This is a genomic window from Paenibacillus darwinianus (assembly GCF_000598065.1).
In the GTDB taxonomy this organism is placed as follows: Bacteria; Bacillota; Bacilli; order Paenibacillales; family Paenibacillaceae; genus Paenibacillus_I; species Paenibacillus_I darwinianus.
In genome coordinates this window covers 1-83,807 of sequence record NZ_KK082171.1, presented here as the reverse complement: position 1 = coordinate 83,807, position 83,807 = coordinate 1, and the positions used below count along the sequence as shown (strand labels likewise).

General features: G+C 53.6%; 64 protein-coding genes and 2 pseudogenes. 12 read left to right on the top strand and 54 right to left on the bottom strand.

What is annotated here, in order from left to right; genetic code table 11:
• Positions 1-21 precede the first annotated feature (21 nt).
• The 4 genes from BG52_RS10040 to BG52_RS10025 form a co-directional block, all read right to left on the bottom strand.
• Positions 22-1,242, bottom strand: coding sequence for an IS110 family RNA-guided transposase (locus BG52_RS10040; RefSeq protein WP_036667191.1), 1,221 nt, complete (start codon positions 1,240-1,242; stop codon positions 22-24).
• Between the two features lie 536 nt (positions 1,243-1,778).
• Positions 1,779-2,930 (bottom strand): RNA polymerase factor sigma-54, encoded by a 1,152-nt coding sequence (rpoN, locus tag BG52_RS10035; RefSeq protein WP_036667190.1) that lies wholly within the window; start codon positions 2,928-2,930, stop codon positions 1,779-1,781.
• A gap of 81 nt (positions 2,931-3,011) precedes the next feature.
• Entirely contained in the window at positions 3,012-3,788 is a 777-nt protein-coding gene (locus BG52_RS10030) for an IclR family transcriptional regulator (protein ID WP_036584411.1), read from the bottom strand.
• Between the two features lie 128 nt (positions 3,789-3,916).
• Positions 3,917-5,860, bottom strand: coding sequence for a primary-amine oxidase (locus tag BG52_RS10025; protein WP_036584415.1), 1,944 nt, complete (start codon positions 5,858-5,860; stop codon positions 3,917-3,919).
• 251 nt (positions 5,861-6,111) lie between these two features.
• Between BG52_RS10025 and BG52_RS10020 the strand changes: the two genes are divergently transcribed.
• Positions 6,112-7,530, top strand: coding sequence for an ammonium transporter (locus BG52_RS10020; RefSeq protein ID WP_036584417.1), 1,419 nt, complete (start codon positions 6,112-6,114; stop codon positions 7,528-7,530).
• Between the two features lie 234 nt (positions 7,531-7,764).
• Here BG52_RS10020 and BG52_RS10015 read toward each other — a convergent pair whose 3' ends face one another.
• The 4 genes from BG52_RS10015 to BG52_RS10000 form a co-directional block, all read right to left on the bottom strand.
• Positions 7,765-8,127, bottom strand: a complete 363-nt coding sequence (locus BG52_RS10015) for a hypothetical protein (RefSeq protein WP_223298978.1) — start codon at positions 8,125-8,127, stop codon at positions 7,765-7,767.
• Positions 8,128-8,393: 266 nt separating this feature from the next.
• The gene (locus BG52_RS10010) at positions 8,394-9,812 is read right to left on the bottom strand and encodes an NAD-dependent malic enzyme (RefSeq protein WP_036584420.1); all 1,419 of its coding nucleotides are present in this window, start codon (positions 9,810-9,812) and stop codon (positions 8,394-8,396) included.
• A 68-nt stretch (positions 9,813-9,880) separates the two neighbouring features.
• Positions 9,881-10,624: a response regulator gene (locus BG52_RS10005; protein WP_036584422.1), complete on the bottom strand. Its 744-nt coding sequence runs from the start codon at positions 10,622-10,624 to the stop codon at positions 9,881-9,883.
• Complete coding sequence (locus BG52_RS10000; protein ID WP_449578415.1) at positions 10,575-12,203, bottom strand: ATP-binding protein; 1,629 nt, start codon at positions 12,201-12,203, stop codon at positions 10,575-10,577. The genes BG52_RS10005 and BG52_RS10000 overlap by 50 nt, the downstream gene beginning before the upstream one ends.
• 101 nt (positions 12,204-12,304) lie before the next feature.
• Between BG52_RS10000 and BG52_RS09995 the strand changes: the two genes are divergently transcribed.
• From BG52_RS09995 to BG52_RS09985, 3 genes are all read left to right on the top strand, one after another.
• Positions 12,305-13,339: a DctP family TRAP transporter solute-binding subunit gene (locus tag BG52_RS09995; protein ID WP_036584424.1), complete on the top strand. Its 1,035-nt coding sequence runs from the start codon at positions 12,305-12,307 to the stop codon at positions 13,337-13,339.
• A gap of 108 nt (positions 13,340-13,447) precedes the next feature.
• Positions 13,448-14,737 carry a dicarboxylate/amino acid:cation symporter gene (locus BG52_RS09990; RefSeq protein ID WP_036584427.1) on the top strand — a complete coding sequence of 430 codons (1,290 nt, stop codon included), beginning with the start codon at positions 13,448-13,450 and terminating at the stop codon, positions 14,735-14,737.
• A gap of 544 nt (positions 14,738-15,281) precedes the next feature.
• Positions 15,282-16,064 (top strand): hypothetical protein, encoded by a 783-nt coding sequence (locus BG52_RS09985; RefSeq protein WP_036584430.1) that lies wholly within the window; start codon positions 15,282-15,284, stop codon positions 16,062-16,064.
• Positions 16,065-16,631: 567 nt separating this feature from the next.
• Here the strand turns inward: BG52_RS09985 and BG52_RS09975 are convergent.
• From BG52_RS09975 to BG52_RS09960, 4 genes are all read right to left on the bottom strand, one after another.
• The gene (locus BG52_RS09975; protein ID WP_036584434.1) at positions 16,632-17,438 is read right to left on the bottom strand and encodes a carbohydrate ABC transporter permease; all 807 of its coding nucleotides are present in this window, start codon (positions 17,436-17,438) and stop codon (positions 16,632-16,634) included.
• Positions 17,439-17,442: 4 nt separating this feature from the next.
• A complete protein-coding gene (locus BG52_RS09970) occupies positions 17,443-18,321 on the bottom strand; it encodes a carbohydrate ABC transporter permease (protein WP_036584552.1) in 879 nt (292 codons plus the stop codon).
• Between the two features lie 85 nt (positions 18,322-18,406).
• Positions 18,407-19,699: an extracellular solute-binding protein gene (locus BG52_RS09965; protein WP_036584436.1), complete on the bottom strand. Its 1,293-nt coding sequence runs from the start codon at positions 19,697-19,699 to the stop codon at positions 18,407-18,409.
• A gap of 107 nt (positions 19,700-19,806) precedes the next feature.
• Positions 19,807-22,524 carry a glycoside hydrolase family 2 protein gene (locus tag BG52_RS09960; RefSeq protein ID WP_223298977.1) on the bottom strand — a complete coding sequence of 906 codons (2,718 nt, stop codon included), beginning with the start codon at positions 22,522-22,524 and terminating at the stop codon, positions 19,807-19,809.
• A 179-nt stretch (positions 22,525-22,703) separates the two neighbouring features.
• Here BG52_RS09960 and BG52_RS09955 point away from each other — a divergent pair, with 179 nt between their 5' ends.
• Positions 22,704-23,639, top strand: a complete 936-nt coding sequence (locus tag BG52_RS09955; RefSeq protein ID WP_036584439.1) for an ArsR/SmtB family transcription factor — start codon at positions 22,704-22,706, stop codon at positions 23,637-23,639.
• Between the two features lie 94 nt (positions 23,640-23,733).
• On the opposite strand, the gene melA is transcribed toward BG52_RS09955, so the two are convergent.
• The 4 genes from melA to BG52_RS09935 form a co-directional block, all read right to left on the bottom strand.
• Positions 23,734-25,239, bottom strand: coding sequence for an alpha-glucosidase/alpha-galactosidase (gene melA, locus BG52_RS09950; protein ID WP_036584441.1), 1,506 nt, complete (start codon positions 25,237-25,239; stop codon positions 23,734-23,736).
• A 75-nt stretch (positions 25,240-25,314) separates the two neighbouring features.
• Positions 25,315-26,160 carry a carbohydrate ABC transporter permease gene (locus BG52_RS09945; protein WP_036584443.1) on the bottom strand — a complete coding sequence of 282 codons (846 nt, stop codon included), beginning with the start codon at positions 26,158-26,160 and terminating at the stop codon, positions 25,315-25,317.
• Positions 26,161-26,167: 7 nt separating this feature from the next.
• Positions 26,168-26,800, bottom strand: a complete 633-nt coding sequence (locus BG52_RS16105) for a sugar ABC transporter permease (RefSeq protein WP_051588143.1) — start codon at positions 26,798-26,800, stop codon at positions 26,168-26,170.
• 354 nt (positions 26,801-27,154) lie between these two features.
• Entirely contained in the window at positions 27,155-27,355 is a 201-nt protein-coding gene (locus BG52_RS09935; protein ID WP_016423690.1) for a cold-shock protein, read from the bottom strand.
• Positions 27,356-27,564: 209 nt separating this feature from the next.
• Here BG52_RS09935 and BG52_RS09930 point away from each other — a divergent pair, with 209 nt between their 5' ends.
• The 3 genes from BG52_RS09930 to BG52_RS09920 all read left to right on the top strand — a co-directional run bounded on the left by BG52_RS09930 (position 27,565) and on the right by BG52_RS09920 (position 30,385).
• Positions 27,565-28,272 carry a GDSL-type esterase/lipase family protein gene (locus BG52_RS09930; protein WP_190287517.1) on the top strand — a complete coding sequence of 236 codons (708 nt, stop codon included), beginning with the start codon at positions 27,565-27,567 and terminating at the stop codon, positions 28,270-28,272.
• Positions 28,273-28,456: 184 nt separating this feature from the next.
• The gene (gene katA / locus BG52_RS09925; RefSeq protein ID WP_036584444.1) at positions 28,457-29,920 is read left to right on the top strand and encodes a catalase KatA; all 1,464 of its coding nucleotides are present in this window, start codon (positions 28,457-28,459) and stop codon (positions 29,918-29,920) included.
• A gap of 189 nt (positions 29,921-30,109) precedes the next feature.
• Positions 30,110-30,385, top strand: a complete 276-nt coding sequence (locus tag BG52_RS09920; RefSeq protein WP_036584446.1) for a hypothetical protein — start codon at positions 30,110-30,112, stop codon at positions 30,383-30,385.
• Between the two features lie 6 nt (positions 30,386-30,391).
• Here BG52_RS09920 and BG52_RS16800 read toward each other — a convergent pair whose 3' ends face one another.
• Entirely contained in the window at positions 30,392-30,487 is a 96-nt protein-coding gene (locus tag BG52_RS16800) for a hypothetical protein (protein ID WP_397310191.1), read from the bottom strand.
• Positions 30,488-30,699: 212 nt separating this feature from the next.
• Here BG52_RS16800 and BG52_RS09915 point away from each other — a divergent pair, with 212 nt between their 5' ends.
• Positions 30,700-31,086 carry an SET domain-containing protein gene (locus BG52_RS09915; RefSeq protein WP_036584449.1) on the top strand — a complete coding sequence of 129 codons (387 nt, stop codon included), beginning with the start codon at positions 30,700-30,702 and terminating at the stop codon, positions 31,084-31,086.
• Positions 31,087-31,222: 136 nt separating this feature from the next.
• On the opposite strand, the gene BG52_RS09910 is transcribed toward BG52_RS09915, so the two are convergent.
• The 34 genes from BG52_RS09910 to BG52_RS09740 all read right to left on the bottom strand — a co-directional run bounded on the left by BG52_RS09910 (position 31,223) and on the right by BG52_RS09740 (position 75,339).
• Positions 31,223-32,947 carry a glycoside hydrolase family 13 protein gene (locus BG52_RS09910; protein WP_051588146.1) on the bottom strand — a complete coding sequence of 575 codons (1,725 nt, stop codon included), beginning with the start codon at positions 32,945-32,947 and terminating at the stop codon, positions 31,223-31,225.
• Between the two features lie 28 nt (positions 32,948-32,975).
• Positions 32,976-33,812 (bottom strand): carbohydrate ABC transporter permease, encoded by an 837-nt coding sequence (locus tag BG52_RS09905; RefSeq protein ID WP_036584451.1) that lies wholly within the window; start codon positions 33,810-33,812, stop codon positions 32,976-32,978.
• Positions 33,812-34,696: a carbohydrate ABC transporter permease gene (locus BG52_RS09900; RefSeq protein WP_036584453.1), complete on the bottom strand. Its 885-nt coding sequence runs from the start codon at positions 34,694-34,696 to the stop codon at positions 33,812-33,814. Before BG52_RS09900 ends, BG52_RS09905 begins: the two co-directional genes overlap by 1 nt.
• 86 nt (positions 34,697-34,782) lie before the next feature.
• Positions 34,783-36,117 (bottom strand): ABC transporter substrate-binding protein, encoded by a 1,335-nt coding sequence (locus BG52_RS09895; RefSeq protein WP_051588148.1) that lies wholly within the window; start codon positions 36,115-36,117, stop codon positions 34,783-34,785.
• A 227-nt stretch (positions 36,118-36,344) separates the two neighbouring features.
• Positions 36,345-37,343 carry a LacI family DNA-binding transcriptional regulator gene (locus BG52_RS09890; protein WP_036584459.1) on the bottom strand — a complete coding sequence of 333 codons (999 nt, stop codon included), beginning with the start codon at positions 37,341-37,343 and terminating at the stop codon, positions 36,345-36,347.
• 293 nt (positions 37,344-37,636) lie between these two features.
• Positions 37,637-39,700 carry a beta-galactosidase gene (locus BG52_RS09885; protein ID WP_036584461.1) on the bottom strand — a complete coding sequence of 688 codons (2,064 nt, stop codon included), beginning with the start codon at positions 39,698-39,700 and terminating at the stop codon, positions 37,637-37,639.
• A 64-nt stretch (positions 39,701-39,764) separates the two neighbouring features.
• Entirely contained in the window at positions 39,765-41,330 is a 1,566-nt protein-coding gene (locus tag BG52_RS09880) for an ABC transporter substrate-binding protein (RefSeq protein ID WP_036584463.1), read from the bottom strand.
• Positions 41,331-41,382: 52 nt separating this feature from the next.
• On the bottom strand, positions 41,383-42,315 hold the full coding sequence (locus BG52_RS09875; RefSeq protein WP_081793739.1) for a carbohydrate ABC transporter permease: 933 nt from the start codon (positions 42,313-42,315) through the stop codon (positions 41,383-41,385).
• A gap of 12 nt (positions 42,316-42,327) precedes the next feature.
• Complete coding sequence (locus BG52_RS09870; RefSeq protein WP_036584466.1) at positions 42,328-43,248, bottom strand: ABC transporter permease; 921 nt, start codon at positions 43,246-43,248, stop codon at positions 42,328-42,330.
• 175 nt (positions 43,249-43,423) lie between these two features.
• Positions 43,424-44,998 carry a response regulator transcription factor gene (locus tag BG52_RS09865; RefSeq protein ID WP_036584468.1) on the bottom strand — a complete coding sequence of 525 codons (1,575 nt, stop codon included), beginning with the start codon at positions 44,996-44,998 and terminating at the stop codon, positions 43,424-43,426.
• Positions 44,995-46,731, bottom strand: coding sequence for a sensor histidine kinase (locus BG52_RS09860; protein ID WP_036584470.1), 1,737 nt, complete (start codon positions 46,729-46,731; stop codon positions 44,995-44,997). The genes BG52_RS09865 and BG52_RS09860 overlap by 4 nt, the downstream gene beginning before the upstream one ends.
• A gap of 292 nt (positions 46,732-47,023) precedes the next feature.
• Positions 47,024-48,544, bottom strand: a complete 1,521-nt coding sequence (locus tag BG52_RS09855; RefSeq protein WP_051588150.1) for a glycosyl hydrolase — start codon at positions 48,542-48,544, stop codon at positions 47,024-47,026.
• 39 nt (positions 48,545-48,583) lie between these two features.
• A complete protein-coding gene (locus BG52_RS09850) occupies positions 48,584-49,531 on the bottom strand; it encodes a glycoside hydrolase family 113 (RefSeq protein ID WP_051588154.1) in 948 nt (315 codons plus the stop codon).
• Positions 49,532-49,984: 453 nt separating this feature from the next.
• A complete protein-coding gene (locus tag BG52_RS09840) occupies positions 49,985-50,848 on the bottom strand; it encodes a sugar phosphate isomerase/epimerase family protein (protein WP_036584474.1) in 864 nt (287 codons plus the stop codon).
• A 25-nt stretch (positions 50,849-50,873) separates the two neighbouring features.
• Positions 50,874-51,950 carry a Gfo/Idh/MocA family protein gene (locus tag BG52_RS09835; protein WP_036584476.1) on the bottom strand — a complete coding sequence of 359 codons (1,077 nt, stop codon included), beginning with the start codon at positions 51,948-51,950 and terminating at the stop codon, positions 50,874-50,876.
• A gap of 33 nt (positions 51,951-51,983) precedes the next feature.
• Entirely contained in the window at positions 51,984-53,084 is a 1,101-nt protein-coding gene (locus tag BG52_RS14890; protein WP_051588152.1) for an SGNH/GDSL hydrolase family protein, read from the bottom strand.
• Positions 53,085-53,114: 30 nt separating this feature from the next.
• Positions 53,115-54,146: a glycosyl hydrolase gene (locus BG52_RS09825; protein WP_036584479.1), complete on the bottom strand. Its 1,032-nt coding sequence runs from the start codon at positions 54,144-54,146 to the stop codon at positions 53,115-53,117.
• Positions 54,147-54,261: 115 nt separating this feature from the next.
• Positions 54,262-55,263, bottom strand: coding sequence for a carbohydrate ABC transporter permease (locus BG52_RS09820; RefSeq protein WP_036584481.1), 1,002 nt, complete (start codon positions 55,261-55,263; stop codon positions 54,262-54,264).
• Between the two features lie 20 nt (positions 55,264-55,283).
• Positions 55,284-56,186 carry a carbohydrate ABC transporter permease gene (locus tag BG52_RS09815; protein WP_036584484.1) on the bottom strand — a complete coding sequence of 301 codons (903 nt, stop codon included), beginning with the start codon at positions 56,184-56,186 and terminating at the stop codon, positions 55,284-55,286.
• Positions 56,179-58,761, bottom strand: coding sequence for a DUF5696 domain-containing protein (locus BG52_RS09810; protein ID WP_223298976.1), 2,583 nt, complete (start codon positions 58,759-58,761; stop codon positions 56,179-56,181). Before BG52_RS09810 ends, BG52_RS09815 begins: the two co-directional genes overlap by 8 nt.
• 14 nt (positions 58,762-58,775) lie before the next feature.
• Positions 58,776-59,396, bottom strand: coding sequence for a Yip1 family protein (locus tag BG52_RS09805; RefSeq protein ID WP_036584487.1), 621 nt, complete (start codon positions 59,394-59,396; stop codon positions 58,776-58,778).
• Positions 59,377-60,843 carry an NHL repeat-containing protein gene (locus tag BG52_RS09800; protein ID WP_036584490.1) on the bottom strand — a complete coding sequence of 489 codons (1,467 nt, stop codon included), beginning with the start codon at positions 60,841-60,843 and terminating at the stop codon, positions 59,377-59,379. Before BG52_RS09800 ends, BG52_RS09805 begins: the two co-directional genes overlap by 20 nt.
• A 13-nt stretch (positions 60,844-60,856) precedes the next feature.
• Positions 60,857-61,729, bottom strand: coding sequence for a carbohydrate ABC transporter permease (locus BG52_RS09795; protein ID WP_036584493.1), 873 nt, complete (start codon positions 61,727-61,729; stop codon positions 60,857-60,859).
• A 4-nt stretch (positions 61,730-61,733) separates the two neighbouring features.
• Complete coding sequence (locus BG52_RS09790; RefSeq protein ID WP_397310202.1) at positions 61,734-62,606, bottom strand: carbohydrate ABC transporter permease; 873 nt, start codon at positions 62,604-62,606, stop codon at positions 61,734-61,736.
• 108 nt (positions 62,607-62,714) lie between these two features.
• Positions 62,715-65,657: an extracellular solute-binding protein gene (locus BG52_RS09785; protein ID WP_036584497.1), complete on the bottom strand. Its 2,943-nt coding sequence runs from the start codon at positions 65,655-65,657 to the stop codon at positions 62,715-62,717.
• Positions 65,658-65,898: 241 nt separating this feature from the next.
• Positions 65,899-67,266, bottom strand: a complete 1,368-nt coding sequence (locus BG52_RS09780) for an ABC transporter substrate-binding protein (protein ID WP_036584500.1) — start codon at positions 67,264-67,266, stop codon at positions 65,899-65,901.
• A 366-nt stretch (positions 67,267-67,632) separates the two neighbouring features.
• Positions 67,633-68,664 carry a LacI family DNA-binding transcriptional regulator gene (locus BG52_RS09775; RefSeq protein ID WP_036584581.1) on the bottom strand — a complete coding sequence of 344 codons (1,032 nt, stop codon included), beginning with the start codon at positions 68,662-68,664 and terminating at the stop codon, positions 67,633-67,635.
• A gap of 405 nt (positions 68,665-69,069) precedes the next feature.
• Positions 69,070-69,477 (bottom strand): VOC family protein, encoded by a 408-nt coding sequence (locus tag BG52_RS09770; RefSeq protein WP_036584502.1) that lies wholly within the window; start codon positions 69,475-69,477, stop codon positions 69,070-69,072.
• 36 nt (positions 69,478-69,513) lie between these two features.
• Positions 69,514-70,212: an SDR family oxidoreductase gene (locus tag BG52_RS09765; protein WP_036584504.1), complete on the bottom strand. Its 699-nt coding sequence runs from the start codon at positions 70,210-70,212 to the stop codon at positions 69,514-69,516.
• Between the two features lie 82 nt (positions 70,213-70,294).
• Positions 70,295-70,744 carry a VOC family protein gene (locus tag BG52_RS09760; protein WP_036584507.1) on the bottom strand — a complete coding sequence of 150 codons (450 nt, stop codon included), beginning with the start codon at positions 70,742-70,744 and terminating at the stop codon, positions 70,295-70,297.
• A 36-nt stretch (positions 70,745-70,780) separates the two neighbouring features.
• Positions 70,781-71,650, bottom strand: coding sequence for a carbohydrate ABC transporter permease (locus BG52_RS09755; protein ID WP_036584509.1), 870 nt, complete (start codon positions 71,648-71,650; stop codon positions 70,781-70,783).
• Positions 71,651-71,661: 11 nt separating this feature from the next.
• The gene (locus BG52_RS09750) at positions 71,662-72,552 is read right to left on the bottom strand and encodes a carbohydrate ABC transporter permease (protein WP_223298975.1); all 891 of its coding nucleotides are present in this window, start codon (positions 72,550-72,552) and stop codon (positions 71,662-71,664) included.
• A gap of 119 nt (positions 72,553-72,671) precedes the next feature.
• A complete protein-coding gene (locus BG52_RS09745; protein ID WP_223298974.1) occupies positions 72,672-74,033 on the bottom strand; it encodes an ABC transporter substrate-binding protein in 1,362 nt (453 codons plus the stop codon).
• Between the two features lie 265 nt (positions 74,034-74,298).
• Entirely contained in the window at positions 74,299-75,339 is a 1,041-nt protein-coding gene (locus BG52_RS09740; RefSeq protein ID WP_081793737.1) for a LacI family DNA-binding transcriptional regulator, read from the bottom strand.
• Positions 75,340-75,562: 223 nt separating this feature from the next.
• Here BG52_RS09740 and BG52_RS09735 point away from each other — a divergent pair, with 223 nt between their 5' ends.
• From BG52_RS09735 to BG52_RS09725, 3 genes are all read left to right on the top strand, one after another.
• On the top strand, positions 75,563-76,396 hold the full coding sequence (locus BG52_RS09735) for a sugar phosphate isomerase/epimerase family protein (protein ID WP_036584511.1): 834 nt from the start codon (positions 75,563-75,565) through the stop codon (positions 76,394-76,396).
• A gap of 584 nt (positions 76,397-76,980) precedes the next feature.
• A complete protein-coding gene (locus BG52_RS09730; RefSeq protein WP_223298973.1) occupies positions 76,981-78,603 on the top strand; it encodes a glycoside hydrolase family 9 protein in 1,623 nt (540 codons plus the stop codon).
• Between the two features lie 69 nt (positions 78,604-78,672).
• Positions 78,673-81,216 (top strand): beta-mannosidase, encoded by a 2,544-nt coding sequence (locus BG52_RS09725; RefSeq protein WP_036584516.1) that lies wholly within the window; start codon positions 78,673-78,675, stop codon positions 81,214-81,216.
• 63 nt (positions 81,217-81,279) lie between these two features.
• On the opposite strand, the gene BG52_RS09720 is transcribed toward BG52_RS09725, so the two are convergent.
• The 3 genes and pseudogenes from BG52_RS09720 to BG52_RS09715 form a co-directional block, all read right to left on the bottom strand.
• A complete protein-coding gene (locus tag BG52_RS09720) occupies positions 81,280-82,584 on the bottom strand; it encodes an ABC transporter substrate-binding protein (RefSeq protein ID WP_036584517.1) in 1,305 nt (434 codons plus the stop codon).
• 229 nt (positions 82,585-82,813) lie between these two features.
• Positions 82,814-82,993: pseudogene (locus tag BG52_RS16795) on the bottom strand (glycosidase); the annotation flags it as partial.
• Between the two features lie 40 nt (positions 82,994-83,033).
• Positions 83,034-83,789: pseudogene (locus tag BG52_RS09715) on the bottom strand (AGE family epimerase/isomerase); the annotation flags it as partial.
• Positions 83,790-83,807 lie beyond the last annotated feature (18 nt).

Sequence of the window (83,807 nt, the reverse complement as noted above, 5' to 3'; positions counted from 1 at the left end):
CTAGTTACATCAGCATCCGAATTAGGCTGATTGTTCGATGCTGACTCTGACTCCCAAAGATTCTATCCGTTTAATGGACTGCTTGATGATGATGTCCTTTCGACGCTGGTCGTAAAAATCGGAACCCAGTTCAACGTAGTCCTGTTTACGAACCAAGAGATAATAGATGATGGTTAAAATGGTATGCCCCACGGCAACCGCAGCACGATTGGCTCCTCTGCGAGCGGCAATCCGATGATACTGAGCAGAAAGATACGTGTTCCTGGTTCTCGCGGCGGACCGCGCCGCTTCGACTAAAGCGTGTCGAAGTTTCTTGTTCCCTTTTCGTGTTCGGCCGGACTTTCGTTTTCCGGCGCTTTCATTATTACCTGGAGCCATCCCTGCCCATGAACACAAATGAGCGGCGGAAGGGAACTGATTCTTCACATCGGCACCGATTTCTGCCAAAATTTGTTCAGCGGCTCGTCGACCCACACCGGGGATCGTATCCAATCGCTCCAGGTCCTCCTCAAAAGGGAGCATGCGGTTCCTGACTTCTTCATCCAATTTGGCGATTTGCTCGTCCAGAAAGTCAATATGCTGCAGTTGGGTTTCGAGCATCATCTTTTGATGGGGACCGATCAGGCCTTTTAATGCACGTTCCAAGTCGGCTTTCTTGCTCCTTAACCGTTTTTGGGCCAAGTCGGATAGTGCCTCAGGATCCTCAACCCCTTGAATCATCGCTTCGATCATTGCCCGACCCGAAACGCCCAGGGTGTCTGTCGCCACGGAAGAAAGCTTGATGTTGGCTCCTTCCAGCACCTTTTGGATGCGGTTGACTTCACGGGAGCGTTCGTCGATTAAACTTCGGCGATAGCGTACCAGTTCGCGCAACTCCCTCTGCTCTCGATTCGGAATAAAACTTCCTTGAAGAAGGCCATGCCGTAATAAGTTAGCAATCCATTCGGCATCTTTGACATCGGTTTTACGTCCTGGCACGGCCTTAATGTGCTGGGCATTCACAATCATCACATGCAGTTCCTCTAACTCCAACAGGTTGTATAAGGGTTTCCAATAAACGCCGGTGCTTTCCATCGCGACATGGGTACAACGATGACGCTTGATCCAGTCGGCCAGCTGCATCAGGTCATCGGTCATCGTGCCGAACGTCCGAATCTCCTTCCCATTCGGCGTGATGACGCAGGCTGTGACATTCTTCTTATGCACGTCAAGCCCGCAGCAACGTTGATACACCACTTGCATGTACGTACATCCTTTCTACGGCTGCTGTATTTCGAGGCTGGTGCAACAACCATATCGAGGCTAATCTACCCTGCGTGCTTCCGTTATACGGAGCGACAATCTGTGATGCACCTGGTCGTTGTGATCAGTCTACTCATCGGGTTCGCGACACCAAGGTAACACGACCTACCTTCGCCAGCCGTAAGAACATTATATCCTGTCACCAACCCCATTTTCATCATCTGATGGTGCCGCGGCAGCGGCATGGAGGTCTACTATGATATAGAGATTGGTGGAGAACCCGTTTTTATCACTAATATGAGTTCTGAGTACTATGATTGGCTGAACTCTGATACGGTGCTTTACGCCGTGGATGGCGGTGGGGGTAACTATAACCCACTTTCCGCATGAATAAATTTCCAAATTTTTATTACCAGAGCATCTAAATGTAGGAATCTACCCCGCCCGCGTCGAATGTATGGAGCAAGCATTGGCGAACGGGGGGATTTTTGTGCAATTAGAGGCCATGGTTTCCATAGCCGCTGGGCCAAGCCAGCTCATCGCACGATCGCTTCCTTTATCGCATTCGCCGCAACGAAAGCGCCGTCCGAAGACCGGATGCCCGAAGCAAAAAAAGCTTTCAATTCGAGCAGGCCCTGCGGCGTTAGTGCGTATTTCCCCGTGACGGAACGACTGACGGTCGATTCATGCATGCCAAGCCGGTCGGCGATGTCTTTCAGGCTGAGCGGGACCAGACCTCCTTTCCCGCAGCGCAGAAAGTCCGCTTGCGCGAAGGCGATCGCCTCGGTTACCCGCAGCAGCGTTCTCTCCCGGTCGCATAACGATTTGATGAGCGATTGCGCGGAAGCAAGCCGTTCCTCCACGTAGCGTTTTTCACCCTTGTCCACCGCCTCGGTCTTTATTATGCGCTGGTAATAGCTGTTAATGGTTAAGGCTTGGGACAGCCTTCCGTTCATGCGAACGGAGAACCGTCCCCCTTCCTCAACGGCGATGACGAGATCGGGTATGACATAATGAGGCTTCTCCTTCTGAAAACCGGCGCCCGGACGCGGTGACAGCTGCTTCAGCATACGGGCTGCTTCCCGGATCTCAGGCAATCCGGCATTCAGCCGTTTCGCGATGGCTGCGATTCGGCCGGCGGCCAGATCCTCCAGATGTCCGTCGGCAAGCCGGTAAACCAGCTCCCCTTCGCATCCGGCTTGACTCAATTGAATCAGTAAACATTCTCTTAAATTACGGGCACCTACCCCTGCCGGCTCCATGGCCTGCACATGGCGAAGCCCCTCCTCGACCACGCGGCCCTTCAGCTGCAGGTCGGCTGCCGCCCGGCCGATATCGAGATCAAGATAGCCGTTATCATCGAGATTTCCGATCACATATTTGGCGGCCTCATACACATCCGGAGCAATGCCCTGAAGGCAGTTAAGTTGACCCAACAGGTGCCGCTCCAGCGTATCCGGCATTCGTCTCGCAGCCGCAATCGGATCAAAGCCACCAACGGACCGCATGGAATCCCGCTGGGGAAGCAGCCGCTCCAAATCGGCTTCCAAAACGGGATTGTCGCCTATCTCCCGTTGCAGCAGGTCGGCCAGCTCCACATTCGAGCACTGGAGCATATGCAACCGCTGTTGCATGTTTGCCGTAACGGTCAGCTTCTGGGCTTGTGTCTGAACAAGCTTGTTGTACATCGAATCGATCCTTCCTTCTTCCCCTGTTATACTGTATGTTCATGCTGTCTACCCTCCCGCTTCAAGCACCTGCCCGACAGGTTATATTTGTCTGCGGAATTGATCCCTGAAGCCAAGCTCTTTGGAGATCATATCCGCGTATTTCATCGTATAACGGCTGTATTTTTCGATATTCTGCTCAGTGAACCGCATCGAGGGACCGGCGCAATTGAGCGAGCCGATCACCGTATTGTCATAGGAGAAAATCGGCGCGCCAATCCCGGTCGTGCCGCTCGTCGCCTCGCCGGAGGTGATCGCATACCTTTGCTGCCGGATGAGGTCCAGCTCCTGGTCGATGTACGCTCTTGTCATCGGCTTCAGCGAGGGAACCGCTGTCCAATCGACGTCCTTAAGCAAAGCCTCTCTCGACTTGCGGGGCAGGTAAGCAAGTATGACCCGATTGGAGGCGCCGATGAACAGCGGCAAGCGCAGCCCGATCGGCTCCGAGATTTTGAGGATATGGGGCGAATCGATACAATCGATGTAGACACCCTCCGCATTTTCCCGGGTAGCCAAATAGATCGTTTCCTTCGTCTTTCGGGACAGCTCCTCCATGAAGGGCCTGGCGACCGAGCGCAGCATCAGACTGTCCCACATCAAAAAACCGTATTTCATGACGGACAACCCAAGCTTATACTTCTTGGATTTCGCATCCTGTGACACGAATCCGTGCCGGGACAGGGAGCCCAGTATCCGGTGAGCGCTTTGCACCGGCATCCCCAGCTCTCTGCTGATCTCGGTTACGCTCATCTCCTTCTCGCTTCCCTGGGGAACGAGAAGGTCCAATATATGAATGGCTTTGGAAATGACACCCGACATGGCCCTCGCCGCCCTCCATGTTATATAAACTAACATGATTATAGCAGTAAGCCGGGGAACTGCATACCGGGTTTTCGTGCTGCTCATAAAAAACATAACGAAACCCCGGCTGCATCGCAATCGCTCCTTCAGCTTTGGCAGCCGCTTGCTTTCACGGAGCTGCTGCAGTAATTTTTTTTCGGAGACGGCGGCAGATCGATCGCCGGGCTTTGATTGAAGAAGCCTACCGGCTTCAGAGTGAATCCGATATAGGCCGCCGGCATGACCGGCCAATCTTCGGGACGCGGCACATGTGTGTGTCCCATCGTATACCACACGACGATGTCCTTGTTGACTACGGGACGGTCCTGTTCCACCCAGGCCGACAATCCGTCGCCGCCGATATTCTGGTTCGGGTATTTGCCGGATGCGTACATTTCGTTCTCGTTATAAGGCGTAACCCAGAGATGATGTTTAATGAAGCCCGCGCGCTTGATCAGACTGGAGCTGTCCGAGGCGAACGGGAAGCAGTTTTCTCCGGTCATGATCTTGTAGCCGACGGACTGCCCCAGATCGTTCTTCACGTTGTCGTTGACGAATTTCCAGTAACGGGCCGTTTCGAGCTTGATGTCGCGCACCGCCTCCGATTCCGTCGTCAATAGCGTGGATTGGGCGTAAAACGCATTTTCCCGCGGATTGCCTTCGCCAAGCTCCTCCGGAACGACGTTCACCTCATACACCGAGTTTTCATTGCCGTCGATCATCATATCCATCCGCACGTTAAAGAAATGCTGATGGTTGGGGGCATACAGGTCGGGGCCGATCATCGTGCCGTATTTTGGCGTTTCGCCCGGATGCAGCCCGGCAGTCGACAGAATACCGGTGAGCTTCACCTCAAACTGAATATTGCCGTCCTGATACAAGTACCAGAAGAACCCGTATTCATAGTTGGCTACCGTGGAGATCGAAGAAACGACGAGCCGACGAGAGCGTCTTACCTCCACGTCGTTGGTCCGCCAGTCGGTATGCTTCCAGAGGATGCCGTAGTCCTCCTCGTGCATACAAATCGCATTCGGTATGACGAACAGCTCCCCCTTGCTGTCGGACATGACGCCGTCGAAATATTTGATATAGCCCACGCAATCGCAGCCCAGCTCCAGGCTGTTGGCCAGCTGACCGATGCCGTATTCGCCGCTGTCGAATGCATTTTTCCGGTTCTGGATCGCACCGGGGTCGCCGTACGGTACAACCATCTCCGACAGCGCCGCACGGTACAGCACCGGACGCTCCCGCCCTTGATCCCGATAGGAGACGGTATGGAGCGTCAGACCTTCTCTTGCATTGAAGCCGATCCGGAATTTCCAGTTCTGCCATTCGATCTCATGGCCGTCGATCGAGAAGCTGGGACCTTCCGGCTGTATAATCTCAATCGGCTTGATGCCCGTCCGGAGCGGTCCGACGCGGTCCGGGGTGTAATTCGCCGGCTGCGAAGGGATTTTCGCATACTCGTATTCCTCGACCCGCAGCACCTGCATGGCGTTCAGATCCACGATCGGAACAAGCGGAAGCGGGCGGGCATAACCGTTATCCTTGTCATCGCTTCTAAGGAAGCACAGCGGTCGGGCCAGACGCAACGACGCATCCTCCTCCGTCCCCCAGTTGCCCGCCGACCACAAATCGACCATCACGAGACCCGAATCAGGAATTCCAAGACGCTCTAAGGCGTCTGTGAACAAGGAGCTGGACTTGACCGCAGCTTCGCATCCGATTTGCTCGTCGAGCATGATCGATGGCTGAACGCCCGGAACATGCTTCCACGAGACGACTTGAGCACTGCCGATCGAGACCACCGCTTCATATGCAGCATTACGCTCGTTATTCAATACGATGATCGCCGCTTCTCGCTCGAACGACTTCGTCCCGTCGAAGCGCTGCACAACCTCTTTACCCGGTTCTTTGAGCATAACGGATACGAAGCGGTCGGCCGCTGTCAACGCTTGCCCCTCCTTCAGTATTCGAATGGCGGAAACAATCTCTTCCCTGTTGAGCGGTTCGAGCGGATGAGTGCCAAGCGTAACGGACTGTTGTATCATCGCTTCTTCATCTCCTTACGGTTATGTTAGATTATATGACAATCCTAATCACGGAAATGATAAACACCTAGCCCGATTTCCCGAATAGTGGGAAAAGATCCGCTTTTATTTTTATTTTCCCGCTATTCAGGATACTTGAATATTTTTTATCGACTTTCTCACATAGCGATATAATGTTCTACAAGAAATGGCTTCCCTATGACATTATTCATGTTAAGAATGATGACATAAATCACAATGGAGGGATTGTCATGCTGCGAATCAACCGGTCCAAACGTTTGTTATCGATTCTCTGTCTTACAGCGCTAAGCTTGTCGGCTTTGCCCGCAACGGTATTTGCGGAGGGCGATGCGGTGCTGCCGGATACAGGTGACACGACCTGGCTGCTGGTATCGACCGTTCTGGTTATGTTTATGTTCATGCCGGGTTTGGCGCTGTTCTACGGCGGGCTGGTGAGCCAGCGCAACATTTTATCCACCATCATGCACAGTCTGAGCGCCTTTCTGATTGTAACCGTCGTTTGGGTGCTGTGGGGATACAGCCTCGCTTTCGGTCCGAACGAGGCCGGCGGCTTGATCGGGGGGCTTGCGTATGCCGGCTTTCGAGGCGTAGGACTGGAGGTAAAAGACGGCCTGACGATTCCGCATCTATTATTTGCGCTCTATCAAGGCATGTTCGCCGCCATTACAACGGCTCTCATTTCGGGAGGGGTGGCGGAGCGGATCCGTTTCTCCGTGTGGATCGTCTTTTCGGCGCTTTGGGTTACGCTCGTCTATGCCCCTATGGCCCACTGGGTATGGAACGGCGGCTGGCTCTCGAAGCTCGGCGGCCTTGACTTCGCCGGCGGCACGGTCGTACATATCCTCTCGGGCGTCAGTGCGCTGACGGCCGCCGTTGTAATAGGCAAACGGCGCACCTACCCTCATCAGACACAGCCCCCTCATAACCTGATTTTTTTTCTGATCGGCGGCATGTCGCTCTGGTTCGGATGGTTCGGGTTCAATGCCGGAAGCGCGCTTGCTTCTGGGGGACTCGCATCGCTGGCCGTCGGAACTACGCAGGTCGCCGCCTGTGCGGGCGGACTGATGTGGCTGCTCGTGGAAACGATACGCGGTAAAAAACCGACGATGGTCGGCGGGGTCACCGGCGTTATCGCCGGCCTTATCGCCATAACGCCGGCTGCGGGTTTTGTCACGATCCCATCCGCGCTTGTCATCGGCGGGCTCGCGAGCGTGTTCTGCTACTGGGGCTTGCATGTCCTTAAAGCTCGGCTGCAGTATGACGACTCGCTCGACGTATTCGGACTACACGGAATCGGAGGCATGTGGGGCGCGATTGCGACCGGTATTTTTGCGACGACTGGCGTCAATTCCGCCGGGGCGAACGGATTGCTCTACGGCAACCCGATGCAGGTGGTCACCCAAACGATCGATGTAGCCGTTGCCGTGCTGTTCGCCGCTTGCGGAACGTATGTTATTTTGAAGGTCATCGGACTGTTCACGCCGCTGCGGGTAACCGACGAGCAGGAATTGACGGGCCTCGACGTCAGCCTGCATGGAGAAGTCGCTTATCATACGGTTGAAACGATGGGGAACCAAACGGTGGCGGCCCACCATGCCCCGTCATCCGCAGGCGGTATGTCTGCACAGCCGGGCATCAAGAGCGTATAGAACGCCGCGCTCAGCTTGTTCAACAGCAGCATGACGGGATCAACTTAACCAGCCATCCAGCGATTTGCTGTATTTCATCAATCGGTTGCCTGGCCAGCGGGTTTTCCTTGATTCGCAGGACGGGCAGCAGCGGCGAGCGGTTCATAGGCGAATAAACCCGGCGCATCTCTGCGCTGACGCAGGCTGAGCCGGGTTTATTCCGTTGATATTTCGGATCGCACTTTGTCCGCGACTTTATTGCTTTTCCACCTGCAGCAAAGCAATCCGCTTCGATGTATAGGTATCGCTCAACACCTGGGCGGTAATCACGTTTAATTTCAGCATGCTTGCGATCTTGCCCGAGTCCGCCTTCGAGATCTGGCGCCACATGCCGGGATCGGACAGCGCCTCATAAAGCTTCCGGTCGTCATATTCCTTCCGCTCCTGGTGCATCAGCTTCACCCGGTACAACCCCGTTACGAATTCGGTCACCTGCCGTTGTTCGCAGTAGCCGATTATTTGATCCCGGAGCCGGTTCATCTCGTCTTCCAGAACGGCCTTCCGTTTTTTCAGCGTCGCATAACGTTTGACGACTTCGTGTTTATCCATCTCGTCCATTTCGCCCCGCTCCCCCTCCGACTCTTCTATTTGTATGTGAGGGCAGCGAAAAAAAGACGTGTCCCGCTTTGCGCGTGATACCTCTCCTTCCTGACGTTGTCCGCCTCATTGGCAATCAACAGCTTGTTTTCCCCATGAAAAATCCCCTCCGGTCGGCATCGTCCAAGTCCATCTTCCAGATGTCTTTTGACATTGTCTACCGCGAGGGGATATTGCCGGCCCAGCCGTCTCTTGCATTAATCAGCGAATAAACATAGTACGCTTGGCTACATCCCCCGTTCGCGTCTTCTTGCCACCCCCGACGCATAAGCCGCCTGGATGACCGCTTCCTTGACCCTGTCGGCCACATTCGGATTGAAAACACTCGGGATAATGTAATACTCGTTCAGCTCCGCTTCGCTGACGACCGAGGCGATCGCCTTGGCCGCCGCCAGCTTCATTTCCTCCGTCACCCTTGAAGCCCGGCAGTCAAGCACGCCCCGGAACAGTCCCGGAAAGCAAAGCACGTTGTTAATCTGATTCGGATAATCGGACCTGCCGGTTGCCATGACCCGGACGAGCCCCTCCGCTTCCTCCGGCGCAATCTCGGGCGTCGGATTGGCCATTGCGAAGACGATCGGGTCCTTGGCCATTTTGCGGATATCCGACGGCTTCAAAACGCCCGGACCGGATACGCCGATGAAAATATCCGCGCCGGCAATGACGTCGGACAGCGCCCCGGTCTCCATCTGCGGATTGGTGTGCTCCGCATACCACTGCCACGCCTCGTGGGCATAAGCCTGTCCGCGAACAAGCGCCCCGTCGCGATCCACGCCTACGATCCGCGTCGCGCCGGCCGAAAGTAAAATCTTCGTGCAGGCAATGCCGGCTGCGCCGATGCCGCAGAGCACGATTTTACAGTCCTCAAGCCGTTTGCCGGCCAGCTTGACCGCATTGTACAAACCGGCCAGCAGCACGACTGCCGTTCCGTGCTGGTCGTCATGAAAGACCGGTATGTCCAGCTCATCGATCAAGCGCTGCTCGATCTCGAAGCAGCGGGGCGAGGAGATATCCTCCAGATTGATCCCCCCGAACGCCGGTGCAATCCGTTTGATCGTGGCGATAATTTCTTCCGTATCCTGCGTGTCGAGACAAATCGGAAACGCGTCTACCCCCGCAAGCTGCTTGAACAGCATGGCTTTGCCTTCCATGACCGGCATCGCCGCCATCGGTCCGATATCGCCCAGCCCCAGCACCGCCGTGCCGTCGGATACGACGGCGATCGTATTGCGCTTGATCGTCAGCGTATGGGCGCTGGCCGGATCCTCATGGATCGCCATGCATACATTTGCCACTCCGGGCGTGTATACGCGAGATAGATCGTCGCGTGTTTTAATCGTCATTTTGGGCGTGACTTCGATTTTGCCGCCCAGATGCATCAGAAACGTCTGATCCGATATTTGCAGAACTTGAACGCCCGGCAGCTTGTTCAATATCCGGGTGACAAGATCCTTGCTGTTCGTTTCGGTAATATTAACGGTAATGTCCCGGATATCCGCATTCTTTCCCGTACCGCTTACATCGACCGCGACGATATCGCCGCCCGCTTCATCGATCGCCGTTGCGATCGTTCCGAACGAAACCTTCTCCCTGTCCATTTCAACACGCACGACAATATTGCTGCTCGCCGACTTCGGCATCGCCATCTTCATCACGCTCCATGTCTGTATGTTATCGCTTACACCGTGATGATGGGAAGCTTTCGTTCATATTGTTACTTATGGTCTTTTTGTTCGCGGACCCATTCATAGCGATTGATCGGACGTCCGACGCCTCCATAATGCACCGCCAGGCGCACGATTCCGCTTTTCTCCAAATAGTCCAAATACCTTCTGGCCGTCACTCTAGCGATCCCGACTCCCTCCGCCGTTTCCTCCGCCGAGAGCCTGCCGCCTTGCTGCCGGATGACGGAAAGGACCTGCTTAAGCGTTGCGGCGTTAAGCCCTTTGGGAAGATTGTCCGCCGAGACCGGCCACTCCCCGGCCATCGCATCCTGCCCTCCTGCCTCCCCGCTCTGCAGAATTTGGTCCAGCTCATCCTGCGTCACCGACTCCCCCAGCCGCAGCGCGGCATGCTGTGCGCGGTAGCGTTCCAGCGTTTGCCGGATCCGTTCCAGCTTGAAAGGCTTGATGATGTAATCGAACGCGCCGCTGCGCATCATCGTGCGAATCGTTTCGGTATCCTTCGCGGCGGTCACGACCACAGCATCGACAGGCAGCCCCATCGAACGGATGCGCCGAAGCGCGGCGATGCCGTCCAGCGAGGGCATAAAAATATCGAGCACAACCAAATCCGGTTTCAATTCCCCGATAAGCTTGAGACCCTCGGAGCCGTTGGACGCGGTGCCGACAACCCGAAACCCTTCCACCTCCTCCACAAAAAGCCGGTTGACCTCCTGGACCATCGGGTCATCCTCGATCAGAACCACCCGCAGCTCCGCTTTTTCCGTTCTGCTCATCGCCGTCTCCACCCCCTTTCATCGGGAATACAATTTCAATGGATGTGCCTAAGCCGATCGAGGAATCGCATTTCAGCACGCCATTGCCTTTCGCCACGATCTCATTCAACAAATAAAGGCCCATTCCCCGGCTTTCTCCGCTCTTGGTCGAATAACCCCGCTCCAGCATGCGCGCCTTCGTCTCCTCGTCCATGCCGCAGCCATTGTCTTCGATCAATATGCCCAGCAGCTCCTCGTCCTGCCTGATGCTGATATAAATTTCTTTCAGCGCCATATCCGATTCCGCCAGCGCGTCGAATGCATTTTCAATCAAGTTGCCTAGCAGCAGCACAAAATCATGCCGGTCAAGCAGTCCGGGAAACCGTTCGAGGCGGCTGTCCTTGTCGATTGTCAGCTCGATGCCGAGCTCCTTGCCGCGGCTTATTTTACCGAGGAGCAGGCCGGCAACGCCGTCATCGTGGAAATGACCCTGCAAAAAGCGGGTGATTTCCTCCTGCCGTTCGGCAATCGCAAACAAATAATCGAGCGCCTCCGTCAGTTTGCCAAGCTGCAGCAGTCCGGCGATCGTATGCATTTTGTTCATATGCTCATGATTCTGCGCCCGAAGCGCATGCACGAACTCCCGTACGCCGGTCAGCTCCTCGGCCATCCTGGTAAGGTCGGTCCGGTCCTGAAAAATGGCGATGGCCCCGACCGGAACGCCGTTCTCACGGATCGGAATCCGGTTGCTCCATATGACGGTTCCGCCTATGTTCAGCTCCTTGCCGAGTATCGCTTGTCCCGAATGCAGCACCTCCGGCAGACGGGTATTTGGAATAACCTCGCGAATCGGCAGTCCGTTCACATTGCGCTTTACCCCGAAAATCCGTTTGGCACGCTCGTTCATAATCGTAACGTTCTCATTCCGGTCGATCGCGATGACCCCCTCATGCATCGCCTGAAACGCCGCGGTGCGTTCCCGGAACATTCTGGCGATTTCGTGCGGCTCCAGATCGAACATCTGGCGCTTGATGTGACGGGCGAGCAGCGCCGAGCCGAAAATGCCGAAAATAAGAGACAGCAGGGAGGTTACCGCGATCGACCGTTTCTCGGCGCGGACCAGCTCGCCTACACCCGGCAGCAAACCGCCCGCCACGACGACGCCGATCTGCTCGCGGGATTTATTCATGACCGGGACGTAGGAACGCAGCCCGATGCCCGCCTCGCCGCGCACCTTCGAGACGTACATATGCTCGGCGAATGCCGGGTCGCCATCCGTCGAGTTGAACGTCGTCCCGATGCGCTCGGATAGCGGATGGGACAAACGCTTCCGGTCCATATCCAGCACGACGATATAAGCGACATCGTTCAGTATCCGGATGTTATCCGCCAGCGGCGCTATATGCGCAGCCGGATTCGGACTGCTGCTTATACTTTCAACCACGCTCGGCAGATTGGCGACCGTTTGCGCGGTGATGGTCAAACGCTGGCTGAGCTCCTTTTCCTGCAGCCGGGTCACGCTTCCGATCAGGACAATGCCGCCGATTACCAGGGAGAACAGAACGAGTCCGAACGAGAGCAGGATGATTTTCCAATAAATCCGTAGCCGGTGTAACGTGTCTCTTCCTCCTTTCGTGCGATTTACCTTTGCCTATCATTGTGAAATAATAAGCCTAAAATAGCAACCGGGGGAGAACGCATTTGAAATCTATCGCAGGAATCGGCATTTTTCTGGTGCTTGGCCTGCTCGTCGCTTATGTCGTCGGCTTTCAGCCCATTTTCGGCGAAAAGCTTCCGTATGACGACGAGCAGACCGGATTGAAGGACCGGATTGTGATCAAATTCAGTCATGTCGTAGCGGAGAATACGCCCAAAGGGCTGGCTGCGGCCCGCTTTGCGGCGCTGGTCAAGCAAAAATCGCGTGACCGGGTTGAAATCCAGGTGTTTCCGAACGGGATGCTTTACTCGGAAAACCGCGAGGTCGCCGCGCTGCGGCGGGGTGACATCCAAATGATAGCCCCTTCCTTCTCAAATATGAACGCGATAGACCCGGCTTGGTATGTCATGGACCTCCCCTTCGCCTTTCGCGATCAGCAGGATGTCAATGAAGCGCTGCGGGGGATACTCGGCAAGCGGCTGTTCGAAACGCTCGAGCCATATGGAATGAAAGGCGGCGCCTACTGGTCTAACGGGTTCAGACAGATGACGAACGATGTCCGGCCGCTGCGGACACCGGATGATTTTCGCGGATTGAAATTCCGCGTTCAGCCAAGCGAGGTGCTCGAGCGGCAGTTCAATTTGCTTGGAGCGAGTACGATCAGCACGCCGTTCAACGAGGTATATCGCAACCTGGAGGCCGGCGCCGTCGACGGGCAGGAAAATACGATCTCGAATATTCTCAGCAAGCGTCTCTATCAGTTTCAACGCTATATGACCATCAGCAATCACGGCTACCTCGGATATGTCGTCATTTTTAACGAGGAGTTCTGGAACGGCCTGCCCCCCGATGTGCAGCTGATTATCGAGCAAGCATTGCGGGAAACGACGGCCTGGAACAATCAGGCGGCCTTAAAGCAAGAGAAGGGCCTTCGCTTGCTGCGGGAACGCGCCAGGTTGGACATCATCACGTTGACGGATGAAGATAAAGCGCAGTGGAAGGACAAATTGAGTCCGATCTATAAGGAGTTTGCCGATACGATCGGGCCCGGCTTGCTGGAGGAAATCGATCGACCATAACGACCAAAAAGAACAATATGACCTTATTCTTGTTTTGAAACGAACTCTCTTTTACACTTGGGACAAATATAAAGCGTTTTCAAAAAATGAAAAGAGAGGCTGTGTCCCATGAAGTTCCGGATCAATTTCAGAAATTTAACCGTGCAGGTTATTATCGCCATTGTGCTCGGCATCCTGCTCGGCCACTTTTTCCCGGCTACGGGAGAAAAATTGAAGGTGCTCGGCGATGTGTTCCTCAAGCTGATTAAAATGGTTATTGCGCCGATCGTGTTTTTTACCGTGGTGCACGGCATCGCCAACATGGGCGACATGAAAAAAGTTGGCCGCATCGGCGGCAAGGCGCTCCTGTACTTTGAAATCGTTACCACGATCGCGCTTGCGATCGGTCTGGTCGTCGTCAACCTGATTAAGCCAGGGGCCGGCATCGTTGCGAGCAGCGCAACGGGCGACATCACCCAATATACGGAGAAGGCGGCCGAATCAAGCCACGGCTTCATAGGCTTTGTCGTTGGAATCGTGCCGGAGAACGTCGTTGCCGCCATGGCGGGCGGCGAGCTGCTGCCCATCCTGTTCTTTGCGATCCTGTTCGGCTTATCCTTGACGGCAATGGGCCAGAAAGCCAAGCCGGTCATCGATTTGTTCGACAAGCTCGGCCAAGCCTTTTTCGGCATCGTCAACATGATTATGAAGGTGTCCCCGATTGCGGCATTCGGAGCGATGTCATACACGATCGGCAAATTCGGCATTGAGTCGCTTACGTCCCTCGGCAAGCTGATGGGTTCCGTCTATATTACGATGGCGTTGTTTATCATCGTTGTGTTGGGACTGATCGCCAAAGCTTACGGTTTCAGCATATTCAAATTTATCGCCTATATTAAAGAGGAAATCATGCTGGTGCTGGGCACGTCCTCTTCCGAGTCCGCCCTGCCCCGCATGATGGAGAAGCTTGAGAAGTACGGCTGCTCCAAGCCGGTGGTTGGGCTAGTCATTCCGACCGGCTACTCGTTCAATTTGGACGGCACCGCGATCTACCTCTCGATGGCGGCGATGTTCGTCGCGCAGGCATCCGGCGTAGACTTGTCGATCTGGCAGCAGATTACGCTGCTCGGCGTATTGATGCTGACCTCCAAGGGTGCCGCGGGCGTCACGGGCTCCGGCTTCATCACGCTAGCCGCAACGCTGGCCGCCTTCCCTGCGATTCCATTGGCCGGCATGGCGCTGCTGCTCGGCGTCGACCGCTTCATGTCGGAAGCGCGCGCCATTACGAACCTGATCGGCAACGGCGTGGCGACCGTCATCGTTGCAAAGGCCGAGAATGAGTTCCATCCGGGCGGGCAGCCGGAAGCAGCCGCGGATGACATGCGTCCGGCAGCGAAACGTATAGCGAAGTCGGTGTAAAGCGAGCAAACAGGCCAGCCGGAGGTTTCCGGTCGGCCTGTTTTTTATTGAAGGTTTTCTTTGTTCCCCAAGCGCCCGCGATAGAGAAGCAGGCTGAATAAACCCACATTTTCGCTTGCAGCGGAAGTCCCGCCAAGGCGAGCAGGAATAGCTCCCGTTAATTTTGCCCAAATGTTCTCGTGGGACCCGTATGTGGGAAAAACTCCCGCTAACGTTGTGCAAAATGCCTCCTTTATCAGCAACTTGCCGAATTAGAGGGAGAAATTCTGTTAGATCCGACGCATACCTCTAATAAAGAAGATATCGGGAGCTTTTCCTGCTACTTGCTGCGGAATCCAAACAGACCAATGCCACACAGGCTCCTGACTTTGCGGCTATTCCGCCTTACGGTCCCGGATCGGGCAACCGGCCGCACGGCGCAGACGGCAATGCCCGGTAATCCTAGTCCCCGCCTTATATGCGTCAAGGCTGCCGAACGAGCCGGCAGCCTTTTTGCTGTTCGTTGTGGTAGAATACTCGTGGGTACAAGAAAGGCGGAGAAGCTATGGGATATTCGTTCATCATCGAGCCGGCCGCGTATATCGCCTTCGACAGCGAGGCCGAACAGCTCGCACAATGCAAGGAGTGGGGATTGCTTTCCGAGAAAGCTTCCAGAACAAAGACCTTTGTCTATAAGGGCAACGGCATGAATCTGACCTGCAGCATGATCGGCTACGTCGATAAAATGACTGCGGTCATCGCATTCGACAACGAGCAGCGGCACTGCATCCACCCCTCGTACCTGAAGGAGATGCAGGCGGCGAATTACGGCCAGAAGCTGTCGGCTTCAGTTGAACCATCGATAGAGACGGATAGCGAGAAGGCTCTTGGCGTTGAGTCCCGCAGCGCGGAACCGCAGACTGCGAAGCATGAGACGCCGCAAGCAGTTGAAGCCGTTCAACCTGTAGAGGCAGCGCGAGCACAGGCGGAAGCGGCTAAGGCAAATCAGCCTGCCAAGGCGAAAGCCAAAAAAGAAAAGACGTCCAAACCCCAGATGCCGGAAGAAAAAGTTCGTATGACGGCAACCGTAAAGGAATTTACGACGGTGCCGAACCATTTCTCGGATACGGAGGATGAAGTCGTCATCTACGAGGCCGTAGCGATTGAAGAGCCGCCAACCGAGATCGGAGCAGCATGGTCGAGCCACAGCGCCACGCTCAAGAAACTGGAACTGGAAGTCGGGGATACGATCCGGTTCGACGGGAAAATCGTAGCCAAGAAGCTCACGAAGCATCCCGTCCCTTACAAAATCAACAACCCGGCCAAAATCGAGGTCGACAAAACCTGATTTTACACCGTCGAGCGTTCGATCAGCCGATAGGCCAGCTCACGGTATTCAGGCTCGGCCTTTGTTTTCGTAATCAGATCGCGAGCGATGCTGAAGGCACCAGAAATTCGGCCACGGTAATCGCTCCAACTCCCGGCACGTTCCAGTGAGCCAGGACGTCTCTGGCCCCCCTGCCCGACGATGTCCGCTGGCAGCGGGAACGCCCTCATCGTCATGAGCGATGCTTAGCCGTCCCAGTTCTTGAAGACGCCGGCATACTCCGGGAAGAACCGGTCGAACCAATTGCCGATGCGACCTTTGTTCCACTGGCAGTGCGCGCCGACTTTCTGGACAGCTAAGGCCCATGGATTTCTCCATGGGCCGGTTCATCCCGTAGACGACACACGCCATCGGCTCAATGAACGCGCCCTGCTCTAATGACATCGTGTCGGGCAGCTTGACGATATTTCCGGCGGGGACGGCCACAAACTCGGCCATGCTGCCGTTAACGGTGTTGCCGATGGCACTCCAGTTCTCACACTGGTTCCCGCGATGGGTTCATCTTTCCACCCTCGATTTTTCATTTCATCATCCTTTTATCCCCGACATACTGATTCCTTTGACAATCTGGCGTTCAAAAATCAAGAAAAGTATCATTATCGGAATCGATGAGATCGTATTGATAACCATCGGTTTCACGTAATCTTCCGTATATTGGTCCATTAGCGTGGGAATGCCCATCGGCAGCGTGTACAGGTTATCGTCCGTAACGGATAGGAACGGCCAAAGGAAGTTGTTCCATGAGCCGATGAAGGTCAGAATGGCCATAGAGGCCAAGGCCGGCCGAACGAGCGGCAGCATGATGCTTCCGAATATCCGCCATATACCGCCGCCGTCGATTTGGACGCTCTCAATCAGATCGTTCGGTACGCCGTCAAAAAAGCTTTTGAGTATGATGATCGCAAACGGCGATGCCAGCACCGGAAAAATGAGTCCCTGATACGAATTCAGAATGTCCAGATCCTTCGCCACCTGATAAAGCGGGATCAAAATCGCTTCACCCGGAATCAGCAGCCCTGCCAGAATAAAAAAGAACATGAAGCTTTTGTACCTGAAATTGATTTTGGACATCGCATATCCGGCCATCGCAGCCATTAAGACGGTCAGAACCATAACGCAGACGGCTACAAAAAAGCTGTTCCAAACCCACTGCATCAGCTTCGTTTGCGTCATCACTTCTTGATAAACGGCAAACGAATAAGGCGGGGTAAACCAGTCGAGCAGCGTTGTGATTTTCATCCCTTCCACCTTAACCGACACAATAAGCATCCAGATCAAAGGGAAGATAAACAGCAGAGCGAGCAGCATGGAAAACAATCGAATGATCCACTTCATACCGTTAAGCCCCCTTCCGGTTATTCAGCCAATACTGAAACGCGGATAACACGAGAAGGATGACAAACAGCATATAAGACATGGCCGAAGCATAGCCGAGGTTGTTCTCCCGGAAGCCCGTCTGCCAGATATATTGGATAATAGGCCTTGTTTGATCCAATGGGCCCCCGCCTGTCATGATGTAAATTTGCAAAAAGACTTTAAACGAAGCAATAATCTGCAGCATCGTGATCGTTTTGGTTATCCCGCTAAGCATCGGCAGCGTAATGCGCCAGAAAATTTGCGAGTCGTTCGCACCGTCGAGCCGCGCCGCTTCATATACATCTTCGGGAATATCCTGCATCGCGGAAAGGTACAGAATGAAGTTAAAGCCGACCGTCCACCACAATGTCAGCAAGGTAACCGCAATCCATGCCAGGTTCGTTTCGTTCAGCCAAAAAATCTCCTTGTTATCGGGCAGCAGCCCGATGAGATGAAGCAGCGTATTTAATAAGCCGGTGTAAGGCTGAAAAATGAACAAACCCAGGAAGGAAGCTACCGCAACCGATAATATACTGGGCAGAAAAAAGACGCTCCGATAAAACTTTTGCAGCCTCGACCGCCGGTTTGCGATCAGAGCCAGCACAATGGCCAGCACGATCATGGCCGGCGTACTCAGGATAACGAACAGCAGCGAATGCCAGACTGCCGACCAGAACGCCGTATCCTGCAGCATTTGATTGTAATTATCGAGGCCGACGTATTTCATTTTTTTGATCAGCGTCCATTTGTAAAAGCTCATTTCCAAGCCTTTGATCATCGGCCAGATTGTAAACACAACATAGACTACCAGAAAGGGGAGCAGAAACAGCAGCGCCTGCGCATCTGCTCTCCATCGGTTCATTTGCACGCTCTTCACCTCTCCCCCGCTGCTTGGCGTTTCAGCTTGCAGTCGGGCTGCAAGCTGAAAGCCGAATCCTATCGCTGCTTTATTGGTCAATAACCTTTTGAATTTCCGGCTGCATCTTGGCGATGGCATCGGCCGGCGTCATTTTATTCGCCCATACTTCATTCAGATATTTCACAATGGCCAGGTCGCGAATTTGCCAGCTCTTCGTGGATGGATTACCGAATGCAACCGTGTCGGCAACGGCTACATAATCGCTCCGATATGGCATATCTTTAAACTCCTGCTTCTCGATGACTGCCGGTTTGGAAGGAATATGGCCGGCTTTGGCCCAAATCTGCCCGTTGTCGGCAACCCAGTTGGCAAAGGTCAGAGCAGCTTGCCGTTTGGCAGGATCTTCGTCCTTCGTCACCGGCAGAACGATCGTATGAGAGTCGCCCCATGTTGCTTCCTGGTCGAAAATTTTCGGGATCGGCATGGCGCCGAACTCGAGGCCTTTCGTCGACTCCCAGGTTCCGGTTGCCCAGACGCCGGTCATCGTGATGGCGCCCGCGCCGCTCTGAAACGTTTTATAAAAATCAGGATCGTTCTTTTTGATGAAGCCCTTGACGTACAGGTCTTGAATGTACCCCGCCGCTTTCGCAGCCTTGTCCGCATCGATCTCCGCCGATTTCTGGTCTTCAGAAATCACGTCGTTCCCGCCCTGCTGCTTGTACAGAGACCACCAGAGACGGTATGGATCTTGATCTTTGCTCTCAAACGCGAAAGGCGTTACGCTGCTTGGGAGCTTCTCCTTAAGGGTAGACAAGAACGTAGTAAAGCCATCAGCAGACTGCTCCAGAACCGGCTTTCCGTCTTCGCCGAGCAGTCCGGCGTCTCTTAACAGTTTTTTGTTGTAATACATGATCAAGGGATGCGTGTCGATCGGTACCGCATAATGCTTACCGTCCACAACGGTCGCATTCAGAAGATTCTCGTTGTAGGTGCCCCAATCCACGCCTGCCGCATCGGCAACGTCATCCAGCCCGGTTACATGGGAAATACCGATATCCGGGCCGTTCCCGTTCCCCACCGCGGTAATCAACTTCGTGTAGTACTCCGCCCATTCCAGCTTTGTATTTTTGATCTCGATATTCGGATGGGTTTTATTGAATTCGGCGATGAGAGCATCCATATTCTCACCATCGCCGCCGGAAAAGAGCGTCCAGTAGGACAGCGTGATTTTCTCTCCTGCTGCGGGCGCGCCGTTGTTTTCAGATCCTCCGTTTGCAGCCTCATTTGCTCCGCCGTTATTGCTGTTGCCGCCGCTGCATGCGCTGAGCATCATGGACAATACAAGTACTGCAGCTACCAAGAAACCAAATCTTCTTTTCATTTCAGATCTCCCCTTATTCCATGATTGGAAGCAGTCAAGTTTCTTCGATTAGAAATGATTGCTTTAAACGAGGTTCAATAAGCATCACCTCCTTGTCGATTGTACGATCAGCGATAACGGATCAACAGGTCGATTGGATAACGGCCGGCATTGCGCCCGTACAGCGCAAGTCCGCCTTCGTCCGCTTCAAGTTCCAAACGGAAGTTTCGGCTTCGGTCGAGCACGGCGGCCACGCGGCCCGGCACGGTGATTTTGCACAAATAACCGTAAGAACCCGCTTCATCCAGCTTGTTCGCCACCGGCTGATAGTGCCATGACAGCACGCCTCTACTGTCGGCCGGATCGTCAGGCAGCGATACCGATGCGATCCGCTCCCCATCGATCAGGACATTTACCTTCGACTCATGCAGCTCGTCGTCAGTCATGTAATAGGTGTTCGGATTATGCTCTACGTTCGCCGCAGCGCCGTGCATATAATGAACGCCCATCGCTTGCTCCTTTACACCCTCCACGTTTCGGGTCAATACGCGCTTGGCGCTCGCTTCGAACAGGATTTCGATGTCCCCGATGAATTCCTGCACCGATTGGTCCGGGAGCTTAACGTCATACACGAATTTCCCGTGCCCGGCGCCGTTCACTTTCGCCCCTTGAATCGCTTCCCATTGGTGAGAGAAGGAATTTCCGGCAAAGCTGCCGACAGGGATGCCAACGAAAGCTCCTTCGGCATCGTACACGCCACTCTCTTCGCCCCCGCGCACATCGAACGTAATGAAATTTCTCGTAACGGTTTCCCCTGCTTCGTTCAACAAACGGATCGCCAGCACGGCGACGGCATCCTGCTTGGGCATGCCGACCGTGAGCGGCGCTATGGCTGCCACGCCGTAGCCGTCCCAAGCGGCGTCGGCGATTCCGCGATCGGCTACAGTGCGTGTGCCGAGATTGTCGTAATGCAGCTCCCATGAGACCTTGAGCGTATGACCGTGATACCGGTCCGAGAAGCTTGAACGCAGCAGCGGCACGGTTACGTTCTCTCCCGCTTCCACCGTTTGGGACGGCGGCGCGTCGATGACAAGGAAGTCCGGTGAATGCAGATCGGCCAATGTCATGCCCGGCACGAAAGCTTCATATCCGAAATGCTTGTCGGAGCCATCCAGCCGGTAATAGCCGTTGAACTCATTGGTAACGTCGCGGAATTCGGTGAACACGAAGCCGCACATTTTGTCGTGCCGCCGGAATTCGTTCATCATATAGCGGTAATGCCATGCGAGGTCGCTGTCGCCAGCGCCGTGATCGATACCCCATACGTTGCCGCATTCACTGTTCATAAGCGGAGCATCCGTTTGTACATTGCCTCCGATGTAATTGAAGTCGGAGCCGGGGAACGTTTTCTCCACCACTTCACTCACATGCGCACGAACCTGGTCATAGCCGTTGATATAGAAATGCCACGTATTAATGTCGGTCTCGACATGGTCCCCGTTGCACGGCGAGTTGTCTTCCACGATTCTTGACGGGTCGATCCGCTTCGCCCAGCGGTACATGTCCCGCACCCATTGCTGGGTTTCGGGCAGAAAGCCGTCGCGCTTGGTGATATCGCTCGCCAGCCCCGGCGTCATATCGCCCGACATCAGGCCCCAGGTCTCATTAAACATCACCCATGAGAAGATGGACGGATGATTGTAGTCCCGGTCGATGACTTCCCGCGCTTCATGCTCATATGCAGCGCGTGCAATTTCGTCCGGACGTCCCCAGAAACAGGGCATGTCCTCCATCACCAGAATGCCGAGCTTGTCGGCCCAGTACAGCTTGCGCGGCTCTTCCGGTTTGATGTGAATGCGGACGAAGTTAAGTCCAAGCCGCTTCATGAGGAAGATTTCATCTCTCATTTCATCATCGGACGGATAGGTGAAGTAGCCGGTCGGATGAAACGACTGGTCCAGCGTACCGTTCAGATACACAGGTTTACCGTTGAGCGTAATCCACCGGTAGCCTCTGCCGCCGAACCTCGACGTACCGATCTCGCGAATGCCGAAATAGGTGCTGACGGTATCCAAGCCGAAATCGCCCGACAACCTTATTTCTCCTTCGTATAAATACGGCGTTTCCGGACTCCATAGCTGTGGATCGTTGACCGTAAACGACGCGGTAATCTTGTTCTCGCCTGCGGAAACCGTCAGCTGCTGCGTATGCGTTACCGCGCCTTCCGCGAACCTGAGCGTCAATTCCGCAGGGCCGGCTTTGTGTGCTTGCACGGCAACCGTCAAATCGACTCGCCCGTCGAGGGATGTCACAAACTTGGCATCCCGCACATAAGCTTGCGGCCGCGCTTCCAACCAAACCGGCTGCCAGATTCCCCGGATTTCGCCGTAGCCCTGTTTGCCGCGCGTTTGGTAGTCGTTGTCGTGATCCTCCGCACGCACGACGATCGTATTGTCTCCGTCCGGCTTCCATGTGTCCGTTATATCAAACTCGAATGTTCCGTATCCGCCTTTATGGAAACCGGCATGTGCGCCATTGACCCAGACATCGCAGGAATAGTCGACGGCGCCGAAACGCAGGAAAATGCGCGAACCGGCTTCGGACGGCTTCCAGTTCAGCGTACGACGATACCAGCCGATCCCTTTCACGTCCTTACCGATGCCGGACAAGGGACTTGTCCAGGAGAACGGAACCGTAATCGCTTGATCGTAAGCGGTTTCATCTATCGTCTGCCAACAATGACCGATACCTTCGTTGTTTGGATCGAATCGAAACGACCATACACCGTTCAGATTGAGCCATTCGCTCCTCTGCCAATCCGGACGGGGATATTCCGGTCGCGGCATCGTTGCAGTCCCGGATGTCATAGCTTCTGTAACCATTACGAGCACTACCTTTCATTTATGATTTCGACATCATCTTAACATATGTATTATGTTTACGCAATGTATATTATAAATTTACAATATCAATAATTTATAGTAAACTAAATTCACTTGACCTCCTTTGAGAAAGGAATCCTGCAATGACTGATATCAATCGACAGGACACCATCCGTTATCCCGCCTCCCGTATTCTCGATGTGGCGAAAGCGCTCTCCGGCGACGTTCGTGTCCGCATACTTGAAGCGCTGGGCAACCAGCCGATGAGCATTAATCAGCTCGCCGAGGCGCTTGGCGTTGCCCAGCCGACCATCTCCATCAATGTGCAGACGCTGGAGCAGGCCGAGCTCGTCGTATCCACGCAGGGCGCGAATCGGGAGAAAATCTGCTCCGTCACCTGCCGCTCGATATTGCTTGAGCTGCCTGCAAAGCCTGGCGAAGGGTTACACCAGATTGAAGAAATACACATGCCGATCGGCATGTACTCACAATGTTCGATCCGGCCGCCTTGCGGCATGATCAATCGGGACGGCATGCTCATCGGATCCCAGGACGATCCTCGCGTATTCTATATGCCTGAGCGGACAGAGGCCGCCCTCTTATGGTTTGCCGAAGCCGGTTACGTGGAATATTATTTTGCCAACCCGCTTCCGCCGGGCGTTAAGCTGGAGGAGCTTCGCATACGGGCAGAGCTTTGCTCCGAGGCTGTCGCTTTCCGGGAAGACTGGCCTTCCGATATATCGCTCACCATTAACGATAAGCCCATCGGCACCTGGACCAGCCCTGCCGACTTTGGAGACCGCAAGGGAAAACTAACGCCCGAGCGATGGAAAGGCGGCACTGAATACGGAATGCTTACCGAATGGCATGTTACCCGAGAAGGCAGCCGTGTGAATGATCGATTGTCCGCGCCGACAACAATCGATGCCCTTGATCTGGCGTTCAACAAGCCGATCCGCGTCCGCTTCGAGGTTCGTGAGGATGCGGTGAATAAACGAGGCCTCAATCTGTTCGGCAGCAGCTTCGGCGACCATCCGCAGGATATCGTATTGTCTTTCATTCGCAGCACCACGGAATAGGAGCATCATAGCTCGATGATCGGCAAAAAGAGCCCGGGAACCCGCTTTACAGGTTCCCGGGCTTGTTGGTCATTAAACACTGATTCTCTAATTGTTATTTCACGATAGCCGCTCGATCCTTGCCTTTGTCGGATTCTCCCGCGTTGCGGTTGGCGGCCGCACGATCCTGCCGCATTTCCTCTATCGATTTCACCTTGATGCGCGCCGCGCCTTCATAATTGCGTGTCGGAATCAAGTGGCCCTCCGACAGCCGCGCTTTCGCGGCGGCGATGGCCGGACCGTATTGCGGCAGCCATTGTTCCTGCGCCACCAGCATCTCATCGACCATCTGACCTATCTCTTTCGGGTTGCATACCGCTCCGACAAGCGGATCCATCATGAACGCCTGACGGAGCAGCTTGTCATCTCCGGTTACCGCCGCCTCGACAGCCAGGCGCTGCACGGAAATACTGACATTGCACACCGCAGCCGGACCGAGCGGAAGCGCTCCGACATGCGGCATGGAGATGCCGTTCCCGTCCGCATAACCCGGCGCTTCAATAATCGCATCGTCCGGCAGATTGGAAATGATCCCGTTGTTCACGACATTGAAATGCCCGCGGTAGACGCGTCCCGTTTCCAGGCCTTCGACGATATAGGAGCCATGCTTCTGTCCCCGATTCTCCTGCGCGTAAACCAGTGCAGGGTCTTTCATCCAATTCGGAAAATCGGTTTCGAACCAGCTTCGCCCTTCCGTGCATACGCGCAGATAACCGCCCGTTTCCCCGTTAATCCATGACCCTAGATCGATCCATTCCATAATCTCATTCGGGCGTTTGCGGTACCACGGCACGTATTCGCTGAGATGACCGTTCGATTCCGTGCTGTAATAACCGAAACGGCGCAGCATATCGATCCTGACCTTCTCCGTGCGGCTGAATTCCGGATGCTGCTCGAATGCCTCCAGCAATCCTTCGGTCAGGTCTTTCCCATTGCTGCGGATTTGTATATACCAGGTCTGATGGTTGATGCCTGCGCATATAATATCGACCTCTTCCTGATTCAAACCGTAGACATCGGCAATTTGCCGATGTCCGTGCTGCACGCCGTGGCACAGCCCGATCGTCCGCACACCGCCGTACTTGCTGCATGCCCATGTCAGCATCGCCATCGGGTTCGCATAATTGAGCAGCAGCGCGTCCTCGGCCGCGACCTCGCGGATATCTTTGCATATTTCAAGCATGACGGCGATTCCGCGTTGACCGTACATGATGCCCCCGGCGCATAACGTATCGCCGACGCATTGATCGACGCCATACTTCAGCGGGATGTCGACATCGGTTGCGAATGCCTCAAGTCCGCCGACGCGAAACGTGCAAATGACGTATTTGGCCCCTTTCAACGCCTCGCGCCGGTCGGTCGTTGCGTGAATGCGAACGGGCAGCCCATTTTCCTCAATATCGCGTTGGCACAGCTGGGCAACCATATCGAGATTATGCCGATTGATGTCGGTAAACGAAATGTCGATATCGCGAAACGCGGGCACGGACAAAAGATCCCGCAGCAGCCCCCTCGTGAAACCAATACTGCCGGCGCCGATAAAAGCGGTTTTAAAAGACATCTGAAAACCCTCCGCTTCATGATAGTTTCATTGGTCATGCACTGGTCACGACAATCAAGGCATTTCGCATTCCCGCTAGCCCTTGACCGATCCCGCCGTGAGGCCCGCCACTAGGAAGCGCTGCAAGTAAGCGAACGAAAGGGCGATAGGCATGACCGAGAGAACAGACGCTGCCATCAGACTGCCCCAGTCTGTGGTAAACAGACCGCGCAGCAGCGACAGGCCAGGAGTAAGCGTTCGGAATTCGTCCTTGTTGATAAACGTAAACGCGAACAAAAATTCATTCCAGGCACCGACAAAAGCAAAAAGCGAGGTCGCGATAATGCTTGGAAGCGACAGCGGTATAATCATCCGGATCACGATGCCGAGACGGCTGCAGCCGTCAATCATCGCCGACTCCTCCATCTCGTAGGGAATGGAGTCGAAGAAGCCTTTCAGCATCATCACGCACATCGGCAGCATAAACGTGGTGTATGCGATAATGAGCGAGTAAAACGTGTCCAGCAGCTGCGTTTTCATCATAAATACATACAATGGCAGCACGAGCAAAACACTGGGAATCAACTGCGTCATCATCATGCCCGTGGAGACGTAACGCACTCCCCGCACCCGAGTCAGCCTGCTGAGCGCATATGCGGAGAAAATGGAGAGCAGGATTGCAAGCACAGTCGTAATGGCGGCCACCTTCAAACTGTTCACAAAGTACAAAGGAAACTTCGACAATGCCAAAATATTGTAATAGTGCTCGGCCGTGGGGTTCGACGTGAAAAAGCTCGGCGAAGCGCTGCGTACCTCTTCCGGCGGTTTAATGGAGGTGGAAACCATCCACAGAAACGGGAACAAAGTATAAACGGCGAAAACCAGCAAAACCGCGTAGGTCAGTACCTTGATCCAAATCTGATATTTTTTTTCGATGAGCAAAGCTTCCTCACCTCCCATTCCTGTGCGTACGGTTATACATGAAATAAGCGAACGCGCAGACGATCATCAGGCCCATCATCATAGAGGACAACGCCGATGCCCCGCCGTAATTGTATTCCTTCATCGCCATGCGATAAATCAGGACCGGCAGTGTCTCCGAGGAATGCAGAGGCCCGCCCTGCGTCATAATCCAGATAAAATCGAAATTGATGCTCGTCCAGATGATATGAAGGACGATAATCGTGAAATAGTCCACCAAATCCCCTTTCTGGTTGAACAGATAAATACCCAGAATATCGTTAATTTTGCTGAAGTTATATAGGGACGCGAAGAATCGCCGGATGTCCTGCGAAACCTCGTAGTCGTCCGTATTGACGGCCTGAATCCCGCTTCCGTTTTGAAGCGCTTTCAACAATTTGGTGTTGTAATAGATGTTGTAAACCCCGTTGTTTAAATTAAGAAAATAATCTTCCACTTTTTCTTGTATATCCACGGCTGTACGGTTGGTCGAAACGGATACTTCCGTATGAATGGTTTGCGTTATCATAAATAAAAGAATGGCCGATATAATGCCTACCGGTATCAACGACGTAATCAACATGGCGATGAACACTTTGGTCTGGATTTTTTTAAATCGCATCGATCGTCATCATTCCCAACACCCCAGTTCACAGATACAAAGATTATGACATGATTGTCCCAATCCTTCCATCCATATTCGATTATTAAAGAAAAAAAGGACCAGGAGAGCCGATGCTCTCTTAGTCCTCTGCGATCGCAGGCCGCTTATCCGCGTGCGCCTTTTGCAGCTCCTACACGGTTTGTTCCAACTCCAAGGCGCTCTCCCCCTACTCAAACACTCCCAAAAATGTGATTACCCTTAACCGTAGGCTCCGTAACATATATCTGTCAAAAAAAACAAGAGCACAAGGCCGCCAGTCATCATAAAAAAGCCGCCCTTAACATTCGTTAAGGGCGGCTTGCTTGCTATGGCTTACAGCTTTACAACGTTCTCGGCTTGCGGTCCGCGGTTGCCTTGTACTACGTTGAACTCAACGCGCTGACCTTCGTCCAGCGATTTGAAGCCTTCGCCTTGAATTGCGGAGAAGTGTACGAATACGTCATTTCCGCCTTCCACTTCGATAAAACCAAAGCCTTTCTCTGCGTTAAACCATTTCACTGTTCCTGTTTGCATGAAGATTACCTCCAAGATTTTATTTAACATGTTTTTTTTGATAAGAACAAAAATCACACATTGAAAAAGGTACCATTACAAAAATGACGACCCTTTTCAATATGTGATAGAGGTTCAAATTTGCTTATAGGAATGATGATACCATATCCGATTTGCGAAAGCAAATGCAAAGCATACATAGAAAAATAATGATCCGGAACAATAAAAATATGAACAGGATTAATTTGCCGCAGCTGGTGATCGTGATTGTTATATTAGCTCTGGGCGTTACGTATGAAAGCCTGGCTGCTCATTCGACTCATACCGGCGCATGGCAGACAGAAATCGTGTCTATAGAGAACCGGTATAACGGCCGATACCCTGAAGGCCTGGTCGTATTTACAGGAAGCTCCAGTATTGCAGCCTGGAAAACATTAGCCGGGGACATGGATCCCCTGGCGGTTCTGAATCATGGATTCAGCGGGGCCAAGGTAAGCGACGTCACGCGCTATGCAGACCGAATCATCGCGCCTTTCAAACCGAAAGCCGTCGTATTGTTCGCCGGAACGAACGACATCAACGGCATCCCAGGCAAATCGCATAGTGCGGACCAGGTTGTTCGGGATGTGATTGCGCTCTTCGACCAGGTGCGTTCACGGCTGCCGTCGGTCCCCATCTACTACATTTCCATTACCCCGACTGAATTGAGATGGCACGTTTGGCCGGAGGCGCAGCAAGCGAATGCCCGGATACAAGCTTATTGCCGGAAGCATGAAAGCTTACATTTTATCGATATAACCCCCAATCTGCTGAATGAGAATGGCGCACCCGACACCTTGTTATATAAGCCCGACCGGCTGCATCCGAACAAGCGTGGCTATGAGATATGGACATCCGTGATAAAGCCGGTCCTGCTCCGTGATCTGGGGCCGAATTGATAGATTGAATGACCGTGAATTAACGCTCACCGGACATCACCTTACCCACATTATAATATTTATAAAAAAGTATTGACTATAATAAGAAGCTAGATTAAATTAGATATAAGATCGATTGATAGCCATTCTCAATCACGTTATCGATCGCTTGAATGGCATATTATATTCGTGAGGTGACGGTAGGATGACCACTAACAACAACCACAACAACTTGACAACCAGTTGGGGCGCTCCCGTTGGAGACAACCAAAACTCTATGACTGCCGGCTATCGGGGACCCACCCTGATTCAGGACGTTCACCTGCTGGAAAAGCTGGCCCATTTCAATCGGGAACGTGTTCCCGAGCGTGTCGTCCATGCAAAAGGCGCAGGCGCACATGGCTACTTCGAAGTCACGAACGATCTGACACCCTACACCAAAGCCGCCTTTTTATCGGAAGTCGGCAAGCGTACGCCGATGTTTATTCGTTTTTCCACGGTTGCGGGCGAGCTCGGCTCCGCCGACACCGTGCGCGACCCGCGCGGCTTCGCCGTCAAGTTTTACACGGAAGAAGGCAATTATGACCTGGTCGGCAACAATACGCCTGTATTTTTTATTCGCGACGCGATTAAATTCCCGGATTTCATTCATACGCAGAAACGCCATCCGCAAACCCATCTGAAAAACCCGAATGCGGTCTGGGATTTCTGGTCCTTATCGCCGGAATCCTTGCACCAGGTGACCATACTGATGTCCGACCGCGGTATTCCGGCAACGCTGCGACATATGCACGGCTTCGGCAGCCACACCTTCAAATGGGTGAATGCCGAGGGGCAGGGCGTATGGATAAAATACCACTTCAAAACCGAGCAGGGGATACGGAATCTCGATGTCGATCTTGCCGCCCAATTGGCCGGCGAGAATCCGGATTACCATACGGAGGATTTGTTCAACGCTATACAGGACGGCGACTTTCCTGCCTGGAAATTGTACGTGCAGATCATGCCGCTCGAGGACGCGAATACGTACCGTTTTGACCCGTTCGATGTCACAAAGGTGTGGTCGCAGAAGGACTATCCGCTCATCGAGGTCGGCCGCATGGTACTCGACCGCAATCCGGAGAACTACTTCGCAGAAGTCGAACAGGCAACCTTCTCCCCCGGCAATTTCGTACCGGGCATCGAAGCATCGCCGGACAAAATGCTGCAAGGACGTCTCTTCGCCTACTCGGACGCCCATCGTTACCGCGTCGGCACAAATCACAACACGCTGCCGATCAATCGCCCGGTAGCGCCGGTCAACAACAACCAGCGTGACGGACAAATGCGGGCCGACAGCAATGGCGGGGCTTCCGTCTATTACGAGCCGAACAGCTACGGCGGAGCAACCGAGTCGCCGCAAAACAAGCCCGCTCCATACGCGGTAACCGGCCTTGCCGACAGCGCCGCATACGATCATAACGATCATTATACCCAGCCGGGCGATCTCTACCGCCTAATGAGCGAAGAGGAACGTACCCGTCTCGTGCGCAACATCGTCGGCGCCATGAAACCCGTGGAGAAGGACGAGATCAAAGTCCGCCAAATCGGACACTGGTTCAAAGCGGATCCGGAGCTCGGACAACGGATCGCAGAAGGACTTGGACTGCCTGTCCCGCAAGGCGTGTAACCGGCATTATAAACATATCTATATCTGCTATGAAACAACCTTGGTTCGGATTCCGCCGGACCAAGGTTGTTTGTTGTGAAGGCTGTTGTTCGCACAAAATATTTTTCCGAAAAGTCATCCGGTATTTGTCATGACAGACAAGCAGACATGAATAAAAATAAAAATACCGTAGAAAGGTGGTGCAGGCATATGGAATGGCTATGGTTCGCAGGTGGAGCCGTTCTTGTCATCGCGCTTGTCATTGTGGCCGCACAGGGAACGAACAGATGGGTGCTTCTGGCGTCAGACCGCGGTGAGCGTGCGGATTGGCTGTACCGTCTCGACGCGGAGATGAAGTCCCGGGGATTTCAAACCAAGCTTTATCGGGATGACAGCGACACGGCAAAGCTGAAGGTAGCGAAAAAGGACGCCGATCAGGCCGCCCGGCTTCTGGACGATTTCAAAAAAGGGTCACAGCCAACCTGAGCTTGGTCAGAGCCTAAACGTTTTTGGGAAGAGTGGATACAGCCATTTAACGCCGCTCGGGGACCAGGTATCGGCTGCCAGATGCGACAAGTAACCAGCCACGGTACCCCTGCCGCTCTCTGCCCGTCAAGATCCGCGCTTAAGGCGGAAAACGCGGCTAATATTCCCTGTTCCATCATATCCGAATCAGCGCCGACTTTCATCTGGGTTTCGTGTATAATGAAGCTAAGCTGATCCCGCCATCGTCTGGTTTGATCCGGTCGGGGTTATAAAAATAATGCATAAATACAGCGGCTGAAGGGAACTACGCTAACATGATCGAGATAAAAACGTCCAAACTAAGCGACGGAGAGTTTAATAGAGGGGTATTTGCGACGCGCAACATTGCAAAAGGTGAACTGATCCATGAAGCGCCGGTCATTCCATATCCGAATGAAGAGCATGAGTTCATAGAGAAAACGCTGCTGGCAGATTACGCGTTCGAGTATGGAGCGAACCACACGGCGCTGCTTCTCGGCTATGGCATGCTGTTTAACCATTCCTATCAGCCGAACGCCATCTACGAGCTTAACTTCGACAACCACACGGTTGACTTCTACGCGCATACGGATATCAATGCCGGGGATGAGATTCTGATCAATTATAACGGGGAAGTCGATTGCGATGACCCTCTGTGGTTTAACGAAAAAGATACGAAATAGACGTTTCGCGAATGTAGGGGCAGCTGGCACGGCACCCGATTCAGCGTAAGCACCCGAGCGCCGGAATGAAAAGAGGCCGCGACTGATCGCCGGCCTCTTTCCTTGTATATTCGTATTGTTCAACCGCGCTTTCAGATCAAGACAGCATCTCCGCCAACGGAGGTTGTTCGGCCTTTTGAGCAGGTTCCGGAGCGCATACTAAACGATAGACTCTCGATTCATAAGGTTTCAAAAAGATTTTCCGGACGGTCGCCCCGAGGTTCTCCGGATAATTGGCCACCACCAGCTCCGACGCCTCATATTTGATGGTTCTGGGCAGGTCGAACGTTGTTTCTTCCGGAAAAAGATTTGCAATGACCAGCAGCTTCTCGAGACCGAGCGTTCTTGTATACGCGTAGATTGTCTTATGATTCGGCAGGATGAGATCATAGGTTCCGTATACGGCGACCGGATCGGTTTTTCGCAGCCGGATCAATTTCTTGTAATAATGATAAATGGAGTCGGGGTTCTGCATAGCCTTTTCAACGTTTATTTCCTTGTAATTCGGATTTACTTTCAACCAAGGGGTTCCCGACGTGAAGCCGGCTTCGTGCCCGTCGTTCCACTGCATCGGCGTCCGGGAATTGTCCCGACCGTTTTTCCAGATAATCCGCATAATCTCATCATGGCTCTTGCCGGCTTCCCTTTCGATTCGAAACAGATTTTTCGCCGAAACATCGTTGTAATCCTCGATCGACTCAAACTGCACATTAGTCATGCCGATTTCCTGGCCTTGGTAAATAAAAGGGGTTCCCTGCATAAGGAAATACATCGTAGCCAAAGCTTTAGCGGACCTGTCCCAATAGGCATTATCATCCCCCCAGACGGAGACCGAGCGGGGCAAGTCATGGTTTTCCATGAACAACGCGTTCCACCCGATTCCCTCCAGCCCCTTTTGCCACCGGGTAAGCGTTTTTTTCAACGCATATAGGTCTAAGCCGCCCTCCCGGCCTTTATTCCAAAGTCCATTCACTTCAAACTGGAAAATCATGTTGAATTTCCCTTGCCGCTCCCCGACCCAATGCCCGGCATCATCGATGCTTACACCGCCTGCCTCCCCGACGGTCATAATATCATAGTTATCAAAGGTCTCGCGCTTCAGCTCTTCGAGCAGAACATGAATGCCTTCGCGGTTGCGATGTCCTTCAAATGAACAAACATAAGGCAGCTTTTCCGGATTAGGCAGATCGGGCAAGCCCGGGATTTTTTTGATATGCGTGATCGCATCGATTCGAAAACCGTCTATTCCTTTATCAAGCCACCAGTTGACCATCGAATATAACGCTTGGCGGACCTCGGGATTCTCCCAATTCAGATCGGGCTGCTTCTGGGAAAATATGTGCATAAAATACTGTCCGGTATGAGGATCGTATTCCCAGGCTGAACCGCCGAAAATGCTTTCCCAGTTGTTCGGCTCGGCGCCGTCCTTCCCGTCTCTCCAGATGTAATAGTCCCTTTTAGGGTTATTGATGCTCGATCGGGATTCGATAAACCAGGGATGTTCGTCCGAGGTATGGTTAATGACCAAATCCAGAATCAGCTTCATTCCTCTTTGGTGTACCTGCTCAAGAAGTCGATCGAAATCGTCCATTGACCCAAACTCTTCCATGATCCCCTGATAATCCGATATGTCATATCCATTGTCATCATTCGGGGATTTGTATATCGGACAGATCCAGATGACGTCAATTCCAAGCTGCTGCAAATAATCCAATTGCGAAATAACACCCTGCAAGTCGCCGATTCCGTCCCCGTTGCTGTCCATAAAACTGCGCGGATAAATTTGATACGCTATCGCTTCTTTCCACCAATTGCTGCCCATCATGTTCTCTCCTCTGGATGGCCGTCCATTATTTGATTGCCCCTTGCATGACACCCCTGATGATATATCTCTGGCCAATCAGATACGCAACCAGAATAGGCAGAATCGTCAACAGGATGGCCGGTATCAACAATTGCCAGTCGTTCATATACGTACCATTGAACACTTTCATTTTGATCGGCATCGTAAAATCCTGTTCTTTGGTCAGAATCAGCGAAGGCAGCAGATAATCGTTCCAGATCCATAGCACATTCAGAATGGCGATCGTCACCGAGGTCGGGGCGAGCATCGGCAGCACAATTTTGAAAAAAGTCTGTCTTCGCGTACATCCGTCGATCAAGGAAGCTTCCTCCAGCTCGAGCGGAATCGATTTGATGAAGCCATGATAGATGAACACCGAGAACGCGCTGCCGAATCCGATGTACAAGGCAATCAGCAGCGTTACCGGCGCCGTCTCGATCAAATTCAATTTGGCGCCGTAAATATAAATCAGCGGAATCATAATCGATTGGAACGGAATGATCATCGAAGCGACCAGAATCGCAAAAAAAGTCTGATTGAACTTCGTAGCATTTCTCACCAGGTAATGTGCGGTCATGGCCGACAAGATCAAGATGAGAATGACGCTGAGCGTCGTGATTACAAACGTATTTTTAAACGTAACGAGGAAGTTCATCTTTTCGATGACTTCGCTGAAGCGGCTGAAGTCGAGCACCTTCGGGATCGAAAAAGGATTTTCAAGAATATCGCCGTTCGTCTTGAATGAGTTCACAATGAGAAGGAAAAACGGAAAGGTAAAGCACACAAAAGCAACAACCAACAGCGCGTAAGTGATCGATAACGATGCGAGCCTGCGGACTGCCATTATGCCTGAACCTCCATTCTCTTGCTGAAATAAACCTGCAATCCGGTCACAACCGCAACGATGACAAACAGGATAATGGCTTCGGCCTGCCCCACGCCATAGTTGACTTCCAGAAACGCTTTTTGCACAACATGCATCGACACCATCATGGTGCTGTTGTATGGTCCGCCTTCCGTCAATGCAAAGTTTATATCGTAAACCATAAAGGCGTTTTTCAAAGTCAGGAATACGGTAACGACAAACGAAGGAATCATCAGCGGCAACGTCATCTTGACCAAGCGCTGCCATCCGTTTGCGCCATCGATGGTAGACGCTTCAATAATGTCCCGCGGAACGCTGATCAAGCCTGCGATAAAAATGATCATCATGTATCCGGCCGATTGCCAGATCGTTACAATAACCAAAGCCCAGAAAGCCAGAAGCTCATCCCCGAGCCATCCCAGGCGCAACACCTCGATTCCTAATTTTTCTCCGATCATCGGCAATGATTGCACAAAAATAAACTGCCAAATATAACCCAAAACCAATCCTCCGATGAGGTTCGGGGTAAAGAGCGCGGTTCTGAAAAAGTTTTGGCTTCTTATTCCGGAAGTAACCAGATAAGCCAGAGCAAACCCGATCACATTTACAAAGACGATGGTTGCTCCTACGTATTTTACGGTTAGCCACATGGAATCCCAGAACTGCGGATCGTTAAATGCCGATCTATAATTGGCAATTCCCGAAAATTCGAGCGGACTTACCGGAGACGTCATTTTCATCAAGGTGAGATAAAAACCGTACGCAAACGGAACGAGTACGGCGACGGTAAACAAAACCATCGTGGGGCCCGTGAAAAACAGCTGGTTGCCAAGTCGTTTGATTATACTTTTTTCCGCTATCATAACTTCTCCACATCCTAAAACGAAATTAATGATCAAAGGGGTGAGCGCGTATACTCACCCGTTTGATCAATTGAGAATCCAAGGTCTTATTTTTTGCTTGTGTAATAGGTTTGAATGGCCTTTGCAAGACCCTCGCGGGTTTGTTTTTTGACGATATACTTTTGAACGTCCGGACCGATAATCTTGTACCAGTCGTCAGCGGTTACATAGTTCGTGCTGAACGGCATCGTTTTGCCTTGCGCAACCGCATCCGCTATCGCCGCGCCAAGCGGGTTCGTAACTTTGTTCGGGTTATTCTTGAATGCGGAGATAATCTGGGATTTGTTCACCAGGAAATCTTGTCCTGCCTTTTCGTACACAAGCCAGTTAAGGAATTTCTTACCTGCTTCCTGCTGGGCAGGTGTCGCATCTTTGTTAATGACCAGGATTTGTGTAGGACCTGCGACGATTTTGTTGTTGAGCGGATTGTCAGGGTTGTTGTCCACCGGTACCGGGATGAAGCCGAAAGAATCGCCGGCGACCGCTTTCAGCGAATCGAATGCCCAGTTGCCGTTGAACAGCATGGCCGATTCGCCTTTGCCGACCGACAGGTGCGCATCGTCGTAATATTGGCCGAGAGGACGCTCGCCGTATTTGTTATAATCCGCCGATGCCAGCAAATCCATCGTGTCGTAATAACCGTTCCAGACCGCGTTGCCTGCCAAATCGAACTTGCCTTCCTTCAATTGAGCCACGATCGTACTGCCGTCTTCAACCTGGTTCAGGAATTGCGTGCTGTAGTGATTGCTTACGGACCAAGCTTCCGTCTGGTAAGCGATCGGATATTTTACGCCGGAAGCTTTAATTTTGTCGAGCAGCTCTTTCAATTTATCGCGAGTGTTGATGGAGAACGGATCGAAAGTGCCGCCTACCGCTTTCTCAACCACTTTCTTGTTATAAACGAGTCCGAAACCTTCGATCGCAAACGGGAAGCCAACAATTTGGCCGTCCGCGTTTTTGAATCCGTCTTTCGTTTCTTCATTCCATTTTTCATTCGAAAGATCGATGCCGAAGTCTTTGTATTTGTTCAGCACACCGCTGGGCTCCAGCATGGCAACCGTTACGGTCTCGCCGGACGCCGTCAGCTTATCCAGAATGCTCAGCGTATCGCCGACCGCTTGCGACTGGGCCACAACCGTGATGTTCGGGTTCTCCGCCATAAAATCTTTAGCCGCTTGCTCCCATTGGGAAGCGATTTCACCCTTGCCGTTGGTGATGATGATTTCCACTTTCTCTTGTTCCGGGCTGGCTTCCTTGCTGCCATTTGCCGCATTGCCGGTTGTGTTCGACTCTTTGGCAGGTTCTTTCGAGTTCGATCCACCGCAAGCCGCCAATGTGACGGCCAGCATCACGACGAGAATTAGAACTAACGTTTTCTTCAAACAAAACCCCTCCATCTTTCTGCTTAAAATTTATGTCAGGCCGTTTAAGGCCCTAACACCGGAGATTTGGGACCGATTTCAACCGTAGCCGGGAATAATTGGGACCGGTTTCAAATGCTGTCGAAGATCCTTCTTCGATTCAAGCTCCTCACCTGACTGCGTCGTGATCACCTGTATTGTAGCACGAATTGAGACCGGTTTCAATTATCATTTTTGCCTTTGCAAATCTATGTGGATTCCCGAATGACAAGCTCGATCGGGAGTTCGTACGTGGCTGTGGCCATGCCGGCGTTATTGAGATGCCCGACAAGAACTTCCACTGCCTTTTTCCCCATCTGATCGACAGGTTGACGAATGGTCGTCAGTCCCGGATCCAGCAGCTCCGCTGCGGGCTGATCATCGAAGCCGACAATGGCCAAATCGCCAGGAATAGAGAATCCATACTGTTTGGCAGCGCTCAATATCCCCCCCGCGACCTCATCGCTTCCCGTAAAAACGGCTGTCGGGCGATCCTTCAGTTCAAGTAAGTATTTCATTACTTTTTTTCCGTCTTGAATCGTATGTTGATTGAGGATAATCCAATTCGGGTTTATCTCGATTCCCGCCTCTTCCAGCGCTTTGCGATAACCCAGATTGCGATCGTTGTCTTTATCGATGTCGGTAAATGACCCCCCCGTACAGTAGGCAATTTTTCGGTGCCCTCTTTCAATTAAGTGCTTTACCCCCATGTATGCCCCCTTGAATTGATCCAAACGAATCATGGAGACATTTGCATTGGCATCACTTACATATTCATTGCATAACACAATGGGGCCATACTCGGTAAACGGCTCAACGGCCAACCAATCATTCTCAATGGCCGTCATGATGATGCCGTCCGCTTGTTTCGTCTTTAACAAGTTCAAAAACGTCAACTCTTTTTCCTTATCCAGATTACTCTGGCAAATAATTGTTTGATAGCCGTTTTGATAACTGACCTTCTCGATCGCATCCACCAGGTTGGAGAAAAAGGGATTCACGATTCGCGGTACAATGACGCCGATGGTTGTCGTGAATTGCCCTCTCAATCTTCTCGCCGAAAGGTTCGGCGTATAGCCGAGCTCCTCCATCGCTTTCAAAACCCGTTCTTTCTTTTCCTTTGAAATATGGGGATAGTTGTTTATGACGCGGGAGACGGTCGATTTCGACACACCCGATAAACGCACCACGTCAGAGATGTTTGCCAATTCAATCACTCCAGTAGGCAGTAAATTTGAGACTCGTTTCGCGTTTATTGTATCTTAATCCGGAACAAAAACGTACTATTTTTCTAACGTCACAACAAGATTGACGAAAACCCTGACAAGAGCCCTCTGTCTCCCGGCTCAATTGTGGTGCAATCCGAACGATGCGGCCCCATTTTATTGACGATAAAATCTATCTGCCGGCCGGTGCCGGCTCGTGGAAGAATCCATCGAAGAACGGCCTGCCCCTGCTGGGGGACAGACCGTTTCTTTATTCCGACAAGGTGGTCGATGCTTCAAGCTTTCCGCTTCAAAATCCTCAGCCCGTACAGCGGCAGCGACACGCTGCCCGTTACGGCTTCACCGCTCTCGACGTCCGTATAACACTGTTCATCGAGCTTCACCGTCGCTCCTGTACCCGAGAAATTAAGAATAAAGACATAATCCTGCTCACCATCCGTTCGGAGCTGCGCCGTGACGCCGTGGGGCAATTCCGCCTCGATAGCCCGGCGGACGCCCGCATCGGTGACCAGCTTGCCGTAGAAGGAGTCGTAGAACGACGGTTCACTGACACGAGCAGCCAGGAAATAAGCCTTTCCTTGATCCAGTGCGTTAACCGTCAACGCCGGACGGCCGGCATAGAAATCGTCCTGGTAGACAGCAAGGACGTCAGCGCCCTCCGAATGGATCAGTTCGCAAAGCTCGTGCACGTCAAAGGCGCCTTCCAGGCCGAGCGGATTGCCGGCTTGCAGAACGATCCCGTTCCGGTCGTGATCGTGGAGTCCTTCAATTTCTTCCGCCCAAATGCCCAGCGTCTTCCGCAACGGCCCCGGGAAGCCGGTCAAGTAGCACAGATCGTTCTCATTAACGATACCGGACCAATACGTAACGGCAATCGTTCCGCCGCCGCGGACGAACCGCTCGATCCGCGCGCCCGCATCCTCGCGCAGCAGATAGGCCATCGGCACGACGAGAAGCTTGTACGTCGACAGGTCGTCGTCGGATCCGATAATGTCGGTCGGAACGCCAAGCTCCCACAAGGCGCGGTAATGCTGCATCACCGTTTTCTCGTAATGGAGGCCGCCGTTGCGCGGTCCCTGGGCATCATTCACCGCCCACCAGTTATCCCAATCGAACAGGATCGCCGCTTCCGCCGGAACGGTCGTGCCGATCAGTTCCGTCAACTTGGACAGCGTCCCGCCGAGCGACGCGACATCCCGGAATACCCGCGTATGCTCATGGCCGACGTGATCGACGACCGCGCCGTGGAACTTTTCGCTGGAGCCCCGGCTTTTGCGCCATTGGAAATACTGCACCGTATCCGAGCCGTGCGCCACGGCCTGCAGCGAAGACAACCGGTGCATGCCGGGGCGCTTCAGCTTGCTGACGGGCTGCCAGTTGGTCAGGCTCGGCGTGCTCTCCATGAGCATGAACGGCTTTTGCTTCAACGTGCGGAACAGATCATGGTTGAAGGCAAATGATGAGGCGACGCCGGCATCGGAGTCCGCTTCATGCCAGGTGGGATACGCATCCCACGAAACGACGTCAACCACATCGGCGAACTTCCGGTAATCCAGGTCATAGAACATATACATCATATTCGTCGTGCACAGCAGCTCCGCATTCGCAGCCTTGAGCGGCGCAATTTCGTGCTTGTAGAAATCGATCGTCTGATCGGTCACAAAGCGCTTCCAGTCCAGATTTTGTCCGTGAACCTGCGTCTCTCCGTGGGGAGCAGGCGACTCGACTTGCGCCCAATCCGTATAGCGGTGGCTCCAGAAGGTCGTCCACCACGCCAGGTTAAGCGCGTCCAAAGTGCCGTATTGGCGCTTCAGCCATGCACGGAAAGCATCCTGGCAATAATTGCAATGGCAGTCGCCGCCGAACTCGTTCGAGATATGCCAGCCCACCACCGCAGGATGGAAAGCATAGCGTTCGGCCAGCTTGCCGTTCATGATCGTGACCTTCTCGCGGTAGGCCGGCGAGGTGAAGCAATGATTGTGACGGAAACCGTGCAGGTTGCGGACGCGGTTCTTCTGAACGCGCAGCACCTCCGGATACTTTTGCGACATCCAGGCCGGACGCGCGCCGCTCGGTGTGGCGAGCCATGCATAGATGCCGTTCTCAACGAACGTATCCAGGACGCGGTCCAGCCACTCGAATGTAAACGTCCCTTCTTCCGGCTCGAGCGAGGACCACGAGAAAATGCCGACCGCCATGACGTTGCAATTGGCCAATTTCATCAAGCGGATATCTTCCTCAAGCACCTTCGGGTCATGCAGCCATTGATCGGGATTATAATCCGCGCCGTGCATGAAGACCGGCAGCTTGCCGCTGATCGGCGGTAATTTCTTGTGCATCTGCGTAAGTCTCCTTTGTCGTGAACAAGAAAGGAGGAGACGCTCGTCACCTCCCTCTTATTCATTATTTTTGAACAGCAAGAAAAGCGTCGACCTGGCTTTGCATCTCCTGCTGAATCTCGTCCATGCCCGCTGCCTTCAATTGCTTCAGCAGCTCCTCTTGCCCTCTATCGCGATCTTTGATCAGGCCGTATTCCAAAGGAATCGCGTAACGAAGCATCACATTGCCGACGCCGGCCACCTGGTTCTTCACCTTGGAATCGTCGAATACGAACGTTTCCAGCGGGAAATTGTACAGTTTCGATTCCCACTCGGCGGCCATGTCGATCGCTTCCTGCGGATAGGAAGCGTCCGTCCGATTGAGCGGAGAGTTGAAGCCCCAGTTCGAGAAACCGGTATAATTCGCCGCGCTCGGGCCTGCCTTGTACTTGTCGTCGCCGACCGGCTCGTAATGCGTGCCGGCGATCCCGTACATCATCAGGTCATGCAGTTCTTTGTCATTCTGTATCAAGTCGATGAACATCAGCGAGCGCTCGACCTTTTTGGACGTCGCATGGATGGCCATGCCGTTCTGTGTCGAGATCGCGCCGATTTTCTTCTTGTCCGGCGTCAAATCCGCGATCGCCATCTCGATTTGCGGCGTATCTCTGCGGGCTTCCGCCACGTTCGCGGCAACGGTGCCGAGATTCTGGGCATAGGAGGCTACCTTGCCTGCTTTCATGTCCTGCCACACGTCGTTTTTGTTGCTGACGACGTTCTTTGACCAGCCGTTGTTGTCCGCCAGGTCTTTATAGTAGTCGAGCAGAGACTTGAACTCCGGCGTATCGTAGACATTGAACAGCTTGCCGGTGTTGTCGTCCAGTTTGTAAGCGAGCGGAATGTTGTAATCCACAAGGTTCCATTCGTTCTGCTGCTCCAGCAGGATTTGATCGAGCTCGTGCCACTTCCAGCCGTCGGCGGCTTTGGCGCCGTAAGCGCTCATGCCTTTCTCATTAGCCGCGACAGTCTTCACATAGGCTGCGAAGGTCTCCGGGCTGTTGACCGGCTCGAGCTTGTATTTCTTCCGAAGATCTTCACGGATGATCACTGACTTATCCGTGACTTCGGTGTTGTTATTCGGCACCATGTACAGCTTGCCATTCACTCTCGCTTGCTCCCAAGCAACCTTCGGCATCGCAGCCCAGGTTTGCGGCATATACTTGGACAGCATATCCTCGGTAAGCTCGAGGAAACCGCCCTTCAGCGCCTGATCGTTATAGAAAGCCCAGTTTGCCGTGTAAGCGATGTCAAAATCTTCATTGGCTGCGAATTTCAGCGGATACTTCTGCGTCCAGTCGGACCAATCCAGGAATTCCGCTTCCACGGTCGCATTGATTTTTCCCTTCAGCTTCTTGTTCAGTTCCGTGAACACGATGTCATAATCGACCGGTTTAGCGCCGACCATAACGATTTTCAACTGCAGCTCCTCGGATGTATCCGTGCCCCCGTTGCCGGCGGCCGGTGCTTTGTTACCCTCGGCCATTTGGTTACCGTCTTGCGCCCCGTTATTGCCGCCGCAGGCGGTAACAAACAGAACCAACGCCATGACAATCGTAAGGACGAGCATAGCGGACTTTTTCTTGTTTTGCATGGCTGAATCCCCCTAAAATAATTGTTATATTGATAACCAGGTTGCCCTGAGGTCATCCTTTCACGGCCCCGATCGTCAAGCCTTGCACAAAATACCGCTGGATGAACGGATACGCGAGCAGTATCGGGCCGGTTGCCACGATCGTCATCGCCATTTTAAGGCTTTCGGTCGGTATGCTTGCGGTCACCACGGCGCCGGAGCCGAGCATCGCCTTGCGGATGCCGTCCATATTGCCGAGCATTTTATACAGGTAATATTGCAGCGGCATCAGATTCTCATTGGTAATAAAGAGAAGCGCATTGTACCAGTCATTCCAATAGCCCAGCGCGATAAACAGACCGATGGTGGCCAGAGCCGGCTTGGACAGCGGGATGATCAGCTGCAGGAAAATCCGGAAATCACCCGCGCCGTCGATCTTGGCCGACTCCGTTATCGCTTCGGGTATGCTGCTCATGAACGTTTTCATCACAATCAGATAGAAGACGTTCAGCAGCATCGGAAGGATCAATACGATCAGCCTATCCTTCAACTCCAGATCATTCACGATCAGCAGGTACCAAGGCACCAGACCGCCGCTGAAAAGCGTCGTGAAGAAGAAGAAAAAGGAGAAGTGGCCGCGCCATTTGAAATCCTTTCTGGCCAGCACATAAGCGGTCATTGCCGTCAGGAACAGGCCGAGCAGCGTACCAATGGCGGTAACGGCAATCGTTACTCCGTAAGCCTTCAGCATCTGGTCGGGAAACTGAAACAGAATGCCGTAGGCCTCCGTGGAGAACGCCGTCGGGATCAACTGAAACCCGTCTTCGATGATCTTGCTTTCCTCCGTCAACGAGGAAGACACCACCAGAAGGAACGGAAAGATGCAGAAGACCGCGAGTAACGCGAGGAAAAGATAGCCGACGACGGCCAGCAATCGACGGTCGGCTTGCGTTTTGCCGGCGGCCATCTGGACATTACCGCCGGTGTTAATACCGGTTGTACTCATTGAGTTTCCTCCTTAGAACAAAGCGCGGTCTTTGTCGTATTTGCGTACCGCCCAGTTGGCCAGCATGATCGTTGCGAAACCGAGGACGGATTGGTAGAAGCCTGCAGCGGCCGACATGCCGATCTCATTCGACGTCGTCAGCGAACGGAACACGAACGTATCGATGACGTCGGTGGACGAGAACAGAAGTCCGTTATTGCCAACCATGTTGTAGAACAATCCGAAGTCGCCGCGGAAAATATTGCCGATCGCCAGCAGCACCAGAATGATCACCGTCGGGTACAGGTTCGGGATCGTGATATTCAGGATCCGCTGAAACACGTTCGCGCCGTCGATCTCGGCCGCCTCGTACATTTCGGTATCGATTCCCGTGATGGCGGCCAAGTACATGATCGTACCGTAGCCTACCGCCTTCCACGCCGAGACAATAACGAGAATGACGGGCCAGTAAGCAGCCGTGTTGTAAATGTCAACTGGCTCCATGCCTGTCGCTTTCAGAAGCACGTTGACCGTGCCGACGTCGTAGTTGAACAGGTTATAGGCGATCGCGCCGACGACTACCCAGGAAATGAAGTACGGCAGAAACAGCACGGTCTGGGTGATCTTCCGGAACCATTTCCCCGCAACTTCGAACAGCAGGATCGCCGCTGCGATCTGCAGCACGTTGTTCACCACGATGAAGGCGATATTGTACAGGGCGGTGTTACGCGTGACACGCCAGGCATCGCCCGATTCGAAGAAAAAGCGGAAGTTGTCTAACCCGTTCCACGGGCTGCCGAAGATTCCGCCGGCATAATTAAACTGCTTGAATGCCAGTACGATGCCTGCCATCGGCACATAGGCGAATAAAATGAAATACAGGACGGCGGGTGCAAGCATCAGCAGTAAGGTCCGGTGTTTAACAACATCGCGCCAAAAGCCGTGTCGGTTCATCACTCTGCTCCTCTCGTTGTCTCTATGTCCTTAGTATAGTGCGGCGGCAGAGTCCTTTTGGATTCAGAGAAGCAACTAAAACGAATACACTTTCTACGATTTATTGATTTTCTTCGACCTGATAAGCAGTCAAAGGCTCCGTGTCTACCGACCGGAGCCCAACGCTGAAGCGGTATTAAATTTTATGCTTTTTCCGGTATTCGCCGGGCGCCATGCCCGTCGACTGCTTGAACTGCCGATTGAAGTAGATGATGTTCTTGTAGCCGCAGCGTTCGGCAATCTCATAAATCTTCAGCGTCGGGTCGGACAGGAGCCCGCAAACATGCTTCGTCCGGCGCTCGTTCAGAAAATCGCTGAAATGCGTGCCTGTTTCCTCTTTGAACAAATGGCCGAGATAATTGGGCGTAAAATCGAAATGCGCCGCAACCTCTTTCAGCGTGATCTTCTGCTCCATACGGTCTTCCACATATTGCATAATCCCCTCGATCAGCTTCCTTTTTTGCTTCCGCCTCTTCATGTACAGCAGCTCGGAGAGCTCGAAAAATCTGCGCCGCAGCCACGACAGGATATCGTGAACCGTCTCAAATTGGAACAGTACGACCGGCTGATGGGACTCCCACTTCAGCAGCTCGTACAAACTCTCGTTCATTTGCTGAAGATCCGCATGCAGCTTGGAGGTAATGCGAATGATTAGATCATACACATCCGTTATGCGGGTTAACGGCACATCTTTACCGAACAGCTGCAGCAGACAATCGTCGATCGCAACCAGATCATACTCCAGGATGGCCTTAAGCATGCGGTCGACCGTCGGTTCCAGATTCAAGCTGAACGTCTGTTGCGACGCCGGATCCGACACTTCCCGAATGATCCGGTTTTTGCCAAGCAGCCATTTGGCGCTTAGCGCCGCCTGGGCCTGTCGATAGGACTTATGTAGCGGCTCCAGCTCATACGCAAACTTCCCGATCCCGATCGTAACAGTCAGCGGAAAAGCGTCCCTCACCGCCTGAATCAAGCTATCAAGCAGCGTCGTAAACCGCTCCTCCTGCTGTCCGGCCAGCACGACATAGCGCGCGTGATGATCGGGGATGAACGTTCCGAGCTGCATATCCTCGGCATATTTCCTTATGAACCGCTCGAGACCGGCGATCAACGCCCGCCGCTGATCCTCTGTCATGTCGCGCGTTTTCCACTCCAGATCGTCCGGTTCGATGATGGCCGCTGCGGATCCGGTGCCCGGCAAAGGCAGCAGCACGTTGCGGATATGCTGCTCGACCGTTCCCTGGGCTGCCTCGTTGAACCAGCGCAGCAGCAGTTCTTGCTGGACGAGCGAAAGAGCCTCCGTTAAAGAACGGTTCTGTTCCCATTCTTCTTCCACCTTCGCGCATAATGCCTTAAGCATCTCGTAAAGCTCTGTATCTTCCACCGGCTTCAGCAAATAACCGTGAGCATTGAGTTGAATAGCTTCCTTCGCGTAGCCGAAATCTTCATGTCCGCTGATGAAGACGGTTTTGACGGATGGATGGATCTCCTTCGCTTGGCGGGCGAACTCGATCCCCGACATAATCGGCATTCGGATATCGGACAGGATGATATCGGTTCGGGATGCTTCCATCCGCTTCAGCGCATGGAATCCGTTATGGGCAGTGCCGATCACGTTCAACGGCAAGTCGAAGCCGGATACCCGGCGTCTCAGCCATTCCAAATCGATGGCCTCGTCGTCCACCAAAAGAATGTTGATCGTACTCATAAATGACCTTTCCCCCCCTCGCTTTGTCCGTCCTGCTCCCCGCTTTCGTTGATCGGAAGCAGGATTTGCACGGTGGTTCCTCCGCCGTATATGCTGGCGATGTGAATGCCCGATTCCTCACCATAACTGAGCTTAATGCGGTCCACCACGTTTTTCAAGCCATACCCACCCGATTCGCTTGACCGGTACGGCATGCTTTTCAGCGCTTCCGGCTTCATGCCGATTCCGTTGTCGATCACTTTCAGCTCAATCCGGTTGCCGATCCGCCTGCCGGTAATACGGATCGCGATCGTATCCCCGAACCACGCATGCTTGAATATATTTTCGACGAACGGCTGCAAAATTAATTTGATGACCGGGATGTCCATGATTTCCGGCTCCACATCGTAATAGACGGTGAACGCATCCGCATATTTGACCTGTTGAATCTCGAGATAGGTGCCCACCTGCTCCAATTCCTTGGTTAGCGGAATCAAAACTTGTCCTTGATTAAGAGACAACCGGTAGAACCTGGAAAGCCCCCGGACCATCTCCGTTACCTTCCGAGTTTCACCCAGATTGGCCAAGCTGCTGACGGCCGACAGCGTATTGTACAGAAAATGGGGGTTGATCTGCGCCTGAAGCGCCTCAAGCTCCGCCTGCTTTTTCTGAATACCTTGTATGTATACGTTGTTGATAAGCTCTTGAATATTGGCTGCCATTGTATTGAAGGCATCTGCGATCTGGACGAATTCGTCGTTGCCGGCAAATCGGATCCGTTTCTGAAAATTGCCTTCCTGAAACGATCGGATCAACGCAACGATCCGCTTCATCTTCCGCCCCGACAGACGCGCGACGATGTATCCGATAAAGGCCATAACCAGAAAACTAACGGCGCAGACCATCACAATAACCTGCCTCAGCCGGGCGGCGTCTTTGTTCAGGTAGGAGTGGGGCACCCATGTTTCGATCACATAATCGACACCGGGAATCCGTTCCGTGAGGCGAAGCGAGGCTCTGGAGCCCGTTCCGACATCGGCTGGCCCGCGCTGATACAGAGAAACTCCCGTCTTCACGTCGGTCAACCGCAAGGAAACGCCCTCTTCAACCGGGTAGGCGACGAAATCCCCGAGCAAATCCTCCAGACTGGCTGTGATTCTGACGTAACCGATCACGGTTTGATAATCACTGTAAGACACCAGTTTGCGGAAATGGGAAATATTCGATAACGGCCGGTCGGTGCCCACCTGAAGCCACAAATTGTCCAGTCCATCCGCCTGGATGGTTTTCATCCAATCGGTGTCCCGAACCTCGGCGAAGGGCAGCACATAATAATCGCTGTCCTTGATGGGCTCCGCCATATTGTCGCCGGCCACATAATTGAGATCTTCGTTCAGCGTGTACAGTATCAACCGGATATTATTCCCGAACAACTGCATCGGCGCCTGGATTTGCGGAACGATTTCATCCATCATGGTCAGATAGATATCCAGCGAATCCCCCTTCTTCTGCAGCGCGCGCTGAAAAGACAGGCTGCCGAACAGCGTGTCGGACATGCGGCGGATCTCGTCCATTTGGTACTCCAGGTTGTTTCTCGTCTGCTCCATGGCGGTCCGGATGTTCGTCTCCGCCATCTCCGTCCGGGATCGGATGAGCATCGTATATGAAATGTAACCGATAAGCACGTCTGTTAACAGCACCAAAGTCAGGTACGGCACCATCATTTTATACGTGAATGGAAAGTAGGCTTTCATCGTCTGACATCCTTATAACCGGTAATTTGTATTCTTATCTTACCTTCCTTCTCGACATAAATAAACATGCGGGGACCTATTGCGTTTTCATGCATATTGTAAATCTTTGCCCTTGCAGCCCGACATCACGGAAAACAACGAAATGCAGTACTTTTTCCACGATCGGCGTTCAGGCACCCAAATCCGACTGCAAATTTGTATGTAAAAAAACGAGGTCGCCATAACGTCTTGGCGGCCTCATTTTTCATAAAATAGAACTGAGCCAAATCGGTCTCGCCGTACACCACGCTCATCACTTTGAGGAAAAATAAAAGAAACGCCGGGTGAATTCGTCCCTATTTCCGCTCTCTTCTTCACGAACTCTATCGTTTTCGTTGTCCTTTTCCTTGTACCCGCGCTTCTTCCAGTCCGGCAACTCATCCAATGTCAGCACATAGGGATGATTGTATACCTCAATCAGATGCTGACGATCATTCTGAATGCCGTCTTGTATAAATGGACCGGACCACGTTACGAACCAGCTCCAATGCGCACTGTACAACTCAAGCAACTCGGGGTCCGGAATCGGCCCGTTCTCGGTAAGGGCAATGAGCTTCCGGTCGTTCACCAGTCCCTTCAGATTGTCATATCGATTGCTTAGCGGACCGTAATCCCCCGCCTGCGGATAGCTGTCGATGCTCACAATGTCCACGTACGCGTCGCCAGGGTACCATGCCGGGTTCTCGGAATTCCAAACCCAAATCAGGTTGTTCAGCTTATGATAGTTGGTAAGTCTGTCATACATGAGGCGGTATAGCTTCTTTGCCGGCTCCGGGCCTTTCGCTCCCCACCAGAACCAGCCGCCCTCCGCTTCATGAAGGGGCCTCCAGAGAACGGGAACCTTCGCTTCCTGCAGACGTTTCAGTTGAACGGCGATCGCATCGATATCACGCACCAGCAGCTTATAATCTTCCGACTGCGGATTGTCCATCGCATATTGGACATCAAATGTCGTCGCATAGGTGTAGAAGCCTTTCCACCACTCTTTGCCGGGTTGATTGATCAGTCCCTTCGGCGCGTTCCAATGCCAGGCGAACGTGACGATCCCGCCTTGTTCATCCCATTCGAGCGCCTCCTCCACCTCTGTTGAAGACGCACCGTATTCAACGCGGGAGGGCGAGTAGTCGATCAGGTCGAGACCGAGAACGGCCGGTTTTTTGCCCGTCGTGTTATAAACCCAATTCGCATCGGCCAAGGTCTGCTGCCCCGACAGGATACGATTGCCGTACTCGGATCTCAGATACCGGTACAGCGCCTCGGCTTCTTTGGAAGCTTTCGGATTGACGAGGTCCTTCGTCACTTGATGGGGAAGAGGCGTCGGTGCTTGTTCGATACGGATCGCGTCGATGTTGTACCACCCCCAGTTGCTGACGAAGCCGATGGTGTTGTTCCCGGCTTGCAATAATAGCTTGCCGCCTTGCGCTTCTTCGAACCCGACGCTCTGTCTTAACGTAAGTTCGCCGCTCGGATTGCCGTTCAAAAACAGGTTTGTCTTCTTATCTCCGTACGGCGAATGATAACGAACGGTTAATGCATACAGCCCCGTTGCAGGAACGTTCACAGTGATGACAACCGAATCGGAGTTTTCGTTGAAGCCCGTGACGTAACCGTTGCCGGAGTAGCCTGCCGTCTCGGAAGATACGCTTACACCCGTTAGTACGCCCTCCTCCGCTTCATAGGTTACCGACGCCGCCTCTGTCTTTTTGTCCAAGCCGGGTGCGACGGCAGCAATGAGTGCGAGAATGAGCAATCCGTTACCTAATTTTCTGAACACATAACCTGCCTCCCTCCGATTTTCAACTTCCCGGACGGCTTATTTAGCCAAATACCAATGCTTCAGGACGGTCTCCGCTTGTTTGCCGTAAATATCGAAGCCGCGGTCGTTCTTGGCTTCCGATCGGGGATAAAGCTTCACGCTCCAGTCCCACCAGAAAAATCCACCGAACCACTCTTGATCCCAGAATACTTTTATTGCCGAGCTGTAAAAATTCGCTTGCTCTTCTTCATTGAAGGACAACTCGGTATGCGAGAACTCCCATGGCATCGTCGCGCAGCCATGCGCACTGCGGCAGCCGATTTCCATAAAGACGACCGGTTTGTTGAACCTGCGGTGAAGCTTTGCTAGCTTATCGCGAACCGGCAGCCATTTTGCGATCATATTGTCTTCCGTATCGCCAGGAACGCTGCCGACAGGGTAGTAGGCGCTCGTTCCGATCATATCCACCTGATCGAACCAGGCCACGCCTTCTTCCTTGCCGTGATTGGCATTGTAGATGAGCGGTCCCGAATAAACCTCCCGGACGCGCGCGATCAGCGTGGTCCACCTGGCCGTTTGCGATTCGGTTTTCACCATTTCGCAGCCGACACAGAACATTTCGCAGCCGAGCTCCTCCGCCAATTCCGCGTAATGCAGCAGGAAATACGTATAGGATTCGAACCATTTGTCCCAGTAAGGCTGCGTCGCGCTTTCTTCATCCGGGAATCCGATGTGCGCCCGCCATATGCCGTCCTTTGAATTCACGACGGGCTTCAAGCATACCTTCAGCCCCGCCTTTCGGGCCTCGGCGACCGCGAACGCGATGTCCCGGTCGGTCATGGTATAGCCGTATTCGAAAGGAATTTCCGTGGAATGAACCGACTCTTGCCGCGTATAGAACGACAGGGCGATCCATTCGCTGCCCGTTTCACGCAGCTTTATGATGGAGTCCGCCGCTTCCGGCGTCCGATAGGCCCCCCGGGTGCTATTCCAACCCCATGTCATGCCTTTTATGAACATCCGATTCAATCTGTTGTCCTCCGGAAGGTCGCACACCAAGTTGACGTGCCCTCTGTTTTTATTCCTGCTGCTGCCAGCCGGCGTCTCTCTGCAGTACGCGGATCAATTGCTCGGCCATAAGGCGGTGCGTAATGACATTCGGATGGCCGGTTTCGCCGAGACCGTCCCGCTTCACGTCGGCCGGAATATTCGGATCGCCGTTTTTCCCTTCGTTGCCCGAACGCGGCGCTGATGGAATCGCCGATGATCTCGAGTCTGTGCTCCCGGCGCGGCGGCGGCGTCATAAACCGTCCGCCTTCCGGGAGCTGAATTATAACACGATAAACTGGCAGCCAGCTTTCCTGACAAATTGGATCCATGGCTTTCCGTCGTCGTCACATATAACGCGAACGTATTCTTGAAACCAGGTAGTATGGCCGATCCCGATGACTTTCGGGTTCATTCGCCATCGCCTCTCTTAGTCCGACGAATCGCAGCAGCCTGGAATACCTTGTCGAAGCCTTTGCTGGAACGATTCAACAGCGTTTCGGAGGAGTCGGACGGCGCCATCTGCGTCAATATTTCCTGCGCCACAACGCCAGCATACCCGATATGATGGAGAGCGTGCAGAAAACCGGGCAAATCGATAACTCCTTCTCCCGGATACAATCGGGCATTGTCCAGCACGTCTTCCACCGGCACGTCCGGGGCATCATTGATATGGACATGAACGATCTGGTCAGCACGCAGCTTATAAATGTCCTCAACCGTCGATCCGTTCGTATGCCAGTGATAAGCGTCGAATAGAAGTCCCACATTCGGCTCGCCGATCGCATCGATCCAATCCAGCGTTTCCTCCATCGTCCAGATGAACGGATTCGCCCATCCGGTGCGCAAGTGATGCGGACCGACGAATTCCAGGCCCAGCCGAATGCCGTAAGCATCGAGAATCCGGGCTGCGATTCGCATCCGTTTCGTGGCCAGCGCCATAAAATGCGACGCCTTCTGATCGGTCGAGGGCAAAATATAGGTGCAGCAAGCGGTGCAGCCGAGCGCGGCGGCCGCCTCGGCGGCCTCGGTCAGGCCGGTCAATCCATCCCGAAACACCGCATCGCTCTGCCGCCACTCCACAGGCAATCCGATCGAACCGATAACCATCTGATTCTGCCGGAGCAGCTCTTGGGCGTTCTCAATGCCGTGCCGCTTGATAAGTCCCAAAGCATCGATGTCGACAGCTTCAAAACCGTAGTGCGCCGCCTTCTTGAGGAACTGCTCGTCACTTCCGATATCGCCTAAGCCGGCGCGCGTGAGTCCGTATAACATGGCTAGGCCTCCTTCCTTTCGAATCTTACGCATTCCAGTTGAGCTTGACTTCATCCCCCGTGCGGGACGACTCGTAGATCGCGTCCAGAACGAGATTGTTGGTAAACCCGGTCAATGCCGAACTGATCGGCTGCTTGCCGTCGTGGATACACGCCAGGAAGTGGCGGCTAAGACGCAGCCGTTCCCCTTCGTCGTTGTCCGGCTTGCGCAGCTCCGTCTCCGACGGCCGGTCGAACTTTTCCGTCAGCAGCTTGCCGCTCGCGCCACGGTAGGCTGCGCCCCCTTCGGTACCCATCAGATGGATGAACGGCGTATTGTCCGTATCCATATGAACGGCCCAGCTCACCTCCAGCGTGAGAGAGCTTCCGTCCTCCATTTTGATGAGCGCCATCGCCAAATCTTCGACGTCGTAAACACCGTTCCAATCCGGCGTCCCCCATGCGCCGATCCCTCTCCGCTTGGGCCCGAATTCCGCATAGGTCGATCCGAAAACGGACACAGGCTTCGGGTTCCCCATCAGGAAGAGCGCCAGATCCAGCATATGCACGCCGATGTCGATCAGCGGACCGCCGCCCGACTGCTCGGTTTGCGTGAACCAGGTGCCCCAGCCGGGGATGCCTTTGCGGCGGAACCAGCCGGTCTTCGCGGCATAGATACGGCCTAATTCTCCTCGATCCACCTGCTCCTTGATTTGCAACGGAACCGATTCCCACCGCATTTGATGGGCCACCATCAGCACCTTATCCGACTTGCGGCTCGCCTGCAGGATTTGCCGGGCGGCATCGCCGCTGATGCCCATCGGCTTCTCCAACAGCACATGCTTGCCGGCCTCGAGCGCTTGAACAGCAAGCGGGGCATGATGCTGATTAGGCACCCCCACGATCACCGCATCCACTTCCGGATGGCCGATGAGCTCCTCATTGGTTGCCGTCACGATCGGAATCCCGTTCGCCTCGGCACGCTTCCGGGCTTTGGCTTGATCGATGTCGGTGATCGCCACGATTTCGCATTCGTCCGACAGTTTGGAGAATTCTCCGATGTGCACGCCTCCGATGTTGCCCGCGCCGATCATACCAAGTCTGATTTTATTCTCATTTGTCATGGTCAATCTCCTCCAATCGATTGGTTTCCTTCATCAGCGAATAACGCAAATCATGCCCAGCCTGAAGTTGGTGCCCCGGCATTCGGTCCGGTTGCCGTGAATGACCTCAAGCTCGAAACGGTGCGCCTCGCGGTTCAGATCGTCTCCGTGTACCCACAGCCGGTACCAGCCATCGTCGCCGACCCAATCCGGGCGATCCCGTGCAACGGATACCCATTCGCCGCCGTCGATCCGGTAACGAAACTCGGCGGACGTCCGCCCGAAATCGAATCCCAGGGCAACTCCCCTGCCGTCAAACGTAAATGCCAGCTTCGCTCCTACCGCAGCCGTTTCCAGCACGCGGTCAATCCATTCATAGTAAGGCCATCGACGGATCGTCCAAGGACCTTCCGTACTCACCTCATCCAGAGGCAATTGGATTGATTCCCCCCAATGCAACAGGTCAAGCGGCTTCACCATTGCCGCCGACTGCCTTTCAACCCAGTACGGGTCGCCCGCACGCGATGAATCCTGTTTCAAGAAGGCGATTACGCTTTCGCCGTAGCTCATGCTGCCCCTGGCGGTCGGATGGAGACCGTCCGGCAGCCATTCCTCCCAACGGATAGCGCCTTTCCGGACTTCCTCCAGCGCGTGCAGCCCCATCCAGACCGAGCCGATTCCGTAATGCTCCGCGAGCTCTTCCAATTCCCGAATTGAATCCGGCTCCCGGCCGGCTGCCATCGGCTCGTACATATCCTGACAAAAAGTGTATACGAACACCACATCCCGTTCCCCGTCAGCGAGCAGCTTCCGAATCAAGCCCTCCCGCGTTCGCCTGCGCCGCTCGGAGGGCGTATCGTGATCGTTAACCGCATATTCGACGAACACGATGTCGCAGCCTCGGTGGATGAGATCCCGCTCAGCCCGCAAGACGCCGAGGTCGCTTCCCGTCGCTCCGATCGCGGCATTCTCGACCGCAATTCTCGCCTCAGGGAAGCTCCGGGCGAACCAGGCAATAACCGGCTCAGGCCAGTTGTGCCTGGGTCTGGCGTCCGTGATGGAGCCGCCGATAAATCCGAGGGTGATTCTTCCCTCATTCAACTTGCGGAACGTGCCGGTCAGTGCTTTGCGATGCTTCCAAATCTGCAGCGTCATCTTATTTGCTCCTTCTTGTCTGTTTGCCGCTTAGGGGAGACGGTAGGCCGTCAGATCCGGCAAATCTTCCCGCGTCAAGGTAAACGGGTGATCGTATAATTTCCGCAGCATCTTGAGTTCCGTATATTTCTCGGAGTATACCAGCCGTCCGTTATCCTCTCTGTACACGAATGTTCCGTACCACGTACAACACCAAGACCAGGGTGCGCCGTCCTGAATCAGCAGGTCAGGGTCCGGCAGGGGTCCGTTCTCGGACAGCGTAATGATCTTATTGGCGGACGTATAGGACAACGCCTGACGGAACCGGTCGACTTGCGACTCATAATTTCGCTCCGGCGGATAAATGTCTTCGCCGATGATGTCCACATATTCGTCGCCCGGGTACCAATCGCCGTGCTGGCCGTTCCAGACCCAGATCAGGTTATTCAGTCCGTGAAGCCGCGTCAACCGGTCGTACATCAGCTTCCAAAGCGCAATACAGGGCCCAGGGCCTTTCGCGCCCCACCAGAACCAGCCGCCGGACGCCTCGTGCAGCGGACGCCACAGCACCGGCACGCCCTCGTCCTGAAGCCGGCGTAGCTCTTCGGCGATCGCGTCGATATCGCGAAGTAGCAAAGCAAATGATTCCGAAGACGGATCCTTCATCGCCGCTTCGATATCGAAGGCGGTCGCGTTCGCATAGAACCCCTTGCTCCAGTGCTGGTCAGGATCCCGATCCAGCAGATCCTTCGGGGCCCCCCAATGCCAGCAGAACGTCACAATCCCGCCTTGCTTCCACCAGTCGATCGCGAGATCGGTATCCTGGGAAACGGCGCCGCGCTCCGTCCGTCCCGGCGAATAATCCATCAAATCGAATCCCATTACAGCCGGGTATTTTCCCGTCGCTTCAAGGATGATCTCCGGCTCCGGGTTGCGCCCGACTCCCGCTTGCTGGCCGGTCAGCATACGCTTCCCGTACATATCGCAGAGAAAAGCCATCAGCCGCTTCGCGTTATCCGATGCGTCCGGATTAATCAAGTTCGGTTCGACCCGAAAATTTGCGTCGCTTGTCAGATTGATCATGGTCAGCCACTCCCTATTGCGTCTTAAGTCTGAATCGTCATCCACTTCGGTGAGAACAACGTCGATCGCGATCATACGAAGACGGGCGAACCTGCAGGATTGCGGAGCGATCCGTTTAGCCGACAACGCCCGTGCGCTCCACGCTTTCCACAAAATAACGCTGCACAAACCAATACATCACGATCAAAGGCAGAATGGCGAGCAGGATACCGGTGTCGACGACCATCGCCACATAATTCGGATCCGCCTTCACATTCGGATTGGTCCCGACCCCGAGCATGAGCGGAATCTGTTGGCTCGCATCTGCGGGAAGCGCGGCGATATTCACCGGCATCAGATTGCTCTCGCTCATGAACAGCGTGGTGAAGAACGTGTCGTTATACTGCCAGACGAAGGCGAACAGAATCACGGTAAGCAGCGGCGGAACAGCATTGGGAAGCATGATCCGAAAAAAGGTTTTGAACCCTCCCGCCCCGTCGATGAGCGCCGCTTCCTCGATTTCCTTGGGCAGCCCCCGGAAAAATTGACGGAAAATATAGATGAACAGACCCGACTTCAATCCGTTTGCGGTTGCTGCCGTGATCATGGACGGCCAGAACGTATTCAGCAAATTCACGCCGTCCTTACCGGTCAACAGACTGACGATGCCGAGAATGTCGAAGCTTCGGAAATGAAGGTACATCGGAACCATCAAGGTGCTCATCGGGATCAGGATGGTAAGAATGACCAGTGTGAACAACACGTTGCTTCCGGGAAAATCAAACCGGGCGAAGCCATAGCCCGCAAGCGCACACGAAGCGGCCTGCAGCAAGGTAATCACCGTCACGAATAAGAGCGTATTTCCAAGAAGCGGCCAATAGTCGAGCAGCTCGATCGCCATGCGGATGTTGTCAAGCGTGAAGTTTACGGGCACCATATAGATCGTCGGATTATAAATATCCTCTTTCGCTTTAACGGCAACCGACACTTTCTGCAGCAAAGGATAGAGGATGACGAACGAGATCCCGATAATCAGCGCATACCGGAATGCGGCCCATAGCCACTCCAGCGATTTGTTCTTGGTCTTCCTGAACTTGTAATAGATTACCGCTTCGCTGCGTGCCCTTTTGGCATCCAAGATTCGCCTCTCCCCTCGAATCAGTTATAGTAGAACACTTTTCTGGAAATCAGCACGCCGACAATAAGCAGCAGGACGCCGACGACCAGCGTATACAGCCAGGACATGGCGGCGCTGAGACCGAAATTCTGCGTCTGAAACGCCGTCGCGAATATCGTTTGGGTAACCGGGCTGTCCGTGAACGAATCGATAATCGTATAAATGGCATTGGTTAGAATAAGCGGACTCACCATCGGAAACGTAATTTTCCAGAATGATTCGTAAGGCGTTGCGCCTTCCATCTTGGCCACTTCGTACATCGCGGCAGGAACCGACTGCAGGGCGGCCAGGAAAATGAGAATCTGTACGCCGGAGCTGCGGATAATTTCATAAATCCGCATGACGGCTTCGATAATATAGTCGATGAACCACCGCGGCATACCGGCTTCATCCAGCATGATGACCATGGACAGGATATCGACCCCGGATTGGGCGTCTCCGACCTCTTTTGCCGCCTCCGAATTGCCGACCAGGTTGATAAGGCCCGCCGCTTCGGCCGACGCAATCGCGCCGGAGGCCAGAATAACCGGCAGGAAAAAAACCGCTCTCGCGAAGCCCCGGCCCTTGAACTTCTGATTAAGCAGCGTTGCCGCGAACAGGCTGAAGAACAAAATCAACGGCACATCCACGAGCATCGCTGCCACGGAATCCGTAAGAATCCGGTTAAAATTCGCATCGACGAATAAGGCGTCGTTGAAGTTTTTCCAGCCGACATTCATCAATTCGTATCCGCCGGGTGCAATGATCAGTTCGTTGAAGCTGAACTTGACGGACTGCACGAGCGGTATCGCGAACAGGAACAAAAATCCGAGCAGCCAAGGGAGAATGAATGCGACGCCAAGCAAAGCTCTCCGCCGGGTAAGGGTCAAACTTCGTTTATTCATCTTTGCCACCCCTTACGAGCGCATAACTTTGCGCATCTACGCGAGTCCCTTTGATCATGACGGGCTGTTCGGTATAGTTGACGAGAACGGATGCACCGTCCTCATATTGAACCTCCACGAGTCCGTCGGCAAGCCGCGTATGACGTTTGATCGCTTGCGTCCGTAAGCCGGAGAGCACCGCGTTTACTTCTTTGTACATGGCAACGGCATCGTCATACCATGCCACGTAATCCGTGGAATACATGGTATCGAAGCGGGTGTACTTCAGCTTGGACGACGGCTCGTAGGACCACAGGAAATGAGGAGCCGCACCGAGTTCTAGGCTGCGAAGCATTTGCCGTTTCATGTCCTGCTCGTCGTCCAGATTGATCGCCGATCCGGCATAGTCGACGAATCCATGCAGCACCATCTGATAGAAGGGCACTTCCTCATCCGTAATATTGAATTTACTGGTCGAAGTCGGCACATTGATAACCTGATCGGCATATGGCAGCGCAAAGGCGTTCCCTCCGGTCAGTAACGTATTCGGGTATTTCTCCTTGATCTTCCCGAGCTGCCCAGTAATGATGTTCTTGGCGGTTTCACGGAAAATGACGCGATTTACGCGGTAATCCGAATAGACCAAATCTCCGAGATCGCGAAGAGCAACGGCGTCCGTCCCGTACGAAGCGTAGCTGTCGATGAACTGATCGACATAATACGGAAGCTTGGCGGGGGACAGGAGATAATAGATGCCCAAATCGAAGTCCATGGCGTTGAACGCGGGATTAAACGCTGTACGCGCCGCTTCTTCCCGGGTAAGAAACCTTGCCCCATCCGAAGAAGGGGTGAAATAGCGGTCATCTTGGTACACTTGCTGGAAGGACACATCCGGGTACAGCCTACCGCCGATTTCGGCCACCTTGTCCTCGAGCGCCTTCAATTCCGGCTTCCCGCCAAGCACTTCGTCCACCTTCACGTTCACAGGCAGCTTATGGTTCAAACCCTTATTGAACCAGCCCATAAATCGCATTTGGATATTGGTGATCCCGTCCGATTGAAGCTTTTCGGCGATTTGCCCGGCCTGTTCGAAGGAGGTCATCGACACCAGTGCATCATAAGGAATGCCCAGGAAGGTTCGCCTCTTCTCGATCGCCCCCAACATATCCACATAGAACGGGATTGCAGCGCTTTCTTCGAGCGGCTTCAGAACGCCTGTCTCCGTAAGCCGGTTGCGGTAGAGCTTGGCCATGCCGGAATAATCCGCGTCTTCACCGGACAGGAAACTGTACCGAACCTTGATGTCGCCTTCATACCGCCGCTCCGACAACAGTTTGATGGACTCTACTTGATTGCCCTTGTAGAGATCCAGCGAGTCCTCTCCGCGAACGGCAAAGCTGCTGTACACATGGTTGTAGGAGTTTTGTTTGCCGGAAATATCGGCGTTGATGCCGGCGATTCCGTCTCCTTGTTCGATGACCGCGAACCAGGCGTCGCCGCCCGACTTCAAGCCGAATACCGGCATTCGTGCGCTTTGGGCGACTTGGCCGCGGCGGCCGCTGTTATCGTTGTAGTCGTCGCCGTACAAACGCTGCGCATACAGTTCGTTTTTCACTTTGCCATTGTTTAAATAGATCAGGCTACCCGTTCCGTCCGGCACGAACATGTAGCCGTTCTCCTCCATGCCTGCGGCTCCGAAATAACCGAGCAGCTCGATCGAGCGGATGCGATAGGCTTCGCTTTCCTTGATCTGCGCGACTGGCACCGAGATCAGCAGGGAATCGCCGTCCAGCCTGTATTCGAGCGGTACGGTGAAGTTGGGCCGATCGGAAGCCGCGCCCCCGGCAATCCCGTTCTCTTCGTTGTCGAGCGCCAAATCGTCCGTCGTGTAACCCGCTTTTTCGAAGGCGGCCAGCATTTTGTTCAGCACCAGCTGCCGGGCAAGTTGGGCGTCCATACGCTCCAGCACTTCCTTATTTGAAGATAGCGGATAATAGCGCAAACCGACGTAACGCGCAGTCGCTTCGTCCAATTTACTGAGAACCTTCTCCTCCAGCCGTTTCTTGCTGATCAGCCGGGGCAGCGCTTCAATCCCGAGCGACATGTCCCCGAGCGTATAGGTGACCCGGACCCCGTTCTCGATGCTTTCCGCTGTAAACTGCTGCTTGCTGACGCTCTGTCCGAAGCTGGTGTACGTGTTCAGGTTACCAACCGCGTCCCGGAAGGAAATGTTGACCGGAGAGGCCATGGACTCCTTCTCGAACGGCGACGCTTTGGCATCCGAATCGCGTTCGGCCGGGCTGCTGCGCCATATCTTGCCGCTGCGCTTATCCTCTACAGCGAACTCTGTCGTATCGGCATGATAATACAAAGCCAGATCGTCGGTCTGCGCAACGAGCTTCATGCCCGGGACTGCGTCCGAGCCGCCCGGAAGCGCCTTAAGCGCCGCCGCTCGCGCAAGCTCAGCCGTACCTTGCGTATAAGAAGCCGCATCGATGGCCGGTACGCCGCGCGTGTTGAGAATAATGAAAAAGACTGCGATTCCGGCAATTGCGGCGCAGGCCGCCACCGCTAGCCATTTTTTTTGTTTTATCAAGGGGGGCGGCCTCCTTATGCCCGGAATATCAGTTCCCGGTAGATGTCAATCACAAACCAGTACATCTGCATGATCATACTGTAAGCCAGCGTGCCCAGGAAGACGATGATGCCCATCGCCACGACACTAAGGACCATCGTCAGCACGGTCTTGGCCGCCGTATACTGATGCACCGTCATGATGCCGACGAATAACAAGAACAGAAACCAGATGACGGCAATCGAATTCAGCAGATAATAAAATGCCGTTTCTTCGGCAGCCATGAACCGGCTCAAGAATGTCGTCGGCAAGTAGATCAGAATGAGCGGCGCCATCGCATAGGCCGAAGCCATCACGATCTCCTTGAAATTGCCTTCTCCCTCCATCAACGTCGTGATCGACCAGTTCGCGATGCACCAGAGGAAGAACGGCAGTACGATATATTGCAGATCGTTAAGACTGTTCAGATACCGCGGATCATTGAAGTTCACCAAGAACCCCGCGTATTGCTTCTGCAGGATCATCGTGATCACGACGAGGAACAGCACGGACAGCGCTACCCTCATCTTGCCTTTCGCTTCGTATTTCATGTCCCAGAATCCGTCGAACGGACGCAGGATGACATGAAGCGGAAACTTAATAAAGTCCTGCTTCACGGCGCTCAGCCCTCCTCGTTCTCCCTCTCTTCGTCAGCCGGAATGCCGCCAGCGCGGCTACGGCCGCCATCAGCACGGTTAGGAAGGTGCCGAAATACTCTTTCATTACCTCTCTGCGGTATCGCTTGTAAGCGACCGAATAATACTTCCGCTGCATGCCGAGCTTGAAATATTCCAGTGCCTCCTTGTTCTTCTTCTCCATCAGCATCGCTTTGCCGATCCCGATATAGGCAATGTCGTAGTTGGCGTTCATGCGAAGCGCCTCCTTCCACATCTTCACCGATTCGGCATCGTTGCCGTTATACTGAAGCCTTACCGCCTGATGGACGCTTCTGCCGAACGCGGTCGGCTTGAACACGGCTATGCTGTTCTTGCCGCGGTCCAGCACGGCGAGCTTATCCCCCACTCGTTCAACGGCGACAGGGGTCTTAAAGGTGCCGAGCTGCGTGCCTTTGCCGCCGAAAACGTACAACAGCTCGCCCTCGTCGTTGTACGTGAATAGCCGGCCTCGGAACGAATCGAGCACGGTATACATGCCGTCGCCGAGCACCTTGATGTCCACGAGCTTCGAAGGCCCGGCATTGTTGCCGAAAATCCGGTAACGCACATCGCCGACTACGGGATGGCGGCCGAACCGCTTCAACACGTCCTGGCCGGAAGGGTTGAGCCGTTTTACCGGCTTTTGGGTCTCCAGATCGATGTTGGTCGAATAGACGAAGCCCTTTTGGTCGATATCGACGCTCACGAACTCGGTCGGAATATACAACCGCATCTGGCGCTTCTGCGCATCCGTTGCCACGAGCCTCCACATTTTATCCCACAGATTCTGCGTCAGATTGATGGTTCCGACATATCCGATGAACGCGCCGTTCTCGTCGAACTGCATCAGCCCTTCGAATACCCCCCGCACGACGACGAACACGCGGTTCGCCTTGTCCACCGTCACCTTCAGCGGGACGAACTTGAAATCCCGAGGCAGAATGTCGGACGCCGGGTTCTCGATGATGTTGACGAGATCCCCTTCGTTCGTCAGCACAACAATGCGTTGACGCTCGGTGTCCGCGACATAGATCCGTTTATCTTCGGTCACGAAAATGCCGCCCGGGTTGGCGAAGCCGTCCTCTTTGCCGTTGTTGTCGAAAACCGCGATCTCGCGGATGAGACGCCAATTCTTATCCAAGCTGATGATGCGGCGGTTGCCGCTGTCGAGAATATAAATCTGGCCGTCAACCGTTACATACATGTCGTTCGGATCGACGAAGTCACCGACGCCGAGATCCGCACCCGATACGGAACGGTCGGGGAGGAACGGCGCCGGAATCCGGACACCGTCCTCATAATAATTGTAGGTATAGCTGTCGTAAGGCGCGGACGCCGCAGCCGGGACGGCATCGATTGCCAGAAGGGAAACAACAGCCAATACGAGAATCGCTTTTTTCAGCAGCATCCGTCGACCCCCCTCAGTCCTTCATGCCGGAAGTGGCCATGGTTTCAATGATGCGGCTCTGCGAGAACATGAACAGGGTGATCGGCACGCTCATCAGGATCAGCGCTACCGCGGCGCCCACGCCGGCCCGGGCAATGCCGCCTTGAATGATCTGGTTTGAAGCGTAATGCAGCGTTTTGAGCTGTTCGCTGTAGATGAAGCCGTTCCCGTCCGAGCCCCAGAGCATTTGAAAAAGCAGGATGATCAGCGTCAGCCAAGCCGGCTTGACGTTAGGCATGACAATCTGCCAGAAAATCCGATATTCGCTGGCGCCGTCGATTTTGGCCGCTTCCATCAGGGCGTCGGGCATCTGCTCCATGAACTGCTTCATCAGATACAGGCCTAACGGAAATGCGAATGCGGGCACGATGACCGCCCAGTACGTGTCGATCAAACCGATCCAAGACATGATCATATAGTTCGGAATCGCGGTAACCTGCGGCGTGAACATAAGCGACAGGACAACGGTGGTGAACAGGATCGTTTTGCCCGGAAAATAATGCTTGGCAAGCGGATAAGCCGCCGCCGATGCCAGAAGGACGTGGCCCGCTATGCCCATCCCGGTAATGAATACCGTGTTGAATAGATAACGCGAGAACGGAACCCAGGAATTACCTAGCAGATTGACCAGATCGACGAAGTTGGTCATCGTGGGATTCCGGACGAAAAGCGTCGGCGGGAATAGGAATACCTCGTCCAAAGGCTTGAAGGCGGCATTGATCGCGTACACGAGAGGCAAAGCCATGAAAGCCCCCATAAGCGCGAGCAGCAGGAATAACCAGAAGCTTCCCATGAACGAACGGTTCACGCGTTTTTTGCCCCTAAGCATGAATGCGGAATTATTCATACGCTTACTCACCCACCTTCCGCAGAAGTCGTTGAACGATCAAATTCGTGCCGACCATCAACATGAACAGCACGGTCGCAATCGCGGAGGCGAAGCCCATCTCGAATCGGATCGTGCCGAAGTCGATCAGATGGGTGACGATGGTTTCCGCCGCATAGTTGACGCTCGGAAACCCGGCGAGCGCGATGGAGACATCCGCCACCGCGAATGAGGCGGTGAGCTGAATGACAGCTCCGAACATCAGCTGCGGTTTCATGGACGGGAGCGTAATATACCACAACTCCTGCCAACGGTTGTTCACGCCGTCTACCGCACCGGCTTCGTACAAGGTGCGATCGACCGTCTGCAGACCGGCGATGAAAGCCAGGAAGCCGGTGCCCAGACTGAGCCACAGTTGAACAAGAATGATGATCGGCAAAATGTACTTTTCCGTCTTGAGCCATTGAATCGGCTCCAGCATCATCCCTAAATTAATGAGGAAGCCGTTGGCGATTCCGTAACGATCGCCGGAGAAAATGATCAGCCAGATAAAGAACACGTTGCCGGAAATGGAAGGGGCATAGAAAATCAGCGTCATGAACGCCCTCATCTTCGGCCGTAAATCGTTAATGATCCAAGCAAAAACAAAACTGGCCAGATAGCTGAGCGGACCGGTTATGGCAGCGAACAACAGCGTATTCTTGATCGCGATCAGGAAAACATCGTCCTCGAGGAACAGGCGCGTGTAGTTCTGCCATCCGATGAACCGCGGAAACTCGAGCATATTGAAATACGTAAAGCCGATCAGTATAGACATGACGACCGGCAGGATGGTGAACAGCCCGAACAACAGCATGTAAGGCGCCATCAATATGTAAGAGTGTTTATGGGCCTTCATCGCCTTCTTCCTGATCGTCCACCAGGTCTCGCGCCGGACCGCCGGTTTAGCGGCCGCGGCGGGCGGCGTATGCGGCAGACTCGCGTTTGACATCCTTGCATCCTCCCTTTAGTCAGCCAGACCGAATTCTTTCCGTTTGGTGCTGATCTCGTCTTGAATATACTGGACATAATCCATCATGGCTTCTCTCGGCTGGGTCTTCGCATTAACGACGACCCTGTAGAACGCATTGAACAAATGTCGACCGGTGAAATAGCCGCCCGGCACCTCTGGAATGCCGCGCACCCACTCGAACTGGGCTTTCAGATTCCGGTAATCGCCTACCGTCCAAGGGAGGCTGTCCAATGCGTTGATGTTCGCCGTCGGATAACGGGCCGCTGCGCCCATCAAGCCTTCCATCTCACGGCCGAACTGCGTTTGCGTCTCATCGCCGGTCCACCATTTCATGAACGCCCAAGCCGCTTCTTTGTCTTCGGCGCTTTCGAGCATCAGGGTACCGCTGCCGCCGCTTGGAACCTCACGGTTGATGGCGCCATCTTTCTGCACGGTTCCCGGTACGGGAACGAATCCCCACATACCGCGGATTTCCGGCGCAAACACCGACAATTGGTTATACATTGTATAATCCGCCAGTCCGATCGGCATCTCGCCGGTCCTGAACCGGTTCGGGAAATCGAATTCCCGCTCCAGCCTGTAATCGGTATAAAACTCCGTCCACACCTTAAACGTCTCAACGCCGATCCGGGAATCCAGGTCGGATTCTTTACCCCCGTTGCGATAGAATTGCCCGCCGTTCTGCATGAGCAGCGTTGCGTACACGGAATTCGGCGGGATGTTTTCCCCCGGGTAGGACGGCTGAAGCACGAGCGGGAGCGCAAATTGCATCTGGTTCTTGTTCAGGACCGCCAGCAGGTTGGAGACGTCACCCCACGTATGCGGAATGTCCAGTCCAAGCTCCTTCAGCACGTCTTTCCGATAAAACAGCATGTTGAAGGTTTGCGTTTCTGGCAACGCATAAACGCCTTTCTGATAAGAGTAAGGAACGAAGGCGCTTTCCCTGAACCGTTTCGATACCTCTTCGAAATCCGGGAACTGCGTCAGGTCGGCCGCCGCATTCCGCATTGCATAGTTCACAGGAAGATCGTTCCCGATCTGCATCGCCACGTCCGGCCCCTGACCCGCCAGCGTGGCGGGAAGCAAAGTTTGCATCTGTGCCAGCTTCAAATTCACGTTAATGCCCGTTAGCGGCGTGAAGGTTTCGTCGATCATCGATTTCAGCGTATTTGCCTGATCCCTGCCGCTGCCGATCCAGACCGTAACGGACCGCCGGTCTTCCGCTTCTGTCACGTTGCCGATTTGGTTGTAGTCGATGACGAACGAATAAAAGAACGTTGCGATCTCATGCCATAGTTCCGCGAAGAACCCCATCCCGGCTTTCGGCAGCTTCTTGTCCGGAGACAAGACATAGATGGCGTCAATCTCCAGCGGCATCTCCCGCGCTTTCAGGATCCAGGTTCCGAGGCCTCCGGTATTGGTTTTATAGGCTGTCAGCCTTCTCGGAATCGTATCGGGATCCTTGATCATTTCATCCAGTTGGACGGACATCGTCTTCAGCAGCGCCTCGGAGTCGCTGCTTCCTCCGGATAACGCTTTCAGCTGCTTGCCTACTTCTTTCAGCCGATCGCTTTCAGCCTGGAAGGTTTCCAACAAATTCGGAATCCGCTGCTCGACACTGTAGTCACGGACCTCGTCCGGCGCGGTGCCGGTAACCATCAAAATTTTTCGATACATCGCATTCAGATTGAACAGACTGTCTTCGACCTCACGGATGAGCGGCGCGAATTCGCCGAGGCTCGTCTCCAGGCGAAGGATATGCTTACCCTTCTCCAGCTTGAACAGATAGGGCTCCTTGGCGCCCATCACGTCCATCCGGTAGCCATTCTTGAACCGGAACGCAACCTTCTCCATTTCCTTGAACGGCACCTCTCCGTCAATCGTCAATTGCCTGGTCGAATAGATGCCTCTCACGAAGTTCTGCTGTGCCTTGAAGGCGATTTTATATAAGCCCGTTTCCGGTACGTCGATTTCCCATTCGATCCATTGACCGGGGATGCGCCAGTTGTAACCCCCGATCGTATTGATGCGAACTTCCTTCGCGCTGTACGGGTAGACGGCGGGACTCGTCCGTTCATTTACCGGATACAGCGTCGGAGACGATTTCGCAATCGCGTCTTCCCCCTGAACTTCAATTAATAATCCTTCGGTTTCTTCCTGCCCCTCTGCCTGATAGCGCTTTAACGTGTCCTCATAAGAAGCGGGGTCCTTATATGGAAACAGTTTCAGATTCCGGATGATCATCGGCTCACGCTGCGAGATCAACGTCAAGGTATGCGTACCTTTTGATAGGTAGAATTGGAAAGGTTTGTCATAATAGCCCTCGAAATCCTTAAAGACTGCGGCACGCCAAGCGGGCTTCTCGACCTGCTGAGGCCGAAGGTCGTTCCCGCGATTGTCCCGCTGAATTTCGTCGTACTCGTTGTCCCAAATACGGTCGAATTGCACATAGGCCGCTTCTTCGAATGGTATGGCACCGTCGATCAATACCGTGCGTTCGATGCTTGAGCTTTTCCCTTCAATCGGGTAATAGAGCATCGAAATCGTATAGAATCCGGCTTCCGGCACTTGAAAGGTCCATTCCACCTCGCCTTGCTCCCCGGTGAGCAGGGAAGAGCCGCTCTGCCCATCGAAAGCTTGTACCGATTTGAAGCCTCTGCCTTCGACACGCGTATAATCCGTGCCTTCCAGCACGATCTCCCGTTCCGGTTGTACAGCGCTTTCATACTTCGCCACATAATCGGAGTAGGCCGGTTTGTCCTCCAGCAATTCGAATAGCCGGTCGTTGCCTGACAATGGGCCGGCCGCGTTGTCCGGTGCTGCGGACTTCCCGGCTTCCAAAGCGTACACAGGCGGCGAGGTCATCAATACCCCCGAAACCAGGCATATGCCGATCGTTGCCGATGCCCATCTCTTGAGTCTTGCTTTACTCTTCAAAGCCAGCCCCCCTATCGAATAAGCTCCATACGATCCACGATTCGGTTTCAGGCTTCATATTATCAAGCTTTTTGTTAATTGTTTAGGATCTTGTTTGATCATTATTTTCGCTGTTTATATAAGTCATTTTCACCTGAACATTATGCTTTTTGTTTTTCGCACCGTTATGATCTTCACAAACAGAAAGGGCCGCGTCCCTTTGACGCAACCCTCTCTTCCTGTCCGGAATTGCCGATTGCCGTTATGGTTTCAGCTTATCCATCGATGCCTGCGCTTGCTGCTTGTATTTCTCAACCGTGGACGATACCGATACGTTATTCACGATAATGTCCTCCATCACCGCTCCGATCGGGAAGTCCGGATAGCCTTCGTGCACATACACCATGCCTGTGCCTTGGATGTTATCGCGAATCATCTGGATATCAGCTTCCGTCGAATACTTCGATTCCATGTAATCCTGGCCTACATACTCCTCTGTCGGCGGAACGTCCTGCATCTCTTCGAAGATCTGGTAGACGACTTGCGGATCTTTTATGCCTTTCGGGATGAATTTGCCGCCCAATGCGGTATTCGCATAGGTGAAATCTTTCGTGCCCTGCGGCCCAATCGGCATCGGAACGACACCGACTTCAAAAGGCTGGTCGCCCAGCATCCACTCGTAACCGATAAACATCGCCACGTTGCCGTCTTTATACGTGTTGAACTCGTTATAATCGGTTTTGTTGCCGCCCTTGACAAATACGACGTTCTCCTCGTTGTAGAGACGATTGACAAACTCCAGCGCCTCGATCACTCTCGGATCGGAAAGACCTTCCTTCCCCGTTTCATCGTCGGCAATTTTGCCGCCATTGGAAGCTGCGAAGTTCGTTACGATGTTGCCGGTCCAGCCAGAAAATCCGTACGTATCGGTTTTACCGTCGTTGTCGGTGTCGCGGGTCGCTTGCTTGGCGATCTCGAGGAACTTGTCCCATGTCCATTCGCCGCTGTTATAGACATCCTGAAGATCAGGCAAACCAAGCTTTTTGAAAAGATCGCGGTTATAGTGAATGCCTACCGAGGACAGTCCCGGGGTATCGAAGCCGTATTCTCCTCCAGCCAGCGGAGGCAATTTAATCGTCAGCTTCTGCGCGTTATTGATGTCGTTATCCGCCGTGGTAAATTCGCTGAGCGGAAGGAGTTGGCCCTTCAGTACCGGCGCAATCGCGCTTTTGTACTCCAACTGAACAATGTCCGCAAACGGTTCGCCCGCAAGCACGGTGGTCGTGAATTTGTTCATGTATTCCTCGAAAGGCACGTTGACAAACTCAATTTTCACGTTGTATTTCTTCTCGATCTCGGCGATTTTTTCAAGCCGCGCTTTCTCGCCGGCGGTCTCACCCTTCGGTGTCATGTCCCACCAAGCCGCCATTCTGATGACGCGCCCGCCAAGATCCGCCGCCGCTTCTTCTTTCGGATCCTCCGCGGGTGCTTCGGCGTTCGTCGCAGCACCATTGTTTGCGTTTACATTTTCATTCGCGGGATTATTGCTCCCTGTGTTATTGCCGCCGCAAGCCGTAACGATCAACATGAGCGCCATCAGCACCAGCGAAAGCACTTTCATTTTTTTCATCGTCTGACCTCCAGTTCTCATTTTGCGGGCGATTGTTACCCGTTAAGCACCGTTCTGTGGGTCTGACCCCCGTCGAATTCCACGATAAAGCGTTTACGCTTCTTTACGGATGACATCACCACCAGTATTTTTGTTTTGCTCAATGACAAGCTAATATTACCATCCAAGTTCAGAAATCGTCAATCGATTTTGACTAACATTTTTATTTTATTTTTTAAATTCGTTATTATTTGTTATTTTCGTTATGTTCGTTATGTTCATCGCGGAATCGACCCACAGCAGTATCAGCGATTTCACACTTGCCTTTATAAATAAAACAAAAACCACCGGATCTTATCCGATGGCCGGCGGTCGTTGATCGGGATGCTATTGTGTTGATCCCGTGAGCTGAAAAGAATGCTGTTCACGCATGACGATATCGCCGTAAATCAGCTTTTTCTCCACGCTCGACTCCTTGTTTGCGATTCGCCAGAGCATTTGATCGACGGCCCTCATGCCGAGCAGCTCCTTGTTGACGTTCACCGTGGCCAGAATCGGCAGCGTATCGAATGTATTGTCAAAGCCCGTAACGGCACACCGCTCCGGGATCATTATGCCTCTTTTCTGCAGCGTTTCAATCGTGACGGCCGCATTAATATCGTTCGCGCAGACCAGCACTTCCGGCAATTGTTTTTCGGCGATATCCGCCATTACGACATGGACTTCCCTCACCGGCGGGCCGATAAGCTCTGCTATCGGCTGATACGAAATCCCGAATTGCTCCAGTGTCGATTTGAACGCGAGCCAGCGCTCGTAGAAGCTTTGTGCGTCCCCGATATCGCCGACGAATTGAAAGTCTTTATAGCCTTTGCTGACGAGCTTGGTGACCAATTCCTTCATGCATGTGAAATTATCCGTAAAGACGGTATCGCAATGGAAAGCCGGATCCTGATGATCCACCATGACCACCGGAATATTGAGCCGATTGATGTCGAGCAGAATCGCCGTCGAAATCGTACCGACCGTAATGATTCCCTGAATCGCGTCCGGATTAAGCAGCGAGAATACATGATCGCTTGAAGGTTCCGTCAGGGTCAGAATATCCATGCCTCGCTGGTTCAAGCGGGCGGAGATTCCGTCGAACACCGGCCCCCAATAGACCGACTCGTTGTTCTGGTACCGGATATTCGGAAACAATACGACGACGGTACCCGACACTTTTTTGCCGCTGTATTCGTTCAGTTCGTTGGTGAAGCTTTTGGGTTCGTTCTTGAAATACCCGAGCTGTCCGGCCGCACGAAGAATCATTTCCCGCGTTTGCGCGCTGACGCCCGATTTTCCGGATAACGCCCTCGAAACAGCAAATTTGGACACACCCGCCAAATCGGCTATTTCCTGTACGGTTACTTTGCCCCTCATCGCCATCATCCTAGTCCCCCTGTAATCTCCAAGCAGCGACGGGCAGGTAAAATGCTGCAATTGCGTTGCCGCGCCGTCTGCCACAAGCTGCTCCTATCTGATCAAGCCTATTTCATCTTACATGTATCGCCATCCATTGTTATTTTACAACATAACGTTAGGTAAATGAAATACTTTTTTGTTAGCATAGACTCTGAATGATTTCTGCCTTGACAGTAGACCAGAATACCAGTGCAGTATTATATCGACTTTTTCCCGGTAAATGGATAGATCGCGAAAATCAGCACGCATGAAGAGGAGGTGCCCGAAAAGAGATTAATGGCTTAATGTCCAAAAAACATGGCAAAAACCCTTTCCAAGGTTTTTTGCCATGTCCATGTCAGTGTCATTTGGAATACCGGATATTCAGCTGTTGCTTTGCGGCGAACGCGGATCGAGCTGCATGAATTCGATCGGAAAACCGTCAGGATCCTTGGTCCAGCATGGATAGTTATAATCCTTGCCGCGCATAGGCTCGATATCGAGTTTGAAGCCATGCCGCTTGAGGCGATCGGCCGTTGTAAAGATATCGTCCACCTCGAAGCAAATGTGGGTGGAGCCCGCGTTTCTCGGGTGCTGGACATACTCGCGCCGGCCGCCATAGAACAATTCGATGAATTGTCCGTCCGCTACCTTCAAATAAACGATCCAGGGCTTATCGTTATCGTCGTGAATCTCGAAGGCTTTGGTCAGCCCCGCGATGTCGCAGTAAAAGTGCAGCGATTTTCCCATATCCGTAACACGGATGGCGTTATGGGCAATACCTTTGATCATAGGCATTCTCCTCTGAACGAGTTTTGACTGCGGTCTTCATATGGGCATTGCTTTGCCGAAATAATCGACAAACCGGAAACGGCTCTCCGGAACGATTCGCCGTTCGATCTGGTCGACGATGCCGCGGGCGCTGCTGCGCGGATCGGTCGGCGCATTCTCGCCGCCCATATCCGTCTTCATCCAGCCGGGGTGAATGCTCAGCACCTGAATGCCCCGGTCTTTCACATAAGCCAGCAGCTGCTGTGAGAACATATTAAGCGCGGTTTTGGAGATCGCGTACGGATAATCGTCCGGATAGGCATTCGTGATGCTGCCCGCTTCGGAGGAAATATTGATCACCGCGCCATCCTTCTCCGTTAACAGCGGCAGAAAATGCTTGACCACCCTCATCGGACCATAGAGATTAATCTCAAATGTCCTCGCCACATCATCCATATTAAGGTCCTCAATATGCGTGTTGCGGGCTGTTAGGATCGCCGCGTTATTGACGATCGCCCCAAGCGTCCTACCCTCCCGCTTCATCCGGGAGGCCAGCGCGGACAGTCCCGCCTCGTCCGTCACATCCAATTCCGCAACGGCAAGCCGCTCTCCATGCGCGGCGGCAAGTGCCGACAGCTTCTGATTCGCTTCGCCGGGATTGCGCACACCCGCGACCACGGCATGGCCGCGCTCCAGCGCTTCGGCGGCAATCTCATAGCCCAGCCCGCGATTGGCGCCTGTTATGAGCAGATTCAATAGGTTTCCTCCTTTGTCGGCGGGGGACAGCTTAAGCGTCAGCCAGGATCAATCCCGTTCGGACCGATCTCCTGAAGCTTTTTTAGTCGTTTTCAAGCAGCTCGACCAGCACCTTCAGCGCTTGGAAGGTATCGATATAGGCATACCGGCCGCCGGTATATTCGCCTTTCTGCTGCAGCGGGAACCCTTTGCTCTCCAGCAGCGTAACCTTCTCCTTCATGCCCTCAATCACGAACGCAATATGGTGCGGCCCTTCGCCATGCTCGTTCAGATAATCGCGCCACGTGCTAGGATACCGGTCCGGCTCAATCAGCTCCAACTGCAGTGAACCCATATCAAAAAATGCGAGCTTCGCCCGGGCTTCGCTGGGAGCGCCGTTATATTCGGTTTGCGCCTTGTCGACCGTATCGGTGATCATCGCTTCCGGCTTGGCGACACCGAAGAAATCGGCGTATGCCTGGCTTACCTTGTCGATATCGTTGACGAGAATCCCGATTTGCGTGATGACGTTATTGCCCAACAGACCTGCCATAGTTGATAACATCCTTTCGGCTTATAGTGTTTATCGTTAATCGTTGTTGCCCCAGCGGTCGGAAACCTTGAACAGAATCAGCGTGAAGGTCAGCGCGATGAGCAGCAGTACCCAGGCCATGGCGGAAGCGTAGCCCATCTTCGCATATTGGAAGGCATTTTGGTACAGGTACAAAGAGTAGAACATGGTTGCCCCGTCCGGTCCGCCCTGTGTGATGATGAAAGACTCCGCGAACGATTGGAACGTGCCGATGATTCCGGTGATGACATTGAACAATATGACCGGACGCAGCATGGGCAGTGTGACGGATAAAATTTTTTGCAGCGAATTCGCGCCGTCGATCGACGCCGCTTCGTACAGCGATTCCGGTATGCCCTGCAGTCCCGCGAGGTAGATGATAATCGATCCGCCGGCACCCCATAATCCCATGAGAATAAAAGCCGGCTTGGCCCACGCCGGACTGGAGAACCAGCCGGGACCGTCGATATCGATCCAGCCGAGCAGTGTGTTCACGATACCGGAATCCGGCTGCAGCACCCATACCCATAGAATCGACAGGATGACGAGCGGAACCAGCGTCGGCAGGAAGAAAACGACCCGGAAGAAAGCCATGCCTTTAACTTTCTTGTTGTTGAGAAGAATCGAGATGAACACGGTACAGGCCGTAATGACCGTGAGGCCGACAAAAACCATGTACAGGGTGTTCTTCAATACTTTATAAAACAGGTCATCACCGGTAAAGAGCGTGTTATAGTTCTCCAGTCCGACAAACACCGGCGGATTGATGATGTCGTAGTCGGTCAGCGAATAATAAAACGAGCTTGCAAGCGGGTAAGCCGTGAACAACAGGAATCCGACAATCCAAGGGGAAATAAAGAGCACGCCGGTCCGTATATTTTTTCTCATCTGCGCACCCCCTAACCTTTGATCCCCGAGAAGGCGATCCCTTGGATGAAATATTTCTGGAGGACAAAAAAGATCATCAATACCGGCAGTGTCATGCTCACGCCTACCGCCATAAGCAGCGGCCAGCGGGGATCATTCACCGACATGATCTGCTGGATGCCGAGCGACAGCGTATAAAGCTTGTTATCGCTCAGAAACACAAGCGGCCCGATGAAATCGCCCCAGGAGCCGATGAAGGAGAAGATCATGACCGTTGTGATGACCGGCAGCGATAACGGCAGAATCATCTGCCAGTAAATGCGAAACTCGCTTGCCCCATCGACCTTTGCGGATTGGGACAGCTCCTTGGGTATGCCTTGGAAAAATTGGCGCAACAGAAAGATAAAGAACGGGTTTCCGAAAAACACGGGAACAATGAGCGGAAGAAACGTTCCGATCCAGCCCAGCTTCTGGAACATGATGAAAAGCGGAATCATCGTAACCTGGAACGGCAGCATCATCGTCGCGAGCACCAGAACGAATGCGCCGTCCCGGCCCTTCCACTCCACCCGCGAGAAACCGTAGGCAATCAACGTATTGGATAAAACGGCGCCTATAATGCCGAATCCTGCAATCGTCAGTGTGTTGCGCAAATAGAGCAGAAACGGAAATTCACTGAAGGCTGTCGTAAAATTGGTCCATTGCGGCTTGCTCGGAAGCCAGACCGGCGGATTGGCGAACAACTCGCTGCTGCTCTTGAGCGAGCCGGACACCAGCCACAGGAAAGGGATGATAAAAGCCAGCGCCGTCAAGCCGAGGATGATGTAAACGGCGGCAAGCTCCAATCGTTCCATCAGCTTCTTGGACCGCACCCTCGAGGGAGCCGCCGGCATGACCTGCACGGTTGAAGGAGAACTTCTCAAACCAATTCACCACCTCATAACGATTGACTGACCGGATACGCCATACCGATTCGTTGGCCGCGACAGGACGAGTCTTCTTCGTCACAGGCTCAGTCCTGCCGCGGACGGTTCAGGCACGATTATTTCTTTTTGTCCAGCGCCGTTTGAAGCTTCTTCTCCGCATCCTCGAGCAGCAGCTTCGGATCTTTGTTGTTATAGATGACGTTATCGCGCAGCAGCTTCAATTCATTGGACATTTCCTTGGCAACCGGAGTAAGCGCAGGGTGTCCGGAGTTCGGCGACGCTGCGACCTCACGTACGACTTTGTATACGGGATCGTTCTCTTTATTCCATTTGATCGCATCGCTTGGCTTCGTGTAGATGGAGATGGACCGCCAGGTGTTGATGTTGTCAGCCAGAATCTCCGGCTGGCCGGCAAACATGATGAATTTCATCGCATTCCGCGGATTTTTCGCGCCTTTCGGAATCATGAACACGTTGGTGCCGAACGTCGTGGCTTTCTCGCGTCCGCCTACCGGGAACGGAATGGCCGCTACACGGTACTCCAGGTCCGGCGCGTAAATTTTCAGCGCGTTGGCGAACCAGTTGCCGTTCACGGTCATGGCCACTTTACCCGTGAAGAAAGGGTGATCCGGCGAGAATGCGCCGCCGAAGCCGGACGTGAACGATTTGATTTTCTCCGGATTGTATTTTCGGGCATACTTGTTCATCCAGTTGTACAAATTGGCCAGGCTGTCGTCATTCAGCTTGACGGCGCCGGTCGCTTCATCGATGAAATTAGCGCCGAAGATCCATCCCCACAGAAACGCGTCGTCGCCGGCATCGATCCACGGAATGAAGCCCAAGCGGTCGATGCTGCTGCCGTTCACCTTCGCCAGCTTCTCCGCTGCAGCGTCCAGCTCTTCAATTGTTTTCGGCGGATTATCCGGGTCCAGTCCCGCTTCCTCGAACATTTTCACATTATAGTAAAGCAGGTTTACGTTGGAATCTTGGGGGTACAGGTACGTGGTGTCCTTATATTTCATCAGCGGCAGGAAAGAAGACAGAACGTCGGACTCTTGGAAGTCCAGTGCGGCGAGGTACTCGTCCAGCGGCTCGAGCGCCCCCTGCGCCGCCAAGGAGTAAGCGCTTGCATATTCGGAAGAGATAACCACATCGGGTGGATTCTTGCCCGAAATGGCAGATACAAGCTTACCGTTCGTCAGGCCGCCGTCCGGCGGAACATATGTGGCATTGATCTTATAGCCCGGGTTCTTCTTTCCGAATTCCTCCATCCGCCATTTGTCCCATTTCTCCGAATCGCCGCCCCAAGGATACCAGTAATTGATTTCGCCGCCTTGGTCCTCTGCCGCCACAGCGTCGGCCGAAGCGTTCTCCGAATTGCCGCCGCCGGCACTTTGATCGGAGCCGCTCGAGCAGGCCGTAATCACCAGCGTTAGGGAAAGCATCATGCCGACTAATGCCGTCCATCCTTTTTTCACGGAAAATCCCCCTTGATAAAAGTAATAGTCAGTTGCGGTGCGCAACATACGACTTTCACCCTTCCCGGAACCCGACGCGAACTACATAGAAATTCCCCCTTCCACGATTAAATGAACGCGCGTTTATACAAGTCAATTAATCATTGATTGCGGAGCAATCCACTTCGTAAGCAAGGAAGTTTTTATCGCCGATCGAGAAAGTGTGACTTTGCTGCTTCGCGCAAAACTCTTATACTTTCTGATACAGTATAAAAATTTTTTTCCTTTACACTCTTCGGCACGATTCCCGAATCACAAGACAGCAATCCAGCGTGATTTCTCTTATATCGGAACTCGGCTTTTCGATTTTGGCGATCAGGATCGTGGTGAGCTGCTTGAGCATGTCGCTGAAATCGACCCGGATCGTCGTGAGGGCGGGATGGTGCTTCTCACTGAGCGCATGATCGTCAAAGCCGATGACGGATATGTGTTCAGGCACCTGCAATCCGTGTTCCTTCAACGCCCGGATCGCACCGAACGCTACGCTGTCGTTGGCGGCTATGATCGCCGTAGGCCGTTCTCCTTGTATACGAAGAAAAGTATGAATCGCCTCATACCCGCTTTCTTCATGAAAGCTGCCCTCCAGCACCCAGTCTCGATTGACTTGCAAACCGCACAATTGCATCGCTTTCAGGAAGCCCTCGTATTTCGTCGGGCCGGATAAGCGGTTCATATCCCCGTTGATCACGCCGATCCTCGTATGGCCGAGTCCCGCCAGATAAGCGACAGCTTGCTTCATACCGGAATCGTTGTTGAAATTGGCGACAATCCGGTTGGATTGCGGAATCTCCGGATGTTCCTGATCCACTACGCCGACGATGAAGCCTTCGGCAACGAGCTCCTCGATGAACGGCTCATGATTGGCAGCGCCGATGAAGATGCCTCCGTCAATCCGTCGCTGGAAAAAAATCTCCTTTACATTCTTGACCGTTTCGGTATCCTTCGCGTCCCGGATGATATGGGTCAGCACGTAGTAACCGCAAGCGGAGGCATGTTCAATTACACTTACGATCAGCATGTTCGTCAGAATATCGCTGGATACATGTCCCGGCGCAATCAGGAACAGGCCGATCGTACGCGCCCGTTTCCCTGCAAGCACCTGAGCGGAAACATTGGGGAAGTAGTTATACTGCTGGATGACTTTCATGACTTTCTCACGCGTTTCATTCGGAACGTTGGCGTAATTGTTGATGACTCTGCTGACTGTGCTTCTGGATACGCCGGCCAGGCGGGCTACTTCGATGCTGTTGATATCTGCCTTTTTCAATTGTCGTCAACCTCTTTCGTGAACACGCGTTTATTGTCTCATCATACACAATGCCCAAAATCGCTGTCAATCCTTTTTAAACCATGAAGAAAATAAAAATTTCCCGCAGTCCGATTCCTGGACATGCAACCTACTCTTGTATAAACGCGCGTTTATGATATACTTGGCGCATCATCATTTTTCCTGCTGACCAGATACAATTCACCCAAAGGAAGGGATTTCGATGCGACTTGGAGGCCAGGTGTTCGTAGAAGACAAAAATCCGGAGAGCTGGGCAAACGCTCTTAAACAAGCGGGGTTTCGCGCGACGACCTGCCCAATTAACGGGGATGACGATCTCGGCGAGCTCGACGACTACCTGAAGGCGGCGGCAGAGCATGATATTCTGATCTCCGAGGTCGGCGCGTGGAGCAACCCGATCAGCCAGAACGAGGAAACAAGGCGCGTCGCGATCGCCTATTGCATCAAACGGCTGGAGCTGGCTGAACGGATAGCTGCCCAATGCTGCGTGAATATTGCCGGTTCCCGCGGCGAGCAATGGGATGGTCCCGATCCGGACAATTTTACCGATGAGACGTTTGAGCTGATCGTGGACACGACACGCGCAATTATCGATGCTGTCAAACCGGAACGCACCGTATTCGCATTGGAGATGATGCCGTGGGTGTTCCCTGATTCGGCCGACTCCTATCTGTCTCTGATCAAAGCCATCGACCGCAAAGGCTTCGGCGTCCACTTCGATCCCGTCAATATCGTCAGCAGCCCTCGCACTTATTACCGGAACGGTGCGATGATACGGGACTTTTTTGCGAAGCTTGGGCCTTATATCCGTAATTGCCACGCCAAGGACATTCTGCTGCGGAGTCATTTAACGGTTCATCTGGACGAGGTTATACCGGGCCGGGGCATGCTGGATTACCGGACATTCCTGACGGAGCTGAACAAGCTGCATCCGGATACCACGCTGATTATCGAGCATCTGTCGACGAATGACGAGTACCGGCAAGCAGCGGATTACATCCGCAAGACCGCTTCGGAGCTCAACATCCCCTTGTGAAGATGATCCCGCATCGATCCGCACGTCCTGATATTTATTTACGCCGTACATCCAGAATCGGTACCCCAGCCAATAACATAATGGGTCAAACGGCGGGGACGAGCCACATGGACCATCCGGGCAGCAATGAAGTTTCGTTGGATAGGAGAAACGCCGCGGGATAAACATTAATGAACGCGAGCGTCACTCCAACCGTTAGCAGAATGCCCCGATCATCGACATGATGCCTGCCTGAATCATCGCCCCGCAAGTACTGAAAAGACAGCAACTTCTACGAAAATTTTTCTAAATCCAGCCTAATGCCATATCCGCCGTGCCGAACCATCATGTGTTCTTCTTTGTTAGGTTACTATTATCTAATCGTTATTTGTATCAATAAAAATTTTATCCATACCTACTTAGTTTTCACCTTGTTATTTCGTAAATGCGGCGTATATAATAGGTTTGTAATCATTTATATGCACTTTGTTATTATAATTAAACTAAATCAAACAAACAGTCTGGCCCATCGTTACGGAGTTCGCCTGATGGACGATTTCAAGCAAGTCATTGCACAAGCCCGATAGGATAAGGAGCTGAACTTCTTGCCGCACACTTGCCAAATTCATCTGAATCAATTAGGTTATTCGCCGGACTTAGCGAAAGTGTTTACCTCCGATGCCGCGGGCAGATTCGAGGTCGTGAACAGCGTCTCCGGCGAAACGGTTTATTCCGGGAGCACCTCCCCGCTTCACCCTGACCATTCAAGCGGTATGCCGGTCGCACGCGGCGACTTTTCGGCTGTCCGGTCGCCGGGCAGCTACATTATCCGTCTGACGGATGCCGGTGTGCAGTCCCCCGTGTTTCCAATCGACGGCCGCCCCTATCAGGCAATCAAAAACGCGCTCTTAAAAAGCTTTTACTACCAGCGGTGCGGCGTCGAGCTGGAATCGGCGTATGCCGGCCCATGGTCGCACAAGGCTTGCCACCTTTCGGATGCTTATGTTCACGGAAAGCCGGAGGAGCGATATTCGCAGACGGGTGGCTGGCATGATGCGGGCGACTACGGAAAATATACGGTGGCCGCGGCGAAAGCCGTCGCCGATGTCATGCTCGCTTACGAATGGTTCCCTTCCGCTTTACGGGAGCCGGTCGGGATCCCCGATCCGGAGATTCGTATGCCGGACGTGCTAGCCGAGGTCCGTTTCGAACTCCTGTTCCTGCTGAAAATGCAGCGCAAGGACGGCGCCGTTTATCACAAGGTGACGACCGCGGAGTTTCCGGCCTTGGACTGTATGCCGGAATCCGACACCGCAGACTTGATCTTTTCGCCGATATCCCATACTTCCACGGCAGCATTCGCCGCGGTTATGGCCATGGCTGCCCGGATCTATCGCGATATGGATGCTTCCATGGCGGAAAACTATGGCCGGGCCGCGAAATCCGCCTGGAAATGGCTCACGGAGAACCACTCCGGCGCAGGCTTTAAAAATCCGTCTGATATTAAAACAGGCGAATATGGGGATGACTGCCGGCTGGATGAAGAGTATTGGGCGGCCGCCGAGCTGTACAGGTGGACCAGGGAGCCGCAGTACTTGGCTGCGGCCCAAGAGCTTGCCGGCAGCGAAGCTTTTTCTCTCTGCGAGTTAGGCTGGGCGGACACGGGCGGTTATGGCACGTTGTGCCTGTTGTCCATGGAAGCCGGCGATCTGCCGGCACCGCTTCGCTCACAGCTGTTGAATGCGTGGGCAGCCGAAGCCGATTCGTGCGTGGGGAGAAGTGCTGCGGACGGGTTCGGGGTGGCCTTGCTTCCGGATGAATACATATGGGGAAGCAACATGCTGGTCATGAACAGAGCGATGCTGTTGATCACCGCTTCCAGACTGACCGGACGAACGCCGTTTGCAAGCGCGGCGCTCGACCAGTGGCATTACCTGCTCGGCCGCAACACGTTGGGCTATTGCTACGTGACCGGTTTTGGCGCCAAACCGGTAATGAATCCTCATCACCGGCCTTCTGCAGGCGACGGCATACCGGAACCGGTTCCGGGCATGGTTGCGGGCGGACCGAATTCCTCCATACAGGATGAAGCCGCCGCTTCCCTGCTCAGGGGACAGCCCCCGGCCGCCTGCTTTATCGATCATAAAGACAGCTACTCCACGAACGAGATGACGATATATTGGAATTCTCCGGCGGTATTCGTGGCCGCGTTCGCCGATCTGAGCTAAGATCGATGATTTTGCAATCTTGAATAGGGAGCTCGATAAAATAGTAATCGTGAGGAGCCGATGTGTGATATGAATGAGCGAAAACTGCCGTTGAACGACTGGCGTTTACGGGCGCCGGAGGCGACGGAATGGCTGCCGGCCAGGGTTCCCGGATGCGTGCATACCGACTTGCTTCGTAACGGCAAAATGAAGGATCCGTTTTACGGCACCAATGAAAAAGAGCTGCAGTGGATCGACAAACAAGATTGGGATTACGAAACGATGTTTGACGTCCCGGCCGATGTGCTCGCCGAATCCGGACTGGAACTCGTATTTGAAGGCTTGGATACATATGCCGACGTTGATCTGAACGATCATCGTTTGTTCTCTGCGGACAATATGTTCCGCACCTGGACGGCGGACGTTAAGCCGTTCCTCCTTGAAAGCGGAAACAAGCTCGCCATTCGCTTCCGTTCTCCAATCCGGGAAGGGCTTGACAAGCTGCAGCGGCACGGCTTTGGCCTCCCGGCCCCCAATGACGACTCGGAAACCGGCGGAGTGGGGGACAAGAAGTTAAGCATGTTCTCCCGCAAAGCTCCCTACCATTATGGCTGGGACTGGGGTCCGCGCTTCGTCACGAGCGGCATCTGGAGACCGGTCTATTTGCGAAGCCGGTCAGGCTTGACGATCCGCGATATGTTTATCCGACAGGATCGGGTTTCGCCGGTGTCGGCGCAAATTGCCGCAGTTCTCGAAATTGAAACGGAAGCGCCGTGGGAAGGCAATTTGAGCCTGAGCAGCGGGAGCCATCGATGGGAGACACCTGTCATCCTACACGCCGGCATCCAAACCGTATCGCTCCCCGCCGAGATCCCAGCCCCTTCCCTGTGGTGGTGCCGAGGCTACGGCGAACCCGTCATGCATGCGTTCAAGGCGGCCTTTACCCAAGCAGGCATTATTGCGGCGGAGAAAACCGTCAGGGCAGGGCTTCGGGATATCAAGCTTGTGCGCAATCCCGACACGCACGGCACCTCGTTTTATTTTGAGCTAAACGGAGTTCCCGTCTTCGCCAAAGGGGCCAACCATGTCCCCGGAGACAGCTTCGCAACGGAAATGACGGATGAACGTTACCGGCACGAAATCGCGACGGCCGTAGAGTCCAATTTCAATATGCTGCGCGTATGGGGCGGCGGCATTTATGAACAGGATATTTTTTACGAATTATGCGATGAATATGGTATGCTCGTGTGGCAGGATTTCATATTCGCCTGCAGCATGTATCCCGGGGACGAGGCTTTTGTGGAAAATGTCCGGCGGGAAGCGGAGGACAACGTCCGTCGTCTGCGCAACCACCCCTGCATCGCACTGTGGTGCGGGAACAACGAGATCGACGGCGCCTGGGCGCAATATACGGAAGACGCCGGATGGGGCTGGAAAAAGCTCTATACCGCCGAACAGCGCGGCAAAATCTGGGCCGATTATGAAGCCGTGTTTCACAAGACGCTGCCGGAGGTAGTGGAGCGGCTCATCCCTGGTGCCGACTATTGGCCATCTTCGCCGATGCAGGCGTTGACAGGCGATCATACGCAGCATGCGACGACGAATTCGACGAGCGGCGATATTCACTTCTGGTCGGTATGGCACGCTTCCGAGCCTTTCGAGAACTACAACCTGAATATCGGGCGCTTTATGAGCGAATACGGGTTCCAGTCGTTCCCCGAATACCGTACCGTCCGCACTTATGCGGCGGAAACGGAGATGGAGCTGGAGTCCGAGGTCATGCTCCATCACCAACGGCACAAAAGCGGAAACCGACTCATCAAGGAGTACTCGGATATCTACTGCAAAGAACCGAAGGATTTTCCCTCGTTTCTGTACATGAGTCAAGTTTTGCAGGCTGAGGCCATGAAGATGGCCATTGAAGCACACCGTCGCCGCAAGAACTATTGCATGGGCACGCTGTATTGGCAGATCAATGACTGCTGGCCAGTCGCTTCCTGGTCCAGCATGGACTATTACGGCCGGTGGAAAGCGGTTCAGTACTACGCGCGCAAAAGCTGCAAAGACGTTCTTCTTTCTATTGCGGAATCGGAAGGGGAAACGGGTTTCCATCTCATTTCGGACCTGCTCTCTCCGCTTGAAGGCAGCTTGTCCGTCCGGCTTCTCGATTTTCAGGGCCGTCTGCTGAAAGAAACCTCCCAGCCGGTGTCTATGGAAGCCAATACGGCCGAGCGGGTATTTGCGATCCCGACACAGGAGTGGATCGGCGGCGAAACGGCGGAAAGCCTGGTGCTGGTCGCGGAATTCTCCGTTATGTCCGGTGAAATATTGGATCGGACCGAGTATTATTTCGTCCCGGCCAAGCAGCTGGCGCTGGAGGAGCCTCACATCACGGTCACGGAGAATGCCGGAGCCGCAGGCCCCTCCTTTACGTTCACCGCTTCCCGCCTCGCCAAGCAGGTTTACCTGGAGACTGAAACGGAAGGCATTTTCAGCGAGAACTTTTTTGATTTGGTGCCGGGCCTTCCCACAACCGTCACCTTCCGCAAACGCGACGACGGCGCCATCCCGTTCGTCCCGGCCGCTCCCGTCGGGCTTTCCGTCCGGTCCATGTTTGATTTCATCAAACGTTAATTCCATTATAAGTACGAGAAAACCTCCCCGTGACCGGGGAGGTTTTCTGTGTCTGGGCTTCTCTTAGTAGCCGAGAGCCTTGCGGGAATCCGCCCATTTTTTGTTCAACTTGTCGTATTCCGCCTGCAGATCTTTGGCTACGATCAGCGATTGCGTCGTTTTGCCTACATAGAGATCGATTGCCGCTTTGTTCGCGATCTCGTTAAATCTCGGATCGGTGGCTTCGTCCTCCAGGAACGTCGGGTTGAACGACTTGAATTCGGCCAACTGCGGCACCTGCGGCTCGATGGTTTTGTCGACCGGCATGAATCCGGACTGATCGACGTAACCGGACTCCTTCACAAAAAATTCAACCCATGCAATCGCCAGCTCCTTGTTCTTGCTGTCCTTGCTCACGCCGATGAAATAGTCCGGTCCGAGCGGAGCATTATATTGGCCGCTGTTGTCATAAGGCAGCGGAAAAAATCCGATATCGTCCGGATTGGCGCCTGCGCCGATGACTTGCGGGATGACCCAATTGCCCAGGAAATACATCGCAGCTTTACCGGAAGCCACCTCGCCCTTGGACATTTCCCAGTTATTCGTCGCCAAATCCTTTTCTACCCAGCCCTTCTGAACGAAAGTTCGGGCAATGTTGATCATCGTGCCCCATGGACCGTCAACCTTGAACGGAGCATCGTCGGTGACCAGTTTGTCGAACCATTTCATGTCACCGGCAACATATTTCACGGAGCCTTCCGCCCAGTTGCCAATCGGCCATTGTGCGCCATAGTTCATATAAAGAGGAATAATGCCCGCGTCCTTCAGCTTTTGTGCGGCTGCATAAAGCTCATCCAGCGTCGTCGGCACCTTGTTGACGCCCGCTTTGGCGAAGGCCTGCTTGTTATAAACGATGCCTTGCGTGTTTACGCCGGTCGCAATCGCATAACGCTTGCCATCAACCGCTCTGTAGTCCGCAAAATATACATTTTCGAACATCGAGTCGGGCAGCGGCTCATAATAATTCGGCATTTCGTTCAAAGCCAGGCTTGCGTCAACCATGTTCACATCCCCGGCTTCGCCCGTGGTCAAGCGGACTTTGATGTCGGCCGCATAGTTGGTTAAGGCTTCAAACTCGATTTCGGCATTCGGATATTTTTCCTTAAAATTCTCTACATACTTGTCCATCGTGCCGTCATTTACATAATCCGTCCGGTGGGTCAAAACTTTGATTTTACCGCCTACTTCGGCTGAAGCTCCGGAGCTTGTCCCGTCGGATTCGGGCTGGGAAGCCGGAGAGGAAGCGTTCCCATTGGCGTTGCCGCCGCAAGCGGCAAGAAGAGACATGGCCAACATGAGCACAAGAACTGCTAGAGCATTTTTCTTCATTTCATTCTACCCCCAAAATCTGATTTTCGCGTACCGGTCGAGTTTCAAACCCGCATTGGTATCGCTTACATCGTTCATTATATCTGTTTTGTTTCTAATGAAAATGCTTTAAATTTGTTTTTATTGTCACCTAATATGATAATAATAAAATAAATTTAGGTTACAAAAATTTTTTGGGGGGTGGGGGGGGTTAGCCGCCGCCTGCCCCGGTGTCGATGAAGCCGTCCTGCGGATTGATTTCCGGATTCAGATCATAGCGCCAGTGAAGCGGAGCATGCCCGCTCGTCAATACCGGATGCTCGTGCCGGTCGTATTGCCCGTTTCCGCCCGCCACGCGGGGATTGGGGCGGTTCAACAGCTGCTTGTGATCGGCCGCCAGTCGCTTCAGCCGGTTCATAAAATCGCTCATGATTTCGCTGTCTCGCGTACGCCGGATGGGGCACACCTTCCCTGGATACCTGCCAATGCCATTCTCCATGCTCATGATCGATGATGAATCGCTTCGTAAACGCCCAGCTCTTGCGGGCAGCCTGCCAATAGTGCTCATCGCCGGACAATTGATAGGCGTTCAGGAACCCCACCATCGCCTCCGCTTGCGGCCACCAGTCCTTCGTGTCGTCCAGGCGTCCCTGTCCGTCCGACTCATTCAACACGCCGCCGTCGGCATCCACGCCTTCCGACAAGGTGGCTTCCGCCATCGCAAGCGCCTCCTTGCGGACAATGTCGAGCCGCACCCGATCCCCCAACACCTCGGCCGCTTCGCACAAAAGCCAGCTGCCCTCAATATCATGCCCATACGAGACATGCCCGGACTGCGAATGCCAGGTATCGTCGAAAAACAACTGAAAGTGATGATTGTCGGCGTTGACGATATGCTCCAGATGTACGTCGATCAACTCCGCCAGCTTGGCGCGAAGCCCTTTCGGCTGCCAAACCCGATACAGATTCGTATACGCCTCCAGCACATGCAGATGAGTGTTCATCGATTTTCTTTCGTTCAAGTCCTTGCCGCTGAGGGACAGGTCATCGGTCTCCGACCAATCCCTCGCCAGCGCTTCTACGTAACCGAGGTGAATCGGGTCATAAGCATGCTTTTCAAGCAAACGGTAAATGCCGATCGCCCACTTCAGCGCTTTTGCGCAACGCGGCCCATCTGCCCTGACATATTCGGCAAGCGCATAAATCACGAATGCTTGGCCGTACACCTGCTTCTTGTTCTGAGA

What these genes read in the sequence shown, in the direction of transcription:
- BG52_RS10040 (WP_036667191.1), bottom strand. Translation starts at nt 1,242, where the DNA reads ATGCAAGTGGTGTATCAACGTTGCTGCGGGCTTGACGTGCATAAGAAG.
- rpoN (WP_036667190.1), bottom strand. Translation starts at nt 2,930, where the DNA reads ATGTACAACAAGCTTGTTCAGACACAAGCCCAGAAGCTGACCGTTACG.
- BG52_RS10030 (WP_036584411.1), bottom strand. Translation starts at nt 3,788, where the DNA reads ATGTCGGGTGTCATTTCCAAAGCCATTCATATATTGGACCTTCTCGTT.
- BG52_RS10025 (WP_036584415.1), bottom strand. Translation starts at nt 5,860, where the DNA reads ATGATACAACAGTCCGTTACGCTTGGCACTCATCCGCTCGAACCGCTC.
- BG52_RS10020 (WP_036584417.1), top strand. Translation starts at nt 6,112, where the DNA reads ATGCTGCGAATCAACCGGTCCAAACGTTTGTTATCGATTCTCTGTCTT.
- BG52_RS10015 (WP_223298978.1), bottom strand. Translation starts at nt 8,127, where the DNA reads ATGGACGAGATGGATAAACACGAAGTCGTCAAACGTTATGCGACGCTG.
- BG52_RS10010 (WP_036584420.1), bottom strand. Translation starts at nt 9,812, where the DNA reads ATGGCGATGCCGAAGTCGGCGAGCAGCAATATTGTCGTGCGTGTTGAA.
- BG52_RS10005 (WP_036584422.1), bottom strand. Translation starts at nt 10,624, where the DNA reads ATGAGCAGAACGGAAAAAGCGGAGCTGCGGGTGGTTCTGATCGAGGAT.
- BG52_RS09990 (WP_036584427.1), top strand. Translation starts at nt 13,448, where the DNA reads ATGAAGTTCCGGATCAATTTCAGAAATTTAACCGTGCAGGTTATTATC.
- BG52_RS09985 (WP_036584430.1), top strand. Translation starts at nt 15,282, where the DNA reads ATGGGATATTCGTTCATCATCGAGCCGGCCGCGTATATCGCCTTCGAC.
- BG52_RS09975 (WP_036584434.1), bottom strand. Translation starts at nt 17,438, where the DNA reads ATGAAGTGGATCATTCGATTGTTTTCCATGCTGCTCGCTCTGCTGTTT.
- BG52_RS09970 (WP_036584552.1), bottom strand. Translation starts at nt 18,321, where the DNA reads ATGAACCGATGGAGAGCAGATGCGCAGGCGCTGCTGTTTCTGCTCCCC.
- BG52_RS09965 (WP_036584436.1), bottom strand. Translation starts at nt 19,699, where the DNA reads ATGAAAAGAAGATTTGGTTTCTTGGTAGCTGCAGTACTTGTATTGTCC.
- BG52_RS09960 (WP_223298977.1), bottom strand. Translation starts at nt 22,524, where the DNA reads ATGCCGCGACCGGAATATCCCCGTCCGGATTGGCAGAGGAGCGAATGG.
- BG52_RS09955 (WP_036584439.1), top strand. Translation starts at nt 22,704, where the DNA reads ATGACTGATATCAATCGACAGGACACCATCCGTTATCCCGCCTCCCGT.
- melA (WP_036584441.1), bottom strand. Translation starts at nt 25,239, where the DNA reads ATGTCTTTTAAAACCGCTTTTATCGGCGCCGGCAGTATTGGTTTCACG.
- BG52_RS16105 (WP_051588143.1), bottom strand. Translation starts at nt 26,800, where the DNA reads ATGCGATTTAAAAAAATCCAGACCAAAGTGTTCATCGCCATGTTGATT.
- BG52_RS09935 (WP_016423690.1), bottom strand. Translation starts at nt 27,355, where the DNA reads ATGCAAACAGGAACAGTGAAATGGTTTAACGCAGAGAAAGGCTTTGGT.
- BG52_RS09930 (WP_190287517.1), top strand. Translation starts at nt 27,565, where the DNA reads ATGAACAGGATTAATTTGCCGCAGCTGGTGATCGTGATTGTTATATTA.
- katA (WP_036584444.1), top strand. Translation starts at nt 28,457, where the DNA reads ATGACCACTAACAACAACCACAACAACTTGACAACCAGTTGGGGCGCT.
- BG52_RS09920 (WP_036584446.1), top strand. Translation starts at nt 30,110, where the DNA reads ATGGAATGGCTATGGTTCGCAGGTGGAGCCGTTCTTGTCATCGCGCTT.
- BG52_RS09915 (WP_036584449.1), top strand. Translation starts at nt 30,700, where the DNA reads ATGATCGAGATAAAAACGTCCAAACTAAGCGACGGAGAGTTTAATAGA.
- BG52_RS09910 (WP_051588146.1), bottom strand. Translation starts at nt 32,947, where the DNA reads ATGGGCAGCAATTGGTGGAAAGAAGCGATAGCGTATCAAATTTATCCG.
- BG52_RS09905 (WP_036584451.1), bottom strand. Translation starts at nt 33,812, where the DNA reads ATGGCAGTCCGCAGGCTCGCATCGTTATCGATCACTTACGCGCTGTTG.
- BG52_RS09900 (WP_036584453.1), bottom strand. Translation starts at nt 34,696, where the DNA reads ATGATAGCGGAAAAAAGTATAATCAAACGACTTGGCAACCAGCTGTTT.
- BG52_RS09885 (WP_036584461.1), bottom strand. Translation starts at nt 39,700, where the DNA reads ATGCACAAGAAATTACCGCCGATCAGCGGCAAGCTGCCGGTCTTCATG.
- BG52_RS09880 (WP_036584463.1), bottom strand. Translation starts at nt 41,330, where the DNA reads ATGCAAAACAAGAAAAAGTCCGCTATGCTCGTCCTTACGATTGTCATG.
- BG52_RS09875 (WP_081793739.1), bottom strand. Translation starts at nt 42,315, where the DNA reads ATGAGTACAACCGGTATTAACACCGGCGGTAATGTCCAGATGGCCGCC.
- BG52_RS09870 (WP_036584466.1), bottom strand. Translation starts at nt 43,248, where the DNA reads ATGAACCGACACGGCTTTTGGCGCGATGTTGTTAAACACCGGACCTTA.
- BG52_RS09865 (WP_036584468.1), bottom strand. Translation starts at nt 44,998, where the DNA reads ATGAGTACGATCAACATTCTTTTGGTGGACGACGAGGCCATCGATTTG.
- BG52_RS09860 (WP_036584470.1), bottom strand. Translation starts at nt 46,731, where the DNA reads ATGAAAGCCTACTTTCCATTCACGTATAAAATGATGGTGCCGTACCTG.
- BG52_RS09850 (WP_051588154.1), bottom strand. Translation starts at nt 49,531, where the DNA reads ATGACATGGGGTTGGAATAGCACCCGGGGGGCCTATCGGACGCCGGAA.
- BG52_RS09840 (WP_036584474.1), bottom strand. Translation starts at nt 50,848, where the DNA reads ATGTTATACGGACTCACGCGCGCCGGCTTAGGCGATATCGGAAGTGAC.
- BG52_RS09835 (WP_036584476.1), bottom strand. Translation starts at nt 51,950, where the DNA reads ATGACAAATGAGAATAAAATCAGACTTGGTATGATCGGCGCGGGCAAC.
- BG52_RS14890 (WP_051588152.1), bottom strand. Translation starts at nt 53,084, where the DNA reads ATGACGCTGCAGATTTGGAAGCATCGCAAAGCACTGACCGGCACGTTC.
- BG52_RS09825 (WP_036584479.1), bottom strand. Translation starts at nt 54,146, where the DNA reads ATGATCAATCTGACAAGCGACGCAAATTTTCGGGTCGAACCGAACTTG.
- BG52_RS09815 (WP_036584484.1), bottom strand. Translation starts at nt 56,186, where the DNA reads ATGAATAAACGAAGTTTGACCCTTACCCGGCGGAGAGCTTTGCTTGGC.
- BG52_RS09800 (WP_036584490.1), bottom strand. Translation starts at nt 60,843, where the DNA reads ATGCTGCTGAAAAAAGCGATTCTCGTATTGGCTGTTGTTTCCCTTCTG.
- BG52_RS09795 (WP_036584493.1), bottom strand. Translation starts at nt 61,729, where the DNA reads ATGAATAATTCCGCATTCATGCTTAGGGGCAAAAAACGCGTGAACCGT.
- BG52_RS09790 (WP_397310202.1), bottom strand. Translation starts at nt 62,606, where the DNA reads ATGAAGGCCCATAAACACTCTTACATATTGATGGCGCCTTACATGCTG.
- BG52_RS09780 (WP_036584500.1), bottom strand. Translation starts at nt 67,266, where the DNA reads ATGAAAAAAATGAAAGTGCTTTCGCTGGTGCTGATGGCGCTCATGTTG.
- BG52_RS09775 (WP_036584581.1), bottom strand. Translation starts at nt 68,664, where the DNA reads ATGAGGGGCAAAGTAACCGTACAGGAAATAGCCGATTTGGCGGGTGTG.
- BG52_RS09770 (WP_036584502.1), bottom strand. Translation starts at nt 69,477, where the DNA reads ATGATCAAAGGTATTGCCCATAACGCCATCCGTGTTACGGATATGGGA.
- BG52_RS09760 (WP_036584507.1), bottom strand. Translation starts at nt 70,744, where the DNA reads ATGGCAGGTCTGTTGGGCAATAACGTCATCACGCAAATCGGGATTCTC.
- BG52_RS09755 (WP_036584509.1), bottom strand. Translation starts at nt 71,650, where the DNA reads ATGAGAAAAAATATACGGACCGGCGTGCTCTTTATTTCCCCTTGGATT.
- BG52_RS09735 (WP_036584511.1), top strand. Translation starts at nt 75,563, where the DNA reads ATGCGACTTGGAGGCCAGGTGTTCGTAGAAGACAAAAATCCGGAGAGC.
- BG52_RS09725 (WP_036584516.1), top strand. Translation starts at nt 78,673, where the DNA reads ATGAATGAGCGAAAACTGCCGTTGAACGACTGGCGTTTACGGGCGCCG.
- BG52_RS09720 (WP_036584517.1), bottom strand. Translation starts at nt 82,584, where the DNA reads ATGAAGAAAAATGCTCTAGCAGTTCTTGTGCTCATGTTGGCCATGTCT.